At 44.7% G+C, this 115,343-nt stretch carries 105 protein-coding genes, 5 tRNA genes and 6 rRNA genes (2 of these 116 running past the window's edge); 50 read left to right on the forward strand and 66 right to left on the reverse strand.

Annotated elements, in window-relative coordinates; all coding sequences use genetic code 11:
- Positions 1–1,091, forward strand: partial view of a multiheme c-type cytochrome gene (locus BKM01_RS09825; protein ID WP_143744090.1) — the 3' portion only. The gene continues 202 nt to the left of window position 1, outside the view; only the last 1,091 of its 1,293 coding nucleotides appear in the window; its start codon lies off the left edge, out of view; its stop codon occupies positions 1,089–1,091.
- A gap of 15 nt (positions 1,092–1,106) precedes the next feature.
- On the opposite strand, the gene BKM01_RS09830 is transcribed toward BKM01_RS09825, so the two are convergent.
- The 4 genes from BKM01_RS09830 to BKM01_RS09845 form a co-directional block, all read right to left on the reverse strand.
- Positions 1,107–1,868 carry a succinate dehydrogenase/fumarate reductase iron-sulfur subunit gene (locus BKM01_RS09830; protein WP_072358245.1) on the reverse strand — a complete coding sequence of 254 codons (762 nt, stop codon included), beginning with the start codon at positions 1,866–1,868 and terminating at the stop codon, positions 1,107–1,109.
- Entirely contained in the window at positions 1,868–3,544 is a 1,677-nt protein-coding gene (locus BKM01_RS09835; RefSeq protein ID WP_072358247.1) for an FAD-dependent oxidoreductase, read from the reverse strand. The genes BKM01_RS09830 and BKM01_RS09835 overlap by 1 nt, the downstream gene beginning before the upstream one ends.
- Positions 3,531–4,952: a class II fumarate hydratase gene (locus tag BKM01_RS09840; RefSeq protein ID WP_084006227.1), complete on the reverse strand. Its 1,422-nt coding sequence runs from the start codon at positions 4,950–4,952 to the stop codon at positions 3,531–3,533. Before BKM01_RS09840 ends, BKM01_RS09835 begins: the two co-directional genes overlap by 14 nt.
- Positions 4,953–5,068: 116 nt before the next feature.
- A complete protein-coding gene (locus BKM01_RS09845) occupies positions 5,069–6,196 on the reverse strand; it encodes a DUF2117 family protein (RefSeq protein WP_084006228.1) in 1,128 nt (375 codons plus the stop codon).
- Between the two features lie 168 nt (positions 6,197–6,364).
- Between BKM01_RS09845 and larA the strand changes: the two genes are divergently transcribed.
- Positions 6,365–7,609 carry a nickel-dependent lactate racemase gene (larA, locus tag BKM01_RS09850; RefSeq protein ID WP_072358251.1) on the forward strand — a complete coding sequence of 415 codons (1,245 nt, stop codon included), beginning with the start codon at positions 6,365–6,367 and terminating at the stop codon, positions 7,607–7,609.
- Positions 7,610–7,620: 11 nt separating this feature from the next.
- Here larA and BKM01_RS09855 read toward each other — a convergent pair whose 3' ends face one another.
- Positions 7,621–8,445 (reverse strand): molybdopterin synthase, encoded by an 825-nt coding sequence (locus BKM01_RS09855; RefSeq protein WP_072358254.1) that lies wholly within the window; start codon positions 8,443–8,445, stop codon positions 7,621–7,623.
- Between the two features lie 111 nt (positions 8,446–8,556).
- On the opposite strand from BKM01_RS09855, the gene radC reads away from it, so the two are divergent.
- Genes radC through BKM01_RS09875 form a run of 4 tightly spaced genes read left to right on the forward strand, consistent with a single transcriptional unit; the run spans position 8,557 to position 12,487 of the window.
- Positions 8,557–9,246 (forward strand): RadC family protein, encoded by a 690-nt coding sequence (radC, locus tag BKM01_RS09860; RefSeq protein WP_072358256.1) that lies wholly within the window; start codon positions 8,557–8,559, stop codon positions 9,244–9,246.
- A gap of 39 nt (positions 9,247–9,285) precedes the next feature.
- A complete protein-coding gene (gene mmp11, locus BKM01_RS09865; RefSeq protein WP_072358258.1) occupies positions 9,286–10,197 on the forward strand; it encodes a methanogenesis marker protein 11 in 912 nt (303 codons plus the stop codon).
- Positions 10,194–11,693, forward strand: coding sequence for a thiamine pyrophosphate-dependent enzyme (locus BKM01_RS09870; protein ID WP_072358260.1), 1,500 nt, complete (start codon positions 10,194–10,196; stop codon positions 11,691–11,693). The genes mmp11 and BKM01_RS09870 overlap by 4 nt, the downstream gene beginning before the upstream one ends.
- A gap of 11 nt (positions 11,694–11,704) precedes the next feature.
- Complete coding sequence (locus BKM01_RS09875) at positions 11,705–12,487, forward strand: nitrilase-related carbon-nitrogen hydrolase (RefSeq protein ID WP_072358262.1); 783 nt, start codon at positions 11,705–11,707, stop codon at positions 12,485–12,487.
- 3 nt (positions 12,488–12,490) lie between these two features.
- Here BKM01_RS09875 and BKM01_RS09880 read toward each other — a convergent pair whose 3' ends face one another.
- From BKM01_RS09880 to BKM01_RS10845, 7 genes are all read right to left on the reverse strand, one after another.
- A complete protein-coding gene (locus tag BKM01_RS09880) occupies positions 12,491–13,465 on the reverse strand; it encodes a methanogenesis marker 12 protein (RefSeq protein ID WP_072358264.1) in 975 nt (324 codons plus the stop codon).
- 7 nt (positions 13,466–13,472) lie between these two features.
- Positions 13,473–13,799, reverse strand: a complete 327-nt coding sequence (locus BKM01_RS09885) for a DUF2103 domain-containing protein (RefSeq protein ID WP_072358266.1) — start codon at positions 13,797–13,799, stop codon at positions 13,473–13,475.
- Between the two features lie 39 nt (positions 13,800–13,838).
- A complete protein-coding gene (locus tag BKM01_RS09890; RefSeq protein ID WP_072358269.1) occupies positions 13,839–14,276 on the reverse strand; it encodes an ACT domain-containing protein in 438 nt (145 codons plus the stop codon).
- Between the two features lie 49 nt (positions 14,277–14,325).
- Positions 14,326–15,630, reverse strand: coding sequence for a phenylacetate--CoA ligase family protein (locus tag BKM01_RS09895; protein ID WP_072358271.1), 1,305 nt, complete (start codon positions 15,628–15,630; stop codon positions 14,326–14,328).
- A gap of 68 nt (positions 15,631–15,698) precedes the next feature.
- Positions 15,699–16,664, reverse strand: a complete 966-nt coding sequence (locus BKM01_RS09900; protein WP_072358273.1) for a DHH family phosphoesterase — start codon at positions 16,662–16,664, stop codon at positions 15,699–15,701.
- Positions 16,665–16,729: 65 nt separating this feature from the next.
- The gene (locus BKM01_RS09905; protein ID WP_072358275.1) at positions 16,730–17,095 is read right to left on the reverse strand and encodes a prefoldin subunit beta; all 366 of its coding nucleotides are present in this window, start codon (positions 17,093–17,095) and stop codon (positions 16,730–16,732) included.
- Between the two features lie 116 nt (positions 17,096–17,211).
- Positions 17,212–17,442 carry a hypothetical protein gene (locus tag BKM01_RS10845; protein WP_143744092.1) on the reverse strand — a complete coding sequence of 77 codons (231 nt, stop codon included), beginning with the start codon at positions 17,440–17,442 and terminating at the stop codon, positions 17,212–17,214.
- A gap of 248 nt (positions 17,443–17,690) precedes the next feature.
- Between BKM01_RS10845 and BKM01_RS09915 the strand changes: the two genes are divergently transcribed.
- The 4 genes from BKM01_RS09915 (at position 17,691) to BKM01_RS09930 (ending at position 23,501) form a co-directional block, all read left to right on the forward strand.
- The gene (locus BKM01_RS09915) at positions 17,691–18,209 is read left to right on the forward strand and encodes a deoxyuridine 5'-triphosphate nucleotidohydrolase (RefSeq protein WP_072358279.1); all 519 of its coding nucleotides are present in this window, start codon (positions 17,691–17,693) and stop codon (positions 18,207–18,209) included.
- A gap of 44 nt (positions 18,210–18,253) precedes the next feature.
- Complete coding sequence (locus BKM01_RS09920; protein WP_072358281.1) at positions 18,254–19,045, forward strand: 2-amino-3,7-dideoxy-D-threo-hept-6-ulosonate synthase; 792 nt, start codon at positions 18,254–18,256, stop codon at positions 19,043–19,045.
- A gap of 363 nt (positions 19,046–19,408) precedes the next feature.
- Positions 19,409–21,160 (forward strand): glycine--tRNA ligase, encoded by a 1,752-nt coding sequence (glyS, locus tag BKM01_RS09925; protein ID WP_072358283.1) that lies wholly within the window; start codon positions 19,409–19,411, stop codon positions 21,158–21,160.
- Between the two features lie 76 nt (positions 21,161–21,236).
- A complete protein-coding gene (locus BKM01_RS09930; RefSeq protein ID WP_072358285.1) occupies positions 21,237–23,501 on the forward strand; it encodes a DEAD/DEAH box helicase in 2,265 nt (754 codons plus the stop codon).
- A 2-nt stretch (positions 23,502–23,503) separates the two neighbouring features.
- Here BKM01_RS09930 and BKM01_RS09935 read toward each other — a convergent pair whose 3' ends face one another.
- Complete coding sequence (locus BKM01_RS09935) at positions 23,504–23,986, reverse strand: Sjogren's syndrome/scleroderma autoantigen 1 family protein (protein ID WP_072358287.1); 483 nt, start codon at positions 23,984–23,986, stop codon at positions 23,504–23,506.
- Positions 23,987–24,206: 220 nt separating this feature from the next.
- On the opposite strand from BKM01_RS09935, the gene BKM01_RS09940 reads away from it, so the two are divergent.
- From BKM01_RS09940 to BKM01_RS09960, 5 genes are read left to right on the forward strand one after another with little or no spacing between them, the layout of a single operon-like run.
- Entirely contained in the window at positions 24,207–24,479 is a 273-nt protein-coding gene (locus BKM01_RS09940) for a UPF0147 family protein (RefSeq protein WP_013037155.1), read from the forward strand.
- A gap of 45 nt (positions 24,480–24,524) precedes the next feature.
- Positions 24,525–25,160 carry a translin family protein gene (locus BKM01_RS09945; protein ID WP_072358288.1) on the forward strand — a complete coding sequence of 212 codons (636 nt, stop codon included), beginning with the start codon at positions 24,525–24,527 and terminating at the stop codon, positions 25,158–25,160.
- A gap of 12 nt (positions 25,161–25,172) precedes the next feature.
- Positions 25,173–26,792 carry an O-phosphoserine--tRNA ligase gene (sepS, locus tag BKM01_RS09950; RefSeq protein ID WP_072358291.1) on the forward strand — a complete coding sequence of 540 codons (1,620 nt, stop codon included), beginning with the start codon at positions 25,173–25,175 and terminating at the stop codon, positions 26,790–26,792.
- A gap of 50 nt (positions 26,793–26,842) precedes the next feature.
- Positions 26,843–27,460 (forward strand): endonuclease V, encoded by a 618-nt coding sequence (locus BKM01_RS09955; RefSeq protein WP_257790300.1) that lies wholly within the window; start codon positions 26,843–26,845, stop codon positions 27,458–27,460.
- The gene (locus tag BKM01_RS09960; RefSeq protein WP_233125555.1) at positions 27,450–28,079 is read left to right on the forward strand and encodes a DUF169 domain-containing protein; all 630 of its coding nucleotides are present in this window, start codon (positions 27,450–27,452) and stop codon (positions 28,077–28,079) included. Before BKM01_RS09955 ends, BKM01_RS09960 begins: the two co-directional genes overlap by 11 nt.
- On the opposite strand, the gene BKM01_RS09965 is transcribed toward BKM01_RS09960, so the two are convergent.
- The 4 genes from BKM01_RS09965 to BKM01_RS09975 form a co-directional block, all read right to left on the reverse strand.
- Complete coding sequence (locus BKM01_RS09965; protein WP_072358295.1) at positions 28,080–28,469, reverse strand: DUF473 domain-containing protein; 390 nt, start codon at positions 28,467–28,469, stop codon at positions 28,080–28,082.
- Between the two features lie 5 nt (positions 28,470–28,474).
- Complete coding sequence (locus BKM01_RS09970; protein WP_072358297.1) at positions 28,475–29,218, reverse strand: proteasome assembly chaperone family protein; 744 nt, start codon at positions 29,216–29,218, stop codon at positions 28,475–28,477.
- A gap of 102 nt (positions 29,219–29,320) precedes the next feature.
- Positions 29,321–29,461, reverse strand: coding sequence for a hypothetical protein (locus BKM01_RS10850; RefSeq protein ID WP_157769641.1), 141 nt, complete (start codon positions 29,459–29,461; stop codon positions 29,321–29,323).
- Positions 29,462–29,488: 27 nt separating this feature from the next.
- Positions 29,489–30,325, reverse strand: a complete 837-nt coding sequence (locus tag BKM01_RS09975) for a F420-dependent methylenetetrahydromethanopterin dehydrogenase (RefSeq protein ID WP_072358299.1) — start codon at positions 30,323–30,325, stop codon at positions 29,489–29,491.
- Positions 30,326–30,497: 172 nt separating this feature from the next.
- Here BKM01_RS09975 and serB point away from each other — a divergent pair, with 172 nt between their 5' ends.
- Together serB and BKM01_RS09985 are read left to right on the forward strand one after the other, a co-directional pair.
- Complete coding sequence (gene serB, locus BKM01_RS09980; protein ID WP_072358301.1) at positions 30,498–31,181, forward strand: phosphoserine phosphatase SerB; 684 nt, start codon at positions 30,498–30,500, stop codon at positions 31,179–31,181.
- A gap of 78 nt (positions 31,182–31,259) precedes the next feature.
- Positions 31,260–32,114, forward strand: a complete 855-nt coding sequence (locus BKM01_RS09985) for a coiled-coil protein (protein ID WP_072358302.1) — start codon at positions 31,260–31,262, stop codon at positions 32,112–32,114.
- A gap of 46 nt (positions 32,115–32,160) precedes the next feature.
- Here the strand turns inward: BKM01_RS09985 and BKM01_RS09990 are convergent, their stop codons facing one another.
- The 4 genes from BKM01_RS09990 to tgtA are packed head-to-tail and all read right to left on the reverse strand — an operon-like array spanning position 32,161 to position 36,935.
- Entirely contained in the window at positions 32,161–33,294 is a 1,134-nt protein-coding gene (locus tag BKM01_RS09990; protein ID WP_072358304.1) for a radical SAM/SPASM domain-containing protein, read from the reverse strand.
- Between the two features lie 11 nt (positions 33,295–33,305).
- Positions 33,306–34,463, reverse strand: a complete 1,158-nt coding sequence (locus BKM01_RS09995) for an NAD(P)-binding domain-containing protein (protein WP_072358306.1) — start codon at positions 34,461–34,463, stop codon at positions 33,306–33,308.
- Positions 34,464–34,469: 6 nt separating this feature from the next.
- Complete coding sequence (locus BKM01_RS10000) at positions 34,470–35,411, reverse strand: UbiA prenyltransferase family protein (RefSeq protein WP_072358307.1); 942 nt, start codon at positions 35,409–35,411, stop codon at positions 34,470–34,472.
- Between the two features lie 48 nt (positions 35,412–35,459).
- Positions 35,460–36,935, reverse strand: coding sequence for a tRNA guanosine(15) transglycosylase TgtA (gene tgtA / locus BKM01_RS10005; RefSeq protein ID WP_072358308.1), 1,476 nt, complete (start codon positions 36,933–36,935; stop codon positions 35,460–35,462).
- Between the two features lie 114 nt (positions 36,936–37,049).
- Here tgtA and BKM01_RS10010 point away from each other — a divergent pair, with 114 nt between their 5' ends.
- A complete protein-coding gene (locus BKM01_RS10010; RefSeq protein ID WP_072358310.1) occupies positions 37,050–37,391 on the forward strand; it encodes an ArsR/SmtB family transcription factor in 342 nt (113 codons plus the stop codon).
- Between the two features lie 175 nt (positions 37,392–37,566).
- Here BKM01_RS10010 and rrf (BKM01_RS10015) read toward each other — a convergent pair.
- The 5 genes from rrf (BKM01_RS10015) to BKM01_RS10035 all read right to left on the reverse strand — a co-directional run bounded on the left by rrf (BKM01_RS10015) (position 37,567) and on the right by BKM01_RS10035 (position 42,561).
- Positions 37,567–37,688 (reverse strand): 5S ribosomal RNA (rrf, locus tag BKM01_RS10015).
- A 24-nt stretch (positions 37,689–37,712) separates the two neighbouring features.
- Positions 37,713–37,784: transfer RNA gene (locus BKM01_RS10020), tRNA-Cys, on the reverse strand.
- Between the two features lie 111 nt (positions 37,785–37,895).
- Positions 37,896–40,815 (reverse strand): 23S ribosomal RNA (locus BKM01_RS10025).
- A 121-nt stretch (positions 40,816–40,936) separates the two neighbouring features.
- A tRNA-Ala gene (locus BKM01_RS10030) sits at positions 40,937–41,009 on the reverse strand.
- A 76-nt stretch (positions 41,010–41,085) separates the two neighbouring features.
- Positions 41,086–42,561 (reverse strand): 16S ribosomal RNA (locus BKM01_RS10035).
- The 16S, 23S and 5S rRNA genes sit together here with 2 tRNA genes alongside, the layout of an rRNA operon.
- Positions 42,562–43,085: 524 nt before the next feature.
- Between BKM01_RS10035 and BKM01_RS10040 the strand changes: the two genes are divergently transcribed.
- From BKM01_RS10040 to BKM01_RS10060, 5 genes are all read left to right on the forward strand, one after another.
- Positions 43,086–44,558: a 2-isopropylmalate synthase gene (locus tag BKM01_RS10040; RefSeq protein ID WP_449405474.1), complete on the forward strand. Its 1,473-nt coding sequence runs from the start codon at positions 43,086–43,088 to the stop codon at positions 44,556–44,558.
- A gap of 5 nt (positions 44,559–44,563) precedes the next feature.
- The gene (locus tag BKM01_RS10045; protein WP_072361679.1) at positions 44,564–45,322 is read left to right on the forward strand and encodes a TatD family hydrolase; all 759 of its coding nucleotides are present in this window, start codon (positions 44,564–44,566) and stop codon (positions 45,320–45,322) included.
- Between the two features lie 10 nt (positions 45,323–45,332).
- Positions 45,333–45,968, forward strand: a complete 636-nt coding sequence (locus BKM01_RS10050) for an MBL fold metallo-hydrolase (RefSeq protein WP_072361682.1) — start codon at positions 45,333–45,335, stop codon at positions 45,966–45,968.
- 9 nt (positions 45,969–45,977) lie between these two features.
- On the forward strand, positions 45,978–47,816 hold the full coding sequence (locus BKM01_RS10055) for a YgiQ family radical SAM protein (protein WP_072361684.1): 1,839 nt from the start codon (positions 45,978–45,980) through the stop codon (positions 47,814–47,816).
- A gap of 75 nt (positions 47,817–47,891) precedes the next feature.
- Complete coding sequence (locus tag BKM01_RS10060) at positions 47,892–49,358, forward strand: hybrid sensor histidine kinase/response regulator (protein ID WP_072361686.1); 1,467 nt, start codon at positions 47,892–47,894, stop codon at positions 49,356–49,358.
- On the opposite strand, the gene BKM01_RS10065 is transcribed toward BKM01_RS10060, so the two are convergent.
- Complete coding sequence (locus BKM01_RS10065) at positions 49,355–50,416, reverse strand: (Fe-S)-binding protein (protein WP_072361688.1); 1,062 nt, start codon at positions 50,414–50,416, stop codon at positions 49,355–49,357. The two genes, BKM01_RS10060 and BKM01_RS10065, sit on opposite strands and share 4 nt — an antisense overlap.
- Positions 50,413–51,789 carry an FAD-binding oxidoreductase gene (locus tag BKM01_RS10070; RefSeq protein WP_072361690.1) on the reverse strand — a complete coding sequence of 459 codons (1,377 nt, stop codon included), beginning with the start codon at positions 51,787–51,789 and terminating at the stop codon, positions 50,413–50,415. The genes BKM01_RS10065 and BKM01_RS10070 overlap by 4 nt, the downstream gene beginning before the upstream one ends.
- A gap of 82 nt (positions 51,790–51,871) precedes the next feature.
- Between BKM01_RS10070 and arcS the strand changes: the two genes are divergently transcribed.
- Both arcS and rimI read left to right on the forward strand, forming a co-directional pair.
- Positions 51,872–53,704, forward strand: a complete 1,833-nt coding sequence (arcS, locus tag BKM01_RS10075) for an archaeosine synthase subunit alpha (protein ID WP_072361693.1) — start codon at positions 51,872–51,874, stop codon at positions 53,702–53,704.
- A gap of 20 nt (positions 53,705–53,724) precedes the next feature.
- Entirely contained in the window at positions 53,725–54,210 is a 486-nt protein-coding gene (rimI, locus tag BKM01_RS10080) for a ribosomal protein S18-alanine N-acetyltransferase (RefSeq protein ID WP_072361696.1), read from the forward strand.
- Positions 54,211–54,217: 7 nt separating this feature from the next.
- Here rimI and BKM01_RS10085 read toward each other — a convergent pair whose 3' ends face one another.
- Positions 54,218–54,502, reverse strand: coding sequence for a UPF0058 family protein (locus tag BKM01_RS10085; RefSeq protein WP_072361699.1), 285 nt, complete (start codon positions 54,500–54,502; stop codon positions 54,218–54,220).
- 218 nt (positions 54,503–54,720) lie between these two features.
- Positions 54,721–55,314, reverse strand: a complete 594-nt coding sequence (locus BKM01_RS10090) for a diacylglycerol/polyprenol kinase family protein (protein WP_148039279.1) — start codon at positions 55,312–55,314, stop codon at positions 54,721–54,723.
- A 204-nt stretch (positions 55,315–55,518) separates the two neighbouring features.
- On the opposite strand from BKM01_RS10090, the gene BKM01_RS10095 reads away from it, so the two are divergent.
- The 3 genes from BKM01_RS10095 to tes all read left to right on the forward strand — a co-directional run bounded on the left by BKM01_RS10095 (position 55,519) and on the right by tes (position 58,740).
- Entirely contained in the window at positions 55,519–56,001 is a 483-nt protein-coding gene (locus tag BKM01_RS10095; protein WP_072361707.1) for a 3-isopropylmalate dehydratase small subunit, read from the forward strand.
- Between the two features lie 27 nt (positions 56,002–56,028).
- A complete protein-coding gene (locus BKM01_RS10100) occupies positions 56,029–57,156 on the forward strand; it encodes an isocitrate/isopropylmalate dehydrogenase family protein (RefSeq protein ID WP_072361710.1) in 1,128 nt (375 codons plus the stop codon).
- Positions 57,157–57,261: 105 nt separating this feature from the next.
- Positions 57,262–58,740: a tetraether lipid synthase Tes gene (tes, locus tag BKM01_RS10105; protein WP_072361713.1), complete on the forward strand. Its 1,479-nt coding sequence runs from the start codon at positions 57,262–57,264 to the stop codon at positions 58,738–58,740.
- A gap of 12 nt (positions 58,741–58,752) precedes the next feature.
- Here the strand turns inward: tes and BKM01_RS10110 are convergent, their stop codons facing one another.
- From BKM01_RS10110 to BKM01_RS10155, 10 genes are all read right to left on the reverse strand, one after another.
- A complete protein-coding gene (locus BKM01_RS10110; protein ID WP_072361716.1) occupies positions 58,753–59,718 on the reverse strand; it encodes a DUF128 domain-containing protein in 966 nt (321 codons plus the stop codon).
- Between the two features lie 61 nt (positions 59,719–59,779).
- Positions 59,780–61,429 carry an ABC1 kinase family protein gene (locus tag BKM01_RS10115; protein ID WP_236953530.1) on the reverse strand — a complete coding sequence of 550 codons (1,650 nt, stop codon included), beginning with the start codon at positions 61,427–61,429 and terminating at the stop codon, positions 59,780–59,782.
- A gap of 64 nt (positions 61,430–61,493) precedes the next feature.
- Positions 61,494–61,862: a phasin family protein gene (locus tag BKM01_RS10120; protein WP_072361722.1), complete on the reverse strand. Its 369-nt coding sequence runs from the start codon at positions 61,860–61,862 to the stop codon at positions 61,494–61,496.
- A 115-nt stretch (positions 61,863–61,977) separates the two neighbouring features.
- The gene (locus BKM01_RS10125; protein ID WP_072361727.1) at positions 61,978–63,696 is read right to left on the reverse strand and encodes an ABC transporter ATP-binding protein; all 1,719 of its coding nucleotides are present in this window, start codon (positions 63,694–63,696) and stop codon (positions 61,978–61,980) included.
- A 28-nt stretch (positions 63,697–63,724) separates the two neighbouring features.
- On the reverse strand, positions 63,725–64,468 hold the full coding sequence (locus BKM01_RS10130; protein ID WP_072361730.1) for a geranylgeranylglyceryl/heptaprenylglyceryl phosphate synthase: 744 nt from the start codon (positions 64,466–64,468) through the stop codon (positions 63,725–63,727).
- A gap of 8 nt (positions 64,469–64,476) precedes the next feature.
- A complete protein-coding gene (locus BKM01_RS10135; RefSeq protein WP_013038400.1) occupies positions 64,477–64,626 on the reverse strand; it encodes a 50S ribosomal protein L40e in 150 nt (49 codons plus the stop codon).
- Positions 64,627–64,714: 88 nt separating this feature from the next.
- Positions 64,715–66,145 (reverse strand): Asp-tRNA(Asn)/Glu-tRNA(Gln) amidotransferase subunit GatB, encoded by a 1,431-nt coding sequence (gatB, locus tag BKM01_RS10140; protein ID WP_072361733.1) that lies wholly within the window; start codon positions 66,143–66,145, stop codon positions 64,715–64,717.
- Positions 66,146–67,567 carry an Asp-tRNA(Asn)/Glu-tRNA(Gln) amidotransferase subunit GatA gene (gatA, locus tag BKM01_RS10145; protein ID WP_072361735.1) on the reverse strand — a complete coding sequence of 474 codons (1,422 nt, stop codon included), beginning with the start codon at positions 67,565–67,567 and terminating at the stop codon, positions 66,146–66,148.
- 10 nt (positions 67,568–67,577) lie between these two features.
- Positions 67,578–67,859: an Asp-tRNA(Asn)/Glu-tRNA(Gln) amidotransferase subunit GatC gene (gatC, locus tag BKM01_RS10150; RefSeq protein WP_072361738.1), complete on the reverse strand. Its 282-nt coding sequence runs from the start codon at positions 67,857–67,859 to the stop codon at positions 67,578–67,580.
- 71 nt (positions 67,860–67,930) lie between these two features.
- Positions 67,931–69,094, reverse strand: a complete 1,164-nt coding sequence (locus BKM01_RS10155; RefSeq protein WP_072361741.1) for a Coenzyme F420 hydrogenase/dehydrogenase, beta subunit C-terminal domain — start codon at positions 69,092–69,094, stop codon at positions 67,931–67,933.
- A 98-nt stretch (positions 69,095–69,192) separates the two neighbouring features.
- Between BKM01_RS10155 and BKM01_RS10160 the strand changes: the two genes are divergently transcribed.
- On the forward strand, positions 69,193–70,170 hold the full coding sequence (locus BKM01_RS10160; protein WP_072361744.1) for a radical SAM protein: 978 nt from the start codon (positions 69,193–69,195) through the stop codon (positions 70,168–70,170).
- Positions 70,171–70,266: 96 nt separating this feature from the next.
- The gene (locus BKM01_RS10165) at positions 70,267–70,479 is read left to right on the forward strand and encodes a hypothetical protein (RefSeq protein ID WP_072361747.1); all 213 of its coding nucleotides are present in this window, start codon (positions 70,267–70,269) and stop codon (positions 70,477–70,479) included.
- 3 nt (positions 70,480–70,482) lie between these two features.
- Here the strand turns inward: BKM01_RS10165 and BKM01_RS10170 are convergent, their stop codons facing one another.
- Both BKM01_RS10170 and BKM01_RS10175 read right to left on the reverse strand, forming a co-directional pair.
- Positions 70,483–70,677, reverse strand: a complete 195-nt coding sequence (locus BKM01_RS10170) for a hypothetical protein (RefSeq protein ID WP_072361750.1) — start codon at positions 70,675–70,677, stop codon at positions 70,483–70,485.
- A gap of 42 nt (positions 70,678–70,719) precedes the next feature.
- On the reverse strand, positions 70,720–71,463 hold the full coding sequence (locus tag BKM01_RS10175; RefSeq protein WP_157769642.1) for a restriction endonuclease: 744 nt from the start codon (positions 71,461–71,463) through the stop codon (positions 70,720–70,722).
- Positions 71,464–71,786: 323 nt separating this feature from the next.
- Between BKM01_RS10175 and trxA the strand changes: the two genes are divergently transcribed.
- Both trxA and BKM01_RS10185 read left to right on the forward strand, forming a co-directional pair.
- Complete coding sequence (gene trxA / locus BKM01_RS10180) at positions 71,787–72,179, forward strand: thioredoxin (RefSeq protein WP_072361755.1); 393 nt, start codon at positions 71,787–71,789, stop codon at positions 72,177–72,179.
- Between the two features lie 12 nt (positions 72,180–72,191).
- A complete protein-coding gene (locus BKM01_RS10185; protein ID WP_072361758.1) occupies positions 72,192–73,628 on the forward strand; it encodes a methanogenesis marker 14 protein in 1,437 nt (478 codons plus the stop codon).
- 2 nt (positions 73,629–73,630) lie between these two features.
- Here BKM01_RS10185 and BKM01_RS10190 read toward each other — a convergent pair whose 3' ends face one another.
- Complete coding sequence (locus BKM01_RS10190; protein ID WP_072361762.1) at positions 73,631–74,299, reverse strand: DUF166 domain-containing protein; 669 nt, start codon at positions 74,297–74,299, stop codon at positions 73,631–73,633.
- A gap of 61 nt (positions 74,300–74,360) precedes the next feature.
- Between BKM01_RS10190 and BKM01_RS11190 the strand changes: the two genes are divergently transcribed.
- Both BKM01_RS11190 and tmk read left to right on the forward strand, forming a co-directional pair.
- Positions 74,361–74,489 carry a hypothetical protein gene (locus BKM01_RS11190; protein WP_257790280.1) on the forward strand — a complete coding sequence of 43 codons (129 nt, stop codon included), beginning with the start codon at positions 74,361–74,363 and terminating at the stop codon, positions 74,487–74,489.
- 9 nt (positions 74,490–74,498) lie between these two features.
- Positions 74,499–75,098, forward strand: coding sequence for a dTMP kinase (tmk, locus tag BKM01_RS10195; RefSeq protein ID WP_072361765.1), 600 nt, complete (start codon positions 74,499–74,501; stop codon positions 75,096–75,098).
- On the opposite strand, the gene BKM01_RS10200 is transcribed toward tmk, so the two are convergent.
- On the reverse strand, positions 75,099–75,329 hold the full coding sequence (locus BKM01_RS10200; protein WP_072361768.1) for a hypothetical protein: 231 nt from the start codon (positions 75,327–75,329) through the stop codon (positions 75,099–75,101).
- 18 nt (positions 75,330–75,347) lie between these two features.
- Positions 75,348–76,055 carry a HisA/HisF-related TIM barrel protein gene (locus tag BKM01_RS10205; protein WP_072361771.1) on the reverse strand — a complete coding sequence of 236 codons (708 nt, stop codon included), beginning with the start codon at positions 76,053–76,055 and terminating at the stop codon, positions 75,348–75,350.
- A gap of 46 nt (positions 76,056–76,101) precedes the next feature.
- Between BKM01_RS10205 and BKM01_RS10210 the strand changes: the two genes are divergently transcribed.
- The 3 genes from BKM01_RS10210 (at position 76,102) to BKM01_RS10220 (ending at position 79,748) form a co-directional block, all read left to right on the forward strand.
- Complete coding sequence (locus BKM01_RS10210; RefSeq protein ID WP_072361774.1) at positions 76,102–76,803, forward strand: (5-formylfuran-3-yl)methyl phosphate synthase; 702 nt, start codon at positions 76,102–76,104, stop codon at positions 76,801–76,803.
- 16 nt (positions 76,804–76,819) lie between these two features.
- Positions 76,820–78,997 carry a CDC48 family AAA ATPase gene (locus BKM01_RS10215; protein ID WP_099816323.1) on the forward strand — a complete coding sequence of 726 codons (2,178 nt, stop codon included), beginning with the start codon at positions 76,820–76,822 and terminating at the stop codon, positions 78,995–78,997.
- A gap of 73 nt (positions 78,998–79,070) precedes the next feature.
- Positions 79,071–79,748 carry an RNA ligase partner protein gene (locus BKM01_RS10220; RefSeq protein WP_072361777.1) on the forward strand — a complete coding sequence of 226 codons (678 nt, stop codon included), beginning with the start codon at positions 79,071–79,073 and terminating at the stop codon, positions 79,746–79,748.
- Here the strand turns inward: BKM01_RS10220 and BKM01_RS10225 are convergent.
- The 3 genes from BKM01_RS10225 to BKM01_RS10235 form a co-directional block, all read right to left on the reverse strand.
- Positions 79,745–80,584, reverse strand: a complete 840-nt coding sequence (locus BKM01_RS10225; protein WP_072361780.1) for a geranylgeranylglycerol-phosphate geranylgeranyltransferase — start codon at positions 80,582–80,584, stop codon at positions 79,745–79,747. The genes BKM01_RS10220 and BKM01_RS10225 overlap by 4 nt on opposite strands.
- 15 nt (positions 80,585–80,599) lie before the next feature.
- Entirely contained in the window at positions 80,600–81,517 is a 918-nt protein-coding gene (nadA, locus tag BKM01_RS10230) for a quinolinate synthase NadA (RefSeq protein WP_072361783.1), read from the reverse strand.
- A 74-nt stretch (positions 81,518–81,591) separates the two neighbouring features.
- Complete coding sequence (locus tag BKM01_RS10235) at positions 81,592–82,407, reverse strand: aspartate dehydrogenase (protein WP_072361786.1); 816 nt, start codon at positions 82,405–82,407, stop codon at positions 81,592–81,594.
- Positions 82,408–82,508: 101 nt separating this feature from the next.
- Here BKM01_RS10235 and nadC point away from each other — a divergent pair, with 101 nt between their 5' ends.
- From nadC to BKM01_RS10260, 5 genes are all read left to right on the forward strand, one after another.
- A complete protein-coding gene (gene nadC / locus BKM01_RS10240) occupies positions 82,509–83,345 on the forward strand; it encodes a carboxylating nicotinate-nucleotide diphosphorylase (protein ID WP_072361789.1) in 837 nt (278 codons plus the stop codon).
- A gap of 77 nt (positions 83,346–83,422) precedes the next feature.
- Complete coding sequence (locus tag BKM01_RS10245; RefSeq protein WP_072361792.1) at positions 83,423–84,670, forward strand: COG1361 S-layer family protein; 1,248 nt, start codon at positions 83,423–83,425, stop codon at positions 84,668–84,670.
- A 20-nt stretch (positions 84,671–84,690) separates the two neighbouring features.
- Positions 84,691–85,797 carry an FtsZ/tubulin family protein gene (locus tag BKM01_RS10250; RefSeq protein WP_072361795.1) on the forward strand — a complete coding sequence of 369 codons (1,107 nt, stop codon included), beginning with the start codon at positions 84,691–84,693 and terminating at the stop codon, positions 85,795–85,797.
- A 29-nt stretch (positions 85,798–85,826) separates the two neighbouring features.
- Positions 85,827–86,507 (forward strand): ABC transporter ATP-binding protein, encoded by a 681-nt coding sequence (locus BKM01_RS10255; RefSeq protein WP_072361798.1) that lies wholly within the window; start codon positions 85,827–85,829, stop codon positions 86,505–86,507.
- 9 nt (positions 86,508–86,516) lie between these two features.
- Positions 86,517–86,966 carry a PPC domain-containing DNA-binding protein gene (locus BKM01_RS10260; RefSeq protein ID WP_072361801.1) on the forward strand — a complete coding sequence of 150 codons (450 nt, stop codon included), beginning with the start codon at positions 86,517–86,519 and terminating at the stop codon, positions 86,964–86,966.
- Here BKM01_RS10260 and BKM01_RS10265 read toward each other — a convergent pair.
- The gene (locus tag BKM01_RS10265; RefSeq protein WP_072361804.1) at positions 86,963–87,340 is read right to left on the reverse strand and encodes a hypothetical protein; all 378 of its coding nucleotides are present in this window, start codon (positions 87,338–87,340) and stop codon (positions 86,963–86,965) included. The two genes, BKM01_RS10260 and BKM01_RS10265, sit on opposite strands and share 4 nt — an antisense overlap.
- Positions 87,341–87,491: 151 nt before the next feature.
- Between BKM01_RS10265 and eno the strand changes: the two genes are divergently transcribed.
- The gene (gene eno / locus BKM01_RS10270; RefSeq protein ID WP_072361807.1) at positions 87,492–88,769 is read left to right on the forward strand and encodes a phosphopyruvate hydratase; all 1,278 of its coding nucleotides are present in this window, start codon (positions 87,492–87,494) and stop codon (positions 88,767–88,769) included.
- Between the two features lie 6 nt (positions 88,770–88,775).
- Positions 88,776–89,945 carry an ABC transporter permease gene (locus tag BKM01_RS10275; protein WP_072361810.1) on the forward strand — a complete coding sequence of 390 codons (1,170 nt, stop codon included), beginning with the start codon at positions 88,776–88,778 and terminating at the stop codon, positions 89,943–89,945.
- A gap of 1 nt (position 89,946) precedes the next feature.
- Here BKM01_RS10275 and BKM01_RS10280 read toward each other — a convergent pair whose 3' ends face one another.
- The 8 genes from BKM01_RS10280 to BKM01_RS10315 all read right to left on the reverse strand — a co-directional run bounded on the left by BKM01_RS10280 (position 89,947) and on the right by BKM01_RS10315 (position 100,696).
- The gene (locus tag BKM01_RS10280) at positions 89,947–92,703 is read right to left on the reverse strand and encodes a DNA-directed DNA polymerase (RefSeq protein ID WP_072361813.1); all 2,757 of its coding nucleotides are present in this window, start codon (positions 92,701–92,703) and stop codon (positions 89,947–89,949) included.
- Between the two features lie 147 nt (positions 92,704–92,850).
- A complete protein-coding gene (locus BKM01_RS10955) occupies positions 92,851–93,006 on the reverse strand; it encodes a hypothetical protein (RefSeq protein WP_198926197.1) in 156 nt (51 codons plus the stop codon).
- A gap of 164 nt (positions 93,007–93,170) precedes the next feature.
- Positions 93,171–95,348: a catalase/peroxidase HPI gene (gene katG, locus BKM01_RS10290; RefSeq protein ID WP_072361819.1), complete on the reverse strand. Its 2,178-nt coding sequence runs from the start codon at positions 95,346–95,348 to the stop codon at positions 93,171–93,173.
- A 353-nt stretch (positions 95,349–95,701) separates the two neighbouring features.
- Positions 95,702–95,823, reverse strand: a 5S ribosomal RNA gene (gene rrf, locus BKM01_RS10295).
- A 24-nt stretch (positions 95,824–95,847) separates the two neighbouring features.
- Positions 95,848–95,919, reverse strand: a tRNA-Cys gene (locus BKM01_RS10300).
- Positions 95,920–96,030: 111 nt separating this feature from the next.
- Positions 96,031–98,950, reverse strand: a 23S ribosomal RNA gene (locus tag BKM01_RS10305).
- Positions 98,951–99,071: 121 nt separating this feature from the next.
- Positions 99,072–99,144: transfer RNA gene (locus tag BKM01_RS10310), tRNA-Ala, on the reverse strand.
- Positions 99,145–99,220: 76 nt separating this feature from the next.
- A 16S ribosomal RNA gene (locus tag BKM01_RS10315) occupies positions 99,221–100,696 on the reverse strand.
- 688 nt (positions 100,697–101,384) lie between these two features.
- Between BKM01_RS10315 and BKM01_RS10320 the strand changes: the two genes are divergently transcribed.
- Positions 101,385–102,818, forward strand: a complete 1,434-nt coding sequence (locus tag BKM01_RS10320) for a dicarboxylate/amino acid:cation symporter (protein ID WP_072361823.1) — start codon at positions 101,385–101,387, stop codon at positions 102,816–102,818.
- A 245-nt stretch (positions 102,819–103,063) separates the two neighbouring features.
- Here BKM01_RS10320 and BKM01_RS10325 read toward each other — a convergent pair.
- Positions 103,064–103,173 (reverse strand) — tRNA-Met (locus BKM01_RS10325).
- A 373-nt stretch (positions 103,174–103,546) separates the two neighbouring features.
- Here BKM01_RS10325 and BKM01_RS10330 point away from each other — a divergent pair.
- Positions 103,547–104,596: a hypothetical protein gene (locus BKM01_RS10330; RefSeq protein WP_072361827.1), complete on the forward strand. Its 1,050-nt coding sequence runs from the start codon at positions 103,547–103,549 to the stop codon at positions 104,594–104,596.
- Positions 104,583–104,864: a type II toxin-antitoxin system HicA family toxin gene (locus BKM01_RS10335; protein ID WP_072361830.1), complete on the forward strand. Its 282-nt coding sequence runs from the start codon at positions 104,583–104,585 to the stop codon at positions 104,862–104,864. The genes BKM01_RS10330 and BKM01_RS10335 overlap by 14 nt, the downstream gene beginning before the upstream one ends.
- 170 nt (positions 104,865–105,034) lie before the next feature.
- Here the strand turns inward: BKM01_RS10335 and BKM01_RS10340 are convergent, their stop codons facing one another.
- On the reverse strand, positions 105,035–105,229 hold the full coding sequence (locus BKM01_RS10340; RefSeq protein WP_072361833.1) for a hypothetical protein: 195 nt from the start codon (positions 105,227–105,229) through the stop codon (positions 105,035–105,037).
- 369 nt (positions 105,230–105,598) lie between these two features.
- Here BKM01_RS10340 and BKM01_RS10350 point away from each other — a divergent pair, with 369 nt between their 5' ends.
- A complete protein-coding gene (locus BKM01_RS10350) occupies positions 105,599–105,883 on the forward strand; it encodes an AbrB/MazE/SpoVT family DNA-binding domain-containing protein (RefSeq protein WP_072361839.1) in 285 nt (94 codons plus the stop codon).
- Between the two features lie 12 nt (positions 105,884–105,895).
- Positions 105,896–106,234, forward strand: coding sequence for a type II toxin-antitoxin system PemK/MazF family toxin (locus tag BKM01_RS10355; RefSeq protein ID WP_072361842.1), 339 nt, complete (start codon positions 105,896–105,898; stop codon positions 106,232–106,234).
- Positions 106,235–106,325: 91 nt separating this feature from the next.
- Here BKM01_RS10355 and BKM01_RS10360 read toward each other — a convergent pair whose 3' ends face one another.
- Both BKM01_RS10360 and BKM01_RS10365 read right to left on the reverse strand, forming a co-directional pair.
- Complete coding sequence (locus tag BKM01_RS10360; RefSeq protein WP_072361845.1) at positions 106,326–106,880, reverse strand: hypothetical protein; 555 nt, start codon at positions 106,878–106,880, stop codon at positions 106,326–106,328.
- 152 nt (positions 106,881–107,032) lie between these two features.
- On the reverse strand, positions 107,033–109,264 hold the full coding sequence (locus BKM01_RS10365; RefSeq protein ID WP_072361848.1) for an S-layer protein domain-containing protein: 2,232 nt from the start codon (positions 109,262–109,264) through the stop codon (positions 107,033–107,035).
- Positions 109,265–109,882: 618 nt separating this feature from the next.
- Here BKM01_RS10365 and BKM01_RS10370 point away from each other — a divergent pair.
- A complete protein-coding gene (locus tag BKM01_RS10370) occupies positions 109,883–110,656 on the forward strand; it encodes an ATPase domain-containing protein (protein ID WP_072361850.1) in 774 nt (257 codons plus the stop codon).
- 10 nt (positions 110,657–110,666) lie between these two features.
- Here BKM01_RS10370 and BKM01_RS10855 read toward each other — a convergent pair whose 3' ends face one another.
- The 5 genes from BKM01_RS10855 to BKM01_RS10390 form a co-directional block, all read right to left on the reverse strand.
- Entirely contained in the window at positions 110,667–110,810 is a 144-nt protein-coding gene (locus tag BKM01_RS10855; protein WP_157769643.1) for a hypothetical protein, read from the reverse strand.
- 61 nt (positions 110,811–110,871) lie between these two features.
- Positions 110,872–113,532 (reverse strand): cation-translocating P-type ATPase, encoded by a 2,661-nt coding sequence (locus BKM01_RS10375; RefSeq protein WP_072361857.1) that lies wholly within the window; start codon positions 113,530–113,532, stop codon positions 110,872–110,874.
- 73 nt (positions 113,533–113,605) lie between these two features.
- Positions 113,606–114,784 (reverse strand): cation:proton antiporter, encoded by a 1,179-nt coding sequence (locus tag BKM01_RS10380; protein WP_327078539.1) that lies wholly within the window; start codon positions 114,782–114,784, stop codon positions 113,606–113,608.
- Complete coding sequence (locus tag BKM01_RS10385) at positions 114,785–115,282, reverse strand: CBS domain-containing protein (protein WP_072362011.1); 498 nt, start codon at positions 115,280–115,282, stop codon at positions 114,785–114,787.
- A gap of 56 nt (positions 115,283–115,338) precedes the next feature.
- Positions 115,339–115,343, reverse strand: partial view of an energy-coupling factor ABC transporter ATP-binding protein gene (locus tag BKM01_RS10390; RefSeq protein WP_072361860.1) — the end only. The gene runs 1,303 nt beyond the window's last position; the window shows 5 of its 1,308 coding nt (coding positions 1,304–1,308); its start codon lies off the right edge, out of view — the gene reads right to left on this strand; the stop codon is at positions 115,339–115,341.

Here is a 115,343-nt window from a genome sequence, read left to right on the forward strand (position 1 = left end):
CCATTAAAGAAACCTGGGGGAGGGAAGATGTGGAAAACACAATTGAACCAATCACCTGTGAAGTATGCCATCTCCCCCCGGATGAAGGCTATGATGCCCATCTGGACACTCCATCAGCCCATATCCCGGAAGTTACCCTTTCTGCTGAAATGTGTGGGAACTGCCACAGGGATTCCCACCATCCGTTCATCGAGGAATGGGGTGAATATGACACCGAAAGCTTTGAGATGGAGTCCATGGCAAGTCATTCCGAACCCACTGATGTGGCGGAACCCTTCATTCTGGACAGGGATAACTCATGTGTCGCATGCAAGAGCACTGATGGGGCTATTCCATCTCTGGAAGATGAAAGCATCTATGGCCTAAACCTGAATGATGTTCCACAACCTGAATATGTAGAAGAATGGCGTGTCACCTGTGTAGCCTGCCATGAACCACATTCCGCCGAATACCGTAGAGAAGGGCCTCTTCTTTGTGGAAATTGTCATAATGGTATGGGTGCCACGGCAGATGGCATGACTACGGAAATCCACCATCCCAACTGGGAAATGTATAACGATTCCATCTATAACACAGGCAACCACCCTGAGATCGGGTGTTCGGATTGTCATATGGCTTCAAGGCAGTACAATGACACCACACATGAAACAGCCGTGACAGGCCATACGTTCGATTATGAACCCGAACTGTTATTCAGTTTAGAATCATCCGGGGAATGCTATGATTGCCATGATGAAGAGTTTGCAGAGGTTATTGAAACAAGACAGGATTTGATTGCGCAAAGGATTGAAGAACTCAAAAGTGTACAGAACAATGCCAGTGTTGTTCTGGAAAATCTCAATGGTACGGCTTCCTATGAAACAAAACTTGAGGATTACAACAATGCAGTCTTTTACATGCATTTTGTTGAAGAGGACGGAAGTCTTGGCATTCACAACATGGAAAAGGCCAATGAATACCTGGACAAATCAGATAAATTATTCAATTCTGTAACTGAAACTGAAGAGCCTGTTGAGCAACCCGGATTTGAAGCAATTGTTGCAGTCTTTGGCCTGATGTTTATGTTCTGGATAGCAAGGAAAAGGGATTGAATTATCCCTTAACTTTTAATTTTCTTTGTTCTTTTCAATTTGCTCTCTGAGTGCCTTAATACCCATTGTGGGTGGAACTTTTTTCGGGCAGACTGCCACACATTTATAGACAAGGTCACAACCCCATACACCAGACTCTGAATCAACAAAATCCAGTCTTTCCTTACGACTGGCATTATTCTCCCGGGGATCGAGATGCATACGCCAGGCCTTTGCAAGAGTTGCAGGGCTGAGATACGTGTCATCTCTTGCAGCCACCGGACATGCACCGTGACAACAGGCGCACAGTATACAGTTGGTATACTTCTCAATCTTTTCCCGCAGGTCCGGACTCACCAGGTTACCCCCTTCAGGATGTTGTTCAGGAGAATTTATCCAGGGCTTGATAGAATCCACCAGATTATAGAATGTATCCATATCCACAATCAGATCACGAATTACCTCCAGATTAGACAGGGGTTCAATTAAGATTACTTCATTTTCTGCTTCTGATTTCTGACCTGCTACAAATATATCATCTGAACCTTCTCTGGTATTTTCTTTTTTAGCAATGCCTACCTGTGTCCTGCAGGCAAGCCGGGGAACCCTGTTGATAAGCATTCCACAACTCCCGCATACGGCACCCCGGCATGCATACCTGAAACAAAGACTGCCATCCATGTGTTCCTGCACATAGAAGAGGGCCTCCAGTACCGTCATCCCTGCAGTTTCCTCAATCTCGAAAGAATCATACCACTCCCTGCTTTCATCCTGGCGCTTGATTTTCAGGTAAACCATCAGTATTCCCTCCTTTTTGGTTGGAACTGCGTAATCGTCACATCCTTGTATTTCAGCTTAGGTTCGCCATCCTCCAGATAGGCAAGAGTGTGCTTGAGCCAGTTTCCATCATCCCTTTCCAGAAAATCGGTCCTGTAATGCGCACCCCGGCTTTCCTCCCGCACCAGTGCACCTTCAGTTATAACCCGGGCAATATTCAGCATTCCTTTAACTTCAAGTACATTCGTCAATTCCATATTGAATGCCCTGACCCTGCTTTTCACATGGATGTTTTCACCCCGTTTTTCCAGGCCCTTCACACTTGCAAGCCCGGTTTCAAGATCTTCACGGTTGCGATAAACACCCACATATTTCTGCATGGTCTGTCTTAATTCATCTTTTACATCGGCAAAACTTTCCCCGCTGTCACCCATCATTGAATCAATATTGGATCTTTCTTCCGCAAGGCTTTCATTGAGGCTGTCTTCAGAAGGCATATCAATGTTTTTCACAGCATTGGCCGCATGTTCCCCTGCTCTTTTTCCAAATACAATTGTATCAAGTAATGAATTGCCTCCCAGCCGGTTTGCCCCATGCACACTGATACAGGCACATTCCCCAATTGCGTACAATCCGTCCAGCGGTGTCAATCCATCTTTGCCGGAAGAGATGCCCCCCATGGAGTAATGATGGCCCGGTTGTACCGGAATCGGCTCCTTTATAGGATCCACTCCGGCAAAATCAATACATATCTGACGGATGCCGCTCAGTCGCTCATTGATCAGTTCCTTACCCAGATGGGTTATATCAAGCTGCACATAACCTCCGGGAAAGCCCCGTCCTTCATCGATCTCGGTCTGGATGGAACGTGCAACGATATCTCTGGGAGCCAGTTCCATTGAGTCAGGTGCATATTGATCCATGAATCTTTCATGGTCTTTGTTGTAGAGGTAGCCCCCTTCCCCCCTTACACCCTCGGTTATCAGTATATTGGCACCCCACAACGTAGTTGGATGGAATTGTACAAACTCCATGTCCTGAATGGGAACTCCGGCGCGGTAGGCCAGACTTATTCCAAAACCTGTATTGATTATGGAGTTCGTGGAACGCTGGTATATACGTCCGTAACCGCCTGTTGCAAGTATAACCGCTTTGGCCCTGAACGTTTCCAGCTCAGAATCAAGCAAATTGAGTGCCACAAAGCCAGTGCACCTATTGCTATCCGTAGCCAGGCGGGTTACCATCCACTCATTGTAGATCCTGACACCGGACCTTAACACCTGTTCGTACAGGGTGTGCAGCAAATTATGCCCCGTTCTGTCCCCGGCATAACATGTCCTGGGAAAGCCGGCACCTCCGAAAGGGCGCTGGGCTATTTTCCCATCTTCAGTGCGGGAAAACAGTGTTCCCCAATTCTCCATTTCATAAACTCTTTCGGGGGCCTCCTTGCAAAGAATTTCGACTGTATCCTGATCTGCAAGGTAATCACTCCCTTTTACTGTATCATAGGCGTGACTGTCCCAGCTGTCATCGGAACCTATGGATGCATTTATCCCTCCCTGTGCAGCTACGGAATGGCTGCGGATGGGTGGAACTTTCGAGATTACTGCCACATCAGCCCCATGATTTTTAGCCTCAAGCGCAGCCCTGAGACCGGATAAACCTCCACCTATCACTATAATATCATGTTCTATCATTTCCTGCCCCCGTCATATTAAGTGGATCCAACAGGTCATCGATCTCCTCTTTTGAAAGACCCAAATCTTTTCTTTCTACTACTTCACGTATGGTACTGTTTGTCCTGTATGCTTCATATGTGATTTCCGCAGCCCTTTCATAACCGATTATAGGTGCCAGGGAAGTTCCCAATGCAAGACTGGATTCTGCCATTCTTGAACAGTGATCCGCATTGACGGTTAAACCCCTGAGACAGCGTTCATTGAAAGAATCGATTCCCCCTGTCAGAATTGTTATCGAATTAAGAATATTATGAGCAAGAACCGGCGTAAATACGTTCAATTCACATTGTCCCGCCTGTGCTGCCATCATTATGGCAGTATCGTTTCCAACCACCTGGAAACACACCATGTTCAGCATCTCTGCCATCACAGGGTTGACCTTACCCGGCATGATCGAGGAGCCAGGCTGCACTGCCGGCAGCACGATTTCCCCGAAACCGGTGCGTGGACCGCTGGATAACAATCTTAGGTCATTTGCAACCTTAATAAGGCTCACTGCAATACCCTTTAAGGCCGCAGAGGTGCCCAGAATAGCCCCTGCACCCTGTGTGGCTTCAAAGGGATTTTCCACTAACCTGAAATCAATACCTGTGATATGATTCATTTCCTGAATCGCTGTATCACCAAATCCTTCAGGAGTATTGAGACCAGTACCCGTGGCCGTACCCCCCATATTAAGTTCCTTCAAATCCTCCAGTGTACTTTCCAGTCGTTGTTTATCCAGTTCCAGCATCCTCGAATAGCCACTGAATTCCTGCCCCAGGGTCACTGGCACGGCATCCTGCAGATGGGTTCTGCCGGGTTTTACCACCCCAATATACTCTTTGGCTTTTGCATCAATTTCATCCTGCAGGGTATTAAGTACAGGCAAGAGTTTATTTGTTATCTTTTCCGTAGCAGCAATATGGATTGCCGTATGAGTCGCGTCATTGGAGGACTGGGACATATTAACATGATCATTGGGATGGACCACATCATAGCGACCCTTATGATAACCCAGGATTTCAAGAGCCCTGTTGGCAATAACCTCGTTGGCATTCATATTCTGGGACGTGCCAGCACCTGACTGGAAAGCATCCAGCACGAAATGGCCATCAAATCTTCCACTTCGCACTTCCTGAGCGGCTTTGTAGATTGCCTCACCCAGATTACGGTCAAGTTTGGCGGCTTTCATATTGGCTTTTGCAGATGCCATTTTGATCGCAGCCTGTGCCCTGATAAAAGCAGGAGGCAGCCTCTGACCACTTACCCTGAAATTTATCACAGCACGGGCGGTTTGAGGACCATAATAAACATTGTCTGGAACCTCTACCTCCCCAAGTGTGTCTTTTTCAACCCTCACCATTATATCACCTGTAAAAGGCATTTTATACACCGGCTTTACGTCATTTCAAACCGGCAATTCCAAAACTACCTGATAAAAATAAAATATCTTCAGTAATAAGTGTATGTAACGAACTGGAATGCCCAGAGGGATACAGATTAATAATTGGATTCCAGGGGGTAGAAAATCACATGTCTTATGTGAGATTTTGCCAGATCAAGAATTTGTTCTTCCAGATAAGATTTTGAGGGAAATTCGGGGTGGGATGTAGAAAAGAACGAATGTTTTATTTTTTCTCCCACTATATCGTCACAACCGCTTTCAACCTGTATTATCGTAGAACCTTCGCAATATTCATTTTCAGCAAGCACATTGTCCCTGTCACCATCAGTAATTCCTATCAATGGTATTTCCAGACGTTTCAGGATACTTCCTGCAATCGCCGTTGTGTCATCCCCAACTGAAATTACCAGATCCGCTTTTCTTGCAAGTTCGAATGTCCTTTCCGCTTCATGGTTAATAATTACGGCCCTCCATAACTGGTGCTTATGAACATCAATTCTTTCCCTGTTCATTGATTCCAGAACAGGAGTGCGGCGTAAATTTCCACTTTTTATCCACGCATTTTCAGGGTCAATCTTACCGATGTATGAAGCAAGTTTTTCCACACCATGTTTTTTCAATTGTCCGCCCTTGATAGCAGTAATAATCCCATCCTCAAATATTAATTCCACATTCTCACTATTGGCGTAACCGATTACAAGGCCGTTGACCATTATGGATTCTCCGGGCAGGACCCCTGAAATCGCGCGTATCTTTTTATTATCGTTTTTTCTGATAGATGGTTGCCTTGCAGTTTCAGGGTACACCAGTGGCATACCCAATTTCCTGCATAGCCAGTATACATCGGAATTTACATCTTTTCCCCTGTGAATAACTTTCCCGTCCGAATTCCCGGGTCTTTCAACCTGTACAAGCGGGACGCCAATGTCCACCCTCTCCGCCACCAGATTTCCAAAAACAGTCCCACTTTCAATGGTTTTTCCATGATTTAAAAGGAATATACATTCACACTCTTTTGCAAGTTCAGTGATCGCCTCACTGGGTTTGCTCAGGCTCCAGATATCAATTAACTCTTCAAGAAAAGAATCCAGAACGGCCAGTTTACACATCGTCCCGGCAGCTACAGCATACACATCTGCCCTTGCTGAAAGAAGTTGTATTATTTTGCCGGCCCAGCCACTATCTATTATTTCCGGGCCGTGTATTATAATTCCATATTTCATCCTGTCATCCTTGTACTTAATGTCTCATAGGTGAAGATAAATTTATATCTTATCGATTCAAACCCTCAACCTGACAAAAGTCGGTCTATTCTGAGTAATATCCATCCCCTCCATTTTACCGTCATATGCGACTTTTGTCTTCATTGCAAATAAATGAGGACCGACAAAATGACCGTAATCACTGTACCCTATGGTAACGAAAGTATTGATGTCAATATTCCGGATTCCAATATGGGTGATATCCTGATGCCCTCTGAAATAGAAGTACAATCTCCCCCCGATGAGCTTGTAAAAAATGCTCTTGCAAATCCGGTAGACAGCAAACGACTTTCAGAAATCGTAACACCAGAATCCAGTGTAGCCATCATAGTCAGTGATATTACCCGTCCATCCCCTTCTTCAACAATGCTCCCAATACTTCTTGAAGAATTAAAATCCGGAGGATGTACCGAAGAAAATGTAACGGTGGTCTGTGCCCTGGGACTTCATCGCCAGCAGACTGAAGAAGAGATTAAAAAGATACTTGGACATCTTTATGGAAAAGTCAGGTTTGTTGAACACAATAAAGAGAATTGTGTAAAGGTGGGAACAACTTCCAGAGGGACCCCGGTAGAAATATTCAAAGAAGTTTATGAGTCTGATATAGTAGTGTGTACCGGCAACATTGAATTCCATTATTATGCAGGTTACAGTGGAGGTGCAAAAGCGATCCTTCCCGGAGTAAGTTCCAATAATTCTGTTATTACAAACCATAAGATGATGACCTTTGAAGAGGCAACTACCGGCAATATCGACAGTCCTGTAAGACAGGATATGGAGGAAGCGGCGAAAATATTCGGCCCGGATTTTTTAATCAATGTGGTCCTCAACAGCAAAAAAGAAATCGTCCGGGCTGTAGCCGGTGATATTATAGCTGCCCATAGAAAGGGAGTTGAATGTGTGGATAAAATGTACAAGGTGAAAGTGGAACCTGCAGAGGTTGTCATTACAGCAACCGATGCCTCAAAAGGGATGAACCTCTATCAGGCCTACAAACCACTGGACAATGCAAAAATGGCAGTTATTGACGGAGGCACCATCTTGCTTGCAGCCCCCTGCGGGGAAGGGTTTGGTCATGAAATATTTGAGCGCTGGAGCCGACAATGCAGTTGTCCTGCAGAAACAATTGAAAAATTCGACTCAGATTTTGAGTTTGGGGCTCATAAAGCGGCATTTATCGCACAGCTTGCAATGAAACATGATTTGCTCATGTATTCAGAAATGCCTGAAAAGGATGTACAGGATGTGTATTTCAAGCCTGTAGCAGACATCCAGCAGGCAATTGATTCAATCATTGCAGAGAATCCGGCCGTGAGAATCCATTTTATGCCCCATGGCCAGAGTACCCTTCCAATTACAAAAGAAAAAAATTAAACTAGGGGGTTTCACGCATGATCGTGGACCCAGAAATCACCTTCCATGGTGACTTCTTTTTTCCATATGGGCACCTCTGACTTTACTCTTTCAATCGCATCACTCAGGGCTTTAAACAGCTCCTGCCTGTGGGCCGATGCTACAACAATATACACAATATCCTCTCCCCGCATGAGCCGGCCACTTTTGTGATGGATTAACACTTCGATAATTCCTTCTCTTTGTTTAAGGTCATTACATATCTTTTCTATACGCTCATCAGCAACACTCTCATATTTCTCAAATTCGAGCATTTTTGTGCTGATATCATCTGTCTCCCCTCTTACTACACCGGTGAAAGTACCGATACTTCCAGCCAGAGGAAATTCAGGTATACGACGTATTTTGTTAATCATACTGTTCAGGGTTACGAATTCAGATGTTTGGTGTACAATTCCTGCAACTTCGTCCATATCCCAGTCAGAACACGGAGCAAGCCTGAGTACAACATTCCCTGCTTCCCCTTCCATCTCTCCCAGCATTATTTTGGGTAAGTCACTATTTGTAGCTCCTTCCACGATAGCGTACTCCATACCCCTGTCAGCAAGGACTTCAAGGGCTTCATCCAGTCCTGCCCCACGTTGAATAGAAACCATACCTTCCTCGGAGACTGCAGTCACGTTTTCAGCCCCAGAATCAAAATGTTTTCCCGTATCTTTTTCGGGGGAATCAAAACGATGGTCATGCATGATTTTTACAGTACCAACTTTACCCTTCAAAGCAAGTTTTTCAACCAGCCTGCAAACAAAAGTTGTCTTGCCGGTATTTTTGTAACCAATAACAGCTACGGCTTTCATAATTATGGCATGGAATTATAAGTATAAGTAGGCATTGGATTGGCTGACATAATTTGATAATTAAAAAATATTACGAATTATTTATATATAAGATTATTATTTATTTAATGTATGGATGAACAGAAATTAAGGGTACAGGATATGCCCCATGAAGAAAGGCCAAGGGAAAGAATTGCAAAATATGGGCCTTCGGGCCTTTCCAATACGGAATTGCTTGCAATAATCCTGCGAACCGGAACGGCAAAGGAAAATGTGATCAATCTATGTAGCCGTATTTTTTCAAATTATTCTATCAAAAATTTGAGTCAGGCCAATATCACAAAACTGACCGAAATCCATGGAGTAGGGATTGCAAAGGCATCCCAGATCTCTGCAATATTCGAACTGGCTCGCAGGCTTGAGAAACATTCAGATGAACCGCTGCCACGCATCCGTTCCCCGGATGATGTGTACAAGCTCCTGTATCCCCAGTTGAGGTGCCAGAAAAAGGAACATCTTACAACCCTTCACCTTGATACAAAAAACCAGGTCCTTCGGGAAGAAGTGGTATCTATAGGCAGTCTCAACGCTAACATTGTTCATCCAAGGGAAGTATTCAAATCAGCCCTTCTGGAATCAGCAGCCTCTGTAATTCTTACACACAATCATCCATCGGGAGATCCCACACCAAGCAGGGAAGATATAAACGTTACCCGTAAACTTGTTGATGGCGGTAAAATACTCGGAATTGATGTACTGGATCATGTGATAATCGGGGAAGGAAAATTTGTGAGTTTGAAGGATGAAGGATATATTTCCTGACAAAAGATTTAAAGCATTTTCCGACAATTATCCAGCCGAATGAAAGAGATAGAACTTGATGAACCGTACTCGATTCCCTACAGGGCAATCTATGCCATATGTGATGAAACGGATGAATGTGCGGAGATAATTGAACATAGTAACTGTTATGGTGGTGCTGCATGGGCCAGGCACCATTATTCTCACTCCCCAATTGTCCGGCAGGTAAGGACACTGGGAAATATGACCCGCTATCTTGTAAAAACCGGTAATATACCCCTTGAACTAAAACCATCGTCTGCGGCTGCAGGTATTGAAGCGGTGGAAGTCAAAGATAATGAGGTTGCAATTACCTATGCCGGACTGGGTGGAGGGGGCGTCGGTGCCACGCGTTGTCGTGCACAGGCAGCCGGTGTTGTGCGTTCTGAAACCACTCCCTCAGGAGGTGGAAGGGCGGCAAAAGGTACCATCGTTGTCCCAAAACGCAAGCGTGTACTGATAGGAATTGATGATACTGACACCAAAGAAACGGGTGCTACCTGGTGTCTGACCCACAACATCGCAAAAGAACTGGATTGTGCGGAAAGTGTGTACCTCTCCCACTCCCTGGTGCAACTTTTCCCTGTATCCGCAAAAACCCAGAACTGTGTTTCAACAGTCCTGGAATTTGGATGTGTGGATGAAAGGGCACAGAATGCACTGCTTGAAAATATTCGCAGTGCACTGGAAAAGTACAGTGTATCAAAGGATACAGGAATGGTTGTCCTTGACTCCTTTAATGCTTCCAGTATTAAGGAATACAGCAGATTGTGCAGGTCTGCTGAGCTGACCTATGAGTTTGCAATGGAGTATGCTGAAAATCATGGTGTGGATGTCTGGATGGATGGTAAAGGTGTAATAGGTGCCCTTGCTGCCCTCCCCTGGTTTGCCAGACCTGATGATTCAGTAATAATGGATGCTGAACTTCCATGAATGAACGTCAAATAAGCGGCAAAGATGTGATATTAAAAGCTGCCAGCCTGCTGGAAGTTAAGCTGGTCAGTGCGGTTGCCGGCTATCCTGTTACTTCGATTGTGGACCTTTTCAGAAATGATGATTTTTGGGCGGACAATACTTTCTGGATGATTAATGAAAAAGTGGCTCTTGAAACTGCCCTGGGAGCCTCGATTGACGGTCGCAGGTCTTTTGTCCTGACAAAACATGTAGGCATGAATGTACTCTGTGACCCTCTGGTTACATCCGCCACCCATACAATAGGTGCAGGTTTAGTGATAATCGCAGGGGATGACCCCGGCGCCAAAGCCTCCCAGAATGAACAGGACTCACGCTATTTCGGACCTCTTGCCGAAGTACCTGTCTTTGATCCTGCAACTCCTGAAAAGTTGTTTGGTTCACTGACAGAAGCGATCGAACTTTCGGAAAAGGCGAGTATGCCTGTTATCGTCAGAGTAACTTCCCGTCTTCTGGAATCGTTTTGTGAAAGTGCCTTATTACAGCCAAAGGGGTTGTTACCACCTGAATTTGACAAGTCTGTATGGGACTACACCATGAAAGGCAAGCATCAGCGTTTCCATTCAATGACATACCCTTTAATGGAAGATTATTCCCAATCACAGGATTGCCTGTGTCATATCAATACAACAAAAACAGGAATTATTTCCTCAGGTTATCCTGCCTGCCTTGTGGAAAAATTCATTGAAGAAAGCAACTCCCGGATTTCACATCTGGCTCTGGACATGGTTTACCCACTGCCGATTAAAAAATTGAAAGAATTTATTGATCATCATGAATATGTGCTTGTGGTTGAGGAAACAGAAGATTACATAGAATCTCATATTTCAATCGAAGACACCATAAAGGGCAAGTCCACAGGACATATACCCCATGGTAAAATAGAAAAAGAACATATACTGCATGCTCTTGAAAATATCAAAAAAACACATATGAATAAAGTGGTCAAACCGGAGACTGTTAAAGAGAGAGGACCGCGATCTATTTGTGATACATGTCCCTATCTGCCTCTATACAGAGTGCTTGGAAAAATCGATAAACCAATTGCAGGGGACATGGGTTGTTCCATATTAAGTACTTCTGCACCCCTTCAGGCCGTGGATGCAGGTTTTGCACTTGGCTCTGCCGTATCGGTCGCCTGTGGTTTCAAAGGAAAAGGTATTGCAGTCATCGGAGATTTCGGCCTGGCACATACAGGTCTACAGGGATTAATCAATGCAAAATCCAACGGTTTTGACCTGCTGGTTATTATACTGCAAAATGATGTTGCAGCTATGACGGGAGGACAGGATGTACCGGACCTTACTCATGTTCTTGAAGCACTTCATGATGACATTGAAGTGGTAGATTTTGCAGAAAAAATCAAAGAAAATGAATTACAGGCCCTTCTGATGGAAAAAATGGAAACAAAGGGAATATCCATAATAATTGCAAAGGGTACCTGTCCCAAATACTGAGGAGATACATTATGGTAAAAGTTGCCTGTATCCAGATGGACGTTGAGCATTGTAATAAGAAAACAAACATCGAAAAAGCCCTCTCTATGGCTGATCGGGCCCTTGCCATGGGCGCTGAAATAATTGTATTCCCGGAAGTGTTTTCCACAGGTTTCTGTTATGAAAAGATGGAAAAACTGGCTGAAAAGCCACCCTACCCCACAATAGGACAACTTGCGGATTTTTCAAAAAAAAACAAATGCATCCTTATCGGTTCAATCGTGGAAGAACTGGATACTGAAACCAAACCCTATGCCAATCTTGGGTTCTGTATTGAAAACGGTATAATTCGGGGAACTTATCGCAAAATCCACCCCTTTGGGGAAGAAAAAGGTCACTTCACCCCGGGTGATTCCATTCAGCCCATAAAACTTGAAAATATATGTATCGGATTGGAAATATGCTACGAGATCAGGTTTCCTGAAGTGGCACGCAAACTTGTGCTTGAAGGAGCAGACTTACTGGTGACTATTGCCCAATTTCCGGACCCCCGGGGCAATCACTGGAGAATCCTGGGTCCTGCCAGGGCAGTGGAAAACCAGATTCCTCATGTGATGTGCAACCGCACAGGTGAGGATCCGACCAAATCGTTCCCTGGAAGTTCCATGATTATTGATGCCCTGGGAAATACTCTTGCAGATTCCGACCGCGATGAATGTATAATTATGGCAGACATCGACCTCTCACTTGCCAAAGAACTATCCAGTAAAATACCTGTACTGGATGACCGTAGGGAAGATCTATATTCCAATTGAGATTCAGATCCTAACTTCGATACCCAGGATTTGCTTTTTGCCTTTTGCAATATCCCTGGCCATACGGGCACATCCAGTAGCTGCACTCCATTTTCCCAGAATCCAGGGTTTCATATCCAGATAGTGATGTATTTGTTCTACAAGGGGATCCACTTCTGCCATAGAGCCTGCAAGAAAAAGACAATCACATGTTGAATAATCCTTTAGCAGGACTTTCATGGCTTCTATTTCCATGGATGCAAAAAGAGCAAGAGTATCAATTGCAAATTTTGCCTGATCCTCATTATCTTTTAATCCACCAAGCAAATCTGCAGTGTTTTTATAAGACGTGTTTTTCAGCACACCACTGTTCATGAAAGCCTCATTTGCACCACACTTCCCGGCATCAACCTGCCTTATTGCATCAAGATCAAGAGGGCCGTGTACGGTCCCGGGTGCGAAAATACAGGCATCAAGGGCACCTACAATCTCCCCGTTTGCAACAGCCATAGTTACAGTATTTGAACTGATATCTGATACAATGAAATTATTAATACCCCTGGATAATGCATCATAGGCAATTCCAAGTTTTTCAGGACTTGTGGAATGAGAAAATACGTTCATTCGAGAATCCGTATGGCTTTTTGAATGTATCCCGGGTATTACAACTGCAGGGATTTGTGCCTTCTTGATAGTATCAAACACCAGAGTTCCCGCACCGGTCTTTTTACCGACTCCTTCAATACTTCTTACTCCACGATTGTGGACATCCTGTATATCCATAATATTGACAATTCCATCTCCCATAGAGTAAGTAAGAGCAATCATTTCAATCTGTTTGATATTGATATTGAATTGCTTTTGGATCAATTTAAGAATTTCACTGCTTTCCATCTCCTTCATTTCTGTTCGGGGAACTTCAAAATAGAAGAATTTTCCATGTTTATCAAGAGCTGCAAAACGCATTGCATTTGTGCCGTGATCAATACCTAAATACATACACAGATCACTCCATAAACATTGCATTTAATTCCTGCATTATTCTTTCCCCTTCTTCTTCTTTCCCAACGCTTGTAACAATTCTTACTTCCTGGGAAGAAGTACCATGTGTCAGGAGAGCCCTCAAATTGCCCCTGCTATCCGGACGAAGAATTTTCACATCTATCTTCCCACCGGGTGCACTCTTACCTTTAACAGTAATTACTGAAGGGATTATTCTTTTGACATCTGGATGATTACTGATTATTTTGAGCAGTTTCTTGCCATGTCTACCACCTATGATGGTGGAATGCGAACCCCCAAGCTTGCTTTGTAAGGTTGAATTAGGAGTCATATATAGGAGCCGTGGTTTTACTTTTCAAAAAAAGAAAGATTAGATGCTTTGCACATCACCCATATCCAGCAATGGAATTCCTTCTTCATAAAGTGTTTCAACAGCGGTTTTCAAATCATTAACGCGTATTATGAGGAACGCTTTTTCTGTTTTTGTTACAAAAGCGTAAGCATAATCGATGTTGACACCTTTTTTGCCAAGTACCTCTGCTATTGTTGCAAGCTGGCCAGGTACATCTTCCATTTGTATACCCAGAACATCTGTTTCGGAAACTGTAAAACCTGCATCATGCAATACACGATGTGCTTTCTCCGGCTTGTCTACTACCATCCTTATAATTCCGAAATCTCCTGCTTCAGCAATAGTAAATGCTCTTATATTGACGGATGCCTCTTTAAAGCTGGATGCAATATTTGCAAGGCGGCCTGGCTTATTCTCTGCAAAGAGTGATATCTGTTTGATAAAATTTTCATCCATGGAATCATCAACCTGTGGTGTTATGGTCTATAAATTACTCTGAAATTCTTTATAGCTTTCTATTATCGATTACCTTTTTGGATTTACCAATCGACCGCGGAAGTGTCCCATGTTCCACCAGTTCGACACCAACTGAAAGATTAAGCACACTCTTTAGAGCAGAGGCAACTTTTTTCTCCAGGGAGATTATATCGTTGACCTTGTCACTAAAGGCTTCATCATTCATTTCAATCTGTATCTTCATTGTATCCATTTCATTGATACGATCCACATGTATCATGAAATGTTCTCCAACTTCGGGTATCTTCATAAGCACGGATTCTACCTGTCCAGGGAATACGTTGATTCCACGGATAATCAGCATATCATCCACACGTCCGGTAACCCTCATTATTCTGGGATGTGTACGTCCGCATTCACAGGGTTCCTTGTTCAGGATTGTATAATCCCCTATTCTGTAACGGATAAGAGGCAGGGCTTCTTTCGTAAGAGTGGTTATTACAATTTCTCCCCTTTCTCCTTCTGGTAGAGTTTCTTCTGTTTCGGGATCGATTATTTCCACAATAAACTGGTCGCCCCATATATGAATTCCATCCTGGCAAGTACATTCAGTAAAAAGAGGGCCACTGAGTTCAGAGGTACCGAACACATCATACGCCTTGATACCTGTAGCGTCTTCCATACGCTTGCGCATTTCCTCTGTCCAGGGTTCGGCTCCGAATATACCGGTTTTCAGGCCGGTATCCTCCTGGAAGTCAATACCCTTGTCCTTTGCTTCTTCTGCCATGTAAAGGAAATAAGAAGGAGTACATGCAAGCGTTGTGGTACCGAGATCCTGCATCAGTTCAAGCTGTTTATCGGTGTTACCAACACTAATAGGCAGGACGGTGGAACCCACTTCTTCAGCACCATAATGCAGCCCGAGTCCACCTGTAAAAAGACCGTATCCGTAACTTACCTGAAGGACATCCCCGCGGCCCACACCAATTGATGTTAATGCTCTTCCAAGGGACTTTGCCCATTCATGAATGTCATTTTTGGTATAACCCACAACCGTAGGTTTTCCAGTAGTACCCGAAGAAACATGATAGCGTACAAGCTGAGTATCAGGTACACAAAACATTCCTTTAGGATAATTGTCTCTTAGGTCCTGTTTATACGTAAACGGAAGTTTTTGAAGATCATCCAGGGTCTTGATATCTTCCGGTTTCACTCCGGCTTCATCAAAACGTTTTTTGTAAAAAGGAGAGTGAGTATAGACATAGTCTACAAGATGGCGCAACCGCTCCTCCTGAATCTGTTCCAGCTCATCAAGGGACATTCTTTCAATCTGTGGGTTCCAGTATTCGATCATGTTATCACATAACAGCCATTTTGTCATGTACAAAGTACATCATTATTTATGGTATTTGAAATTAAGATTTATAAACTAGACGGATTCTTCTTATTCCGGAGAACTTCAATAACCTTTTGTTTGCAGGCCCAAAGTATCTCTTCCATATCGGCAACTACATCGATACCCGCAGCACCTGCATGTCCTCCACCTGTGCCATTGTAATCAGCACTCACATCTTCCATGATCTGACCCAGATTTACTCCGGCATTTACAGCATCTCTTTTTGCCCTTCCGCTAACCCGGATAGAGTTTTCTTTCAGCGTACCTACAAATGCAACATCAGCACCTATATTGATCAGCATTGAAGAAGCAGAACCTCCAAAAGAGCTTACATGAGAGGTAGCCACAAGCCAGCTTTCCACTCTTTCAATCTCCGCACGATTGGCCGTCTTTAGCATGGCAATACGCATAGACACATCCTGTGGAGTAGAAGCCATCAGCTCCAGTACTTCCGCATATTCAACACCACTGCTTTCAATTATATTAGAAAATGTACGGAAAGTATCACTTGTTGCATGTTTGAAATGCCCGGTATCGGTCACAATACCTGTCATAAGCCCCACAGCAGTGCGGTTCATAATAGGGGCACCCATGCATTTCAGTACATCATAAACTATTTCTGCAACAGATGTCTTATTGCGGTGCAGATAAAATGCTGCATTCTCTGTAAGAGCAGTTGTTGCGTGGTGATCAATCACGCCATAGTGACATAATTCAATATCATTTAACTGTGCAATTGTTGAAGTATCTACTACAACCGTAAGATCGTAGTCTTCGGGGTTTGGGTCTTCCACAACATCAATCTCAAGTTTGTCAACCAGCAAAGAAGCAACACGATTGCAACCATCAACCAGCCCTACTTTGCCTCCAATAGCTTCAGATAGAGCAAAGGCACTGCTTACAGCATCGGGATCAGCATTGCGATGACATAGATACAGGATATTATGGTAGTCAAGGAGTTTGTTGTAGAATCCCTCTTCATCTACTTTCATTTCAACCTCTACCTATCACTACCCGCAATTATGGCGGCAAATGATAGTTGGCAGGCAGGTCAGGCTCACTGTGCCTGATAACCGCCTTGGGTGCCCATAGCCTGTTTGACTTGTTCTTGAAGCTGGTTGAAACGTTTGGAGATGCGTTCTTCCTGACGAGAAATAGACTGCAATCTCAGTGAAAGGGTTTCATTTCTCTCTTTGAGCTTTTCGATAGCATCATCCTTGGTAGTACGTATCTGCATATCCCCAACAGTCCTGTAGACAACTGCATCTCCGGACAACTGTTCAAGTTCTTCCAGAGCAGTTTCCGTTTCTTTCAGTGTACTTTCGATCTGATTTTTTTGCATAGCAAGTGTCTGGGCCTGTTGTTGAACCTGCTGCAACTGTGCCAGCTGGTTCTGGACCTGTGGGGGTAGTTCTGAACTCATTTTAGTTTCACCTGAGCATCCAATAAACCTAAAATGATTTTAATGTTTCTATGGTTCATTCATCTTGAAAAGATGTCTGCAGTTGTTTATTAGAAGAGAGTCAAGCAACCTGAGATTCAATAGTACATCACAAGATAGATGTGTACCCCCAGCAGATAAGAAAGGAACCATAATGCAGCTATGAGTTTCATTGCAACGAACCTATTGAGAATATCCTTGACCCTGCCCATAAAAAGTAATTCTACATAAAGGCCCAAAAGAAGGACAAAAAGGCCCAAACCATGATGGAAAAGCAGTTCAATATTGAAAAACGTGTTAAAGTAATAAGTAGATCTTACACCAGACATAGCGGGGTACATAAAAAATATTGTCGACAAAAACTGTGCAAACAAAGCAAAACCCATTATGCGACAATGGAGTTTAGTTTTATTATTACGAACAAGATATATTGAAACAAGTATAATAATTATCAGAATTGTTTGAACAATAAGGTTCAACATAAAATACCCCCTCCAAAGTGCCTGATTGAATATTGGGACAAAATGATATAAAAAACTGCCTTACAATAGAAATACAAAAAAGAGGTATATAACACATGGCAATGCTATCAAGGAAAGAACTTAACAAACTACTGGAGGGTGAGCAGCCTCTTGTCGAAGGTTTTGTGGATAAAGAACTTCAGGTGCAACCCAATGGAATCGAACTTACACTTGAGAGTGTGCACAGACTAAATGGAAAGGGCACCATCGATTTTGATAATTCAAAAAGGCAAATCCCTGAAAGTATACCTCTTGATTTTTATGAGGAATGGATTGACCTCGAAAAAGGCATATACAAAATTATCTTCAATGAAATCGTTAATATTCCCAAAAATATTGCAGCACTCGCAACACCAAGGTCAAGCCTGATACGTGCCGGAGCGACACTGGAAACTGCTGTATGGGATGCCGGATACCGTGGCAGAAGCGAATGTTTACTTGTTGTTTATAACCCTGATGGCCTGAAACTGCAAAAAAATGCGCGTACGATACAACTTGTATTTTATACTCTGCACACAGAAGTTGATGAAGGATACAATGGTAAATACCAGAATGAGAATACCTGCTTACAATAATTTTTTATAAAAATACATGTACATATATGTACAGGAGAGTACACATGAGTGAAATTGGCAAATCCGTAAGAATCGAACGCATATTCGATCGTAATACACAAAACGCAATAATAATACCAATGGACCACGGAGTCGGAGCCGGGCCTCTAAGAGGACTGACAGATATGCCTACTACTGTAAATAAAGTCGCTGAAGGTGGTGCAAACGCAGTATTGGGGCACATGGGTCTTCCCAAATACGGTCACAGAGGATATGGAAAAGACGTGGGATTGATAATCCATCTTTCCGGTTCAACATCCCTTGGACCTGACCCAAATCACAAGGTACTGGTTACCACCATTGAAGAAGCAATAAAAGTTGGCGCTGATGCAGTATCAGTCCACATAAATATAGGTGCAGATGATGAAGCAAAGATGTTGCAGGACCTTGGTAGAATTGCAAAGGGCTGTGATGAGTGGGGAATTCCACTTCTGGCAATGATGTATCCCAGAGGACCCCGTGTAGCATCAGAGCATGATGCAGAGTATGTGAAACATGCTGCAAGAGTTGGTGCCGAGCTGGGGGCAGATATCGTGAAAACAAATTACACAGGAGATATTGATTCATTCAAAGAAGTCGTGGAAGGCTGCCCGGTACCTGTTGTTATAGCAGGCGGTCCCCAGATGGAAACAGAAGAAGACCTCCTGCAGATGATACATGATTCACTGGAGGCAGGTGGAAGAGGTGTTGCAATCGGCAGAAATGTATTCCAGTCCGAAGATCCGGTTGTTACCGTATCTAAAATATCCCGCATTGTACATGGAGGAGAATCTGTAGAAGAAGTACTCAATCGATAAAATTTGAAAAGAAGAGAGCAAGACCATGTAAGTGGTATGGCCAAATGAAGATATGTTAGGTGGTGGTGGTGGTACGATATGAAAATGGTCTTGCCTAATTATAGTGTATATACAGTCCTCTATAAATACTTTTTTGATAATATCATCATTATGATGAGAAATTATAAGATATATATACAAATGGATATGATCTAAAAATATTGACAGATCACACATTCCCAATAAATGAACAAATGTTATTGGATTTTAATTGTTCATAATTATAGTGCAATTTTGAAATAGTTCGATAGAATTAAATGTCATGGAAATATGGAGAATGAGATCACTTTCATAGATATTATACCATTTATCGAGGATTAAATTATGGACAAATATGAGCAGGTTATCGAACTGGCAAAAAGACGCGGATTCCTGTGGAACTCTTTTGAATTATATGGAGGTACTGCCGGATTCTATGACTACGGACCCCTGGGAAGTACCCTGAAACGCAGAATAGAAAACATTTGGAGACAATTCTATGTTGTCCGGGAAGGCTTCATGGAAATCGAAACTCCTACCATCGGCATAGAGGATATATTCGTAGCTTCCGGTCACGTAGGTGGTTTCTCCGACCCCCTGTGTGAGTGTGAACAATGCAAAGAGGCTTTTCGGGCAGATCACCTGATTGAGGACTATGTAGCTGTTGCAGATGCATTGAGTAACGAAGAAGTAGATGAGATGATCAGCAAACATGGTATTTGCTGCCCGGAATGTGAGGGCAAACTCGGAAAAGCCAGAGAGTTTAACCTGATGTTTGAGACGAGTATAGGACCCGGTAATGGCAGACCCGGATACCTGCGTCCGGAAACCGCCCAGGGAATCTTCATTGATTTCCAGAGGCTGGCGCGTTATTACAGGGAAAAACTGCCCTTCGGTGTAACCCAGATCGGTAAGTCATACCGTAATGAGATATCCCCGCGACAGGGTGTCATAAGACTCAGGGAATTTACCCAGGCTGAGGCTGAAATATTCACCCATCCAGAAGAAAAAACACATCCCGAAATTACTGCAGTGGAGAATGACCTGATAATACTTTATTCCGATGAGGCACAGGAAAGAGGAAAACTGGAAGAAATGACAATCCGGGAAGCAATCGACAACAAAATCATTGCCCACGAATTCTTGGCCTATCATATTGCCCTTACCAATCGTTTCCTCAAACGTATTGGTATTTCTCCCGATAAACTGAGATTCCGCCAGCATAAGAAAGATGAGATGGCACATTATGCAATCGATTGCTGGGATGCCGAAATCAAAACAGCTCGTTTTGGATGGATAGAAACAGTGGGTATTGCTGATCGGACCGACTATGACCTAATTGCCCATACAAATATGAGCAAAAACGAGCTGGCTGTCTATATTGAATATGATGAACCTAAAATGGTGAAAAAATTTGCCGTAAAACCAGATATGGGAAAACTCGGACCCCTCTTCAGGAAAAAAGCAAAGGATGTTGCAGAAGCTCTCAAACAACTTGGGCATGAAGAATTTGAAAAAGATGGCGATATAAACGTAGTAGTCAACGGCGAGGAAGTTTCAGTACCAAAAGACGTTGTTTCAGCTGAAGAAGTGGAAGAGAAAATAAGCGGGGAAACTGTGGTACCCCATGTTATCGAACCTTCCTATGGTATCGACAGGATATTCTACACATTACTGGAACATGCTTATGAAACCGAAATGGCCCCTACAGCTGAAGAAGAAAAGGAAGAAGAGCGTATTCTTCTCAAATTTAAGAGTGAAATTGCCCCTATTCAGGTAGCAGTCCTTCCACTTATGAAAAACAGTTATGAACTGGTCAGTAAAGGCAGGCAGGTCGTAAGTAACCTTAAGGACATAGGATTGATGGTGGCTTATGATGATTCAGGAACCATCGGAAGAAGATACCGAAGGAATGATGAAATAGGCACCCCATATTCGGTAACTATTGACTACGACACCCTTGAAGATAATACTGTTACAATTCGTGAAAGAGATACCATGAAACAGGTTCGAACCCCTGTAAGCGATCTTGAAGGAAACCTGGAAAAATTAATCAGTGGAAATATGGTGTTTGAGGAGGCCGGAAGCCCCCTCTAATACTTTCAATCCGCTTTGCTAAGCTATTAATAAAAATTGTTTGTTATTTCCCCTTTAAAGATAAGTAAAGGGTAATATGGTAAAGTACATACAACATCCCCTGATTAAACCCGATTCTGTCGAACAACGTCTCTACCAGCTTGACCTGGCAGGCAAAGCACTATCTTCCTCTACACTGGTAGTCCTTCCCACAGGACTGGGCAAAACAATAGTAGCTCTGCTTGTCATGGCGTCAAGACTGGAGGCTACGGGAAAAAAGGTGGTGATGTTATCACCCACAAAACCACTGGTCGAACAACACGCAGCTTTTTTTAGCCAGATGTTAAACCTGGAACCTGAAGAAGTGATGACATTTACGGGAAATCTTCCTCCTGCAAAGAGAGAAAATATGTGGGAAAGAGGTAGGGTAATAGTATCCACGCCCCAGGTTATAGAAAACGACCTGCTCACAAAAAGGATCAGTCTTCAGGATGTGGCCCACATAACATTCGATGAAGCTCATCGTGCTGTTGGAAACTATTCATATACCTACATTGCAGAGGAATACTTCAACCAGGCAAAAGAACCCTTGTGTCTGGCAATTACCGCAAGCCCGGGAAGCTCAGATGAAAAGATAGCAGAGGTCTGCGAAAGTTTGCATATCGAAAAAGTGGCAGTCAAAACAGAAGATGATTCTGATGTTGCCCCTTATATCCACCATAAGAAAGTCGAATGGGTTCACTTAAAACTGCCCGATGAAATGCAAAGGCTCAAGGATTTGCTCGATAAAGTTCTGGAAGACAGGATTCAAAAACTGGATGAAGTTGGATACAGACTGCCCTACGGGAAAAAAACCTCAAAAAAGGAACTACTGGGACTTCAAAGAAAAATGCAGGGCCAACTCAGAAGTGGAAACCCTGATCCTTCTGTATACAGTTCCATATCCCTCATGGCAGAAATCCTCAAAGCAGGCCATGCAATAGAAGTCATTGAAACCCAGGGAGTAGGGGCTCTTGCCAAATATGTGGACCGCCTGGAGAGGGAAGCCTGTACAAAGGGAGCAAGTAAAGCTTCTAAAAGACTAATGGAAGACCTGTCCATGAGGCAATTATCCCATCGTCTTAAAGAGTGCGGTGCAGAGCATCCCAAACTTGAGACAGTGTGTAACATTGTAAAAGAAGAATTAATCTCCAATCCAGATTCAAGAGTTATCGTTTTTACCAATTTCAGGGATACAGCAGAAATGGTAACAGATGCACTATCGGAGATTGAAGATATAAATCCAGTGAAATTCGTAGGCCAGAGTTCAAAATACAAAGACAAAGGCCTGACCCAGAAACAACAGGTCGAAATTATCGATCATTTCAAACAGGGAAACTTCAATGTACTTGTTGCAACTTCCGTTGCTGAAGAGGGACTGGATATACCTGCAACAGACCTGGTTGTTTTTTATGAACCAATCCCTTCGGAAATACGCAGTATCCAGAGAAAGGGGAGAACCGGCCGCAAACATGCCGGCAGGGTTGTAGTTCTGGTAACAAAGGGAACCCGGGACGAAGGCTACTACTGGAGCAGTGCAAACCGGGAAAAGAAGATGCAGGGAAATATCAGACAACTCCAGGAAACACTGTCCACAGAAGAACAAGATAATCCTTTCATTAAAGAAAAGCAGCGCAGTCTTGAAGATTTTGACAACAGTGCAGAACCTGCAGATGACACCGGGCCGGAAGTCGTGGCGGATCAAAGAGAGATACGCAGTACTGTAACACGCAATCTACAAAAAGCAGGTGCAGCCCTTAGTGTAAAAACCCTCGAAGTGGGAGATTACGTTGTCAGTGAGAATGTCGCTATTGAGAGAAAGGAAACCGTGGATTTCGTGAATTCACTTATTGAGGGGAAGCTCTTCGAGCAGATTTCAAACCTGACACGCACTTATGAGAAAAACATCCTGATTATCGAAGGAGAGGGACTATTCAATGCCCGCCGTATCAATCCATCTTCCATTTACGGTGCAATGTTATCAATATCAATGGATTTTGAAACAACTATTCTCCATACCAGAGATGCAGAAGAAACAGCAGCTCTCATAATCCAGATAGCTAAAAGACACCAGGGGAAGGATAAAAAACCTATCAATCCTCACGGGAAAAAAGCTGCTCCAATCCTTTCAAAGCAGCAGGAATATATTGTATCCGCAATTCCCCAGCTTGGGCCACAGGCAGCACGCAACCTGCTTGAATATTTCGGGTCTGTTGAGGCTGTAATGAAAGCTTGTGAAGAAGAACTCAGGGAAGTGAAACTCATTGGTCCTAAAACCGCTGCACGTATAAGAGAAGTGGTTTGTAGCGAATATAAAGGATAAGATCAGGAATTGGATCTTATCCTTTCCAGAATATTCATTCCCCTCTCGATAAGATCAAAAGCGTCTTCTACACGCCGGGGGTCTGATTCTGATTGAATGTTTTTTGCTATTTCAACAAGTTTGGATTCAATCAATTGTTCAAGGGGACTTGAGCCCTTCCTTTCACCATGCAATGAATCAGATACTGGTTCCTGAAGGTTGGTGTGTGGTTGCGATGGAGCAACTTTTGGTTTATTTTCAACAGTTTCTGTTTCAAATTCCTCTTTTGATACTTCTGTTTCAACAGAAGGAATCGTTTCCTCTACCTTTTCATCCTGATCTTCTTCCCCCTCTTCTGCAACGTTACATAGAGGACATAGGACCTGCCCCTGATAACGGAATAAAGGAGATCCACAAGTATCACAATGTTGTGCAAGCATTGTGCCACCAAGCTCAAGCAATTTGGAAATTCTTCTTATTTTAGCATCGTCATCATTTCTTCCCATTATTATCACATCACAACTAAAAGAATAATATGTAGCCGGAATACAGCATTCAGTACAAAGAGGTAATAGTCCACCCAGGAATTTAAATCTGACTGAATAGAACCAACAACTTTCATAAGATAATATTCCAGCAAACGGGTAAGTTTTTATATGAGATTATTAGTTAGACATACAGAACTAACCCTTATTTTATGCCCCTAATTAACTCAAGGTGATCAAAATGCTGTCTGTTAATACTAAAGATGTTATAGAGCAATGCACACAGGTACTGGAGCACATAGCAAACGATAATTCAGTCCCAAGAAATATCAGGCGCTCCGCCACCGAAGTCGTGGAAAAATTAAACGATGACAGTGAAGCCCTTTTCCTGAGAGCTTCTTCAAGTATATCCATTCTTGAAGACATCAGTAATGACCCCAACATCCCCCTTCATACCCGTACATTAATCTGGAATGTAGCAAGTCAGCTTGAAACAATACCTGTGGATGAATAATTCACCAGGTATCTTTTTTTAATATCTAGATAATCCCCAGGAAACATGGATTCTATTACAGGCACCCTTATTGGAAATTTTGAAGAAAAGGATGCTGCACGGGAAAAAGGTCTGGCCCTGTCACGTAAACTTGTTAGAGCGTGCCGTACAACTACTATCGCAATTCATCGCAAAGAAAGGGATACTGTCAAAAAGAATCTCCTGACTGCTCGTAATTATCTCCGGGAAATGAATGAAACCCTGGGAAAATACCCTGAAATATATTACAAAGGACCTGTGGGACAGGCACAGCAGGAATATGCAGAATGTATTATCACCTATTCTTTATTATGTGAAAATAAGACACTTGAAGAATTGCCAACCCCCCAACAGATGGAAGTCGAAGATTCAGCCTACCTTAATGGCCTTGCAGAAGCAGGCGGAGAATTGAGAAGGCATGTACTTGATCTGATAAGAGAAGACAAGCCTGCAGAGGGGGAAAAATATTTACAGATAATGGATAACATTTATTCACTTTTAATAATGTTTGATTACCCTGATGTAATTACCGCAAATCTCAGACGTCACACGGATGTACTCAGATCCCTGAATGAAAAGACCAGAGGAGATCTGACCCATGCATTACAGCAATATAAATTCCAGAAATTAATGATGAATTCGCAGGAAATAAATCAAATTTAAAAGGGAACTCATATGAAATTCAATCCTGATAAAATAAGAGAAGATGCCAGCGAAGATTTTGACAGGGCCTGGAACGATAGCGCAAAGTATGTCAAAAAGCCTCTGTTCAATGAACGCTACCCTATAACATCAATCAACTATGGTAAACCTCATCCTGTTTATGATACTATTGCGAAACTAAGGGAAGCCTACCTTCGGATGGGTTTTGAGGAAATGATGAATCCCATCATTGTTGATGAACAGGAAGTGCACAAACAATTCGGACATGAAGCACTGGCCGTACTTGACAGATGTTTCTACCTGGCAGGACTTCCCCGGCCAAATGCCGGCATATCCGATGAGCGTATATCTAAAATAAAAGAAATGCTGGGAGATCTTTCCACAGAAGATATTGATATGATACGAAAGGTCCTGCATGCCTATAAGAAAGGAGAGATAGAAGGTGACGATCTGGTTCCCGAAATGGCCGCAAAGCTGGACGTGTCAGATTCCCTCATAGTCGAAGTCATAGATCAGGTGTTCCCGGAATTTAAGGAACTGACACCAAAAGCAGGCAAACGTACCCTGCGCAGTCATATGACCTCCGGCTGGTTTATCAGCCTCTCAGAGATTCTCAAGCGCCGTGAACCCCCATTCAATTTGTTCTCCATCGACAGGTGCTTCCGCCGGGAACAACAGGAAGATGCTGCCAGGCTTATGACCTATTATTCAGCGTCCTGTGTTATAATGGATGAGGATGTGACCGTAGATTACGGCAAAGCTGTTGCCCAGGCCCTGCTATCACAATTTGGTTTTGAGAAATTCCAGTTCAGGCCTGATGAAAAACGCAGTAAATATTACAGTCCAGATACCCAGATAGAGGTATTTGCATACCATCCAAAACTTGTAGATTCCAATACCAAATATTCGGATGGATGGGTAGAAATTGCTACTTTTGGAATATATTCCCCGATACCTCTTTCAAAATATGATATTCCCTATCCTGTGATGAATCTGGGCCTCGGGGTTGAAAGGCTTGCCATGATCATCCATGAGGCCACTGACCTGAGGGGAATGAGCTATCCACAGATGGAATTGTACTCTGAATGGGAGATGTCCGACAGCGAACTTGCCAGACATGTCGAAATTGACATGATACCCGAAACATCTCAGGGGAGGGAAATATTCGAAGCCATTGTTGAGCAGTGTCAGGTCCATGCATCCGAACCAAGCCCCTGCGAGTTGCCTGCATGGGAAGGGGAAATTGAAGGGCACAATGTAAAGGTTTCAGTCATTGAACCCGAAGAAGACACTAAACTCTGTGGCCCGGCTGCTTTTAATGAGATTGTAATTTACAATAACGACATCCTGGGATTGCCAAATAATAAGAAATGGAAAAAAGCATTTTCCAATCATTCAGCAAGGACCGGTGTCAGGTTTATTGAAGCACTGGCGGCAAAGGCAGCAAGCGAGGTCGAAGATGCTGTTGCAAAAGACGATACTGAAATTGAAACACGTGCAAGAATAATAAAGACACCTGCAGAAATCAACATAAAACTATCCCCCCTTGCCCAGCGTTATGTGACCGGCAAAAACAAGAAAATAGACATAAGGGGACCTGTGTTTACCACGATAAAGACAGAAATTTCATGAAAATATTATCCTATTCGGCTTTATAGTGGTTCAGAAATCTGCAGGAAGAAATAGGTAGACAGGTAGTCACCACTGATGGGTTTGAAAATATAAAACTTATTGGGGGTGCGGACTGTACCTATTTCAAAGATCTTGTAATATGCTGTATTGTCGTACTAAAATATCCCACAATGGAATTTGTCGAAAGGACAGTTCATATTGGAAAAATAAGTTTTCCTTATATATCGGGATTTTTTTCATTTCGTGAGGGAGAAGGGACAATAAGAGCCTACCAGAAGCTCAGCCACAAACCTGATCTGCTTATGATCAATGCCTGTGGTACCACCCATCCTGCAAATGCCGGATTTGCCTCTCATATTGGAGTGGTCCTGGATAAGCCTACAATAGGGATTACAAAAAGAATTTTTTGCGGCAGGGCAAAAATACCACAAAAAGGAAATGAAGCCCAGCCATTATATCATGGAAGAAAACAAAAAGGTTGGCTCCTTAAAGTATTGCCCGAAACAAAACCAATCGTAATTACAGTCGGACATCTGACGTCCACCAGGAGTTGCCTGGATATCACAAAAAAGTGCCTGAAAGGAAACAAAATGCCTGAACCATTAAGGATTGCTCATCGATGTGCAGGAGAAGAGAAAAAGAAATGGGGTAAAAGCAGTGGTACATGAGTGGATAAAAAACATAAAGAGCATTATGGATGAAGGAAGTCCGGTTTGTATTACTTTCCAGAACAGCACGAAAGGGGACGTATCTGAGAAACTCTTCTGCGAAATCATTACCGATGCAAGATATGGAAAACAATCCCTGATTAGGACACAACGATGCAGAGTCGGCAAGTTCATCCTTGGCAAAAGCAATGAACCCCCGGCTGAATATTATTTTAATTCAGGTAGATACGCATCATACGAAATCGCAGAAAATGCGGTCCTTTCCCTAAGCCGGCTTGAAAAAGAATACGGGAGTTTGAAAATCGAACCTCTTTCAAAAAACAGCTCAAAATTTGATCTTTGTATTTTGTATCTGAGACCTGAAAAAGCAATGCGAATAATCCAGGCGATAGCCTATTACAATGGAACTCCAGCAGACATTCAAACAATCGGCGCAGCTTCTGTATGCAGTGATTGTGTAGCAGGGACCCTGAATAAAGGAATAGCCCTGTCTTTTGGATGTAAGGGATCCAGAAAACACAGCAAGTATAGCAGCGAAGAAGTACCTATCGGAATACGCTATGACATGCTGGAAAAAGTAGAAAAGGCACTGGGAATTATCCCGGATACCTTTGATTGATCAACGGGCATCATAGAAGGAAATTTCTTCGGCATCAACAAGGGTAATCTGCCCTATCTGATTGGAGAGCACTTTCCTCACCCTTGCCACACATTTAGATTGCAGCTGGATACGTATCATGGTCATTTCCCTTTCCTCGTAAAAATTATCCGTACCGTTGATTATACGATGCGTAGAAACCTGATGCTGCATTAGTTTTACGATAATACCCTTTGTGCCTGCAGTCAAATCCTGTGTACTTGTGGAAGTAAGGAAAATATTTTCTCCTACGTTCAGATTCAGTGTCGTGAAAAAATTATGAGGACTTCTAATCTCAATAGTCCTTAAGCCATGATTTTTAAGATCTGTAACTACATCGTGAGAGATTCCGGTTAAAGCAACATATTCCATTTAGATCACCCATACATCGGGAACTCTTTTCTGGCGGAAGATGGCTGTTCTGTGGTCCGCACATCTTCTGCAAGTTTCTGCATCTCAACTTCAATCTTCTCAGCCTGCTCGATGAGACTTTCCGTATCTATTGAGTAATCACACAGGTCATTTAGGATCTTTATTACAGCTGCAGCAGCCCTTGGATCCGGATTCTGGGTTTGTGTAGCCCCAAGAAGACTGATGGCAGGAAGTTTACGCATAAAGCATTCCGCCATAATACTGCCGGAAATTCCCGATATTGTACCCATCTGGAAGATTTCCACTTTTTCTTTTATGCGCTCCAGCATTTCCTCAGTTGTAGCAGCACCGAAGACAATAGGCTCTTCACTCGCAGTAGCAATTCCGGCAATTGAAATGATTTCCTTTACATTTACTGACTGAGCCCAATCAACAAGGGCCTTACTTACATCATAGGAAATAGAAGGATTGATGGGGATATCCGACACAACCATTATTAGATTGAGATCCGGATTTTCATATATCCTTACAGGCATATTGATTACACCCTCATAGAGCACGGCTATAGGAGGGAAATAACGAGATTCTATGGAACCTATATATTCCATATCGAGTTCTTCAATTATTTGCTGACTTGCAATATTACCCACAAGCCCGATACCCGGGAACCCTTCTATTAAAATAGGTTCTTCGGATTTTACCTTCTCTGTGATAATATGTACATCACTTTTGTAATCTGTTTCCGACAAAAAAACCACCTGCGTTTAGAAATCTAATATAAACTATACCAACTAGCATAGTATATGTTTATACTGATAGATAAGTCCTGCCCGAAATGAAACATATAAAATTTATAATTTCTTTTCTTTCAGGTTTATATCTTCATCCTGCTGGTGTGACATCAATATTGCAGATTTTAAGAAAAAGGCCGTTAAAAGCACTGCCAGTGCAAAGAAAAGTAGTGCAATAATAACAATTGTCAGTGGATCCATGTCTTAAAAATAAAAAAGAAAGTGAGTTTACACTTTCTGTGGTTTCTCATAAAGTTTTGTTTTCTGAAGCTGGACACCCTTCTTGGAATGAGGCTGCCTGAACACAGAATCATTGGCTTTCTCAATTTCCCTGGCTTCAATTGCAAGCTGTGCGGCTGCACGCATGAGTTCATGGCCTGTTGCTGCAGTGAGAGCAACATCTTCAATCTCTTTAAGGATAAAGCAGGCTGGCATGTTTACTTCTGCGACTTTGCTTGCCATGTGGAGAGATGCAAGACCTTTTGCTTTAGCGTAAGGGTTATTGAAACCTGCACGTTCAATGCATTTTTGTGGTTTTGCAAGAATGTGTGGAAGTTCAAGGTCTGCACCGGATTTGCCTTCATCGACCTGGGCAGTTACTGCATCAAGTTCTTCCTGAAGAAGTCTGACAACACCACAGGTAGAGAGGACCTTCATTGCATCAGAGTTAAAGGAGGCCATTTCAACAGCATCTAAGAACTCTGTCTTGGCACCGATAAGAGGATCAACGGTCATTATAATGTAACCGAAACCTGCATCCTCAAGAGCCTGTCTGTCATCTTTCTTGGTAGGTCCGTCAGAGACGACAATACATGGATAATCGTTCCATAACTCACGGGCAGATTTGGGACCCGGTGCACTTGCGTTGGGGCTGATCATTACAACAAAGTCAGGCTCCCACGCCTTCAATTCTTCAGTAGAAGCTGCTGTTTCCTTGTCCATTTTGGGGCCAGTACCAAACACGCGGGTGCTGATACCTTCCCTGGCTGCAATTTCATCCTGTACAAGGTCAATGACCTGGCTCATACCCAGGTTACCCAATTTGATAAATCCTACTTTTACCATATAATCACAGAGGGAAAATAACTACGTAGCATATATTATTTTTGGAATTACACATAACAGTACTAAATTGTTAAATAAGAATGGAAATAGCGGACCTTTTTATCCGAAAAAGTTAAAAGCAATGTGACTAATCTACAGCCATATTTCCTACATACCTCTATTATTATCTCAAATGATCAGGTTTGATGAAGTGACTTTAGCCAGCAATTCTAACAGAAAATTTTCTAAACTGATTATTTTTGATATGGACAGCACCTTAATAGATGCTGAGTGTATCGATGAGCTTGCACTTGCTGCAGGAGTGGCAGACAAAGTTGCACAGATTACAGATCGCACAATGAGAGGAGAACTTGATTACCATCTGGCTCTTCTGGAAAGAGTGAAACTCCTTAAAGGTCTGGAAATAACAAAGGCAAAGGAAGCGGTTGAAAAGATCGAACTAATGCCCGGTGCAAAAGAGCTCCTTGAGCATGTACAATCAATTGGATACAAAACTGCAATGTTATCCGGTGGATTTACTCTGTCCTCGGACAGGGTTGCAAAATTACTCAACATCGATTACGTATATGCCAACACTCTAGAGGTGAAAAATGGATATCTGACAGGTGTAGTGTCTGGTCCTATGACACAAAACCTTTCAAAGGAAGTTGCCTTTGAAGAAATTGCCAGAAAGAATGGCTTCCTACCCGAAGATTGTATCGTGGTAGGAGATGGGGCAAATGATGTCTGTATATTTAAGAGAGCAGGTTATTCAATTGCATTCAATCCAAAACCAATTCTCCATCAACATGCAGATGTCATAATTTCGAAGAAGGACCTTAGGGCCTTAATCTCCGTGATTGATTCACTACAATAAAGTGGATCCTGAAGTATCGTGCATTAGAAATGCATGAAATGCCAGCTACATTTGCTGGACCGGGAGGATAAATCGAACATGCAAAAAGAACTGAAAGACAAAAGGAAAGATCTGAGGGACACCTCTGAAGAACACAAGAATAAACGTAATGAACTTAATGCACAGGCAAGTACACTTGCATCAAAACGCAATGAGCTCAACAAAAAGACCAAAGATCTTATCAACGAAGCACAGGAATATAAAAAACTTCGTGATGAAAACAACGAAAAAGTTCAGGAATTCAAGGATCTTCGTGATAAGACCAACGAAAAGGCAAATGAACTTTTTGGAAAAGTTGATGAGCTCAGAAGTGCCAATAATCTTACAGGACCATCCCTGAAAGAGATTCGCAAGGATATCGACAGGCTGGAATTCTCACAGCAGACCGAAGTTCTTACACCATCAAAAGAAAAAGAACTGGTCAACAAGATATCCGAACTCCGGAAACTTTACGATACAAAGAAAAAGCAAATTGAAAGTAATACTGAGCTAAATGACCTGCTTACGGAAGCACAGGAAATCAGGGAAGAGGCTTCCGGCTACCATACAACCCTTTCTGAATATGCTCAGAAAGCTCAGGAATATCATGACAAGATGATTACCACTTTCAAAGAAGCGGATAAGATACGCGCGGAATCCGATACTGCACATAAAGAGTTTGTACAAATCCAGGAAAAAGCAGATGAAGAGCACAAGGCTTTCATTGCAGCTCAGAAGGAAATCCGGGATATTGACAAAGAACTTCGCAAACTCAAGAAGAAAGATGGTGGCAAGAAAGGCGCAGATATGGAAGAAGTCCGTAAGGATGCCGAGGATATATTTGATAAGTTCAAATCCGGCGAGAAACTTACTACAGAAAACCTCATGACTCTCCAGAAGTCCGGTCTTCTATAAGAATGGAAATAATTATCAGGGGAAACCCTGATTATATTTTTATATATCATTTAAGGACGTATTGATTTCTGTAATTATCATCCCGCATAAGACAGGTTTTTGCTTTATATACAGAATCTTTCCGGATTCTATCCCATATTATATTTATTTTTTCTTCATGTATGTTACCTACCGAAATTGGTATGCATGCACATGGACTGACATTTCCTTCAGGGGTTATATGCAACCATTTTTTGCCAGCAAAGCATCCCATTTTGCGCAATACATGAGGAACCGAAAATACACGAGGTCCACTCATGTTATTCGAACGTTCAATAAAATCATTGAATTTTTGCATGTCCCCGGATGATAGAAGGTCATCCTTATGATCTAACCATCGGCCAGTTGGTACGATCTCAAAAAAGGTAATTTCATGTACACCCATGTCCTTTGCAAGTTGGTAGAAATCGTCCAGCTCATCGATATTAGAAGGAGAAATTACAACATATATATTTACCATTAATCCGACATCAAGGGCTTTCTCTATAGCAGACATAGCAGCCCTGTAAACACCTGTCCTGCCACGCATCCTGTCATGGTTTACTTCAAATGCACTGTCCAGACTTACACTGAGCATATCCAGGCCTGCTTCTTTTAATGACAGGGCTTTTGCAAAATCCAGACCTACGCCGGAAGTAAACATACCGCTTATTGCTTTCTCATTATCAACATAGTTAATGAGATCTTCAAGTCCTTCGTATAACAGAGGTTCACCCCCATCAAAAATAATTAGAGTCGAACCCATTTCCAGACACTGGTCAATAGCATTTCTTACAACCTCAGGAGAAAGAGATGCCCTGTTATTTGTATTAGGCAATGCACAATGCAGACACCTGTTGGGACATTCCTCGGTGATGGAAATTGTCACCTGTTCAGGAACCATTTTCCCCCTCATATACCCCATCTGACTGGAAACCAATCTGTCAAAAGCCTTTCCTGGGATAGGGGGCATCCAGGTGGAAAATACAAGAGACTCACCATTTACAAGGGCCGGTTTAGAACCATCGAACATGTCCATCATATCTGATAGCAGCGGTTTCACTGCTTTTGATGCAAGACCTGAGGTATGCATATTGACACGTCCGTTTTCAACAGTAGCATAAACCTTGAAGAAGGGATTTTTATAAAAATCGTATTTCATGTTACCACAGATCACCTGTTTCTCAGGAATGCACTGAAACCAAGAAGCGATGACGGTTTCTTTTTTAGCATGAAAAGAGAGACCTGTAATGCTTTTTGAAGAGATGAACCCTGGAGGAAAGATAGGTCCTCCTGTTTGAAAACTTCCATCATACTGTTTATCTCACTATCATCCATTTTGCGGAGAGTTTCAAGCGCCATTCTACCCAAATAATATTCGGTCCTGTATTCCTTTGCCCACATACGTGAATAACGGGACAGGAAACGTGAGGAAGTATTTGCCTCCTGTATACTTTCAGCAGCAACTTTTCCACACATTTTGCCTCCGTGTATGGAATAGCCAATGCCAGATTGTCCGGATGCACCTCCTGTAAGCATAATACCATCAGCAACCATCTGGTTGGGAATAGTAGCGATAGGATCCCCTCCGGTTTTCACTTCACCTATGCGTAAATTTGACAAACCCTTCATGCGCTTGAATTTATCCACCCACCTATCAAAAAAGGAAGATACATCCCTGCCATGCCTTCTTACATAGACACCCAGGGTTGCCCTGTCGCCTCCACAGGGAGAATAAGTTGATTTCCATCCGGGAGCCACGCTTCCCACGAAATATTCAAACATGTCCGGCTCACCAATCCCCTCACCTTCTACCTCTGCCTCCATAGCCCAACCTATGTCATCCGGATGTTTCATTGCAGAAAGGCCACAAAGAGAAGCGAGTTTGGAATTGATCCCATCTGAGATTATTACAAGTTTTGAATCGAAGGTGCCCTGCGAAGTACTCACAGAAACCCCTTCATCATTTTTCAATACATTATATGCTTCAACTGATGTCGCAATATCAACACCTGAATCCCTGGTTTTCTGTATGTAGTACCGGTCAAATGCAGGGCGGTCCAGAAAATAAGCGGGACTTTCGACTTCCACATAGGATCCGGAAGGGGCTACAATATTAGCCCCTCTTAAATTTTTGAGGACATAGGAACTATCCACATTTTCGCCGGCCCTGTCAAACATTCCTTTAAAAAAAGTGTTAGCAGGATGTGTGTTTTCACCTAATACGTTTTGTTTGTCCATTAAAAGGACATCCAAACCCTGCTCTGATGCTACCCTGGAAGCAGCTAAGCCGGCAGGGGAAGCACCGATCACAATGACATCAGCATCCATTATAAATCACCATAGAATATTCACATAACCCTCAGAAACTATAGACAGAATTACATCAATTATCAGGGAGCCAAACATTACGCCCCTGTAGCGAGAACCCTGAAGGAAAAGCATTCCTCCTCTTTCTGGCATAGGATTTTTGATGAAATCAATAGACTGGATAATCATCCACATCCCCGCAAGAATTGCCCCTGTGAAGAAAATAGGACCAAGTTGTGCCGTCCAACCTATTATGAGAGAAGAAATTACACCTATAATCCAACAGGCAGTCACCAATTTAGATGTCGCAGGTACACCAAATACTACAGGGAATGTAGGCGCACCTTTAGCCCGGTCACCTTCCACATCCCTGGAGACACCGGAAAGAGTAAATCCCCAATCGGTAACACACATCATAATACCCAGGAATATCCCGGGAAGGGGGAGAATAGAAGTGTCCGCACCCTTTAGAATTCCCGCAGGATCAAATGCAAGCCAAATACCAATCGGTACAAGCCCATATGCAATACCCACTGGTACGAAACTTAAGTAGGTAGATCTTTTAGCAAATTTTGAATATATGCTTATAGTACTAACTGCTATCACAAGTACCACAAAAGACTCGGGATTCAGGTACAAGGCAGCTATTGATGCAATAACTACAAGGACAAAGGCATATTTGAGCCCCTGTTCCTGCGTGAGAGTAGAAGATGCGATGGGCCTTTCGGGCAGGTTTATCTTATCTATATCAATATCACAACAGTCATTGAACACATAAGAACTTGTTATCGCAGCATAACCACCAATAATTGCAATAATGAAAGGTAAAACCGAAGGTAGATCTCCGGCGTATATATATGATGCAAGCAATGCACTTGCTGCCGGCAGGGCAAGATCCATATCAGCTATTTCAGGCCTGAGTAGTTCCAGATAGGGGTTGCGAGACTTCGATCCAGTTGTAGATACCAAGTAAATCACCCGGGATTAGATTCAAATCCGTGATTTCTGTCAGTTTAGTTAAAGATTTTCATCGGGCATTTCATCTAAAGGAATGGCATTCTTCTTGAGATCTTCATAAAGGGGATGAACAGTGTACTGTTTTGGAAGACTCAAATAGAATACTCCATTCCTGTTTTTATTAATAAGTTCTATTACGTTTTGCAGCGCCACACCTATTGCACCCGGATCCATTTCATCAGGGATTTCCGCATTGAAAGGATATACTTCAGAGAGTTCAACGGGATATGCTCCAAACGGAGGCTTGAAATTCAGGACATGATCATAAGTTGCTTCGCCTTTCACGGACTTTGAGCGTATAAGAATTTTACCATCCAGATTAAAGCGGCCAAGTCTTTCTTTAAATCGTGCAACTTCCGGTCTTTTTGAGGATTCGGGACCAGTATAAAAGAAAGTGGATTTGGAAAACGGATCAAGTCCTTCAAGCCAGGGACTATAATTGTACAATCTTTTAAGGGCCGACAACATTGAGGGATGACTCCTGCACCGCTGTTCCACAAGCTCTAACAAATTACCTTCCCTTATTGCCTGCTTGATGTTGCGAATTTCGGCAAACGTCACGTAAAGATTGTGTCTTGCCAATAATTCTTTGGAGTTGGAAGCAGATTTTATTTCCGATGCAGTATGAGCAGAACAAACGGGACAATTACATGGAAGATACTGAAGATCTTTAAGGTGAGATGTTCCGGCAACCGTTATATAGCGGCCTGCTTTTGCATAAAGGGCATAAGCTGCTGAATCAAATAAGTCACATCCCATTGCTACAGCAAGAGCAAACATCATTGGATGACCAGCCCCAAATAGATGGACCGGTTTTACAGGATCAAGGCCCTTTTTGGAAGAAATAACAACATCTACCAGATCCGCATAACGGTAGGATTCCATAAGTGGAACCACAGCTCCGATAGGATATACATCAAAGGCATGTTTTGAAAGGGTTTTCGCACTGTGTACCCTGAGATCCATATGAGTGGAGCCCTGTACAGGACCCGCCAAAAGCATATCATCCGTTACAATTTCTCTGGCTGCAATCACTCTTTCAAGGGTCGTTTCAAGTTCGTCTTCTGCCCTTTTGTAAGAGACATCCGGAGGAGTTGGGATATCAAGGGGAACTGCAATATCAGAACCAATGTTTTTTTGGAACGCTATTATCTGCTCGTTTGTTACTTCAACATCCCCATAAACGGATAGTTGAAAAGAACCTGAATCTGTCATGATGGGACCATCAAAATCCAGAAGATGATGCAGGCCTTTTTCCAGTGCTACGTTCCTGAGTTCGTCCTTGCGAGAAATGATATATGAATTTGTAATAAGTATTTGCGCACCAAACTGATGCATTTCAGAAGAGGGTATTGTGTTTATGTTGGGATTGATAACTGGCATAACCGTTGGTGTTTCAACAACACCATGTGGTGTATGCAGTCTACCAATACGGCCAGCTGCGTCTTTTTGCAGTATTTCGAATACAGCGGTCATGGGAGCAATAGATACCGGTGATAGTATATATGTGTATTTGAATGGTAATGGAAAAATGTGTAAAGGAGGAAGACAATATATCCCAGTTCAGTCTTTATTGTAGCAGGTGAAAAAATGATTATTCCCGAACCTATAAAATGCGAAATAGAATATAAAGGAGGAGTGGACAACCTTTATAAAAAAATGCCTCCTGAAGATGAATTCAAGAGATGGAGTGAGATTCACCATGCATTATCATCCCCACTCAGGTTGAAGATACTATATATGGTAGCCAGGCAACCCCTTTGTGTATGCATAATAAAGCATATTCTGAAAGTATCTGATTCAAAGTTATCATACCACCTTTCAATATTAAGTGGAAGTGGTATTATTAAAGGAGCCAGAGAAGGAAATTGGATAATATATAGTGCTACTGAAGAAGGCAAACAGATGATTGAAGGAATATCAGGGAAATAAACCAGATTCCTTTATTGAATTCATTCGATCTATCTTTACTCTTCCTCCACTTTACCTTTCAACATCAGGCTATCATAATAGATTAGATCTGGTATTGATTCCTCTACCATGTAAATACTTGCAGGAAATTAATTTTAGATTATATTATTGAGAATAAGTAAGAATTAATAAGTTGAGTCAGCAGCGATGCATATTTCCCAAAGGCTCTCGCACTTTAGTACAGTATACAACGCTGGCAGGCTTATCTTCTGTGTTCGGGATGGGTACAGGAGTTACCCTGCCGCTATGGCCGCTGTCCTCAACTTATAGGAGATGGATGAAAGCCAAGGCCCGGATTCGAACCGGGATGGAATCGCTCTGCAGGCGATTGCGTAGCCGCTCCGCCACCTTGGCACATTGGGCATGTGCGAAGCGTGATTCTATGACGCAACCGTCATAAACTTTGCGTTTCATCTGACCGTGTATTTATACATTACATACCTGATTTCGCCTGGAATAAGCAATTGGAAGCGGCACGGATTATTAGTAACCGCGGACTTAACACCTCGTTTCCTTAGTGCTTACATCCCGATCCTATTAAACCGGTCTTTTACCGGAATCCTTACAGTGGTCTCTTTTCAGGTTGGATTTCGAGCTTAGATGCTTTCAGCTCTTATTCTTTGGCGCGTAGCTGCTCGGCACTGCCTTGTCAGACAACCGATCGACCAGAGACGCCGTTGCCCTGTTCCTCTCGTACTAAAAGCAACTTACCTTCAGACCACATACACCTCTAGTAGATAGTAACCGACCTGTCTCACGACGGTCTAAACCCAGCTCACGATCTCCTTTAATAGGCGAACAACCTCACCCTTGGCCGCTGCTGCACGGCCAGGATGGAAAGAACCGACATCGAGGTAGCAAGCTGCCGGGTCGATATGTGCTCTTGCCGGCAACGACACAATTATCCCCGGGGTAACTTTTCTGTCAGCTTTAGCCCGCATCAAGCAGGACATAAAGGTTCGCTAGAACCGACTTTCGTCTCGCGATCCATTGCTATGCTAAATCGCGTCAGGCTGACTTATGCTCTTGCACTCTTCAGCAGGTTTCCGACCCACTTGAGTCAACCATTGCGCGCCCTTGATATCTTTTCAAGGGCGTCCCGCCCCAGGCAAACTGCCCACCTATCGGGGTCCTCCTTGCGGAGTTAGGGTCGCGACTTCAGAAGGGTAGTGTCCCATTGATGGCTCCACCCATGCTGGCGCACGGGCTTCGATGCCTCCTACCTACACTGTACATCCGAAATCACAACCCAACGACAGGCTGCAGTAAAGCTCCACGGGGTCTTCACTTCCCCCTAGAGGTCTCTAGACTTTGCACTAGAATGTAAGCTTCACCGGATTCTGGCTAGGGACAGTAGAGCTCTCATTGATCCATTCATGCGAGTCGCCAATTAAGCGACAAGGTACTACGCTACCTTAAGAGGGTCATAGTTACCCCCGCCGTTTACGGGCCCTTCTTTCCGTTGGACCGAAGTTTCAGGTACCCGCACTGGGCAGGATTCAGAGATCGTACTAGCCCTTTCGGGTTTGCGATCTCCTATGTTGGTATTAGACAGTTAGAGCTCCCTGGTCACTGCGACCTGCCATCTTCATGGCAGGCACTCCTTCTCCCGAAGTTACGGAGCCAATTTGCCGAATTCCCTTAGCCAGATTAATTCCGACACGCCTTAGCCTTTTCAGCTAGGGGCACCAGTGTCAGATCTTGGTACGGTCGTTTAGCTTCCTTTTCACGGGTCCCGGGGTGCAGTTGACTTTCGCAATAACATATTCGCCCGCTTCTCGCCATTACGGCTCTCCACGGGTTTCGATGCTTAGACAGCGCGACAACGCTGCTCAACCTGCCCTGAGACGTTGGTTTTAGTGCTAAACGGTACAGGAATATTAACCTGTTTCCCTTTTGGCGTACTCGAATTACGGTACGTCTTAGGACCGACTAACCCTCGGCTGACGATCATTGCCGAGGAAACCTGGCCCCTTCGGCGGTCAGGATTCTCACCTGACTATGCTGCTACTATTACCAGGATTTTCGTTTCCGTACGGTCCACAGGACTTCACAACCCTGCTTCTGCCCGAACGCAACGCCTTCCTACAAGATTACCTTTCGGTACTCCGTGGTATCGGTGGTCGACTTGAGCCCCGTCCATTTTCGGGGCCCCAGACCTCGACTGGTGGGCTGTTACGCACTCTTTAAAGGGTAGCTGCTTCTAAGCTAACCTTCCAGCTGTTTAGGGCCTGGGACACCCTTTATCTTTAACACTTAGTCGACACTTAGGGACCTTAACCACGGGCTGGGTTCTCTCCCTTACGGACTACAAGCTTACCCCAGTAGCCCGGACTCCAACTTTCTCAGACGACGGTAGTTTTGGAGTTTGACAGGGGAGCGAGGGATTTCTCCCCCGGGATCCCCAATCAGTGCTCTACACCACCGACTATCTCCGGTTAGGTCATGCTACGACATGTTTTGGAAGGAACCAGCTGATGCCGGGTTTGATTAGCCTTTCACTCCAAGACGCAGGTCACACGAACGATTTGCAGGTCAGTACCGCTTGCGGTCCTCCACGTAGCTTTCGCCACGCTTCAACCTGCCCACGCCTAGATCACCCGGCTTCGGGTCGTATTCCAATGACTCCACGCACTTGTATACGCCGCATCTTGTCCGAAGACTGCATGCTTGTTGCTTTCGCTTCGGCTCCCCTTTCGGTTAGCCTTCGCCATTGAAATACACTCCCTGGCCCGTTCTTCAAAACGTAAGATATGACATCGGCAACGAAACTCGTACAGCAGCCTCGCGACTGTTTCCTTCATTTCGCAGATCCTTTCATGCCATATCGTTCCATAACCAACAGGTTTCAGGCACTTTGAACCTCCCTTTTTGGGGTACTTTTCAGTTTTCGGTCACCCTACTAGTTCACTATCGGTCTCAAGAAATATTTAGTTTTGGAAGTTGATGCCTCCCGGGTTCCCGCGCGATATCCAACGCACGGTACTCTGGAACAATTCCAGATCCGTTCACATTAACCTACGTGACTATCACACTCTGTGGTTTGACGTTCCAGTCAAATTTGGTCTCTGTGAGATGGGATCCTTGGAAAAGTCCTTCCACACCACATTTCCCTTCTGTTCCCAGAGGGATTCGGTTTGAACTTTGCCGTGTTCACTCGCCGTTACTAGCGGCATCTCTTCGATTTCTTTTCCAGTTCCTACTAAGATGTTTCAATTCGGAACGTTCCCGATCATTACTGATCGACCATAAGGTCAAGAGGTCTCATTAGGAGATCCCCGGTTCATAGGCTTCATGCGCCTACCCGGGGCATATCGCAGCTTGACACGTCCTTCATCGGTCCTTGAGCCGAGCCATTCACCTGCTGGCATAAATGCCATTATCCGTTTGCTTACTCCAGTAAGCGTCAGGTATGCAACTTATACACGATCTCATCGTGCTCTCCTTGGTCAGAAAGAGCACATCCATCCTTCCCGGGCAAAATTACTTGCCTGGTGCATTAAATATGGACTTGCTGGGATTCGAACCCAGGGCCTCTGCCTTGCAAAGGCAGCGATCTTCCAACTGATCTACAAGCCCTTGGTCTCCCAACGATGTTGGATTATATGATTGCAATGGCAGTTTTTCGGTTTCTGATCGAAAGTTTTTTTTGCTTAGGAGGTGATCCAGCCGCAGATTCCCCTACGGCTACCTTGTTACGACTTAACCCCCCTTGCGAAATTTAGGTTCGAACGCAGCACTAAAGTCCGCGCCCTCACCCATACCTCACTCGGGTGGTTTGACGGGCGGTGTGTGCAAGGAGCAGGGACGTATTCACCGCGCTATATTGAAACGCGATTACTACGGATTCCAGCTTCATGAGGGCGGGTTTCAGCCCTCAATTCGAACTACGGCTGGGTTTATGAGATTACCGTCACTTTTCAGTGTAGGAGCCCATTGTCCCAACCATTGTAGCCCGCGTGTCGCCCGGGAGATTCGGGGCATACTGACCTACCGTAGCCCGCACCTTCCTCCGATTTAGCATCGGCGGTCCCCACAGAGTACCCATCATCCCGAAGGATATGCTGGCAACAGTGGGCACGGGTCTCGCTCGTTGCCTGACTTAACAGGATGCTTCACAGTACGAACTGACGACGGCCATGCACCTCCTCTCAGCGATTCAGGTAAAGTCTTTAGCTTGACCTACATATTGCTGTCGCCCCCGGTGAGTTGTCCGGCGTTGAGTCCAATTAAACCGCAGGCTCCACCCGTTGTAGTGCTCCCCCGCCAATTCCTTTAAGTTTCAGCCTTGCGGCCGTACTTCCCAGGTGGCTCGCTTCACGGCTTCCCTGCGGCACCTGAAACGGTCGCACCATTCCAGACACCTAGCGAGCATCGTTTACGGCTGGGACTACCCGGGTATCTAATCCGGTTCGTGCCCCCAGCTTTCGTCCCTCACCGTCGGACCCGTTCTGGTAAGACGCCTTCGCCACTGGTGGTCCCACAGGGATTACAAGATTTCACTCCTACCCCTGTAGTACCTCTTACCTCTCCCGGTCCCAAGTCTAACAGTATCCCCCGGAAGCCTAACAGTTGAGCTGTCAGATTTCCCGGAAGACTGATTAAACCGGCTACGGACCCTTTAGACCCAATAATAGTGATTACCACTCGGGCCGCCGGTGTTACCGCGGCGGCTGGCACCGGTCTTGCCCGGCCCTTGCTATCACATGCTATTTACACATGTGGACAGCCAGCATTGTATGCTGGCACTCGGTGTCCCCTTATCGCGGTTTCCCGCAGTGTAAAGGTTTCGCGCCTGCTGCGCCCCGTAGGGCCTGGATTAATGTCTCAGAATCCATCTCCGGGCTCTTGCTCTCACAACCCGTACCCGTCGTCGGCTAGTAGGTACTCTAGACCCACTACAACCTGATAGGCCGCAGACCCATCCTTGGGCGACGGATCTTTAAATCACAAAGCATTCCAGCATATGTGATCTATTCAGAATTATCCCCAGTTTCCCGGGGTTATGCTGAACCCAAGGGCAGATTGTCCACGTGTTACTGAGCAGTCCGCTATGTTCACGAAGAACATTTAACTAGCATGGCTTAGTCGAACACCGATAGCAGTAACCTCTGGCAGGATCAACCAGAATTTTAATTATTTCTAGCACACCTTTTGAAGGTTAAAGGAAATTGTTGGCAGGGTACCTATTAAACAACATGGATGCTGATTAAAGGCCCTGCACAGTGAATTCTTAATACTAACGATCAGAATTCACCGAACTGCCATTGCGTGAGTCAGACAGAATTGTTATCTCCTGTCTCCATTAAAATGAAGGTGATTATGTTTCCACACATGTTCTGTGCGGGAACTCATGAATAATGTTTTTGGTATATAAACCTTCTGATCCGGCCAAGCCGGAACAATTCACACGACAAACCAGCGAGGTTTGCGCATGATACAGGTTAATAGAAAGCAGCCCTAAAATATCATCATAATATATATAGATTTCGTGATAAGGCATTTCACATGGATTTCCGGAATCCAAACATAAATAACGCGCAAATATAAATAGTAGAAAAGCAAAGTAATTTGCGGGATTTATTATGTATGCGAAGAACCAACTGAGGGATCGCTTTTTACAGCGCTGAATCGATTAGAAATAAAGAAATAACCATTTTTGATACTACTCTTCGCGACGGGGAACAAACCCCTGGTGTATCCCTTACCCCAAAACAGAAGCTCAGTATTGCAACTCAGCTTGATAAGCTTGGGGTAGATACGATTGAAGCAGGTTTTCCAATAGCATCCGAAGGGGACAAAGAATCGGTACAATCAATAGCCAACGCGGGCCTTACTTCAGAGGTCTGCGGTCTTGCCCGGGTGCTTACAAAGGATATCGACGCCTGTATAGACGCAGGGGTAGACATGGTGCACACCTTCGTCTCCACATCGGACATCCAGAGGGAACATACCATACACAAAAGTCGTGAAGAAGTACAACAAATGGCCACCCAGGCCGTGGGATACATAAAAGACCACGGACTGAGATGTATGTTTTCTGCCATGGATGCCACAAGAACTGACCTCGATTATCTTGTAGCAATCTACGGGGCAGCAGAGGAAGCTGGTTGTGATATTATCAACGTGCCGGACACGGTGGGCGTAATGTCCCCGTCGGGCATGTATAACATGATAAGTTACCTTCGCCAGCAGATCAGTATTCCAATAGACACACACTGCCACAATGACTTCGGGCTTGCTGTGGCAAACAGCCTGATGGCAATCGAAGCGGGCGCCAACCAGGCACAGGTAACGATTAATGGTCTTGGTGAAAGAGCCGGCAATGCAGATTTGGCGGAAACGGTCATGAGCCTCAAATCCATATACGGTGCCAGTTTGAATATCAATACAGAATATATCGTTGAAACTGCCCGAATGGTTGAACGTTATACATCTGTTCCTATTACAGCCCATCGACCGGTTGTTGGCGAGAATGCGTTTGCGCATGAGTCAGGAATCCATACCCACGGTGTCCTCGAGAATTCTGACACCTTCGAACCAGGCATAATGACCCCGGAGATGGTAGGCCACACGCGCCGTATTGTGCTGGGCAAACATGCCGGCAAACATGCAGTACGCAAATCCCTTGAAGCTGCCAACCTTAACCCCAACGATGAACAACTCAATCACATTATAGAAAAGGTCAAAACAATAGCAGACAAGGGCAAACGACTGACAGATGCCGACCTCTATGCGATTGCCTGTGCAGTGATGCATAAACCAATGGGCAAACCTGCAATAGACCTCAAAGAGCTATCTGTAATGACGGGTAATGTCACAACTCCGACAGCTGTTGTAAAGGCACTGGTAAATGATGAGGAGAGAGTACTCTCCAATATCGGAATCGGGCCGGTCGACGCAGCACTGAAAGCAGTTACAGGAATAATCGGAGAACACGCCACCATAAGCATCCATGACTTCCGTATTGAAGCAATAACCGGAGGTTCGGATGCCGTTGCAGAAGTAATTGTTGGTGTACAGGATGAAAAAGGACGGATAGTATCCGCACGTTCGGCAAGCGCAGATATTGTATATGCATCCGTAGAAGCACTCGTAACCGCTATTAACATGCTCCTCCAGAAGTGAGGAACATGTTACCTTATTTTATTGATTCACACTGCCACCTTGATTTTTCCAAGTTCAACAAGGATCGTGAAGAGGTTATCCATCGTGCAAAAGAAGCAGGGGCCTGCGAAATGATCAACTCGGGTGTTGACCTGAAAACCAACTTTTCAACCCTTGAGCTGGCCAAAATCCATGAATGCATCCACCCAACAATAGGGTTAAGCCCCATGCTCGCCACCAATCCCGATAAAGACAGGCTACTGGAAGTCCTTTCCCAGCTTGATGAGTATGCCTCCCAGGCTATCGGCATTGGAGAAGCAGGGATGGACTATTATCACTGCACCGATGAAACTTTACGTAAAAAACAGAGGGAAGTATTTAACCAGGTCATCACGATTGCAGAGAACCATGCAAAACCGCTGGTTATCCATGGCAGGGATGCAGAGGATGAAGCGTTTGCAATGGCGGGTCATCTGGACAGAGTGATTTTTCACTGTTATGGAGGATCCCTTGAAACAATGAAAAAAATAACTGATGCCGGCCACTATATATCCATACCTACACTGGTTTGCTTCTCCAGCCATCACAAAGAGATCGCTGCCACAGTACCTGAAGAACTCATGTTGATAGAAACAGACAGCCCTTATCTTTCACCGCGTAAAGGCCGCAATGAACCCACATTCCTGGTCGATTCCATAAATACAATCGCAGAAATAAAGGACATGGAACCTACCGATGTGGCAGAAATCACACGGAAAAATACCTATAACGCATTCAAAATCTAAAGGGATTTACATGAAAGTAATACAATGCAATGCCACCACCAATGATGCAAACTCCTACCTTATAAATGACAATATCCTCATCGATACCGGCCTGAATGGAGAAAGACTTGCCCGGGAAATTGAAAGTCATATAGACCTAAATAAACTGGAACTGATAATCCTGACCCACTGCCACTATGATCATACAGCAGCTGTGCCTCTGCTTGTGGAACTCAGTGGGGCAAAGGTTGGTGTCCACAGGGCAGATGAGCCCATGCTTGCGGATGATATGGGAAGTGTATCTACTTTCTTTGGGCAGAAAGCGCCTGTTATCGACCCGGATATTCTCTATGAAGACGGAGATATGATCAAATTAGACGAAATCGAAGCCCTTCAGATAATCCACACACCCGGGCACACACCAGGAGGCATATGTCTCTACGAACCTTTTTCCAAAAGCCTGTTCTCGGGCGACACAGTCTTTGCATCCGGCGGATTTGGACGCACGGATTTTGAAGGCGGTTCAGCCAGGCAACTCACAGAATCCATACAAAAGCTGGCAGAAATAGATGTAGAAACCCTCTATCCCGGCCATGGCCCGGTGGTAAAAAATGATGCCAACCGCCAGATCCAGCTTTCAATGCGCGCATCCCGGACCATATGGTGATCCATAACAATGAAACACGATAAGAAAACATCAAAACCTCTCCCCATGTCAAAAAAAGAAATGCATCAGAGGGGATGGGACACCCTTGACATAATCATAGTGACAGGCGATGCATACGTTGATCACCCTTCCTTCGGTGCTGCCCTGATAGGCCGTCTCCTTGAGGCCAGAGGATTCAGAGTAGGAATAATAGCCCAGCCTGCCCACGATAAACCGGAAGAGTTTAAGAAACTTGGAAAACCGGAACTTTTCTTTGCTGCAACTGCCGGCAACATGGACTCAATGGTATCCAACTATACGCCATCCCTCAAGCCACGTAAGCGTGATATGTATTCTCCGGGAGGCACCCCTGGTATGCGACCGGACAGGGCGACCATTGTATATTCCAACCGCATACATCAGACATACCCGGATGCCCCTATTGTGATTGCAGGCGTGGAAGCCTCCCTGCGCAGACTGGCACAATATGATTTCCAGTCAGGAAAGGTAAGGAAATCAATTCTTGCAGATGCCCCGGCAGACCTTCTGATATATGGGATGGGCGAAACCCAGACAGAAGAAATCGCACGCAGATTGCAGGCAGGAGAAGATATCAAACAAATAAAGGACATCCCCGGTACAGTCTGGAAAACCCCGGTGAAGACCTGGAAAGAAGAACTTAAAGGCATGGATTATATCGAACTGGAATCCTACACGACGGTTTCAGAAGAAAAGGAAGCCTTCGCCAGAAATTACAAAAACCTCTGGCAGCAGCAAAATCCGGGAAATGGGAAAATACTGGTCCAGCCCCACCCCAAAACTATCATTGTCCAGAATCCTCCGACAAAACTTCTTGAAACCCAAAAACTGGATGAAGTTTATGAGTTACCTTACACAAGACAAAAACACCCCGCTTACAAAGAAGACATCCCTGCTATTGAGCCGGTGCGCTTCTCCCTCACTACCCACAGAGGTTGCTTTGGTGCCTGTTCCTTCTGCGCCATCGCCCATCATCAGGGCCGCATGGTTAATTCCAGGAGTATTGAATCACTCTTAAGAGAGGCAAAAAGCCTCACCAAAATGAAAGATTTCAAGGGAAATATCAATGGAGTGGGCGGGCCCACCGCAAATATGTATTCAATGGAATGTTCCCGTTGGAAAGACAAAGGGGTGTGTACCGACAAGTTCTGCCTCTACCCCGAGGTCTGCCCGTCAATGAATACTGACCACAGCAAAAACATGGAACTACTAAATCGCCTGGAACAAATTCCCGGGGTGAAAAAAGTTTTCATAACTTACGGTGTGCGCTATGACCTTGCCCTGACCCAACCTGAGTATCTGGAAATGATATGTAAAAAGCATGTCAGTGGAAGACTTGCTGTGGCACCGGAGCATTATTCAAAAAAAGTCACCGACAGCATGAGAAAACCCGACAGGGATGTTTTTGAAAAGTTTGTAGAAATGTATTCAGCAATCAACAAGAAACTGGGCAAAGAGCAATACCTCCAAACATATCTCATGTCCGGCCATCCGGGTTGCGGGCTAAAAGAGATGATCGAAACTGCCGAATACATACGTGATAATAAACTGTATAGTGAACAGGTACAGGATTTCACACCTACCCCCATGACAGCATCCACCTGCATGTACCATACCGGAATTGATCCCTTCACCGGGGAAAATATAGAAGTTGCCACCTCCCGGAGGGACAAGAAGATCCAGCGCACAATCCTCCATTACAGGGACAAACGAAATCGCAAATATATTCTTGAAGCTTTAAAAACGGCAGACCGAATGGATCTTGTTGGTAACAGCTGGAAATGTCTGGTTTCCGGCAAAAGCGGCATGTGGGAATCCAAAAAGAAATGAACATTTTCAAAGAAATTTTATATAACTATATGTATATATACTCTGCATATATATGTGGTCTGAGGGAGATAGTTCATGCTTCAAAAGAAGCAATTCGAAATACTGATGATAGATGACAAACCTGAAGACATAGATATTATCGAGAAGATGCTTCAGGCAGAGTATACCATAAAAAAGGCAAATTCAGGAATTGACAGTCTGGAGATAATGGAAAAAACAACTCCTGATGTGATATTGCTGGATATTAACCTGAATGATATCAGTGGCCATGAAATATGCAGAATCATTAAGCAACGCCAGGATACACGTGCCATCCCCCTGATCATCGTAACAGCCATTAACAATAGGGAAGAAAAAGTCAGGGCCTTCAATAATGGTGCGGATGATTTTGTCCTGAAACCGGTTGATGAGTTCATACTCAAGAGCCGTATTGAGACCCTGCTAAAAGTAAAAGGGTTGCAGCAGCAGATCCTTCAGGAAAGGGACCTGGCACTCAAGTATATAGACACGGCGGGTTCCATAATGATAATCCTGGACAGGCATATGAATATCAAGCTTGCAAACCAAAAAACTGCAAAGGTGCTGGGATATGAGACCTCCGTACTAAAGGAAAAAAACTGGATAGACAGTTTTGTTCCTGCAGAGGAAAAAATAAAGGTTAAGAAGCAATTCAAAAGACTACTCAATGAAGAAAGGGGCATACCCGAATACCTGGAAAATCATATTATAAACCGCAAAGGGGAAAAAAGATTAATTCGCTGGCGCCAGACTGTTTTGAGGGATAATTTGGGAGAAGTTGGAGAAATAGTAGTTGCCGGCGAAGATGTTACTGCCCAAAAAGAAACTGAAGAGCAACTCAAAAAGGCCCATGAAGAACTAAAAACTATTGATCAGGTCAAAAAAGAATTCATTGCCAATACCAGTCATGAACTTCGCACCCCCATGATATCCCTCAAAGGCTTCAGCGACCTGCTCAGCAAAGAAAGGCTTGGAGAACTTGGCCCTGAACAGAAAAAAGCCATGGAGTCCATCTCTCGCAATTCGATATTTCTACACAGACTCATTGAGTCATTATTTTATGCAGATGATACAGCCAGAGATAACATACGCTATTCCTTTAGCCCCCTGGATATAAACAAATTTTTAAAAGAAATACTACAGGATATTTCCATTCAAATCAGGGAAAAGGGAATTACTATAGATACCTGCTTTGATGACAGAGTTTGTGAAATTCCTGGCAGCTATAATTACCTCAGACGAGTATTCCTCCACCTGCTGGATAATGCCATCAGGTTTTGCCCGGCAGATTCCACGATATCCATCACAACCCTGAAAGGGGGCGAAAATATCGATATATATATAGAATATGTGCCTGAATTACCAGACAAAATCGAATACAATCGATCTACTCTTGAAGAGATGGACGATGCAGGGATACGTATTTGCAGGGAAATAATCGACACACACAAGGGGGAACTGAAAATAACAGAAAGCGAAAGTCTCACGCAAATTTTGGTGAAACTTCCGCCACAGCGAAATTAACACATTGCCTTTTCAAGCAGCTCAATAAGATCTATGAGCTCACAGTCTTCTGCAGCCATCTCAAGATTGGAGCGGCACAGGGGACAGGAAGTTACGAGTAATTCGGCCTTTTCTGGAATCTCATCCAGTCTTTTGGAGGCAAGGGAGCGGGAAAGATCTGAGAAACTTCTCCTCACACCACCTCCGCCACCACAGCAACGTGCATTTTCATGGTGGGTGTCCATCTCCTCAAGATTGCATATACGCCTGATAACATTGCGAGGTGCCTCGTATATACCATGTGCCCTGCCTATATGACAGGGGTCGTGATAGGACACGGAAATATCAAGTTTGCGGATATCAAGTTCATCGAGTTTTTGTTCTAAAAACTCGGATAAATGAAGTACCTCAAACTCATCGGGATAATCCTTTTTCAGGGTAGTGTAGCAACCAGCACATCCTGTGATTATGGTTTTTGCCCCGCTCTTTTTAATCTGCTCCATGTTGTGCTCGATCAATTCGGAGGCATCAGAGCCTGTGCGAAGCAGAGGGGAACCACAGCATACCTCGTCCTGCAAAACACCCACCCCGAACTTCCTGAGGATGTCAAAGGTCTTGCGTGCAACTTCCGGATACCTGTATGCAGTCATACAGCCTGCAAAATAAACATATTCACATTTATCAGGCAGTTCTTCCCTCACCGTTGGTTCTAGCCAGTGCAGGCGTTGCCGGGATTCGCGCAGGGGATTGCCCCATTCAACAGTGTCCTTTTTGAGTTTTTCCTGAGCCTTGCTGGCTCCGGCTTTGCGCACAACAGCTGCACGTGCATTTTCAACTATATCCGGAGGTGTTGCCCCTGAAGGGCACATTTGCTCACATATCCCGCAGGTTGTACAGGTATCCAGGGAAAAACGGAAACTGTCATCAATATCCGAATCATCATCGATTTGCTGGGCGATGAGCATCCGGCCCCGTGCATTGGTGGATTCCCAGCCATATTCATTAAATACGGGACAATAAGCCCTGCAGGTTCCACAGTGCACACATTTCAGGATTGACCTGCGATCTTCATCATTCATTTATCCACCCCCAACTTGCCGGGATTGAGGATTCCTTTGGGATCAAGGGCTTTCTTGATAAGGGACATTACCGGGAGGGATGTAGGATGCTCAAGTTCCATATAGTTCGAGCGTGCACCCCCAATGCCGTGTTCTGCGGAGACCGTACCCCCCAGTTCTATTGCCTGTCGGTAAATAAGGTCAGCAGCCCTGTGGAGCTTGTCCCATTCTTCCTCACTGAGCATATCTATACTCATACCGGTATGCAGATTGCCATCCCCTATATGACCATATATCATGATCGGAATTCCTACTTCATCGGATATCCTGTGTACATTCTCGATCATATCAGGTATCTTTTTTATTGGCACACCGACATCCTCTCCTACATAAACCCGATTGCGCAGGGGATCCAGGCGACTTATTGCCGCCCCCACAATACGCCGGGCAGCCCAGATGCGATCACTTTCCTGTTCATCCCTTGCCGCACGTATGTCATCTGCAATCCCTTCACATACCTTTTTCACCATTTCTGAAGCCTCGGAGACCGCACCTTCTGAACCATCCACCTCAACCATGAGAATAGCACCTGCATCAGGGATATCAAGAGTCGGGTCATAGGATTTCAGGGCACGAATTGTGGTACTATCCAGTATTTCACAGGCTGATGGAATTGTTCCCGAGGAAAGGATACGCACAACCGCGCCTCCGGCTTTTTCCGCACTATCAAAGGAGAGGAGAATTACCAGCCTGGCGCGGGGCAGGGGATGAATCTTCAAAACTGCCTCAGTAATTATGCCCAGAGTTCCTTCAGAACCTACCATCAGGGATGTCAGATCATAACCTGAAGCCATTTTTAGTGTTTTTGAACCGGTCCTGATGATGCTGCCGTCAGCAAGGACTACTTCAAGGTCCAGCACATAACGTTTCGTAGTACCATATTTTACGGAACGCATTCCACTGCCATTGTTCGCTATAAGTCCAGCCAGGGTACACATAGCAGTACTGCCCGGGTCGGGAGGGAAGAAAAAACCATATGGTTTCAGGGTTTCGTTTAGCCTGGAATGCACAACCCCGGGTCCGATGGTTACCTGCAGATTATCAATGTCTATATCGATAATCTCATCCATTCCGCTCATATCCAGCACAATTCCGCCACGGACCGGTACTGCGCCACCTGCAAGACCACTGGCAGCACCCCGGGCCACCACAGGCATTTCATTTTCAGAAGCAAGTTTTACTATCTTGCTTACCTGTTCTGAATTATGCGGGCGTACAACATATTCAGGACGACCCTTTACCTGGGATGCATCCGAAGAATAGCAACAAATGTCCGAGGCCGAATTACTTACGTTTTTATCGCCAACTATCTCCTTCAGCCTGTTGAGAAGCATATACGTTCAACCTGTGATGTATTGATCAATATTATGTGATTGAGTAGAAAACGTTTACATCTATATAGTTCTATTCTATGCCATGACCAGATACTTTGAAGTCCACCAGCGAGATGGGGCTGCAAGAACGGGAAGCCTCTATCTTAACAACACAATCCCTACACCAACGGTAATTGACACTTCTTCCCTCAAACCAGAAGGAGAGGGAGATATAATATACCCGGGCAACCAATGGCATTTCGGTAGTGGAAAAGCAGCAACACAAGCCACCCTGAATTTAAGGGAAAATGTGGAGAAAGATAAACTCATAATCATGCCTTCCTGCACATATTCGCCCATGGTGGCAGGAGATGTTACCTGTGAAAAGATTGATGTGCCAGCTGATGAGGGACCCACGGGTATAGCCTATTCAGAAAGAGACCCGGAAAATACCCGGGACCTCTATGTGGCAGACGGCATCGGCTGCCATGAAGGCAATCCTCGCAGGCTACTGGCCGAGTTAATGCAGATCAGGAAGAACATTGCACCGGATTCAGCCCTTTATGCACCGAATACCGCCCTGCCGGAAAATGTTGCCATGCTGATTTACCTGGGAGTGGATATCCTGGATACGACAAGGGCAACTATCGCGGCCTTTGAAGATAAATACATGACACCAGCCGGTTTTATCCACCTGGACAGACTTGCAGAATTGCCCTGCTGCTGTTCCCATTGCAGTGGCATGAGTGCAAAAGAAGTAAAGGATATGGATAAAAAGCAACGCGCCCGCCTACTTGAAAAACATAATATCGCTACTCTTGAAGCAGAGGTAGCCCTTGTCAGACAACGGATACGCAGTGCCTCTCTCAGGGAATATGTGGAAGGAAGATGCCGTCATGACCCCGCCCTTGTGGCAATGCTGCGTTTGAGTGATGTAGAATACGATTTCCTCGAAGAGAGAACAGCCCTTTTCAAACCCGCACCCCTGCTTGCAACAACCTCTGAATCCCTGACAAGGCCTGAAGTTGTACGCTTTGCCCGACGAGTACAGCAGCGATACACACCACCAGAAAAAGATATCCTGCTACTTTTACCCTGTTCGGCCCGCAAACCTTACTCTATTTCTATGACCCATTCCAGATTCCGCAAGGCACTTGGTAAGAATCTTAAACTTGTGCAGGAAGTCATAATTACCTCACCCCTGGGAATAGTACCCCGGGAACTGGAAGTCACATATCCTGCAGCACATTATGACACCACAGTAACGGGCTACTGGGATGCAGAGGAACACAGATGGGTAGAGGAATGTCTGGAGGACTTCCTGCTAAAACATCCTTACAAACATATTGTAGCGCATGTGGAAGATGAATATCGCAGTATATGTGAGAACGTGTCCAAAAAACTCGGATTGGAAATAACTTACACCTCCGACGGAAATGTGACGTCTCCAACCTCCCTGCACAAACTTGAAGATACAATGAAAGAATTATGTAGCGGGCTCAGCTACAGAGGAGATTACAGACGGGACATGCTAAAAGCCATTGCAGATTACCAGTTTGGTGCAGGTTCAGGTGAAAAACTATTACCCCCTGATTCAAAAATAAAAGCCCCTTTCCCCCGCTACCAGGCATTCCTGGATAAGGAACAACTCATAACCCTGATACCCGAAAATGGTACGATAGCCCTGACCATCGAAGGAGCTAAGAGGATTATTGAAACAGGAGATTATGTTGTAAATATCGATGATTTCGTGCCACGCGGTTCAATACTGGCACCTGGAGTCATCAATGCCGATGAGCGGATTCGCCCCAATGATGAAGTATTCATATGCGGAGATAAAGCATTCTGTGTTGGACGTGCTGCTATGAGCGGCCCCGAGATGATACACTCCAGCCGGGGAATTGCTGTGGATGTAAGGCACGTCAAAAAATTGTAAAATGCCCGGGAGGGGCAACATTGCTGTTTAGAAGATTCGAAGGAAGGGATTTTGCCGAAGTGCTTCAGATTGAAATGGAGGCATTCGAAGACCATGACCCCTACACCTACATGAATTTTTATGAAATGAACCCAAAAGGTTTTCTTGTTGCTGAAAGCGGGAAAAACATTACTGGTTTTGTAATGGGATATCGCAGTAGTGAACAGGAAGGGAGGATATTTTCCCTTGCCGTTAAAAAAGAATTTCAGAAAAGGGGAATTGGTCAGGCATTATTGCAGGTAATACAGAGACATTTCCGCAACCGTAATGTAAGATATGTGCGCCTGGAAGTTCGTGCCAGCAATAAAAAAGCCAGGAGTCTTTATAGTCGCATGGGGTTTATCGACTGCTGGTATGAACCGGGTTATTACATCGATGGGGAGTGCGGAATAATTATGAAGAAATATCTATGTCCCGCAGGTTTGCATGAAGATTTATTGACAGACAATTGGCCTGTCATATCTTAAGTTCCTTTCAATTACTATGTGAAACCCCATGTCCCGATCTCTCGGCAAATTCCTGCATCCTGATAGAGGTCCTGCTCACACTGGATATCTCATCTTCTGATATGATGGATGCCAGATGATTACCGAGGATAAAGATTGCATGCTTGTGTTCTGCTTTGCTTCGATGGATGTGAACAGGACTTATGGAGAGGGAGTTATAATCCTCAAAATCATGCTCTACACCCTGATCTTCCAGATACCTTTTGATTTGGGCCATCAAAGTATGCAACTGGATCAGTTCATCTTTGTGCATTGTAACAACCTGTATTATATCAATTTAAAGCAGCATAGACTCAGAAATAGAATCTAAATGAGTTAGATAAAACCATTCCCTACGGAAAGAAGTTGCTTTGTTGTACTATATACTATTTTCTATTTAATTACAACTAATAATGATTAACAACGCCTGTATCTAAAGATATAGGATCCAGCTTTGTTAAAAAATAATCTAAAAATAATTCCTAATTGGTCTTAAAAAAGTGTATTTCCTAAAAGCATTGCCACAAGTGCAGCAAATGGTATAAAAAGGTTGTCATGGCGGGAAATAGAACATTCCGTGACCATACCGGCCACACTACCAATAACAGCCAGCGCTCCAACAAAATAAAATCCTACTATAGAAGACAGGATTATTCCTCCGATGGTACCCTCCACTGTCTTAAATGAGCCGGGCAGCCGCAACCTTCCCAGACGACCAATCAGCGGTGCTACTCCATCACCCAGAGCCAGGACCACCATGGAAGCATAACATATACCTGCATCTACAAAATAACTCAGACCAATAAGGACAAAGAAAGACAGAATGTAAAAAAGGGGGTCCAGTGCGAACACTTCCTTTTCCCTGCTCCTCCATAAAAGACCATATACATACCTTATCTTTTCAGCCGGTTTGATAGCTTCCATTATGAGAAAAATAATTGTTGCACCCGCAAGTGCCAGTGCGGCATATTCCCTGCCATAAATATCCGCGATAAAGGGAACCGCCACTCCCGACATATGCACTATTTTGCGTAAAGGAAGGGGTTTTTTGCCACATAAGGGATTATTATTATAAGCTGCCATCATCTGGAATCTGGCAGGTAAGCGGATATAGTTTGCTATTGGAAACCCGATATAATCATACATGATGTTACAAATTGCTATTTCAGATGAAATGTGGGAAAATATACCATCCGAGGATGAGATTATTATATGATTATTTTGTATTATTAGCACAATTCTGGATACAAGATGCCATCTCATCCAGTGATTTGATTTGCCGGTGATAGAATGGAAGGAAAAGTTTGGAAATTCGGAGATGACGTGGATACTGACGCGGTTATCCCGGGAAGATTTCTGGTCCTAAACACCCCTGAAGAACTTGCAGCGCATGCGTTCGAAGGAGTGAGATCAGATTTTGCAGAAAATGTAAAGGAAAATGACATAATCGTTGCTGGAAGCAATTTTGGCTGCGGATCATCCAGAGAACATGCACCCCTGGCATTAAAAGGGACAAAGGTTGGATGCGTTATTGCAAAATCCTTTGCAAGGATCTTTTTCAGAAACGCAATCAACATCGGTGTACCATTACTGGAATGTGCTGATACAGACAATATAGATGAGAATGATAAACTTAAAGTGGATATTTCCACCGGTGTAATCGAAAACCTGTCCAAAGGAGAAAAGTACCAGGCAACTCCTCTCCCTGATTTTGTAAGAGAGATTGTAAATGCTGGTGGACTAATAGAGTACACACGAAAGATAATTGATTAATCTTAATAATAACGGAGATAATTAACAATGACCCAATATAAAGTGCCTGTAATTCCCGGAGATGGCATCGGCCCGGAAATTGTAGCAGAAGGAATGAAAGTTATAGATGCCGCAGGAGAAAAATTCGGATTCGATGTGGACTGGATAAATTATCCGCAAGGTGCTGACCATTACCTTGAAACCGGGGAACTTATGAGCGAGGACACGCTCAAGGAACTGTCCGACTATTCCGCCATATACCTGGGTTCGATAGGAGACCCTAGGATTGCTCCGGGTGTGCTCGAGAAAGGTATCCTGCTTGCTGCACGTTTTTATTTTGACCAGTATATTAATCTACGTCCAATAAAACTTCTCGAGGGAGTATGGACTCCTATAAAGGATAAAACTCCTAAAGATATTGACTTTACAGTGGTAAGGGAAAACACTGAAGATTTCTATATCGGAATCGGTGGAAGGTCCAAGAAGGGGACCAGCAAGGAAATGCTTGAGGTCTCACGTTCCCTGTACTCCGCGAAATTTGACCTTGACATAGAAACCGACAGCGAGGAAATTGCCTATCAGATAGGAATGATCTCCAAAGAGGGTACCAGAAGGGTTATCGAGTATGCCTTTGACCTTGCAGAAAAGCGTGACAAACATGTAGCTTCAGTGGATAAGGCAAATGTGCTCTCCGATATCTATGGATTCTGGAGAGAAGAATTTGAAGATGTAGCTGCCACACACCCCGATGTTGAAACAGATTTCAACTATGTTGATGCTATTACCATGTGGTTTGTCAAAAATCCCGACTGGTTTGATGTAGTTGTGACCCCAAACATGTTCGGGGATATAATCACCGATTTGGGCGCAATGATACAGGGAGGACTGGGACTTGCACCCGGTGGAAACATCAATCCCGAAGGAACCAGCATGTTCGAACCAATCCACGGTTCTGCACCCAAGTACAAGGGACAGAACAAGGTCAACCCTATCGCCACAATATGGGCCGGTTCCATGCTGATAGACCAACTCGGAGAAACCGAAGCTGGTGCAAGTATTGTTTCTGCAATTGAACAGAATATAATAGAAAACAATGTCAAAACCTATGATATGGGAGGCAACTCTAAAACCTCCGATGTGGGAGATGACATAGCAAGAATAATACTTGAAGAATAAGTGAATTTTCAGGGAGGTTTGCTGATGGGGTAATGCATACCTCCCTTTTCAGGCACCTGATAAACAGGTGCAGAACGTAAGTTCACAGGTGGGAAGGGTACGCATATGCATAGCACTGAATCAGTTTGTCCGGAATGTAAGAAAATCATAGAAGCCAGTATATTTGAAAATAATGGCAGAGTATTGATGGAAAAAGAATGTCCGGAGCATGGCAAGTTCGAAGAAGTCTACTGGTCGGATACCAGCCTGTACCGAAAATTCCAGAAATATCGCCATGAAGGAAATGGAGTTTCAAACCCGCTGACTTCAGATGATGAGGGTTGTCCCTTGAATTGCGGACTTTGCCCGTCCCATAAAACAACAACCCTTCTTGGAAACATCGATGTTACAAACCGTTGTAACCTCAATTGTCCAATCTGTTTTGCCAATGCAAAAACCCGTGGCTTCATTTATGAACCTAGTTTCCAGCAGATAGAAGAGATGCTAAAAACCCTGAGGGAAGAAAAACCAACTCCATGCCCGGCAATACAATTCTCAGGCGGAGAACCAACTGTCAGGGATGATCTGCCCGCCATGATCCAGAAGGCAAAAGAACTGGGATTTGTCCAGATTCAGATTGCTACAAACGGCGTCAGAATAGCAAAAGATATTGAATTTGTCCGAAAACTGAAAAATGCGGGATTGCATACAATATATCTCTCCTTTGATGGGGTCAAAGAAGAAACTTACCAAAAGATACGTAATTTCAATGCCCTTCCTGTAAAAGAAAAAGCAATAGATAATTGCCGTGAAGCAGGCATCCAAAGTATTGTTCTCGTACCCACTCTGGTTAAAGGGGAAAATGATGATCAACTTGCTGAAATCATTCGGTTTGCCGCCGATAAGCTGGATGTGGTGAAAGGAATCAACTTTCAGCCTGTGGCATTCACCGGTAGAATCGACAGGCAAAGCAGGGAAAAGCAAAGATTTACCATTCCTGACCTGATAAAGGGACTTGCAGATCAGACCTCAGGGGAGGTGCCCGAAACAGCCTGGTACCCAATACCCTTTGTTGTACCTATCTCGCGTTTTATAGAAGGAATACAGGGGAAACACCTTCCCGAATTCACAGTCCATCAGCACTGTGGGGCCGCAACATACCTTTTTGTAGAGGAAGGTAGGATTATACCGATTACAGATTTCCTTGATGTTGAGGGATTCGTCGAATTGCTTGATGATGCCACACAGGATCTCAACGGTACAAAAGCCAGGAATCTTATCAACCTTGCCAGGGTAGTCCGGGAAATCCCAAAACTGGTCGATCAGGAAAGGGCTCCCAAATCAATCAATGTTACAAAAATGCTGATTAACATAATAAAGGAAGGGGGACGGGAAGTAACCAGTCAATTCCACCGAAAAACTCTTTTTGTTGGAGCAATGCATTTCCAGGACCTCTATAATTTTGACCTGGAAAGAGTTTGCCGCTGTGGCATCCATTATGCCACACCGGACGGAAGGATAATACCTTTCTGTAGTTACAATACATTCCATCGGGATAAGGTAGAAGGACAATTCCTGAAACCCTATGATATAAGTACAAAATGAAAACCTATGATCTCACAGGGTTTTCATTGTTCCATAATCCATAATCGTTGAAACCGGCCGGGTAGTTACATCAATACCGTATTCTTCAACAACCGCCAGGGCGTTTACGCCTACAGAAACAACAATCCCCGACATGCCAATATCTACAGGTGCTCCCAGAACATTACCCGATTCGTTATCTATAGCAAGCAACCCGCCTATATCAGATTCATGCAATTGCTGGAAAAGAAGACGGGCATCTCCAGCAGCAGATTGTGGAATACTACGCATATTAGCCAGTATGGTACCAGAACCCGACTGAAGCAATCCTGTTACTGATGTGGATTGGCGCATCAAAAAAATCTTAATCGGATCTATAGATGTCCCCCTGTACGAAATAAGGTCTTTGAAAACCACTGGTTCATTGTTTTCCACGGAAAGAATCCCTCCAAAATTAGGCTTGACCGGAATGCCATGGCGCAGGAGGATTCCATCAAAAGTAATACTGCAGACTGTAGCAATCCCCACTTTCCCCGGTGGAACAAATATATCCTCCGAATCTTCTTCAAATATTCCCACCCTGGGACTTATTGAGTAATTAACAGCACTTCTCATCAAGTCAGCAGTTTTTTCAAAATCATCCTTGTCCACATAGGATACGTTTACTATCACATTCCCTTGCTTTGTTACGGGATCATAATCTGTGCGATAGATCAGGTCCTCAATCCTTGTGATTACAAAATCAAGCCTGTCACCAATAAGGGCCTCTTCCAGTTCTTCCTTGCCTTTTAGTGTTATGGAGCGACCTGTATAGCCGTGTTTTTCGGTAAAGCCACGCTCGTCCAGTATTCTGAGGTGATAGCGTACAGCCCTTTCACCAAGATTGTAACCCCTGTTGCGTAATTCGTCGGCAATGATACGGGCACCTACAGGCCTGTCACTTTCATTGATAATACGCATGATTTCGATAAGTTTTCTTTCGATCTGGGGGTCAGTCATAGGATTCCTCCGTTTTTATGGACATTATATTTAGCATATTTGCAATATGTAAATTGTGATATTATAGACTTCCAGTCCTAATAATATATATAATCAGACCCATACCGAAAATCCCGGCAGCAAGGAAACCAAGCAGACCAAATAACGGAACACCCCATACCTGGGGCTCCATACCGGTTTGTATAACCAGGGAAGAACCAACTATAATAGCAGAAATAATAAGACTGAAAGCAAGCCGGTTGGAGGCAACGCTTATTTCCGAAAGGAGACGGTCGGTTCCTTCATGTTCAAATTTAAGATTCAGGTAGCCTTTTTCAGCAACCTCGAGAATGTGTGAAAGCTGCAACGGGGCACGACTGAGAAGCCTGCTTACATACCAGAGATTTTTGGAACTATTTTTGGCAATATTACGCGGAGAAAAGCGTTTTTTCATGAATTTACGTGCATAGGGCTCGGCGATCTCAGTTACATTGAAATCCGGGACCATTTGCATAGCAAACCCACTTACAGTCATTACTCCTTTAAAAAGCAGGGCAACATTTGGAGGTACCTGTATCTGATGTTTACGCAAAAGAGACAGCATTTCAGAGGAAACCTCTGTGGCGTCCACCTGATCCAGCGTGCGTCCATAATACTTGAAAAGAAAATGATCATAATCCGCTTTAAAGGAACGCACATCCAGTTTTTCATCAGCTACTCCCAGATCACGCATAACCTCTATGTATTGGGTACTGTCCCCATTTGTTATGGCTATGAGGGCATCTATCAAAAGTCCACGCATATCTTCGGACAGATGGCCCGCCATCCCGAAATCCAGCAGGGCAATTCTTCCGTCTTCCAGGGCAAATATGTTGCCCGAATGGAGATCGGCATGGAAAAAACCATGTTCAAAAACCTGTTTCATAAAAGCTTCAGAAACATCTGTGGCAATTTTTTCCCGGTCCAGCTTCTCATTTGCCAGCTTTTCAAATTTGTTACATTTTATCCCTTCAATATATTCGAGGGTCAGGATGCGATCACTGCTGTAATCATTGTATACACGGGGAATTACAATAACAGGATCGTTTTCAAAGTTGGACAGGAAGTGTTCGATATTCCTTGCTTCCTGAGTATAATCCATTTCCGAGTGAATGGACCTTGACAGTTCGTCTACAACTGCTACCGGATTATAGAGTTTTATTTCCTCAATATGCTGCTGGGCAAATCCGGCAAGACTGTACATGATATCCAGGTCAGCCTCAATAATGCGGCGAATACCGGGTCTCTGTATCTTTACAACCACCTCTTCCCCACTATGGAGGCGTGCTTTATGGACCTGACCTATGGATGCAGCTGCGACCGGCTTTTCATCAAAATCAGAAAAGAGTTCAGGTATATCCCTGCCAAGTTCAGTTTTGAGTACTGCTTTTACATCTTCCAGGGGAAAAGGAGGGACATCGTTCTGAAGCTTTGTAAATTCCTGTGCGTATTTCAGGGGAATCAGATCTTCCCGCATACTGAGTAACTGTCCGAATTTGACATAGGTGGGGCCCAGTTCTTCAAGTACCTTACGTGCCCTTTCCGGCCGGGTATCAGTTTCCTTCTCCTTTCCAAACCGACCCTTCACACGGCTGCGAACAGACCCCATTGACCAGAGGCCCATTTTATCCACAAAGTAACCAAATCCGTTAGATACGAGTACATCTATAATACGCCCGTATCGCTTGACCATTGAATATCTGTGAGAAATACCCGGTACCATGGTATCAAAAAAGAGATATTAGGGATGAATGGTATCAGGACCACTCATCATCTTTTTCATGCTTGCCTTTTTCTTCAGAGGATGTATCCTCACCCATAGATTTTGCAAGCATCTTTTCAAGACGGTCGATTTTTTCTTCCAGGTTCTTTACATGTTCCTGGGTTGCAACATCAGATTTATTGACAGCTTCCTTGACCCGGGAGGACATCTTTTCCTCCATCTCTTCCTGCTGCTTTCTCTTGGATTCAATCAAGTCTGTCACGAACTTTTTACCTTCTTCCCTGTTAATTTCCCCACTCTCGACGAGGTCCTTAACATATTCATTAATCTTCTCTTCGGTCAGGGCATACAAACCCACGGTAAAAAGCCCAAATTTTTTCATATAATATACAGGATCGTACATTTTATTAAACCTCCAAGAGTATATTGTTTTTCAACGTATATAAAGAAAATGAAAATAAGCAGGAAAATGAATTACCACACAGCCTGAAAACTGTATCCGCATATAAATATCAGAATCACTTTGAAAGCAGCCCTTCAATTCCCTTTCCAATGTAGGTGACACCGGTTGATTCTATGAATTTGTCACATACTTGGCGGGCATCCCCTTCTTCAACCAATGAACCTCCAGATAACAAAACTGCCCTGTGAGCAACTTCTTTCACAAAATCCATGTGATGGCTGACAAAAACTATTGTCGTGCCAAACCTGCGATTTATTTCCTTGAGAGAATTGGTAACATCTCTAAGAGTAATCGGGTCAAGATCTCCAAAAGGTTCATCCAGCATGAGTATATCCGGAGATGTGGCAAGAGATACTGCAATATAGGACCTCACATGTTCCCCACCACTTATCTGTGCAGGTTTCTTTTGAAGTATGTCAGGAGAAAGATCCAGAGCATCAAATACAGGTTCTGCATATTTGGCCACATCGAGTTCCGGCCAGGCGGGGAATAATTCAAGGTAGACCTGTGGCGTCAGTCCCATTTTTGAAAGGGATTGTTCTTTTTCTGCCTCTGCCATATCTGGCAACTGATAAATCGTATCCAACATCTTTTCAGAAATACCCAGCTTCTCTGCTTTTTGGCGGGCGTGTTCTATCGCACCCTGTCTTTTGAGCCTGAGTTTAAAGGCAATATGCTGTCCTATTGTGGAATGGGGGGACAGCGTAAATTCCTGATGCATGATACTCATTCTGCGACGCATTTCCATTCTTTGCGGGCTGAAACGGGAAATATCAATCCAGTTATCCTCAAGAGAATAAAGGACCCTTCCGCTTTGAGGTTCGAGAAGGCCGGCAAGCATCCTTAGCAGGGTTGTTTTCCCACCTCCGGAAGGGCCTATCAAACCCAGTATCTCCCCCCTGTTAACAGAAAGAGAGATATTCTTCAGGTCCAAAACTTCCCCAACTCTCCAGAGAGAATAACGCTTGGCAAGATTTTCTGCCCTGACACAAACCTCTTCTGAAAAAGTACCCAGAGGCTTTTTATCAGCAATTCCATGAAGGAACTTATCCAGAACTTCACCAGAGTCACCTGATGCCACAATTTTTCCTTCATCAATGCAGAGCATATCATCGGCAAGGTAACTCAAAATTTCAGGAAGATGGGATACTACCAGAATAGGAATGTTGAGTTTTTCTTTCAGAAGAAGAATTATGTCCAGTATTTGCTGTTTGGAATCCGGACCAGCCATTGTGACAGGCTCATCAAGAAGCAGCACGGATGGCCGGGATGCAAGCTGGCGGGCAAGAATCAGACGTTGTTTTTCTCCTCCACTCAATGCTCCGGAAAAATGCAGGGCCTTTTCCTTCAAACCCACAATACCCAGATAGGCCATTGCCTCTTCATACATTTCATCATAAAGGGGGTGATCGTTATCCGGAAGGGCTTCGTAACCTTCCCTTGCATAATAAAGCCTGCGGATTATATTTTCAACTGCTTTACCGGACCATAGGCTGAAGTTGCGCTGAAGATGAAGGGCACTATTGCTCATCAAAAAACGTTGACCGGTTTGCCCCATATCAGGATTTATAACCTTTCCGTCGATCTCAATCGTTCCACTGTCAAAGGTTTCAATTCCACGCAGAATTTCCAGTAGCGTAGATTTGCCACTACCACTTTTACCTGTAATGCCAAGTATTTCGCCATTCTGTACGGTAAAACTGATGTCCTCGAGTACCTGTTTTTTCCCGCAGGGAGAATCGTAAATTTTTGAAATACCTTTTACTTTAAGCATTTCCCCACCTCATTAAGGAAATCCATTTTTAACTTTTGATCGCAGAAACGAATTCAGCAATCTTTGCGCGGACATCGCCAGCATCTTCCACGGCAGTACCTGTCACGATCATATCCGCCCCTGCCTTTGCACAGGCAGCTGCAGCATTACGGTCACGGATACCTCCACCTACTATCAAATGTCCTTTATCGATGGCATGTTTCACAGCACCCACCATTTCAACTGGAACCGGTTCATCTGCACCCGAACCTGCCTCGAGATAAACATAGCGCATTCCAAAATAGGATCCTGCAAGAGCATAGGCTGCAGCAAGCTCCGGTTTTGTACGGGGGAGCAAACGTGCATCCCCTACCCACCCAACCGTGCCTCCTGGTTCCACTATCAGGTAGGCCATTGGAATGGGTTCAATGCCGAATTTGCGTACAAGAGGTGCACCCATCGCCTGGTTGGTAACAATATAGTTGATATCCCTGGAATTCAGCAGGCTCATGAAAAAAATAGCATCGGCATATGCGCTCACACCTGCGGAATCGCCGGGGAAAAGAATAGTCGGCACATCAATTTGTTCTTTCATCAGCTGAAGGGTCTGGTCAAGAACCTGACCCATCGCTCCGGTGGAACCCCCAATCATTATAGCATCGGTGCCTCCCTCAACGGCAGCTTTTGCAATCTCTGCCGCTCTTTCGGGTTTTTGGGAGGCGGGGTCTATAAGTGTCAGATGGACACAACCGTCCCTCTTCACGATGTCATTGAGGTACTCTTCCACCTGCATCAGACAGATCAGCCTCTCTTTACTTCCTTGGATTTTACACGGAGATTTTTGTAACCACACTTTCTGCATTTAACAGCCCTTACAGCGTTACGGGCATTGCAATTCATGCAGATCTTCTTATTAAGTATACGTTCCTCAGCTTCGGGGAATCTTGCCATATTCTCACCTTTGTAATGATTGTAATTAAATTAATAGTATCGGGCTGGCTAAATAGCCCTCAAAACATATAATTGTTTTGGGGAGGAATCATCGATAATTCTTATCGATTTCCTCCAGCATCATCTCACGTACTGAACGGGCATCCGCACGACCACGTGTTTTCTTCATTACCTGACCCACAAGGAAGTTCAGGGATTTTTCCTTACCTGCAAAATAATCCTCCAGAGCATCAGGGTTTTCTTTCAAAACTTCCTCTACAGCCTGGTCGACCACATCGCCTTCTACCTTCAGCAGGCCCTTCTCCTTTACAATGTCCATCGGGGACCCGCCTTCATCAAGGATATTGCGTATGATCTCCACAGCTCCCTTTTCGGTGATTTTACCACTGAGTACCAACTCAATGATCTTTACCATATCTTCTACTGTAAAGGAAGCTATGTTGAGATCACGGTAATTGAGCTCTCCCTTGAGGACATCGGAAACCCATACCGCTGCTGCGGCAGGATCTACCTGTGAGGCAACCTCTTCATAGAAATCCGCCACCCTGATGTCAGATGTAAGTGCTTTGGCATGGGTATCCACCATTCCATAATCCGAAATGAACCTGCTGCGCCTGGCATCAGGCAGTTCGGGAAGGGTTTCAAGGATACCCTCAACCCAGCTTCCAACCCTCATGGGCACCAGATCGGGTTCGGGGAAATAACGGTAGTCGTGCTCTTCTTCCTTGGTCCTCATGGAAATCGTGACCCCACGAGCCTCGTCAAAGTGACGTGTTTCCATAACAACCTTTTCTCCCCGGCGTTTGATATTCTTCTGGCGCATGATCTCATAGAGCAGGGCCCTTTCGGCACCTTTGTGGGAAGAGATGTTCTTAACCTCTGTTCGGTCACCGCCACCAATAGAGATATTGGCATCCACCCTCATCGAGCCCTCCAGGGTACTGTCGAAGACATCCAGATACTCAAGGATGTTACGCAGCTTATCCAGGAAACGTCTGGCTTCCCGTGGACTGCGCATATCCGGCTCGGAAACTATCTCAATCAGGGCCATGCCCGAGCGGTTGTAATCAATCAGTGTACCCTTGGACTTTTCAATGGAACCCATGTGCATCAGTCTGCCCGGATCTTCCTCCATATGAGCGCGCCTGATACGAACGACATGTTCACCGTCCTCACCTTCAATTACCACCCTGCCGTCACTGACAATCGGGTAATCATACTGGGTGGTCTGGAAACCTTTTGGAAGATCAGGATAGTAGTAATTCTTACGATGGAACTGGGTTTGTTCCACAATCTCACAGTTTAGGGCCAGTCCGATCCTGATAGCATATTCCACAGCCCTTTTGTTAAGCACCGGCAGGCAACCGGGAAGGCCCATACATACCGGACATACATGAGTATTGGGTTCTGAAGTATGATAATCAGTGGAACAGCCACAGAATAACTTGGTAGCAAGCTTGTTGAGCTGGACATGTATCTCCAGGCCTATCATAACACCATCGGGGTTTTCGTATACCATTTATACCACCTCTCCGGCCAATTTGGTATGATGATCGGTATTTTTCTCAAAAGAGTGGGCTGCTTTGATAATAGTAGCTTCATCAAAGTAGTTCCCAATTACCTGCAGTCCTACAGGCAGACCTTCGGAAAAACCACAAGGGACTGATATGGAAGGTACACCTGCAAGATTAATCGGGACAGTGTTGACATCCGAAAGATACAGGGAGAGAGGATCATCCATTTTTTCCCCTATCTTGAAGGCAGGAGTTGGCATTGTGGGTGCCATTAATACATCCACGTCCTCAAAGGCTCTTTCAAAATCCTGTTTTACAAGAGTGCGAACCTTGAGGGCCTTTAGATAATATTTGTCATGATAACCCGCAGAAAGAGCATATGTTCCAAGCAGGATACGTCTTTTTACCTCTGCACCAAACTTTTCCTGCCGGGTCTTTGAAGCCATCATATGCCAGTTCTCCCCTTCTGAACGATTACCATAGCGAGTGCCGTCAAAACGGGCAAGGTTGGAGGAGGCTTCACTCATTGCTATGATATAATACGCTGCCAGTGCATAGGGTGTGTTTGGCATGGAAACTTTCGTGTACTCAGCTCCCATATCCTCAAACTTGCCAATAGCATCCCATACCAGTTTCTGTACATTATCATCGATGCCTTCCCCGAAATATTCGGCAGGAACTCCGATCTTTAACCCTTCCACATCATCCTGCAGGGCATCAGTATAACCAGCATTATGTTTGACACAGGTTGAATCCCGGTTATCATATGTGCCGATAACGTCCATCAGGGCTGCTACATCTTCCACACGATTTGCCAGTGGACCGATTTGCTCCAGGGAATTGGCATAGGATACAAGGCCGTATCTGGAAACTGCCCCGTAAGTCGGTTTCAGGCCCACAGCCCCACAAAAGGCCGCCGGACAGCGCACCGATCCACCTGTATCCGAACCCAGCGAGACAGGAACCTGCCCTGCAGCTACAGCAGCAGCACTACCCCCCGAAGATCCACCAGCTACTCTTTCTGAATCCCAGGGATTAAGAGTCGGGCCATATGTACTTGTTTCAGTGGAGGTCCCCATACCAAACTCATCCATGTTGGATTTACCGATTATCACTGCACCGGCCTTTCGCAATCTTTCGATCACATGAGCATCATAGGGTGGCACATAGCCATCAAGGATGGCAGAACTGCATGTTGTGGATAATCCCTTGGTGGAAATATTATCCTTGATTGCAATGGGCACACCTGCAAGAGGGCCTTCAATGTTCAGAGAGTCAACTTTTTTAGCCTGATCAATAGCATCTTCTGCAATACAGGTGAAAGCATTAATGTCACTTTTTTCTATTTTTTCCAGATAGGAGGCAACAACTTCCTCGGCTGAAGAGGAACCCATCTTATTTTTTATATCAGATAAACCATCCAGCATTTTTCGGCCCTCAGATGATCTTTGGAGTTTTAATGTAGCCTTCCTGTATCTCTTCAGCATTTGCAAGAATATCATCCTGCTCCAGGGAACCTGTTGGCTTATCTTCCCTGAATACATTCATGACATCTGCAACGTGGTATGTAGGTTTGACATCCGATGTATCCACCTCATCCAGCTGTCCAAAATAATCCAGCACAGTGCTTAGTTCCGATGCAAATTCAAAAGCATCCTCCTCATCGATGTTGACCCGTGCAAGCCAGCCGATGTGTTCTACCTGTTCCTTTGTAATCATAATATGAAGCCTCTGTAAGCGTTATATAGCGTATGTGTTACACAAAAGGTAATGCTATTAATATGTTCTTATCAGGACTTTTTACTCCTGCGGTTTACACCATACATCTGTACCTTTTTCATCCTGGCAAGATTGAGCACCCTGTCCATCTCATAATCCGCCAGGGGCCGGGCCTCCAGAAAACCATTTTCCACAGCTTCATTGAAGATCTCATAACCAATACTGGACCGGGCAAAAACCGTGGTGTAACCATCCGGAGTACCCACCCCCCCGAAACTTATATCGGAATTTTCTGCCGCCATGTCGGTACAGAACTTGCATGATGAAGACCTGTATTCATCAAATTCGGACAGAGAGAATCTGCTTATCTGACCTGCCTGCTCAAACTCGAACTTACCCTTACGGATCTTCATTGCCTCAATATCCGCAAGTCTCATGCCATGGGTTTCAACAAAATCCTTGATGCCTTCATAAGAAAATGTGTCCATACAGAATAGTCCCAGACGCAACACATTGACTCTCATGAACAGATGCAAAAAACCATAGGGACTGCGCTGCATCTTGTGGACTGCGTCTATATTGCAACTTGGACCAACAAAAGCAATACTTCGCATACCCTGCTGAATAGCCTGCATCAACTGTTCCATTGTCATGCTGTGGGAATACATGCTACCAGAGGACTCAAGCACTTGTGCGCGGTCCTCAGCAATAATTGCAACCGGTTTCCAGGGTTGATCCTTTGAATGAGTGGTTACTACCGCACAATCAATCAGACCTTCCTCCAATCCATAAGCCAGCAACGCCGTAACAGCACCCCCATCCTGCCCCTCATGCCGGTCAAGCAGGCTTTTGGCACTGTATGCAAACCTGAGTTTACCCACAAGTTCCTCTTCTGTAGTAATCGTGCGAGGGCACTGGTTGTAACACACACCACATGATGTACATGGGCCCACAATCCTGGGACGTTTATCCTCTATTGTTATGGATTCACAGGATGCAGCACATGCTCCGCAAAGGGTACAGATACCCGGCTTGATAACATCTTTGTTAAGTTTGCCAAAAGAAACACGTTTTTTCTCGTCAAGACTGCGTTTGAGACGTATAACACTTTTTTTCATCTCAGTAAATGTTTTCAGACATTCACTGGAGCAAAAATAATAGGTTTCACCGTCATACTCCTTCTGGAAAGAAGTGTCTTCCTCGACCTCTTTTTTACAAATAGGATCCTGCTTCATTATATCCACCACAAAAACTGTCTACAATAGGATTTATTTGCACTATTATAAATTGATGGCAGAAAACTATAATTAATCTTACTACCCACCATGAGTACATGGATGCCCAGACCAAAGCCGAATTACTGGCAACAGGAAGAGTGGCAATCGATGAAAACCTACTCGGAAAAACCATTGTTTCAAGTGCAGGACCTGGTGCCGGTAAAGTAGGTTTCTTTTTTAGTTCCGGAGGAATCCGGGTAAAACTTGGAGCAGATGCAAAATCCCCTTTAAAAGCGATTGAAAAGAATGGAAATATCTGTATCTACAAAGGTGAGAAACTCCTTGCCTGCGGACAAATTGAAGAAGAATTGCTTCACTGTCCCGAGCAGGCGTATATCAATATGACAGAGACCTGTATATTTGACTGTAAATTCTGCCCGGTCCCTAAACTCAATGGCAGGGTCAAATCAGTGGAAGAAGTGCTGGATATGATAGAAAAAGCACATGATACAGGGAAGATGAAAGCCATATCCATAACTGCCGGGGTTGATGAGACAGTTGAAAAGGAAGTTGAAAGGGCAGTTGAGGTTGTCAGGAAATGCAAAAGATACCATGTACCCATCGGGGTTTCAGTATATCCCACAATCAATTCCAACAAACTGCTAAGAAAGGCCGGCGCAGATGAGATAAAATATAATGTAGAGACCATGGACCGCCAGCTTTACAGCGAACTCTGTGGCGACCAGGACCTTGATTTTATACTGGATTGCCTTTCCGAAGCTGTCCGGATGTTTGGCAAGAACAGGGTTTGTTCCAATTTCATAATTGGTTTGGGAGAAGATGATGAAACTGTAATGCAAGGAATACGGGAACTTGTACGCAGAGGTGTAGTTCCTATCCTGAGACCCGCAGCAAGCCATCCCCTCAGAAAGGGAGAGGTTAATATAGAGAGGCCTTCAAAGGAACGTCTCCTCAAACTCACCCGTTTCCTGAGAGAAGAACTGGATCAAGCCGGGCTTGATACAAGACTGTTCAGGACAATGTGCCTGCCATGCACAGGTTGTGACCTGGGCCCTCATAGAGATCTGGGATGAAAACCAGTAAATAAAAATTCATGCATATTGACACAATATGTCAATGTGTGGAGATTAGGGAAAGTATTTATTGCAAAGGGATTCCAAGGGGTGACTATGAGTCTGTTAGAAAAACTCTATAACATCAATGTGGGCTATATCATAGTAGCGGGGATTGCCCTGACTGCTCTGCTCTTTAAGTTCCTTCTCCAGTATGCCGAAGAAGGAAATTTTGTACTTGTTATATTGCTTGGTCTTGCTATTGCTTTTGTGGCCACATTAATTACCCGGGTACTCAAGAACCAGCGCTATTTGCAACAGCTTAAATAACATTCATTCCTTTCCCAGGCCTTTCAGGATTGCCTCCCTCCATTCAGAGGCGTTTTCCACATCATATATGTGCCTGGTAATACTTTCCTTTGATTCAAGGATTGCAAGTTTATCCTTGTGTAAAATTCCCTGTTTCTCAATCTCTGCCCCTGCAATATCCTTCAATCTGATAGTTTCGATATTGCCTTTATCCATCATGAGAAATCTGCGGTTGGTAAGCACCAGACAACCTTTTTTTTCCTATCCAAATTTCAGGAGGGTTTCGCCCCGCAGAAAAGAAGGACGAAACAATTCAAGATTCTCTGCAAAACTTTTCGGTTCCCTGATCGAAAGGGCCAGTACCTCAGGATTTTTCTCATCTATTACTATATAAAGTGAATTTGTATCCTGTTTCAAACCTATAATCGAACTTGCATCTATTCTCCTGATAAGTTCTTTTTTCTTTGAGAAAAGGGCAGTAGTTATTTTTTCAAAATAGATATGTTTCTTTGTGAGTACCAGCCAGATTTTGTTCCCTTCAATTGTTGCACTATGTCTTCCAAACACTTCCTCTCCGGTTTCAAGCACATCAACCCCCCGTCCTTTCCGGTGGAAACTCTCTCCTTCATCAGGACAATAATGATTAAGCATCTCAGTAAGCAGTGGACCTTCTATCAGCTTGAGATTGTGTTTTGCCCCTTCTTTCCTTCCTTCACCAGTAAAACTGGAAGTAGTAACAATAATTACTCCATCCACATTTTCCCTGTAGGACAAACTGCCATATTCACGCACTTCCTTGACCCCCACAGGCCCTGAATAACGTTTGGCCTGGACAAGCCATCGATGGGAAAGACCAAAATTATCAATAGATATTTCGATATCTACACCACCGTCCCTGCTTTGTTGTGTCGAGCGGGTATTATAGCCCATTTTTTCAAAAAGGTGAGCTACGAGCCTTTCAAAATCATACGGGTCAATTTTGAGCAGTTGGTTAATTTCCCACATCAAATCATTCATCCACGGTATAGGACAGGCCACATTCTGGACAGGAATACGTTACTGTTGTGGTAGCATTTTTATTTTTATTCTCTATCCTATCCATCCACGTGCCACAGGTTACACATTTCTGATCGAATATTGTTCGGTTGCTTGATTTTTCACTATCTGCTTTTGTAATATAAACCCCTCCAGGATAGGGAATTGTTGGTTGTGCACTATTTGTGAATAACCATACAAACCTTTAAATGTATGCAGTACAATCGCTAATTAGTAATTAATCAGAATCACAGATATAGCTTATGAAATATCTAAATAATGCGAGGGGAAGCATGGACGAACTCGAAGAAATAAGGAAGAGAAGAATGGAAGAGATAAAGACAGATCTCGAAAAGACCAACTGGCCTGCAGAAGCCATGATTGTATCAGATGCCGATTTTGAAGACTTTGTAAGCCGCTATCCGCTTGTTGTAGTGGACTGCTGGGCAGAATGGTGTGGTCCCTGCAAAAAAGTCGGACCGATAATAGACTCCCTTGCCGGGCAGATGCAGGGAAACGTTGTTTTTGGCAAACTCGATACGGACCAGAATCAGGTTACTGCGAGAAAATTCCAGATCACTGCAATTCCAACCCTTCTTGTGTTCAAAAATGGACAACTTGCAGACCGAATGGTAGGTGCATTGCCACAGGCAAGCATACAGGAAAAAATTAAATCATACCTCTGAGGGACAGATTTTATGTCACACAAACCCAGGATGGCCGAAACTCCTTCCGTAAGACTGATAGACCTGAAATCAAAATCCAATTCCTACTTCATAGTGGCTTCTGTAGAAGTGGGCAATACGACCACCAAATGCATCCTGACGGCCACAGACCTTGAAAAGGGTACAACATACCATGTGGTGAAAACCGTAAGGATGACAAGGGATGTAAGACAACCAAAACCTGGAGAAGAAGTATTCGGCAAGACACTTACAGGAGTGGAATTAAGCCGTGAATCTGTGGCAGAACTTGTCAAGAACACTCTCCTGGAAGCTGTCAAAAAAGCCAACCTCGACATAAAAAAGGATGTTCATTTCGTTGTCCGGTCCACCGGAGTGGTGGCCGGATTCGATGCACCGGAAGAAGTGGGAGAATTTATCAAAGCTCTTGCAGACGGTTGCCTTATGGCGGGCGTACCTCCTAAGAATATGACACCTCCGATGTCTCAGGATAACATAAACCCCAGGTTCCAGAAGTTCAGCAAACTCAATAAAGTTATTTTTGATGGTGCAGTTGCCAGTGTCCTTCCTCCCACCGGGGCCACAGGTGTGGAAATCGTGGCCAATGAAATGGAGGGAGAACTTGCGACCGCCGGTATTAAAGAAGGAGCGAAATGGGTGGATGTGGATTTCCGTAATCCCTGTTTATCGATGGATTTTGGAACTACACTTGACGGGCGTGTCATCAGCCCGGAGGAGCCCTATGCAAAGACCATTGGCAACTTCTGTGGCTATGCAGGAGCTATTCCCGATGCTATAATCCGTGGAACCCAGCTTGTGGACTTGGAACTGGGAACCGCTCTGGATGTCTTTGATGAAAAGCCTCCGGGAATGATTACCATGTTCCTGAAGGGGAAGAAAATAAAGGAATATGCAAACCGCTTAATAGAAAAAATATCTATCGAAAAGGTACCTGAAAATGTCACCCGTTATGGAAGTGTCCCTGTTAATCCTGCCGCTGCAGCTGAAATCGGAGTCGTGCTTATCGGATGTGATGTGGGTACCAATGGTTCAAAAATGGATGAATTAACAGAACTGGGTGCACAGATTTACAAAGAAGAGGGACTCAAGGTCCTGTTCGCAGTAATCGATGAAGTGATGGCAGGTGTAATCTACCGCCTTGTGGAAGTGGCACAGAAAGAAGGAGTTGTATTTCCTGAAACTTCCATTGGAGTCACCGGAAGGGCCGGCATATCAGGAGATAAACCCAAACTTGTGCTTGAAAAACTGGAAACACTGGGGTTGGGAGATAAAATCGAAGAAAAAGTCGTATTTGTCGATGATGGGCTTGCAAGGGGTGCAGCAGTTATGGCACGATGTATGAACTCACTGGGAACTCCCCATAATCCCCTGGGTGGCCATACAGGTGGAAAATGTATCCTCAAGGACAGGATCAAGTTGCAGAGCCAGTAATTTCATTTTTCGGAGAGGGTTTTTAGAGCCTTCTCCATTGCTTTTTTATGTAACTCCGCCGAATCATGAATTCCTCCCAGCTGCCCTCTGACGGCCCTGCAAGGGTATTGCTGGATTAACAAACCTGCCTTTGCCGGGGCATCCTCAACTGTTGTACCGATTAGTTTTTCCGCCATTTTCCATGTGCTGCCGCAGGGTGCACCTTTCAGGACCCGGACATCCGATATATAGCCGTTTTTAGTGGAGACTTCGAATTCCGGAAGACCGAATACGCTGGAATATGGTGCTGTTTCTTCCTTCTCCGGAAGGGTACAGCATATCTCATCCACCTCGATATGGATACCATATTCCGAAGATATTCTATCCAGTTCGACAAGCGGGGCCCGGGAAGAGCCTCCGGGTACGATCAATGAGGACACACCGGCTTGTCCTGCCATGCGGGCAATCACCGGTGTAATATCGGGATGCAAAGAGTAAGTTATTATGGTATCTGCATTGAATACATCCGGATTGATATCCAGTCTTTTTACAAATTCTTCCGGCTCATCCAGGAAATGGGGTAGCCTGGCAGGCAGGGAGGCAGTTTTGACTGTGAAATCCGAATATTGATGAAGCGTTTCTATCAATCTGTTGCCGTACTTACCCCTTGTAATTACTCCTATAATCGTCATACACTGGAAATGGAGAATAAGTAGTTATATTATTTACCATAAATATTACGCAGGTGAAAATATGGATGATATAGATCAATCAAAGGTATATTTTGTATGCAATACATGCAGCTTCGTATTTCAGGCAGACCCCAACTTCATGCCTATAAAATGCCCCCAATGTGGCAGTGAAGATACCGTCCGTACCTGAGAGATGTAAATGAAAGGAAAACTTGTCACAATTGAAGGGATCGACGGGTCGGGCAAGACCACCATAATGGAATACCTGAAACAAAATCCCGTTTATTCGGATATTATTTTTACACGGGAACCTACAAAAGACTGGATCGGCCAGGCTGTAATGCGGGCAATCCAGTCGGACGTTGATCCCCTTGCAGAGCTCTTATTGTTCACAGCCGATCATGCAGAACACATCCGAAATACGATCAAACCTGCAATTGAAGCTGGCAGAGTGATAATTTCAGACAGGTACTCAGACAGCAGAATTGCCTATCAGTCATCCACCCTTAAGGAAAGGTTCGATGAGCCGGTGGAGTGGATCAAGCAGTTGCATAAGGGTTGGACAGTTGTGCCGGACCTTACTTTACTGCTTGATATCGACCCCAAAATTGCCGTTTCAAGATGTAACAGTCGTGACGCACAGACCAAGTTTGAAAAGGTGGATTTCCTTTTGGGGGTTCGCAATGTATTCCTGCAACTTGCAGAAGAAAATCCTCAGCGATTTGTAATCATCGACGCATCACAGAGTCTGGAAAAAGTGAAAAAGGAAGTAGATAAAGCCATCCAAGAACTTGAATGATCAAAGCTCATTGGAGTCGGCAAATTCGATAAGGGCCTCTCCCAGCTGTCTTGCATATTTGGGATTGAGATTAAAACGACCCCGTTTCTGGCCCCCTCTTTCCTTTGCAATTTCCACATATTCTTTTTCATACTTTTCACTGGTTTCAAGTGAGATGGTAAGATACCATCCCCCACCCATTTTTATTTCATGATACGCTGCTTCAACATCCTCAAATGTATCTTCATCCATAGTTATCACCTGATTTTTTTATCGTAGTTGTTTTACTGGTATAACTTGTTTGTGCACTGCCGTTGCGACAAGTGCACCTGAAATCCCGGCGTTTTCAAGTTCTGCAATATCTGCCATATCCCGCACACCACCCCCCAGCAGAAGGGGATGGCGGGATATTTTAGCAAGATGGGAAAGCATATCAATGTCCATCCCTGAAGAGGTGCCTACACGGTCCAGATCAAGATAAATTATGTCTTTTAAGGGTAACTCATTGAGTATTTCTATTGCCCGATCAGGATTTTCAGGGACATCCGATGATTTAGACAGTAATTGACCATTTTTGCGATCAATGCTCACACTTATGCGGCCCGGATACCTGACTGCCAGATTCCTGATCACATCCATTGAAGCCGTTTCAGTACCCAGCACCAGAGTATCGGCAATTCGCAGCCATTTATCCGCATCCTCCTGCCTGTCTACACCAGCGTCCAACATGACATTAGATGTGGATGAAAGGAATTTTAATTCATCAATATTTTCTTTGTTTTCTCCTTCCCCCTGCAGGATATTGAGGTCGGCAATATAGACTTCCCGCGGATTGAGAGCTTCTATTATACCACAGGGACGGGAAATATCACATACCTGACTGGACAGATGAACCGCCTGATAGTTTTTCCGGTCACCTCCCCGGGCATGGACTGCAATACCATTATATATATCCAATACAAAGACAATTCGAAACATATTTAATATGACACTTTATTCCATCCTATAAAAAAGAGGCCATTACATGAAACTGCTGGTTAGTCCTATTAATAACGAAGAAGCAATCTCCGCCCTAAAAGGCGGTGCAGATATTATCGATGTCAAAAATCCAAAGGAAGGCTCTCTTGGTGCCAATTTCCCGGGAGTGATCAAAGGAGTAAAGGATACTGTAGGGAAGCAAAAACCCATCAGTGCGGCTCTAGGGGATTTTAACTACAAACCCGGCACCGCTGCCCTTGCTGCCTATGGTGCAGCAGCTGCAGGTGCGGATTATGTAAAAATTGGCCTGTATGATATCCAGACCGAGGAACAGGCCTATGAGATGCTTGCAGGAATCACCGAAGCTGTCAGGACAATGGACAATGTTCCGAAAGTTGTCGCATGTGCATATTCCGATTATGCGAGAATCAATTCCATCGATCCGGCTCTCTTACCGGCAATTGGTGCAAAGGCAGGAGTTGACCTGGTCATGGTTGATACGGGGGTAAAGGACGGACGTTCCACCTTCGAGTTCCTCAATGAAGCACAGCTTAAGGATTTCGTTGAAAAAGCACATGCAAATGGTCTGGAAACGGCTCTGGCAGGCAGCATCAAATTCGATGATATAGAAGCAATAAAGAACATCAAGCCGGATATCCTGGGTGTCAGGGGTATTGTCTGTGGCGGGGATCGTAGTACATCCATCAAGCAGGAACTTGTAGAACAGCTTCGTGCCCGCCTTAGCTAATATTTTTGGACCAAGTATGGTCTCCTCCAATCCAACCATCAATAAAATCGAAGTATGTGTGGCAGAGGCATACCACCGTGATGCGGGAAGAGGTATTGCCAGACTTAACAAGGACCTGATGGAAAAGGTTGGAGCAATCAGTGGAGATATAATATCTATTCAGGGTAAGCGTAAAACCTATGCCGTTGTATGGCCCGGCTACCTCGATGATGCAGGAAAAGCCATCATCAGAATTGATGGTAACCTGCGTAATAATGCAGGTATAGGTATCGATGATAAAGTAACTACCAAAAAGGTTGAAGCAAAAGACGCCCAAAAGATCACTCTTGCTACAAACCAGACCATACATTCCAAAAATTACTCACGTTATATTCACCGTATCCTGGAAGGCAGACCACTGGATCGTGGACAAAAGATACGTGTGGAAACCGTCAACACACCGATGGCGTTTGTGGTAACAGCTACCCAGCCGACAGGCCCTGTGATTGTTACCCGCAATACCAGACTGATGCTGAAGGAAAAACCTGCAGAACAGTTAGCAGGAGATGAACAGGTTTCCTATGAGGATATAGGGGGACTGAAACGGGAGATCGGCCTGATGCGGGAGATGATCGAACTACCCCTGCGTCATCCTGAACTATTCCAGAAACTCGGGATCGACCCCCCGGCAGGCATGATGCTTTATGGACCTCCCGGTACCGGGAAAACCATGATTGCAAAGGCTGTCGCAAGTGAAACCGAAGCCAATTTCCTTTCCATAAGTGGCCCCGAGATCGTTTCAAAATACTACGGTGAAAGCGAACAAAAGCTCAGGGAAATTTTCGATGAGGCTGAAAAGGAAGCCCCTTCCATTATTTTTATTGATGAAATCGATTCCATAGCTCCCAAAAGAGATGAGGTCCGGGGTGAAGTGGAAAGACGTGTGGTTGCCCAGTTGCTTTCCCTCATGGACGGCCTGAAATCACGCGGAAAAGTTATAGTAATAGCTGCGACCAACCGACCCAACTCCATTGACCAGGCCCTGCGAAGGGGAGGACGCTTTGACCGGGAAATTGAAATTGGGATTCCGGATAGGGAAGGGCGGCTGCAGGTACTTTATGTGCATACAAGAGGTATGCCCCTTTCTAACAGTGTAAACCTGGAAAGGATAGCAGATACTACATACGGTTTCGTCGGAGCTGATCTTTCCTCACTCTGCAAAGAAGCTGCCATGCATGCACTGCGCAGACTCATGCCCCGGCTGAAAATTGAAGATGAAATCCCTCCGGAAATTATGGATGAACTCACAGTCAATGCGATTGACTTTGAAGAAGCACGCAAAAATGTTGAGCCCTCCGCCATGAGGGAAGTTTTCCTTGAAATGGCAGATACCCTCTGGGATGATATCGGGGGTATGGAAAAAGTCAAACAGGATCTCATAGAAGCTGTGGAATGGCCCCTTAAATATCCGGAACTGTTCGAAATAACTGCCACCCGCCCTCCCAGGGGAATTATGCTTTACGGGCCATCCGGCACAGGAAAGACCCTGCTAGCCCGGGCAGCAGCCAAGGAAAGTAATGCCAATTTCATAAGCATAAAGGGACCGGAATTACTAAGCAGATATGTAGGGGATTCCGAAAAAGCGGTCCGAGAAACTTTCCGCAAAGCACGGCAGGCATCTCCTTCAATCGTTTTTTTCGATGAAATCGATTCGATTGCACCCAAAAGACTGGGTAACTTTAGCGGGGAAGGGGGTGAGAGGGTAATTAGCCAGATTCTGACCGAGATTGATGGCATAGAGGAATTAAAGGATATTGTCATAATTGCCGCCACCAACCGCCCTGAAATGGTGGACCCGGCACTGCTCAGGCCGGGGCGTTTTGACAGACTAATACATGTAGACTTGCCTGATTCAGCCGGAAGGGAAGCAATTTTTGATATTCACCTGAAGGGCAAACCCCTGTCAGAAGATGTGAATATACATGAGCTTGCAGGACTTACGGATGGTTATTGCGGGGCTGATATTGAGGCTATTTGCAGGGAAGCTTCAATGTTTTCAATCAGGGAAAATGTCCGGCCTGCTATGAAGCGGGAGGATGTGAAAACGATAGCTTACTCAATTCGCATCAACAATCAACACTTCAGGACTGCGATTGAAAAACTCAAAAATGCAAAAGCCGGTTGTGAACATAAAGATACGGAAACCGAAAACTAAAAGTCAAACAGTACAAAACTACTTTAAATTGTAAACCAATTTTATTCTGTACTTTTTATAACGGGGAGGTAACATGTTGAGACAGAGGTTTATAATGGATACCACCGGGCTTACCGATATTCAGGCCCGCCAGTCACTGGGACAGGATACCATCTGCGCAGGTATGAAAGAAATTCTGGACCTGATAGCCGATGCCCGGCTGCATCTGCAGATCAGCTGCTATGTCCCCTTTCCTTCCGTTTATAATGAACTTCAGGAATTTGCCAATAACAATAATTGTGACCCTGAAGTAGTGGCAAAGATCGATACCTGGCTTGTCAAGAAAACCCCTGACAGGTATGAGGTACAGATACCCTCCCGAATCTTCCACGAATACGTATCCTACATGAGGGAGAGGATCAACAAAGGCATGAATGTGGCAGAGGAAGCAATACGTGAGGCTTCCCGCGAATGTCTTATCCAGAATTCACAGGCAGAAACCAAACAAATAGTGGAGAGGGATATCGATCGCGAAGTAGTGGGTTCCGTTGTGAACAAATTCCGCAACAAATACCGCTCAGCCCTGCGTTACGGAATACTGGACAGTGCACCGGATATCGATGTGCTACTGCTGGCAAAAGAACTTGATGCAGCCGTAGTTGCCAAGGATTACGGGATTCAGAAATGGGCCGAACAATTGGGAGTGAGGTTTGTTCCCGCCGAAACATTTCCCCGGATGTTGCAGGAATATCTCAGACATAAATCCCGTTAAGCACCTGCCACAAAGGCAAACAATGCCATGAACATAGCCAGTTTGAAGCGTTTGGAGGAAAGGACCGGGTCATTTTTCAGCACTGAGTAGACAGCCGCTATAAAAAGAAGGTCAGCAATACCCACCAGAGGAAGGTAATATTCACCCAGCATGGAATTCAGGTAAGGGTAAGGACTGGCAGCAATCCCTATCAGGGCAAGAACCGAAGCTACAAGTCCTGCCTGTTTTTTCCCAATGAGAATGGGGAGAGTGGTTGCTCCTGCTTTTAGGTCTCCCTCCATATCCTCGATATCCTTCACAATTTCACGTGCAATTGTAGCCAGGGTTGCAAGCAGGAATAATACCGACAGGGCATACAATCCTTCTATCCCAAATACAGCGGCACCGAAAAGAAAAGTGGAACCTGTCAGGTAACCCACCGCAGCATTGCCAAAAAAGGGAGTAGTTTTAAGATTGCGGGCATACAGGACAAGCAAGAAAGAATTTAAAAGCGCTATTAAAGCACAGACCAGATTAATGAACCAGGCAATGGTTATTCCGACAATGAAAAGGAATGCAGCAAAAAAAAGAGCCTGTTTCTTACTTACCCTTCCAGAGGGAATTGGCCTGTCAGGCCTGTTTATAGTATCAATAGCCACATCGAAATAATCATTAATGGTATTGCCGGCCCCTGTTACGAGCATTACTACAATTCCCACACCCCCTGCCTCAAAAAATGGAAGGGCCTGAAAGGATTGTTCAAAAATGATTCTAAAAGCGATCAGCACGCCGATAACTGCGGCAAAGGCTGCCATTACACAATTGGCAATACGCATTAATTGAAGATAAGCGTGCATTAAACCGGCCCGCCTTTATGCTCTTCCTGCTTCTAGCATGCGATCAAGTGCTTTTTTGGCCTGCGCTGTGACCTTTTCCTCTACTCTGACCTCATATTCTTCATTTTCCAGACAAGCCAGAACAGATGCAGGGTCGATGGTTTTCATATCCGGACATATAGCATATTCGGAGCAGGGGTAAAAGTGCTTATCCGGATTTTCCTTGCGCAGGCGATGGAGAAGGCCGTTTTCCGTAGCTATAATGAATTCTTTTGAACCAGAAGAGGAGCAGTGTCTTGTCATTCCTGTAGTACTGAATATGTGATCGGCTTTTTCAAGTATCTCACGCCTGCATTCCGGGTGGGCCAGAATCTCAGCGTCTGCATGGGATATTTTGGATAAATGCACATCTGATTCAAGCATATGATTATGGGTCGGACAGTAGCCATCCCAGAAAATAATTTCTTTATCAGTATTTTTGGCCACATGATCCCCCAGGTTTTTGTCAGGAATGAAAAGTACTTTCGAGCAATCCAGTGAGTTGACAACTTCCACCGCATTGGCGGAGGTACAGCATACATCACTCTCTGCTTTCACCTCTGCACTGCTGTTTACATAGGACACAACCATCGCATCGGGATGTTGTTCTTTGGCTTTCCTCACCTCATCTGCAGTAGCCATTGCCGCCATCGGGCAGCGGGCAAACATGTCCGGAATGAGGACTTTCTTGTGGGGACTCAGGATAGCAGCGCTTTGCGCCATGAAATCCACACCACAAAAAACAATGATATCAGCGGGCTGCTCAACTGCCTGACGGCTCAGGCCGAGTGAATCACCTACAAAATCAGCTATACCCTGTACATCGCCACGGCAGTAATTGTGGGCAAGGATCACCGCATTTTTTTCTTTTTTCAGGACATTAATCCTGTCTATTATAGCCTGCTTATCCTGCATATTACCACTGCAATCCCGGGATAATGAATTCCGGGCGAATACATAGATTATATAACATATAAGTTTATGCGATTTCAGGTCCCCACGTTGAAGGATTGAGTCAGTTTCTTCAAAGTAGAGATTACGGAAAGAGGAGCCAGATAACTTGTTTTTGGATTTGTGGGAGAAGGCACGTTTTCCACTCTGGAGGTAAACCTTCCAAACTCACCTTCTACTGTGATTTCATGGACATTTCTTGTAAGGGCAGGATTGAGCACTATCCTTACCCTGGTATTATCAAATCCAATCCCTGCAAGACTTAGAGTAGCAGCCACATTCACATTTGCAGGGAATGACTGTACCGCCTCGGTCGCAGAGCCTTCAAAAAGAACAGTTCTGCCAGTTATGGAATCAATATCGATATTATTTTCAAGGACATAAGGGGCACCCCTTAATCCCCCGGGGGGTTTTTCGGTTGTCAGGGTGACTGAATGCAGAGCAGCTGCAGAAGCTGAGATCAAACCATCTATCCCACAGATGGCACCTGAAGGGACGTAAATCCGGCAATTTTTTTCACGGGCTATGTTTTCGGCCATGCCAAGAAGTTGTGTGTCAACAAAAGCTCCGACACTTACTACCATGACATCACATTTTGCATGCAACGCCGCGGGAACCACTTCATAAACCGCCTGCTGGGAAGCACATTCTACCACCAGGTCCACCTCCCTGACCATGTCAACAATTTCCATGATCTGCGGGTCAAAATTTTCCAGTGAACTTTTCACCCTGTCCAGGGATTCATTATGGCGGTCATATATAGCATAGAGTTCTGCTTCAATCTGGCCATTATCAATAGCCTTACAGATCTCGCCACCAATGGCACCACAACCGAAAACTCCTATTTTAAGCATTAATGAGACTCCTTTATGTTCTAGAGGGCCAGCGCATAAAAGTATTATCATTACAAAGCATATTAAAACTCCTCGAACATAAAGTAAATCCGGTGAAAAGGATGCTGAGAGGACAGATAGAGAATTTCATCCAGGAAGATCTGGGTTATCATGATATCTCATGCCAGATGGTACCGGATACAATTGCAGAAGCCGTGATTTTTGCAAAGCAGGATTGTGTAATTGCCGGTGTGGAGATTGCAGAGGCCATTTTTGATTATTTTGATATCGAATATACAAGAAAGGTTGCAGACGGGGAAAAAGTCCAGAATAACGATGTGATCTTTGAACTTAAGGCAGACACAGTATCCTTATTACGTGCTGAAAGATTGAGTTTGAATTTCCTGGGACACCTGAGCGGTATTGCGACCCTTACAAGAGATTGCGTGGAAGCTGTAAATGAGTGTTCTGAAGCAGTTGTGGCTGCAACCCGTAAAACAACTCCGGGAATCCGGGAGTTCGAAAAACTGGCTGTAATCGCGGGTGGAGGTGACCCCCACAGGTTCAATCTTTCAGATTCCATTATGATAAAGGACAACCACAGGAATATAATGGGCCTGGAAAATGCAATTCTTAAAGCAAAGGAAATGGCAAGTTTTACCCAAAAAATAGAAGCTGAAGTTGAATCCGCAACCGATGCCATTCTGGCTGCAAAGATGGGAGTAGACATCGTTATGCTGGACAATATGTCCCCTTCAGAAATAATATCAACCGTGGAAAAGTTACGTCACGAAGGATTAAGGAATAGGGTAATAGTAGAAGTATCGGGAGGGATAAACACCGAAAACCTTGCAGAATACGCAAAAACCGGAATTGACGTAATCTCTATGGGCTCCCTGATCCATAAAGCACAATGGGCCGATCTGAGTATGGAGATGAAAGACTCTTTTATGTCATAAACTTTATATTGGTTTCCAGTAGTGTATTTAGGCAGTATTTAGATAACAAATCATGAAAAAATCGTGGCGAGGGGAACATGGAATTCAAAAAAATGATAGTATGCCTGCTCTTGATAGCAGCCTTGTCCTCAGTGGTATTTGCGGGCTCTGCCTCTGCAAAAAGTGTTCTTTATGAAGGAGATATACAAGCCGGTGACGGGTACCAGATAAACAATCATGTAATAGATGTAGCCGATGTGTTCCCTGAAAACGAATATGCATCGTTTTATGTGTATGAGAAGGACACTGAATTGATGGACAAAGGGCTGGATATTAACGACACTTTTACCTTTGAAATCGATAATGAAGAAGTTGAAGTGAAACTTCTCGATACAAAAACAGGTACTTTACCCCGTGCCGAAATAGCCATTACAATTACCGATGATGACATTGTTAATACAAAGGGAATTGTCGACGGTGGTCATGAAAAGGCGGAATTTTCCGGTACACCCATTATTGAAATTACCAAGAGTGTAAGTTCTAATACCATACAAGCAGGTGATTCAGTAACAGTTACTGTCAGGGCAGAAAACAAAGGGGATGACGAGGCAACTGACCTCAGGTTTTCCAACAACCTCCCCGAGAAATTCATCCTGGAGGAAACTTTCGTAAGCCAATCCGGGGAAATGTCCCTGGACATTGGGGAATCACAGCAAATCTTTGTCTATCGCATCAAGTCAACAGAACCCGGCACATTTACACTCAAACCTACTACTGCAACCTTTTCCAACAATGCGGGAGTTGATTTCCCGCAGACAAGTTCCAACACTCCTACAATCACAGTGGAAGGCGAACCTGCAGCCATGGCAGATGTGGAAGTTTCGGCAGACCTTCAGGAACCTGTTATACCGAGAGGGGAGAGTACTGAAGTAACATTACTCATAAGAAATAACGGTGAAGGGGATGCTGAAGCTGTTTCCGTGGACATCCAGCTTCCCGATGGACTTGAGTATGAAAGCGGGGACAGTGATATTGAGATGATCAGTGGTACACCCACAATATACCTGCAAACCCTGGGAGTGCAACAGGAAAAGGAATTCACATTCAACGTCAAAGCAGAAGAGATGGGAAGTTATACGGTAACAACCTCCTATTCCTACATAAGTGCAGAGGACCCTGAAGCAGAAGAAATAAACAGTGAAACAACAGCGGATGAACTGCAAGTTACAGAAGGTAAATATGATTTTCTTTTAGAGCAGCCGCTATATGTATATATCGTGCCTGTAGTCATCATCCTTGGGGCAGCAGCATGGATATATTACCGCCGCCAACAATACCGCTTTTAAATATCATCTGGAGGAATTAATTGCTCAACATACTTATGGTCGGAAACGGACAGTGTGGCAACCGTATTCTGGACTCTATAAACAGGCAGGCATTCGGCTCCAAAAGTCGGTTTGCCAAATTCTACGCAAAACAACAGTATAAAAGTAATGTACAAACCCTTGCCATAAATACTGCCGTAAACGACCTCAAGGAAATGAAATATACCAAGGCAAAGGATCGAATCCATATACCTCACCTGCATGGAGTTGGTGCAAACAGAAACGTGGGAAGGAAAGTTTTTGACGAAAATAAATCCCAGATAATGCGCAACCTCGATGAGAGAGGCAGTTTTGATATTGCTTTTGTTATAACTTCTGCCTCCGGAGGTACAGGATCATCTTTTACCCCTTCCCTGATCCGGGAATTGAAAGAACAAAATGATTATCCTGTATATGCAGTAGTTGTTCTGCCCTTCAGGGAAGAAGGAACACTTTACCTGCAAAACGCTGCATTTGCTCTCAAGGACATAAGGGAAAGCGGGGTTGACGGGATAATCCTTGCAGATAACCAGTATCTCAAACAGATGGGCGGAGATGTGGAAACTGCATATGATTCCATAAATGAGATGATCGCAAAAAGGCTGATCTTCCTGCTGGATTCCCTGGACAGCGAGATGATGATGGTCACAGACCTGGGTGATTTCAAGACTGTTATGAGTGGAGGAGCCGGGATTGCAACAATTGGTTACTATGAAGCAGACGGGGAAGTGCCTATCAGAACAGCCATACAAAAGGCTGTATCTCCAAGCGGATTACTGTTTAATACCAATGTTTACGAGGAAGCAAGCAGGTCCATGATGATCATCAAGGGTGACAAGAGTTACCTGAGTATCGATGAAATCTCTACGGAAGTTGAGAAACTTTCTGATTCAGTAGGCCATGTTTTCAAAGGAATAATTGTCCGCAAAGGTGAATATCCTCGTGTACTGTCTGTCCTTACCCTTGAATCCGCTTCCGAGCTGGAAGAACTTTATCATCTTGCAGTCGATGCTATCAATACCGAAAAAGAAAAAAAGGAACGAGTCCAGGAAGATAAGGAAGTCGATAAGGCATTCTCCCAGATAGAAGGCCTGGAACCGCATTACTGACATGATGTGCAATGTTTCCAGGGAGGGACATGCCACAAACAGACAATATAATCGAAATCCGTGGGTTGGAAAAAGTCTATGGAGATGGTGTCGAGGTAAAGGCGCTTGACGGACTGGACCTTGATGTGAAAAAGGGAGAATTCCTTTCCATAGTTGGCCCTTCCGGATCCGGCAAAAGTACCCTGCTCCACATGATAGGTATTCTGGACACGCCCACAAAAGGCACTATCCTGATTGATGGCCAGGATGTCACCAGCATGGATGACCGGCAGCGATCCAGTGCACGAAACAAATTGCTTGGCTTTATTTTCCAGTATCATCACCTTTTACCCGACTTCACTGCACTGGAAAATGTCATGATGCCTCTTTTGATAGCCGGCAAGAAAAAGGATGAAGCTACCAGAGAAGCTGAAAAATTGCTCAATGAAGTTGGACTTAAAGACCGCCTGCATCATTTTCCAGGCCAGCTTTCAGGGGGACAAAACCAGCGTGTCGCCGTTGCAAGGGCACTTGTCAACAAGCCAAAGATCGTTATCGGAGACGAACCTACCGGGAATCTGGACAGTCATTCCAGTGACAAGGTCTACGAACTTTTAAGGAAACTGAACCGGGAATTTGACCAGACATTCATCCTGGTGACCCATGATGAAAACATGGCCCGCAAAACCGACAGGATCGTCAGGATCATAGATGGCAAAATTACTGAATAAGGGAATAACATGGAATACAGAGAAGGAAAAGTCGGAAGAGTATTTGTCCTCAGGGTAGATAACGGTGAAGACATACTGGAAAGTATAACAGCCCTGGCAGAAGAAAAAGGTATAGAAAAAGCATTCCTTTTCATGTTGGGAGCATGCAGGAACTCAAATCTGGTCACCGGCCCCCTCAAAGATATGATTCCTCCGGAGCCCATATGGAATTCATTTGTGGACCCGCATGAAATAATCGGTATTGGCAATATAATGCTTGAAAACAAAAAACCCGTAGTTCACCTCCATACCGGCCTGGGCAGAGACGGCAAAGCCAGTATTGGATGTATGCGAAAGCACAATGAAGCCTTCATGGTAACGGAAATCCTTCTTCTTGAAATCGATGGAATGGATGCTTTGCGCAAATTTGACAGTAAAAGAGGATTCTCACCTATCGATTTCGGTAAAAAAGAGAATTAATTACAGATTTGTTTTAGCCTATTTAGAGCATGGGATTTACACTCTATTTCGGCCGATATGTCATTTTCCAGATTTCTCATGAATGTATCAAAGGTTAATTTTAATTTGTAGTAACGTCGAGGCCTGCCCCGATCCTTTGATAACTTCTGATCCCAGGACTCCACTATACCTTTTTTGCAGAGAGGTTTCATGGCAACACTTACTTCGGGCTGTCTCAGGCCGGTGAGATTTTCAATCTCACTTGAGGTAAGCGAATCGCCATCGATAAGGCAGGTCATAGCTAGAGATTCTATGCGGGAGAGGGAGAGGTTTTGAAGTAGGGCTGCAATTTCCCTCTTGCTGGAATCAAGCTTTATGAAAGCAGCATCATTCATAAAGGAAGAAGAATGGCTCCATTAATATATATTTTATGAATACATTATATGAAGATGCCTACAAAACATTAGCAACAAGGATTTCAGGGACAAGAATATTATATATACAGTAATTTCCTATTCAGTAAACAAAGTCCAAGGCGGAATTATCATGAGTTACAGGGCAGAAGAAGCAGGATACCGGATAGAAAAGATTCATGCAAGAGAGATATTGGACTCCAGGGGAAATCCCACAGTGGAGGTTGATGTGTTCACGCCAAAGGGTTTTGGCAGGGCCAGTGTCCCTTCAGGAGCTTCCACAGGAACAAATGAAGCCATTGAAATGCGGGATAAGGAGGATGAACGCTACAATGGTAAAGGTGTCCTCGATGCCGTGGACAATGTCAATACAACAATAGCCGGGGAATTGACGGGTTATGATGTGCGCAGCCAGAGGGAGATCGATGGGTTAATGATTGCCCTTGACGGGACCGACAACAAGATAACTTTCGGTGCAAATGCCATCCTGGGTGTTTCAATGGCTGTTGCCAATGCAGCTGCTGATTCGCTCAATATGCCCCTGTACAGGTATCTTGGAGGATCTAATTCCTTCGCACTACCCGTTCCTACAATGAATGTCCTCAACGGCGGCAAACATGCAGGCAATGGTCTGGCGATCCAGGAATTCATGATCCAGCCCAAAGGAACTGATACTTATTCAAATGCCCTGCAGATGGGAAGCGAGACCTATAGTGCCCTGGGAAAGGTCCTGGAAGACAAATATGGTGCTTCTGCAACCAATGTGGGATATGAGGGAGGATATGCTCCACCCATTGACCAAACAGTGGATGCCCTGGATGCTCTGGTAAGTGGCATCGAAGAAGCAGGATATACCGAGTCCGAGGTGACCATCGGAATGGACGCCGCTGCTTCTGAGTTTTTCGATGGGGATAACTACAATATCGACGGGACCACCATGACCGGAGCAGAACTTACCGATTTCTACGTCGACCTGATTGACACATACCCTATAGTAATGATTGAAGACCCTTTCCATGAGGAAGCCTTTGAGGATTTTGCAAACCTCACCAATGAAGCCTGGGAGACAATTATTGTGGGAGATGACCTGTTTGTCACAAATGTTGCAAGGCTTGCTAAAGGCATCGAGATGGAAGCTGCAAATGCTCTTCTGCTCAAGGTAAACCAGATCGGTACTCTTTCTGAGGCATTTGATGCTGCAAGCATGGCATTCCGCAGCGGCTATAATGTAGTGGTAAGTCACAGGTCTGCAGAAACCGAAGACGCAATGATTGCAGATATTTCAGTGGCAATCGGAGCGGACCTTATCAAGACCGGAGCTCCGGCCAGAGGGGAAAGAACTGCCAAGTACAACCAGCTTCTGCGTATTGAAGAAAATCTGGGAGATGCTGCACGTTATGTGCAGCTCTAAACCTTTATGTTCGAATTCAGGATTGCCCGCAGGCATATCGCTTCAAAACAACGGAATACATTCTTTTCCATTCTTGCTGTAGCCCTTGCTGTAGTGGTCATTGTAGTCCTGATGTCCCTTATGACCGGGTTTACCGATGAACTGATAGAAAAGACAGTGGAAAACTCTCCTCATATAGTGGTGTATCCTGCAGAGGACAAGGATGCAGGCATACATCTCTATGATTATTATAAGTCTGTAATCGAAAGTACACCTACAGTTATTGCTTCTTCTGCATACCTTGAAAAACAGGCCGTGATTACATACCGGGATAATTCCGCAGGGATCAACATATTCGGAGTGGACCCTCCGGATGAAAATAAAGTGATGCACCTTAAACCCGATATAGTAGAGGGTAATTATGAGGATCTTTCCAGAGGTGGCAAAGGTATCCTTATAGGGGATGACCTGGCCGATGATCTGGAAACAAGACCTGGTGAGTGGGTACAGATAACCTCCCCTCAAGCAGGCGAGCTTTCCCTGAAAGTTATCGGGATTTTTGACAGTGGCACCGGCCGGGACAAAAGTGTTGCCTATGCAAGACTGGAAACCCTGCAGGATTTTTATGATGAGAAGGGAACAATCACTGCAGTATCCATGCGTGTCACAGATCCATATGATGCAGAGAAAACCGCTTCAGAGATTGAAAAAGAAACCGGTCTGAAGGCTGATAGCTGGATTGAGATCAACAGTCAGCTCCTGGATTTACTCAATACCCAGAAGGTGGTTGTGTGGCTTTACTATATCCTGATCTATATTACCGCAGGGTTTGGCATCGCCAATACACTGATCAATATTGTCATGGACAAGAAAAGTGAGATCGGAATGCTCATGGCAATGGGTACTTCCAGAAAAAGCATCACTAAAATATTCCTGATAGAATCTACAATACTGGGAGCTTTCGGTCTCCTGCTGGGTCTTGTACTGGGATATTTTACAGCTTTAGCGATTGGATCCTATGAGATAGAATTGCCTGCTGAAATGTATCTGGGCCTTACACGTATGCCCATGAAAATTGAGGCAATGAATTTCTTTTATGCCTCCATTTTTGCTTTTGTAATAAATATGATCGCCGGGGTCTATCCGGCAAGAAAGGCATCAAAGCTGGATCCCGTGGAAGCCATAGAAAGTATATGATTCAGAAATCAAGAAGAGAACTCTGGTTGCCGTTTTCAGGAAGTTTCTCCTTTTCAGGTTCCCTTATTTCAGCATTCATCTGACACCCGTTGTCGGCAGGTTTGGTTTTTGAAAAATCAAAAAGCCCTTTTTGCCTGGAGTCATGATCCAGGGTTGCTATATTCACACCGAATACCGAAAGGATACGTTCCACCGGTGGAAGCAGCTGTTTCTGGATATAGTAATCAACATCCAGGGCTATGTTGTGCTGCCTGACATACTCAGGATCTTCCGCACGATTTACAAAAAGGTCCTTGCCCGCAACTATCACAAAGGGAATTCTCTCCCCGATAGAAGGACGCATTCCGGTACGCTGTTCTATCTTCTCCACAACGGTGAGATGAGGTTGTTTGTTCTTGTAACTTGAAGGACTCTTGGAAAAGGTCTTTGTCAGTACCAGATCATCAATAATATCAGAATCCCGGGTGACATCCAGGTTGCGCACCCTGTCCACAGTGGATTTCACATGTTCCACTGCCTTTTCTACATTACCTTCTTTCAGGACATATTCCAGTACACGGTTTAACATATTAGATGTCAGCTCACACCAGTCACGCCTGACGGTTTCCAGACCCTTGACCTTGATCTTATCCTTCCAGCCATCTCCCTCAGGTTCAAACAGCCATTGTGCATAGCGTTTCTTTGCTACAAGCAAAACACGCCTGGCGGTGGCTTCAAACTCAAGTTCCATGGGATCCGGCAGGGATGCGGTCACCAAGGAAGCAACTTTGCTGCCCACCCGGGCAGATTCTTCCAAAGTCAGGTCATCAGGAGATATTTCCCTGTTATTCCTATCCATACAGTGCACAAAAACACTGTCCGTATCCCCATACACAATGGAGAGGTTCACTTCTTTGTCATCAGATCCAATCTCACCTGCTTCATCCCTGAAATAGACCTCGTCATTCCTGAGCACCACACTGCCTATCTGACTGCAGACAATCTCTTCTGTGCGGGAGATATTTTCCCTGCCAATACTTGTTACTGAGCCGGCCATTCCCAGACTGTACAGACGGGCCCGGGCATAACCTGAATAACCATAAAAACTGTTGAGCAGGATTTTCAGGGCAAGCTGGGTAGCATCAAGGACACGGTGTTGATTTTCATCCCGGGTCTTTTTCATTATCTGCTTGGTCTCACTGCGCCTTCTCAAAAGTTCCTCGAGTACCGAGGGTACGATGCCCTTGTATAGGCGGGGTTTGACAAATTTATCCCCGGTAGGAGAGACTATAAGGTCATCTGCTTGTAAATTGGTGTTTTCCACAACGGTAGTATAGCAGAGATTGTGGGCCATTATAATGGTGGGATAAAGTGACTTATAATCCAGCACAAGAACGTTTTCATGTAACCCCTTATGGGGCTCAAGGACTGCCCCTCCTTTCAGATTCTCATTCAGCTTCCTTCTTTGCTGGGATGTATGTTCATCGGGTTTGGATGACATGACCCTGTTCTGCTTGCCATATTCACTCAGGAGCAACTGTTCGACCATATTGGTCTGGCCACCGCTTATAACGTCCTGAAGCAGAGTTCCGCTGACCTGGGATACCGCTATATGTTTATCGAGTAATTTTAGTTGCAGGAGCAGTTCAAGGGCAAGCTCGGAGTCACGTCTGGCATAATTAATAAATTCGTAGAGTTTGGCGCCATTATCTTCCCAATATTCTTCCATGTCCTGAGGCGAAACATCCAGTTTTTCCTTGTCGAGCAATTCATGAGAGACATTCCTGAGTGTATAGCGTTTCAGGCTGAATTCCTGTCTGATCAGGGGCAAAACATCGACAACGGCCCTGCCAGTTATATCAACCATTGTGCGAGTACCTATTTTCCTGTAACCCAGGCTTCTGCCATCCCTTCCAACATCGGATTTAATCCTGTGACCATTTTTGTTGAGAATGGATACACGATCTGTTACATAGGGAATATCAAAATCATTGCTGTTGTAGCCGGTCACTACATCGGGATCGTATTCCCTGAATATCTCAAAAAACCGGGACAACATGGAAGCTTCATCCTGACAGGCTTCCACATCAGTGTCCACGCCATCAGCAGGCTTGGCTATCAGGACTATGGTTTCTTTGCCCTGGTAGGCCGGTGCAAAGGAGATACTGATCATTATCACGGGAGAGGTTTCAGGAGTGGGCATATTGCCATCCACTGGCAAACACTCGATGTCAAAGGCCAGATGCCTCAGAGGGGCAGGTTCCTTCCTTTCAAATTCTTCCACTGCCTCACTGCTGCAGGTTATATTGCAGAGAGGAAGGTCCTGCAGGGCAGCCTGAGGGGTCAACCGCATCCAGCCCATCCCATGCAGACCCCGGTCAATTAGGAAGCGGTTCCTGAATAAAATGTCTGCCTCATAGATCTCTTTTACAGCAGGCATGGCGGCTATATCATCCCTGATCTCCGGTACGTTACCCGGATCATAGGTAATTATCTTTAACATGCGGGTGGGTGTGGTCTGGTAGCCTACAGGTTCAAACCTCTCAACCTGTTCAATGGCCTTTACCTGCTCGAACTTTTGCTTGATATCAGATGCAACCAGTTCCAGATCTGCATTACAATTTACATAAAAATAAGGTTCGAAACCAGGTACCTGACAGCATATACTTTTACCTTCTGAGGAACGCCCAAACAGGCGGATTACAGGAGAGTTGTCCTGTCTGAAGTAGTCGGCATCTATGAGCTGGAATTCTAACTGGTCAGGTAGGTTTGTGGCCATGGTTTTCACTGTGAAAGATGATTGATTATGGGTATGCAGTATGAGTTTTCTTATTTATAACTTAAACCCTGTGACATACCTATAAAAGCCAAAGTGTCTGGAATTCCTACCAAACAATCACTGGATTTAAAGAGCAAAGAAAATATTTTAAGATTTCACCGCGAAGTCACTTTTTTTCCTGCGATGAAACCTGCAACTATAGTCGAATATGATTTGCTTTTCAGTTGCCTTTGCAAACTCTTCTTTTGTCATGGATGCAAGTTTTTCAACTTCCTTTACATCCAGTTCCAAGTATTTATCCACTCGTGCTCCATAATCAGGATCTGCCTTGAAGAAATAATTGGTCTGTAAAAACCTAAAGAAAGGGCAGCGTTTCAAATTGAATTGAAACGCCGCTTTCATATGCTTCTAATAGCCCTGTGAGCTTTTAAATATGCTTTAGAAGCCCTCAGATGTTGATGCTGCGATCATGTGAGATCGAAACGATCAAGATTCATTACCTTGTTCCATACCGCTACAAAATCGTTCAGGAACTTCTCCTGGGAGTCCTCACTTCCGTAAACTTCTGCCACGGCCCGCAGCTGGGAATTCGAACCGAAGATTAGGTCGACACGGGTGCCGGTCCATTTGAGTTCGCCTGTTGTACGGTCATGGGCCTCGAAAACATCATCCGAGGTTGCATTCCATTCAGTGCTCATGTCAAGCAGGTTCACGAAGAAGTCATTGGTGAGCGTCTCTGGCCGCTTGGTGAAAACACCATGCTGGGACTGCCCAAAGTTGGCATTCAAGACACGCATACCACCTAGTAGAACCGTCATCTCAGGAGCTGTCAATGTAAGCAGTTGAGCCCGATCCACCAGCATTTCCTCTGCAGATACAGAATATTTGGCTTTGAGGTAGTTGCGGAACCCGTCTGCTTTGGGCTCGAGTACATCGAATGCCTCAACATCGGTTTGCTCATCTGAGGCATCCGTGCGTCCCGGCGTGAAGGGGACGGTTACGTCGTGACCGGCATTCTTTGCCGCGTGTTCTACACCTGCACATCCACCCAGAACGATCAAGTCGGCAAGCGAGACCTTCTTGTTACCTGATTGAGAATTGTTGAACTCCTTCTGGATTCCCTCAAGAACCTCAAGCACGGTCGCAAGTTTTTCAGGTTCATTGACTTCCCAATCTTTTTGTGGTGCAAGACGAATGCGCGCTCCGTTCGCTCCCCCGCGATAATCGGAGCCACGGAACGTGGACGCCGACGCCCAGGCAGTCGAAACCAGTTGAGAGACAGACAGTCCCGAGGCAAGTATCTTGCTCTTGAGATCTGCGATATCCTGTGCATCGATCAGCTCATGATCTACTGCGGGAACGGGGTCCTGCCAGATCAGTTCCTCTTCAGGGACTTCCGGGCCGAGATAGCGAGATAGGGGGCCCATGTCTCGGTGAGTCAGTTTGAACCAGGCGCGTGCAAAGGCGTCCTTGAATTCCTCAGGGTTTTCCAAATAGTGTCGTACGATGGGTTCATAGATTGGGTCATACTTCAGCGAGAGGTCTGCGGTGGTCATCATCGGCCGATGCTTCTTCGATGGATCATGGGCGTCAACGATCATATCGTATTCGTCTACATCCTTGGCCAGCCATTGATAGGCACCAGCAGGACTCTTGACCAGCTCAAAATCATATTTTAACAGTACCCTCAGATAACCCAGGTCAAATTTGGTAGGATTTGGTTTCCAGGCTCCTTCGATGCCACTGCTGATGGTATCACCACCTTTACCACTGCCAAAGCTGCTCTTCCAGCCAAGACCCTGTTCCTCGATTGGTGCTGCTTCAGGTTCAGGCCCCACATAGGACGCCGGGCCTGCACCATGACATTTGCCGAAAGTGTGCCCACCAGCGACCAGCGCCACGGTTTCCTCATCGTTCATGGCCATGCGTGCGAAGGTTTCGCGGACATCACGGCCGGAGGCGACCGGATCCGGATTGCCGTTTGGCCCTTCCGGGTTTACGTAGATGAGACCCATCTGTACTGCAGCAAGAGGATTTTCGAGTTCCCTGTCACCGGAATAGCGCTTGTCATCAAGCCACTGGCCCTCGTTTCCCCAGTAAATATCCTCTTCCGGCTCCCATATGTCTTCACGTCCGCCACCGAAGCCGAAGGTCTCGAGTCCCATGGACTCAAGCGCGCAGTTGCCGGCAAGAATCATAAGGTCAGCCCAGGAGATCTGGCTGCCATATTTTTGCTTGATCGGCCAGAGCAAACGGCGAGCCTTGTCGAGGTTCACGTTGTCCGGCCAGCTGTTGAGAGGGGGAAAGCGCTGGTTGCCGGAGCCTCCACCCCCACGACCATCGCCCATACGGTAGGTACCTGCGCTGTGCCATGCCATCCTGATGAAGAGCCCCCCATAGTGACCGTAATCAGCCGGCCACCAGTCCTGCGAGTCATTCAGCAGTGTATAGAGGTCCTTTTTCACAGCTTCCAGGTCGAGTTTATTGAACTCCTCAGCATAGTTGAACTCTTCCCCCATAGGATTGGATTTGGAAGAATGCTGATGCAAAATATTAAGATTCAACTGATTCGGCCACCAGTCCCGAATTGACGTGCCACCTCGGGCAGTGGATCCTATTACAGGGTCCTTGTTATCTTCGTTCATAATTTTTCTCCTTTCGTTGTTTGAATTTATGCACTGTGCTGGTATGAATATTGTGTTTCGGTGCTCATCTTTCTAGTTAACGTTAGAAGACTTCTCAAAAAAACTAATTAAATAAAAGCTAAACTAGATATTTGATTATACCCTCACACCAACTAAGATTTCTAGTTTTTATCTATTAATAGATTTTGGAGTACTGTAGGAATTTCTCTAAAAAAGCAGTTTGGGAAATCAAATCTCCGTGATTTGAAAAGAAAGGGTAATATAGAAATATATTGATTCCTCTACCGTGTAAATACTTGCAGGAAAGTAATTTTAGATTATATTATTGAGAATAAGTAAGAATCAATAAGTTGAGTCAGCAGCGATGCATATTTCCCAAAGGCTCTCGCACTTTAGTACAGTATACAACGCTGGCAGGCTTATCTTCTGTGTTCGGGATGGGTACAGGAGTTACCCTGCCGCTATGGCCGCTGTCCTCAACTTATATGAGATGGATGAAAGCCAAGGCCCGGATTCGAACCGGGATGGAATCGCTCTGCAGGCGATTGCGTAGCCGCTCCGCCACCTTGGCACATTGGGCATGTGCGAAGCGTGATTCTATGACGCAACCGTCATAAACTTTGCGTTTCATCTGACCGTGTATTTATACATTACATACCTGATTTCGCCTGGAATAAGCAATTGGAAGCGGCACGGATTATTAGTAACCGCGGACTTAACACCTCGTTTCCTTAGTGCTTACATCCCGATCCTATTAAACCGGTCTTTTACCGGAATCCTTACAGTGGTCTCTTTTCAGGTTGGATTTCGAGCTTAGATGCTTTCAGCTCTTATTCTTTGGCGCGTAGCTGCTCGGCACTGCCTTGTCAGACAACCGATCGACCAGAGACGCCGTTGCCCTGTTCCTCTCGTACTAAAAGCAACTTACCTTCAGACCACATACACCTCTAGTAGATAGTAACCGACCTGTCTCACGACGGTCTAAACCCAGCTCACGATCTCCTTTAATAGGCGAACAACCTCACCCTTGGCCGCTGCTGCACGGCCAGGATGGAAAGAACCGACATCGAGGTAGCAAGCTGCCGGGTCGATATGTGCTCTTGCCGGCAACGACACAATTATCCCCGGGGTAACTTTTCTGTCAGCTTTAGCCCGCATCAAGCAGGACATAAAGGTTCGCTAGAACCGACTTTCGTCTCGCGATCCATTGCTATGCTAAATCGCGTCAGGCTGACTTATGCTCTTGCACTCTTCAGCAGGTTTCCGACCCACTTGAGTCAACCATTGCGCGCCCTTGATATCTTTTCAAGGGCGTCCCGCCCCAGGCAAACTGCCCACCTATCGGGGTCCTCCTTGCGGAGTTAGGGTCGCGACTTCAGAAGGGTAGTGTCCCATTGATGGCTCCACCCATGCTGGCGCACGGGCTTCGATGCCTCCTACCTACACTGTACATCCGAAATCACAACCCAACGACAGGCTGCAGTAAAGCTCCACGGGGTCTTCACTTCCCCCTAGAGGTCTCTAGACTTTGCACTAGAATGTAAGCTTCACCGGATTCTGGCTAGGGACAGTAGAGCTCTCATTGATCCATTCATGCGAGTCGCCAATTAAGCGACAAGGTACTACGCTACCTTAAGAGGGTCATAGTTACCCCCGCCGTTTACGGGCCCTTCTTTCCGTTGGACCGAAGTTTCAGGTACCCGCACTGGGCAGGATTCAGAGATCGTACTAGCCCTTTCGGGTTTGCGATCTCCTATGTTGGTATTAGACAGTTAGAGCTCCCTGGTCACTGCGACCTGCCATCTTCATGGCAGGCACTCCTTCTCCCGAAGTTACGGAGCCAATTTGCCGAATTCCCTTAGCCAGATTAATTCCGACACGCCTTAGCCTTTTCAGCTAGGGGCACCAGTGTCAGATCTTGGTACGGTCGTTTAGCTTCCTTTTCACGGGTCCCGGGGTGCAGTTGACTTTCGCAATAACATATTCGCCCGCTTCTCGCCATTACGGCTCTCCACGGGTTTCGATGCTTAGACAGCGCGACAACGCTGCTCAACCTGCCCTGAGACGTTGGTTTTAGTGCTAAACGGTACAGGAATATTAACCTGTTTCCCTTTTGGCGTACTCGAATTACGGTACGTCTTAGGACCGACTAACCCTCGGCTGACGATCATTGCCGAGGAAACCTGGCCCCTTCGGCGGTCAGGATTCTCACCTGACTATGCTGCTACTATTACCAGGATTTTCGTTTCCGTACGGTCCACAGGACTTCACAACCCTGCTTCTGCCCGAACGCAACGCCTTCCTACAAGATTACCTTTCGGTACTCCGTGGTATCGGTGGTCGACTTGAGCCCCGTCCATTTTCGGGGCCCCAGACCTCGACTGGTGGGCTGTTACGCACTCTTTAAAGGGTAGCTGCTTCTAAGCTAACCTTCCAGCTGTTTAGGGCCTGGGACACCCTTTATCTTTAACACTTAGTCGACACTTAGGGACCTTAACCACGGGCTGGGTTCTCTCCCTTACGGACTACAAGCTTACCCCAGTAGCCCGGACTCCAACTTTCTCAGACGACGGTAGTTTTGGAGTTTGACAGGGGAGCGAGGGATTTCTCCCCCGGGATCCCCAATCAGTGCTCTACACCACCGACTATCTCCGGTTAGGTCATGCTACGACATGTTTTGGAAGGAACCAGCTGATGCCGGGTTTGATTAGCCTTTCACTCCAAGACGCAGGTCACACGAACGATTTGCAGGTCAGTACCGCTTGCGGTCCTCCACGTAGCTTTCGCCACGCTTCAACCTGCCCACGCCTAGATCACCCGGCTTCGGGTCGTATTCCAATGACTCCACGCACTTGTATACGCCGCATCTTGTCCGAAGACTGCATGCTTGTTGCTTTCGCTTCGGCTCCCCTTTCGGTTAGCCTTCGCCATTGAAATACACTCCCTGGCCCGTTCTTCAAAACGTAAGATATGACATCGGCAACGAAACTCGTACAGCAGCCTCGCGACTGTTTCCTTCATTTCGCAGATCCTTTCATGCCATATCGTTCCATAACCAACAGGTTTCAGGCACTTTGAACCTCCCTTTTTGGGGTACTTTTCAGTTTTCGGTCACCCTACTAGTTCACTATCGGTCTCAAGAAATATTTAGTTTTGGAAGTTGATGCCTCCCGGGTTCCCGCGCGATATCCAACGCACGGTACTCTGGAACAATTCCAGATCCGTTCACATTAACCTACGTGACTATCACACTCTGTGGTTTGACGTTCCAGTCAAATTTGGTCTCTGTGAGATGGGATCCTTGGAAAAGTCCTTCCACACCACATTTCCCTTCTGTTCCCAGAGGGATTCGGTTTGAACTTTGCCGTGTTCACTCGCCGTTACTAGCGGCATCTCTTCGATTTCTTTTCCAGTTCCTACTAAGATGTTTCAATTCGGAACGTTCCCGATCATTACTGATCGACCATAAGGTCAAGAGGTCTCATTAGGAGATCCCCGGTTCATAGGCTTCATGCGCCTACCCGGGGCATATCGCAGCTTGACACGTCCTTCATCGGTCCTTGAGCCGAGCCATTCACCTGCTGGCATAAATGCCATTATCCGTTTGCTTACTCCAGTAAGCGTCAGGTATGCAACTTATACACGATCTCATCGTGCTCTCCTTGGTCAGAAAGAGCACATCCATCCTTCCCGGGCAAAATTACTTGCCTGGTGCATTAAATATGGACTTGCTGGGATTCGAACCCAGGGCCTCTGCCTTGCAAAGGCAGCGATCTTCCAACTGATCTACAAGCCCTTGGTCTCCCAACGATGTTGGATTATATGATTGCAATGGCAGTTTTTCGGTTTCTGATCGAAAGTTTTTTTTGCTTAGGAGGTGATCCAGCCGCAGATTCCCCTACGGCTACCTTGTTACGACTTAACCCCCCTTGCGAAATTTAGGTTCGAACGCAGCACTAAAGTCCGCGCCCTCACCCATACCTCACTCGGGTGGTTTGACGGGCGGTGTGTGCAAGGAGCAGGGACGTATTCACCGCGCTATATTGAAACGCGATTACTACGGATTCCAGCTTCATGAGGGCGGGTTTCAGCCCTCAATTCGAACTACGGCTGGGTTTATGAGATTACCGTCACTTTTCAGTGTAGGAGCCCATTGTCCCAACCATTGTAGCCCGCGTGTCGCCCGGGAGATTCGGGGCATACTGACCTACCGTAGCCCGCACCTTCCTCCGATTTAGCATCGGCGGTCCCCACAGAGTACCCATCATCCCGAAGGATATGCTGGCAACAGTGGGCACGGGTCTCGCTCGTTGCCTGACTTAACAGGATGCTTCACAGTACGAACTGACGACGGCCATGCACCTCCTCTCAGCGATTCAGGTAAAGTCTTTAGCTTGACCTACATATTGCTGTCGCCCCCGGTGAGTTGTCCGGCGTTGAGTCCAATTAAACCGCAGGCTCCACCCGTTGTAGTGCTCCCCCGCCAATTCCTTTAAGTTTCAGCCTTGCGGCCGTACTTCCCAGGTGGCTCGCTTCACGGCTTCCCTGCGGCACCTGAAACGGTCGCACCATTCCAGACACCTAGCGAGCATCGTTTACGGCTGGGACTACCCGGGTATCTAATCCGGTTCGTGCCCCCAGCTTTCGTCCCTCACCGTCGGACCCGTTCTGGTAAGACGCCTTCGCCACTGGTGGTCCCACAGGGATTACAAGATTTCACTCCTACCCCTGTAGTACCTCTTACCTCTCCCGGTCCCAAGTCTAACAGTATCCCCCGGAAGCCTAACAGTTGAGCTGTCAGATTTCCCGGAAGACTGATTAAACCGGCTACGGACCCTTTAGACCCAATAATAGTGATTACCACTCGGGCCGCCGGTGTTACCGCGGCGGCTGGCACCGGTCTTGCCCGGCCCTTGCTATCACATGCTATTTACACATGTGGACAGCCAGCATTGTATGCTGGCACTCGGTGTCCCCTTATCGCGGTTTCCCGCAGTGTAAAGGTTTCGCGCCTGCTGCGCCCCGTAGGGCCTGGATTAATGTCTCAGAATCCATCTCCGGGCTCTTGCTCTCACAACCCGTACCCGTCGTCGGCTAGTAGGTACTCTAGACCCACTACAACCTGATAGGCCGCAGACCCATCCTTGGGCGACGGATCTTTAAATCACAAAGCATTCCAGCATATGTGATCTATTCAGAATTATCCCCAGTTTCCCGGGGTTATGCTGAACCCAAGGGCAGATTGTCCACGTGTTACTGAGCAGTCCGCTATGTTCACGAAGAACATTTAACTAGCATGGCTTAGTCGAACACCGATAGCAGTAACCTCTGGCAGGATCAACCAGAATTTTAATTATTTCTAGCACACCTTTTGAAGGTTAAAGGAAATTGTTGGCAGGGTACCATTTAAACAACATGATGCTGATTAAAGGCCCTGCACAGTGAATTCTTAATACTAACGATCAGAATTCACCGAACTGCCATTGCGTGAGTCAGACAGAATTGTTATCTCCTGTCTCCATTAAAATGAAGGTGATTATGTTTCCACACACTTCCTGTGCGGGAACACATGAATGTTACTTGTAGTATATTAACTTTTTGCAAGCGGGATTATTTATACACATGACCATAGTTGGATAAACATATTTTTATTAAAATATACAAAATGCCTATATAATATCTTAAGTGCCAGGGCAAATACTTATATTACACAAATCAACATTGTTAGACTTGTTCAACCTCTATCATTGAATAATAATGTTCATCTGTCAAATTTTATTAACCTATTTTTGCTTATTTTTTGAAACTATAAAGGATCGTTTATGTTGAGTGTAAAATTTGCTCTTTGAAATCCTATTCTTTTATTCTCGCCATCAAGTCAGCCCAGTCCATAAACCAGATATACAATACAGACATTACATTACTGGGCACAATCAACAAATTGTGGTTTCAATAAAAAGTGCATGTGGCATACTTCTATTTAATTATCCATAGTGCAAAATGGACAAACAATAATCACTTTGCAGGATAACTGACATGCGTAGGCGGAAAGTGACATTCAACTCATTGGAATTAATTCATCCACGTTCTCTTAAACATCTGAACAATCAACTTCAGTCACTTGTCAGAGGCAGACTGTGGCTTAAGATATTGTTGGGAATGTTTTTGGGAATTGCTGTAGGATTAGTTTTAGGCCCATCTACAGGATTAGTCGACCCTTCGGTTGCAATGACTATTGGTGAATGGGTTGCTATTCCTGGTTATATCTTTCTTGGCTTGTTACAGATGATTGTTGTACCTCTGGTTTTTGCTTCTATTATAAGGGGATTGGCTGCTGGAGAAGATATTGAGCAATTGAAAAAAATGGGATCGAGAACGGTTGTTTTCTTTCTAGGTACAACTTCCCTGGCCATTATAATTGGTTTAGGATTAGCCCTCTTTATAAAACCGGGTTTGTTTATAGATAGTGAACTTGTCCAGAACACAATGGATGATAGCACAACTTCACTTTCTCCGGATAACGTTTATGGTCCTGCTTTATCCGACATTCCCGGTCTTGTCAGTACTGTTCTTCCCACAAATCCCCTGGGAGCAATTGTAACCGGCCAGATGTTACAGGTAGTTATATTTTCAATTATCGTAGGTATTGCTCTGGTTTCTATGAAGCCAGATAGCTCCAAACCTCTTCTGGAGTTGCTTGGTTCAATACAGGAAGTTACAATGACAGTTGTCAAATGGAGTATGTTGCTGGCTCCTTTTGCTGTTTTTGGGTTGCTTACAAAATTTACCATAAATCTGGGCATAGACACATTACTGGGAATGACCGTCTACGTGGGTACGGTTCTTGCCGGGTTACTCACAATGATGGTTATTTATCTTTTTATTGTTTTCCTTTTATCAAAAAAGAATCCGATAAAGTTTTTAAATTCTATTCGTGATGTTCTCCTGCTGGCTTTTTCGACATCCAGCTCTGCTGCTGTAATGCCTCTTTCAATTAAAACAGTGGAAGAGAAACTTAATGTACGGCCTTCTGTATCCCAATTTGTTATACCTCTGGGAGCTACCATTAATATGAATGGAACCGCCCTTTACCAGAGCATTGCAGCTGTATTCCTATCCCAGGTATATGGCGTGGAACTTGGTATAGGGCAACTTGCAATAATCATGGTTACCGTGGTTGGAGCATCTATCGGTACCCCTGCAACTCCGGGGGTTGGTATAGTCATCCTTGCAATGGTATTGAACAGTGTAGGTATTCCTGCAAGTGGAATTGCCCTTATAATAGGTGTGGACCGTATCCTTGATATGAGCCGTACATCGGTTAATGTGACCGGTGACATTGTGGCCTGTGCAGTTGTTGATCGCTGGATAGGGGAGGAAAGGTCGGTCGAGAAGGAGTTTCAGGAAGCCAGAATTCGGGATCGTCAGAGACGTATAGAAGGAGAAGATGTGATTGTAAATTCACATTGAATTATTCGCTCATGTATTTCACATATCTTTTCAACATTAACTGGAAACATGAGATAGCATAAGTTTCTATATTTTTTATATATTGTCGTTTTTTAGAAAAAAGCCATTTAATGTTTATTCCGGTATTGCACACAGAGAACTTCGTTTGATCCAATTACTAATTTTGATTTTTACAGAAACAGTGATCAAATAAAAATACATCCCGGGCAAACCTAAAAACAAGTCTCACCTTTAAAAGAAAAAAATGCCCGGAGCGTGACTCGAACACGCGGCCTCCAGATGTCTCAGGAGACATGGGAGCACCCAATCGTTTACCCTATGAGTCTGGCGCCCCAACCAACTAGGCTATCCGGGCCTGGTAGCACATACAGAAGGTAAAAGTGATATTAAAAAGTATCGATTATAATCGAGTTGCACTGCAAGAAGATGCCTCTCGATCATAAGTGTGATCAGGATTAAGGGAGCTTACATCCCGATGCTTCATTTTAAAAATGAAACTCCCATTAAATCTGATTTAACGCGATTCAAAAGACACAGAAGTTTTACGTTTAAATTATAAAAGCAAATTAGATGATTAAACATTTTCTCTGCTCGTCCCAATTTGATATTGCTATAGTTATCCTTTATAGTGCAAGTATTTCTCAAAATGCATATAAACTTTAAAGTGTATACCCAGTACAAAGGTAGAAAATTTAATATACTGATACCATATCCTTTCAGGTGGTACAATGGAAACTCCAAAAGACAAAGGTAAAATTTCTCTATCCATAGATGGAGAAAAGAAGATTCCTGTACTGGATGTGACTAATGCAATACAGAATCTTCAAAATATCATTTACAATCTTGGTGATTACTATTTTGAAAATCCTTGTCGTGAAGCCGGAGATTTCCCACAGGATGTGAAAAAATACTGCACATTACTTTTTACTGATATTGAAATGGGTAGTGTACATGCCGACCTCCAAATAAGTAATGAACAGACAGCTCTTGGAGAAAGTGGAACTATCGGCGAAAGGTCTATAGTAGCTACCAGGGATCTTCTTGAAGCTCTCTCTAAAAAAGATATTCCAAAAGAAGAATTGTACAATATTGTTAATGATCCTCATCGAGTAAACAAATTACTTAGAGAATTTTATGCAATGTGGCCAGATGAAAATTCCAAACGTACATTATCGATAGGATTCCAGGGCAATTCACAAATACAACTAAAAGGTTTTCGAAAAGAGAGTATAAAGAAACTTTTACACAAACCCATTGAAGAATATGAAAAGGAAATTTTTGGATGGATATCCGGAATAAATATTGGCCAGAGTAAGAAGATAACAGTTGAAAGTAATCAAGGGAAAATAAATTGCTATTTTGATCCTGAAATCAAAGATTGGGTGCAAGAGCATCTTGGAAAATTTGTAGTATTACGTGGAACAATGAAGCCGTTAAATAAAGGAAACTTTGGATTGTTCATTGATAGTGAAGATTCGATAGAACAAACCTGTTATTATACTCTTGATAATATACCTTCTCCGGATAGAATTATGGAACTAAAGAATAAAATCCCCATTGAATTTATATTAGAAGATGAACTTTTTATTGGTTCCAACGATGAATTGGGCCTTTTTGCTATGAATACAGGGATGAAAGATGTTTTTAAAGAATTGGAAGAACAACTCTTCATATTATATCAGGAATATGTCCTGACTGATGATGAGTTATCTAAAAGTGGCCAGTTACTGAGGGGGAGACTGATTTCAATTGTGGGGGACTCTCGTGGCCTCATATAAAGCAAAAACGATACAAAAAGCATTGCCCAAAAAAGGTTTTGAAGAAAGACGTAAAGGTCATCACATATTTTATGTTTATTATCTGGATGGCAAGAAAACCGGTAATAGAACATTCATAAGCCACGGGAGCAAAGTGGAATATAATAGCAATCTTTTGAGTAAAATGGGCAAACAACTAAATCTTTCTAAGGAACAGTTATGTGATCTTATAGATTGTCCTTTGACCAAAGAACAACTTCAACAGATTTACAGCCAAAAAGAAAGGTAAGTCATTTATTTGGTCCAGCAGATATTATAATCGGCTTCATAGCTTATACATACGTTTTTTCGGACAAAGCTGATTAAAGTCTTCCGTATTTTTTATGCGCCTGTTCGGCTGTCAGGACATCAAAAACAGTTGATGGAATCCTATCAAATATATTCGGCAATATTAATACATCATATTTCATCGACATTGATAAATTCCTCTTTCCGATCAGTTACAATTTTTCGTGAATTTTCCAGGAAAGAGTTGCGGTTATGCTCTATAATCAATTTCTCAATTACAGAGTTATAATCATCCTCCATGGAGCCCATTTCCCTCAAAGCATCACGAGTCTGCGCTTTGACCTGTATTGGTGTACTGCTCGCCATTTGGTTTTCACTCCTTTTTCTATTTGATTTCTGTTACTTCTGGTTATTATGATTTTTATTAATTTCCATATTTATCATAATTGTGAATCCTGACTATAATAACTATATTTTATCATAGTATATACTTGTACCATTTCCACACCACCCTTAAATTCCCAATGTGATTCTGGATAGACAAAACACAAAGAGGATGAATGTATTTTTTTCAGATCGAAAATCTGAAATTCCCATTAAATCCGGGACCATAAATTTATGTATTATTCCAGAGCAATACAGAGTAAGATGGATTTTTACCAAAGATTTTGTATTACATAAACTCCGAAGGGAAATGAGAGATATCGTTATAAAAAATAAAAAGGAGAATTTGGAATGGACGCAATAATTGGATTCAAAGAAATGACAGTGTCCTCAAAAGGGCAAATTGTCATACCCAAGAATCTGCGAAACAGCACATTCCCGGAAGGCTCACATGCCGCAATTGTGGCATACTCGGATCACATAGAGATCCGCCCCCTCTCATACGTATTGGAAAAATTAGAATGTGCTTTAACATCCGAGCCTTCGTTTGCCAAAGAGTGGGATACTCCAGAGGAAGACCAAGCATGGGACAATTTGCTTGAACATGCCCTGGAAAATGAACAGACCGAAACATGAGGTTTTTTACCAATGGCAGGAACGTTCAGGAAAGGGGATGTAGTGGTTATACCATTTCCCTATACAGATATGTCGAAGTTAAAGACCCGACCAGTACTGGTAGTTGCCTGTCCTAGAGGGACTAATGTGATTGTGTGTCAAATTACAAGTCAAACGACACGCAATGACGAATATGCAATACAAGTGAACTCAAATGATTTCGCAAAAGGATCATTACCCTCATCCAGCCTTGTAAAAACTAACATGATAATGACCCTGGATGTGGATACAATTCTTGCAAAATCAGGAACACTGAGTTCAGAAAAGATACAACAAGTCGAAGAGAAATTAGTTGAAGTATTTACTTCCTGATTACCTGTTATTTTCTCCGGTAGCAATCATAACAATGATTGATTAGATATTATTCAGATAAAAAAAGAAGATGGGAGAAAAACTCTCCCCATCAGTAACCTGTGGCCTGTGCAAAGGTAAACAGCAGGTTGGGATCAGAAGTAGTACCCCTGACCTGAATCACCATGCTGTCATTATTCCAGACATAGGCATAGCGTGGCACGTCCTCTCCGCCCTCGGTCACATGCCAGATGATGCGTGTGGCAAAGTGGTCGTTGATGGAATGCTCGGTGAACCTCTCTCCCTGTGCCATTGGATTGAATTCGTTTTTGTAGTCGTTGACCAGGGTTTGGGCAGCATCCGTGTCAGTGCATTCAATGGCGCTGATTTGCACTTCCACACTATCCCCGTTTTTGTAAATTCCCTGCGTGGCTTCAACTACCGTATCTTCACTGCCCACACCGTCCAGCACACTTCCAAAGTCCAGCTGGCGCTCACCTATCATATCAAACCCTGCCGGCACTTCGTCAAGTGACACTGCATCTGAAACAGACCCGATTTCAGGATTGTCGATTTCTTCACCTGTACCGCCTGTATCGGTACATCCCGACACTGCAAGCATTATCATTGTAATGGCCAAAAGCAATGCTACTATTCTCATTTTCATAAAAGATCCCTTTTCCAAAGCGGATGGATTGTAATCAAGGTTAATATATTTAAAAGTAATCCGCAACGAGCAGATCAAAAAAGAATAAAACACAAACCAAAAAAAGAAAAGAGAAGTAGAAGGGATTATTCCCTTCTATCATTCAAGTCTGCTTAGTTTCTCCTTACGAGGTAGGCAACTGCCAGAAGTCCAGCGATTGCGAAGACTGCTTCAAATCCAGGGATTCCCTGATCTTCTTCAGTTTCGTTTTCTGCTGGTTCCTCAGGTTCTTCAGGTTCAGTTACGTTCTCTTCAGGTTCTTCAGGCTCGACAGGTTCCTCAGGTTCTTCAGGTTCAGTTACGTTCTCTTCAGGTTCTTCAGGCTCGACAGGTTCCTCAGGTTCTGCAGGTTCCTCTTCGCCTTCGATGGTTCTCTCAACGAATGGGTAGAATCTTACATCGTCACTGTCAGCCACCTTGAAGTAGATATCTTCCATCAGATGCTGGGTGCTGTCCTGACTGAGTGTAATGGAACTGCTCAGAACCATCTCTATCGTGTCAGTGTTTATGGAATCGATTTCCATGTTACCGAAAGAATCTTCGGATTCAAGTTCTATTCCGTCATCTTCAATCTGCCAGACACCTTCAATCACACAGAGGCTGTCAACCTGACCCTGGAAGACTTCATCGATATTGACTTTGAGTGTGACAACGTCATCTTCACCCATTACGGTTTGGTCGTATTCCCATACATTGAGATCGCTACCATTTACTGTAATTACTTTGTCATCCACATATTCGCCGTCTTTCTGGAGTTCGAGCCAGACCTTGTCACCTTCAACATCGATCTGCTGTGGAATGATTGCATAACCATCAGCAAGTTCCAGAGATTCACCGGTTCTGATAGTGTAGGAGGTGTCGTCATCCATTGCAAGCTTGGACAGTTTGTCAGCTTCACCTGATACGACTGGGACATATTCCTCTGCAAGGAAGCCAACCTTCTCAAAGGTAGAGGGGCCGTCATTGCTGAAATTAAATGTAGTCTCTACACCTGGTACTATGGTACTGGCATATGTTACATCACTTGGATCATCGTCAAGCTCTCTGTCATCATCATCCATTCCAGAAACATTGACTTCAAGTTCTTCAGAGAAATCATTGTCAGCAAGGTCATACCAGAATCCTGCGAAGGAGTAACCTGATGCACCTGTTGGAGTCCAAGTTACCGAACTGTCACTTATATCGGGTACATTAGCAACTGTACCTCTTACCTCATAGGTACCAGGCTCGGTCATGACTTTTGTCAAATGGAATCTAAGCTCATCTGCATCTGCAGTTGTGAAATAGATGTCTTCCATTACATTAAAGGTATCATCGGAGTTAAGGGTAATGGAATTGCTCAATATCATATCTATTGTATTACCACTTACGGTATCAATTTCCATGTTACCGAAAGAATCTTCGGATTCAAGTTCTATTCCGTCATCTTCGATCTGCCAGATACCTTCAACCACACAGAGACTGTCAACCTGACCCTGGAAGACTTCATCGATATTTACTTTGAGTGTAACAACGTCATCTTCACCCATTACGGTTTGGTCGAATTCCCAGAGGTTGAGACCAGATTCTACTGTAATTACTTTGTCATCCACATATTCGCCGTCTTTGTTGAGTTCGAGCCAGACCTTGTTACCGTCAACATCGATCTGCTGTGGAATGAGTGTATAACCATCAGCAAGTTCCAGAGATTCACCGGTTCTGATAGTATATGAGGTGTCGTCATCCATTGCAAGCTTGGACAGTTTGTCAGCTTCACCTGGTACGACTGGGACGTATTCTTCTGCAAGGAAGCCAATCTTCTCATAGGTAGAGGGGCCATCATTGCTGAAATTAAATGTAGTCTCTATTTCATCCTGTATTTCACTATTGTAAATAAGAGCGTCAGTGTCGTCTCCAAGTTCATTCTCACTTTCAGTCTGATAAACATCAAGTATTATAGTTTCGCTTGCTTTGTTATCATCGATGTCATACCAGAATGCTGCGAAGTTCTCAGAATCTGCGACAAGTTTGAAAAGGTCAGTATGATCGCCTGAAGTGACATTTTCAAACTGGATTTGTACATCACCATCAGAATCATAACCTGTTACATATGCATAGCCATCAACCGAAGCATCTAGTTCTGATGAATTTTCGTCTGCTAAATCTTTCCAGTCCTCAAAGTTATTAAGAGTTGCTGAATCGTTTATAACATACGTATCAGTCTGATTCGTAACTGTCACATTAGTTACCTGCATGTTCCATACAGGGCCTCTGGTCTCCACAGTATGACCTGCTGCGCTTGCTACGCCAGCAAATACTGTCAAGACCATAAGGGCAGCCATTAAAGTTGCTAATAGTCTTTTCATAATTTTCCTCCGTTAGTTAATTTGTAGATATATGGTCAAGGTAAAGAGTGATTGATAAACAATAAAACGTACACATGTACGTTAAATCAACCTTTCATCGGTGAACATTACGTCCATTGACGAAAGGAAACTCATCACCCTCTTGATCCCGTCATATTGGTTTGCAACCCTCTAATAAGAAAATTGCTTATTAAATCTTTTGTGGTCTCGAGGGTCAAAAAACGCCATTTTTACTGGTAAATATCGATGTATTTCACGGCATATGCCGAACAATTTTCGTCTGATTTAATAAAGGGACCGTTGAAAATACAACCAGCACTTGGCATATTGTCGACTTCAGACTTTGTGGGTTGAATTTGAGGCGGATATTGCCCTGACAGCACCACACAAAATGGTTGGTTTATTCGACAAAATGTATATGTGATTTCCAGTATATTGCAGTTTGCAAAGACAGTTTCTAACTAAACATCACCTATATATAAATTAAATCACATTAATACTATTTGATATATGGAGCATTAATTTCATAATGCCTCAAAATCTAATAGGATGAATAAAATCACTATACATAAGTTCATTAGGGGTACTACCCGGCTTACATGAAGAAGGCGATGCTAAATGTTTACAGGCGCAGAGAATATTTCCACTGAAGACGAAGGGAACAGGGTCAAGACCGGCATTCCCGGCTTTGACGAATTGTGCGGGGGAGGCCTTGTACGTGACAGGAGTTATCTGGTATCCGGTACATCAGGTGCCGGCAAGACCATTTTCTCAACCCAGTACATCTACAACGGGATCACCCAGTACGGGGAAAACGGTATAATCGTGGCCACAGAGGAGCGCCCCGAACAGATCCGCGAGAACATGATGCGTTTTGGCTGGGACCTGCAGGCCTTAGAAGAAGAGAACAAACTCGCAATAATCGATGCCTGTTCGACAAAGATCGGAATCCCATCCCAGGAAAAATACGTGGACGTGCGCCCCTTCGACATTCGTTCAATGATGGACCAGATCATCGCCACACAGGAAGAGATCGATGCCAAAAGGGCCCTGATAGATTCAACGACATCCATCAGTTTCTACCTGCATGAAGCCGCCCGGATACGTGTCGAATTGCTCAAACTCAGCACCACCCTGGAAATAATCGGCCTGACATCCCTGATGACCTGTGAGATCGTCGATGAGAACCAGCCCTCCAGGTTCGGTGTGGAAAACTTCGTCACCGATGGTACATTCTCCCTCTACTATGACATGCGTGACAACGTCCGCAGCCGCAGTGTCGAGATCTACAAGATGCGCGGCTCAGACCACAGTAAAAAGGTCCACCCCTATGAGGTCACAAAAGAAGGCTTCGTGATCCACCCCCACGAAGAAGTCTATACTCACTTCTAAGCCCCGGCCCTTAAAGGTCGGGATACATTTCCTCATTTCCACATTCAATACACTTGTATACTACAAGGTTGCGTCCAAACTGATCGTGGCGCTTAAGGGCCGGATATCTCCACCTGTTCATTTTACCTTCACATAGGGAACATCTGTAATTCATGATTGATCATCTTCTCCATAAATATATTTACTCTATGTTGTGTAAACATATCTAAACCTTTTCACCCGTAATTCTTCCTGAACAATAACCCCTTCAAAACTTCCACAAATCCCAGTGTAACTGCCGCAAAGCCAAGAGGTAACAACCAGTCCTGCAGATCCATGGGCTGCAGGTCAAATACAGCAGCCAGGAAAGGCACATACATAACCACCAGTGTCAGGAGCAATGTGCTCAAAACGCCTGCAATGATCAACTTGTTCCTGAAACCGGTTTTCAGCACAGATACCTCAAGGGAGCGGAAAGCAAACGGCACAAACAGGATCATACTCACCACCGTAGCAAACGCGATTGTGCGTGCCCGCTCCAGGTCTGCGGTCGGGTCTGCAAACAAGAAGGAAACAAAGCAGGTAAGTCCCATCACACCGGCCACAGAACCCACAAGTACAAGTTTCCTGCCGGCCAGGATTCCTTCACCCACAGGTCGGGGTCTGCGGTGCATTACCTCCTCTCTTGCCGGATCAAGGCCCAGCGCAATTGAAGGCATGATCTCGCCGAACATATTGATAAAAAGGATCTGCAGGGCAAGCAGGGGGACCAGTTCATATCCCAGCAGGGAGATACCCAGCATGATCAATATTATCTCATTGAAATTACGTGAGACCAGGTAACTTGTAAATTTCTCAATATTATCATAAATGGTCCTGCCTCTCTTGATAGCCTCCACAATAGTAGCAAAATTATCATCCTGCAGCACCATATCACTGGATTGGCGGGCCACATCTGTTCCTTTAAGCCCCATCGACACACCAATATCAGCCCTTTTAAGCGCGGGAGCATCATTCACCCCGTCCCCTGTCATGGCAACAACATGTCCCTCTGCCTGCAGGGCTTTAACGATCCTCAATTTCTGCTCTGGCATAACCCTGGCATACACATGAATATGATCCGCAATCTTTGCAAAGGCTTCATCACTCAAACCGGCCAGTTCGTCTCCCGTAATCGCCCCGTCAGCCAGTATACCATCAGGATCTGAAATATTATCAGGCTGCTCCACAGGAATTCCCAGTTTGTCAGAGATAGCCAGGGCGGTTTTTACGTTATCCCCGGTAATCATCACCACTTTGATACCCGCCTGGTGACACAAACCGATAGCCTCGGTAACACCTTCCCTTACCGGATCGGTCATTGCCATCAGGCCCAGGAAAGTCATCCCCTCTTCCAGATCAGTTTCATCCCACTTATCCCCCACATCCTTGCGGGCAATTGCAATCACCCTATAGGCTCCGGAGGCAAGCCTGCTGTTTTCCTCCAGAATGGTCTTCCTGGTGGTCTGGTCAAGTTGCACCCGCTCATTATCTTTAAGAATGTGATCACAGCGCTCCAGCACAACCTCCACAGCCCCCTTGGTAAAGGAAATCGATCCCTCTTTTTCCCAATGGACTGTAGTCATCATTTTTCTATCTGAGGTGAAAAGGATCTCATGCAATCTTTCATGATCATCGGCAAACTTCTCCCTGCGAATACCCGCCTTTGAGGCAGCCGCCAACAGGGCCAGTTCTGTGGGATCTCCCACCACATCCTCTGAATTGTCGTTTTGATTCAGGGATGCATTGTTGCAAAGGGCTGCCCCCTTCAACAGGATTTCCAGTGTGGAATCTTTGGGATTGAAATTATTCCCGTCAAGCACAAATTCCCCTTCATCTCCATAACCCGAACCCGTAACCTCGAACAACCCTTCCATGGTCCAAATCTTTTCAACCGTCATCTCATTACGGGTCAGTGTCCCGGTCTTATCCGTACATATCACCGAGGTCGAACCCAGGGTTTCTACTGCAAGCATCTTGCGGATGATAGCGTTTTTGGCAGCCATGCGGCGCATCCCGTAGGCCAAAGTGATCGTCAGGGTCAGAGGAAGGCCTTCAGGCACCGCGGCCACTGCCAGTGCCAGGGCAATAATCAGCATCTCCTCGACAGGAGCACCGGCAAAAATACCCAGCCCCAAAGCCATCCCCGATGCCAGCAAGGCAACAACTGCCAGTTTTTTGGAAAATGCCGAGATCTCCTTTTGCAGGGGAGTTACTTCCTTTGCAGGTTGAATCAGGGAAGCGATTGACCCCAGTTCCGTATCCATACCCGTAGCCATCACCACAGCCCTGCATTTACCTCTGACAACCTGGGTTGCGGCATAAAGAGGCTCGTTCAAGTTTTTCTCCACAGGCAAACTTTCCCCGGTCAATGCGGATTCATCCACCTTAAGTTCCTGCAATTCAAAGACACAGGCATCTGCAGGTATACTGTCACCGGCTTCCAGTACCAGAATATCCCCTGTAACAACTTCCCGTGTCGCAACCTGGCGCAGGGTACCTTCACGTAAAACAGTGGTCTTTGGCCTCACAATCCCCTTGAGGGATTCCATGGCCTTTTCAGCCCTGTATTCCTGCACAAAACCCAGCAGGATTACAAAAATAATAAGCCCTAAAATAACCCAGAAATTTACCACTTCATCTATATACAGGGAGATCAGGGCCGCTGCAGCCAGCACCCATACAATAACATTACCCAGCTGGCCAATGAAGATCTTAAGCGGAGTGGTTTTTTCCGTCTCTTCCAGCTCATTATACCCTTGGCTTTGGAGTTTGGCAGAAACTTCATCTCTTCCAAGCCCTTCAGAATCTGCGATATTCTCGGGCAATTGCATACAACCCTGCTCTGATAATTTCATTACCTGCCAGCTCCCCACTTAACTTTGACACATACTTATTAAATCTTTATTGCAGTGAAATACAATTCCGGCTTCAACTTGCAGGGGCAGAGGAGTTTTTATGCTTGTCCTTTTGTATTGCAAATTTGAGCACAATAGGTGAGATAATAATAGAAACTACTACCATCAGGACCACGGCTGAAAAGATTTCTTCTCCTATTATTCCCATATCCCTGCCAATGGAGATCACCACAAGTTCCACACCCGCCCTGGGCATGACCCCTGAGCCAAATATGAAACTCTCATAGGAATCAAAACCAATAGCTCTGGCACCCACAAAACCCCCTATAAGTTTACCCAGCAGGGCCAGGACCACAACCAGAATGGTGAAAGAGCCCAGGGTATTCAGGGCTTCCAGTTCCACAGCCATACCTATATGAGCAAAAAAGATAGGCACAAGTATACCATAAGCCAGACCCGATACCTTGCTCTGTATATCATTTATTTTTGCAACCGCTACATTGGAAAGCATCACACCCCCGATAAAGGCCCCAATGACCGCATCAAGCTCCATTATCTCTGCAAAATATGCCGAAAACAGGGCAATCAGGACCACCGCAGCGAATATGGATTCCTTTGAGTGCATCTTCTGCACGTAATTAAAAATGTAAGGGAAAACCCGGTAACCCAGTATCACCATGATCCCAACGAAAAACACTAGTTTTCCCAGCAGGAGCATAAACTGAGTGGCAGTAGGGAATGCATTGTACTTTCCTACAGTAACTACTATGGATAACAGGAAAATACCTATAATGTCATCGAAGATCGCCGAGGTTAGCATCATGGAGCCGGGTTTACTGGACAGGTAACCCATATCAAGCAATGTTTTTACCACAACTCCTATACTGGTAGGACTGAAAGCCACGGCCAGAAAGAGGCTTTCCACAAAATCAAACCCAAAAAACCTGCCCAGTGCAAAACCTGCAATAAAGGCAGCAGCTATCTGGAAAAAAGTTGCAACAATTGCCTTTTTTGATGAAGCTTTCAGGTCTTCAATATGTACTTCCTTATACCCTGCGGTAAACAGAAGGAAAATAGCTCCCAGTTCCGCAACAGAAGCAATTGTTTCGGTTTCTTCCACTATCAGCAGGCCAAGCAGCAATCCGGCAAGGATTTCTCCAAGTATACCGGGCATACCCACTCTCTCGGAAACCTCGGACAACAACCTGGCAACCAGTAGAATGACAAGGATCTGGAACAGAAACTCCATCATTCAACCCCTTGAACTGTAAATCGCCTGAATGACATCCGATTTACAAACAATTCCCACAAGTTTTTTCTCATCAACCACACAAAAGTGCTCTACCTTGTGTTTTATCATTGTTTCTGCTATTTCACACAGGGTCGTGTCGGAAGTTATGGTTATGGGATGGGGTATCATGATCCCGCGGGCTGATTGACTGAGGGACCTGACAGCCATAAGATGAGTATGGTCAAGTCGCGATACACGTCTTGTAAGTAATAATTGGAGAATTGTATTCTGATCGATTATACCCAGCAGATCACCGTTTTCGTCTACAACCGGGTAGGTATGGAAATGTTCTTTATTGAACAGGTCGAAGATTTTCTCTATAGGAGCCTCACCTTTTATGGTGATCGGATCAGTTATCATTATATCCCTGACAAGAACCTCATTGCATTTCTCTTCAAGGTCTAACCCCTCCTCTTCTGAGAAAGCCTGCCTGCCACTGGACTCCCCTTCTGCGGTCATATGCATCCCGTATGCAATATCTTCTTTCTTCCTACAAAAGATATTGCTTTGGAAAATCAAT

Origin of the sequence: Methanohalophilus portucalensis, from assembly GCF_002761295.1 — an archaeon.
In the GTDB taxonomy this organism is placed as follows: domain Archaea; phylum Halobacteriota; class Methanosarcinia; order Methanosarcinales; family Methanosarcinaceae; genus Methanohalophilus; species Methanohalophilus portucalensis.

What these genes read in the sequence shown, in the direction of transcription:
- BKM01_RS10050 (WP_072361682.1), top strand. Translation starts at nt 45,333, where the DNA reads ATGAAAGTAATACAATGCAATGCCACCACCAATGATGCAAACTCCTAC.
- BKM01_RS10065 (WP_072361688.1), bottom strand. Translation starts at nt 50,416, where the DNA reads ATGAATGATGAAGATCGCAGGTCAATCCTGAAATGTGTGCACTGTGGA.
- BKM01_RS10275 (WP_072361810.1), top strand. Translation starts at nt 88,776, where the DNA reads ATGTTCGAATTCAGGATTGCCCGCAGGCATATCGCTTCAAAACAACGG.
- BKM01_RS09945 (WP_072358288.1), top strand. Translation starts at nt 24,525, where the DNA reads ATGGATTCTATTACAGGCACCCTTATTGGAAATTTTGAAGAAAAGGAT.
- BKM01_RS10010 (WP_072358310.1), top strand. Translation starts at nt 37,050, where the DNA reads ATGATTATTCCCGAACCTATAAAATGCGAAATAGAATATAAAGGAGGA.
- BKM01_RS09895 (WP_072358271.1), bottom strand. Translation starts at nt 15,630, where the DNA reads ATGATCGAATACTGGAACCCACAGATTGAAAGAATGTCCCTTGATGAG.
- eno (WP_072361807.1), top strand. Translation starts at nt 87,492, where the DNA reads ATGAGTTACAGGGCAGAAGAAGCAGGATACCGGATAGAAAAGATTCAT.
- BKM01_RS10855 (WP_157769643.1), bottom strand. Translation starts at nt 110,810, where the DNA reads ATGAATTACAGATGTTCCCTATGTGAAGGTAAAATGAACAGGTGGAGA.
- BKM01_RS10845 (WP_143744092.1), bottom strand. Translation starts at nt 17,442, where the DNA reads ATGTCTGGTGTAAGATCTACTTATTACTTTAACACGTTTTTCAATATT.
- BKM01_RS10360 (WP_072361845.1), bottom strand. Translation starts at nt 106,880, where the DNA reads ATGAAAATGAGAATAGTAGCATTGCTTTTGGCCATTACAATGATAATG.
- BKM01_RS10095 (WP_072361707.1), top strand. Translation starts at nt 55,519, where the DNA reads ATGGAAGGAAAAGTTTGGAAATTCGGAGATGACGTGGATACTGACGCG.
- BKM01_RS10110 (WP_072361716.1), bottom strand. Translation starts at nt 59,718, where the DNA reads ATGACTGACCCCCAGATCGAAAGAAAACTTATCGAAATCATGCGTATT.
- BKM01_RS10135 (WP_013038400.1), bottom strand. Translation starts at nt 64,626, where the DNA reads ATGGCAAGATTCCCCGAAGCTGAGGAACGTATACTTAATAAGAAGATC.
- BKM01_RS10205 (WP_072361771.1), bottom strand. Translation starts at nt 76,055, where the DNA reads ATGTTTCGAATTGTCTTTGTATTGGATATATATAATGGTATTGCAGTC.
- BKM01_RS09940 (WP_013037155.1), top strand. Translation starts at nt 24,207, where the DNA reads ATGCTGTCTGTTAATACTAAAGATGTTATAGAGCAATGCACACAGGTA.
- BKM01_RS10070 (WP_072361690.1), bottom strand. Translation starts at nt 51,789, where the DNA reads ATGCTTCTCAACAGGCTGAAGGAGATAGTTGGCGATAAAAACGTAAGT.
- BKM01_RS10160 (WP_072361744.1), top strand. Translation starts at nt 69,193, where the DNA reads ATGGATGCCCAGACCAAAGCCGAATTACTGGCAACAGGAAGAGTGGCA.
- BKM01_RS10210 (WP_072361774.1), top strand. Translation starts at nt 76,102, where the DNA reads ATGAAACTGCTGGTTAGTCCTATTAATAACGAAGAAGCAATCTCCGCC.
- BKM01_RS09915 (WP_072358279.1), top strand. Translation starts at nt 17,691, where the DNA reads ATGGCAATGCTATCAAGGAAAGAACTTAACAAACTACTGGAGGGTGAG.
- BKM01_RS10185 (WP_072361758.1), top strand. Translation starts at nt 72,192, where the DNA reads ATGTCACACAAACCCAGGATGGCCGAAACTCCTTCCGTAAGACTGATA.
- BKM01_RS10255 (WP_072361798.1), top strand. Translation starts at nt 85,827, where the DNA reads ATGCCACAAACAGACAATATAATCGAAATCCGTGGGTTGGAAAAAGTC.
- BKM01_RS11190 (WP_257790280.1), top strand. Translation starts at nt 74,361, where the DNA reads ATGGATGATATAGATCAATCAAAGGTATATTTTGTATGCAATACATGC.
- BKM01_RS10280 (WP_072361813.1), bottom strand. Translation starts at nt 92,703, where the DNA reads ATGGCCACAAACCTACCTGACCAGTTAGAATTCCAGCTCATAGATGCC.
- gatB (WP_072361733.1), bottom strand. Translation starts at nt 66,145, where the DNA reads ATGGTATACGAAAACCCCGATGGTGTTATGATAGGCCTGGAGATACAT.
- BKM01_RS10100 (WP_072361710.1), top strand. Translation starts at nt 56,029, where the DNA reads ATGACCCAATATAAAGTGCCTGTAATTCCCGGAGATGGCATCGGCCCG.
- larA (WP_072358251.1), top strand. Translation starts at nt 6,365, where the DNA reads ATGACCGTAATCACTGTACCCTATGGTAACGAAAGTATTGATGTCAAT.
- BKM01_RS10170 (WP_072361750.1), bottom strand. Translation starts at nt 70,677, where the DNA reads ATGATGGATAAAGGCAATATCGAAACTATCAGATTGAAGGATATTGCA.
- BKM01_RS09995 (WP_072358306.1), bottom strand. Translation starts at nt 34,463, where the DNA reads ATGGATGCTGATGTCATTGTGATCGGTGCTTCCCCTGCCGGCTTAGCT.
- BKM01_RS10385 (WP_072362011.1), bottom strand. Translation starts at nt 115,282, where the DNA reads ATGACCGCAGAAGGGGAGTCCAGTGGCAGGCAGGCTTTCTCAGAAGAG.
- BKM01_RS10175 (WP_157769642.1), bottom strand. Translation starts at nt 71,463, where the DNA reads ATGTGGGAAATTAACCAACTGCTCAAAATTGACCCGTATGATTTTGAA.
- BKM01_RS09900 (WP_072358273.1), bottom strand. Translation starts at nt 16,664, where the DNA reads ATGAAAGTAGATGAAGAGGGATTCTACAACAAACTCCTTGACTACCAT.
- BKM01_RS10260 (WP_072361801.1), top strand. Translation starts at nt 86,517, where the DNA reads ATGGAATACAGAGAAGGAAAAGTCGGAAGAGTATTTGTCCTCAGGGTA.
- sepS (WP_072358291.1), top strand. Translation starts at nt 25,173, where the DNA reads ATGAAATTCAATCCTGATAAAATAAGAGAAGATGCCAGCGAAGATTTT.
- gatC (WP_072361738.1), bottom strand. Translation starts at nt 67,859, where the DNA reads ATGATTACAAAGGAACAGGTAGAACACATCGGCTGGCTTGCACGGGTC.
- BKM01_RS10370 (WP_072361850.1), top strand. Translation starts at nt 109,883, where the DNA reads ATGTTTACAGGCGCAGAGAATATTTCCACTGAAGACGAAGGGAACAGG.
- BKM01_RS09905 (WP_072358275.1), bottom strand. Translation starts at nt 17,095, where the DNA reads ATGAGTTCAGAACTACCCCCACAGGTCCAGAACCAGCTGGCACAGTTG.
- BKM01_RS10235 (WP_072361786.1), bottom strand. Translation starts at nt 82,407, where the DNA reads ATGCTTAAAATAGGAGTTTTCGGTTGTGGTGCCATTGGTGGCGAGATC.
- gatA (WP_072361735.1), bottom strand. Translation starts at nt 67,567, where the DNA reads ATGCTGGATGGTTTATCTGATATAAAAAATAAGATGGGTTCCTCTTCA.
- katG (WP_072361819.1), bottom strand. Translation starts at nt 95,348, where the DNA reads ATGAACGAAGATAACAAGGACCCTGTAATAGGATCCACTGCCCGAGGT.
- BKM01_RS09965 (WP_072358295.1), bottom strand. Translation starts at nt 28,469, where the DNA reads ATGGAATATGTTGCTTTAACCGGAATCTCTCACGATGTAGTTACAGAT.
- BKM01_RS09985 (WP_072358302.1), top strand. Translation starts at nt 31,260, where the DNA reads ATGCAAAAAGAACTGAAAGACAAAAGGAAAGATCTGAGGGACACCTCT.
- BKM01_RS10200 (WP_072361768.1), bottom strand. Translation starts at nt 75,329, where the DNA reads ATGGATGAAGATACATTTGAGGATGTTGAAGCAGCGTATCATGAAATA.
- BKM01_RS10165 (WP_072361747.1), top strand. Translation starts at nt 70,267, where the DNA reads ATGAGTCTGTTAGAAAAACTCTATAACATCAATGTGGGCTATATCATA.
- BKM01_RS10375 (WP_072361857.1), bottom strand. Translation starts at nt 113,532, where the DNA reads ATGAAATTATCAGAGCAGGGTTGTATGCAATTGCCCGAGAATATCGCA.
- serB (WP_072358301.1), top strand. Translation starts at nt 30,498, where the DNA reads ATGATCAGGTTTGATGAAGTGACTTTAGCCAGCAATTCTAACAGAAAA.
- BKM01_RS10365 (WP_072361848.1), bottom strand. Translation starts at nt 109,264, where the DNA reads ATGAAAAGACTATTAGCAACTTTAATGGCTGCCCTTATGGTCTTGACA.
- BKM01_RS09870 (WP_072358260.1), top strand. Translation starts at nt 10,194, where the DNA reads ATGAATGAACGTCAAATAAGCGGCAAAGATGTGATATTAAAAGCTGCC.
- mmp11 (WP_072358258.1), top strand. Translation starts at nt 9,286, where the DNA reads ATGAAAGAGATAGAACTTGATGAACCGTACTCGATTCCCTACAGGGCA.
- BKM01_RS10355 (WP_072361842.1), top strand. Translation starts at nt 105,896, where the DNA reads ATGGCAGGAACGTTCAGGAAAGGGGATGTAGTGGTTATACCATTTCCC.
- BKM01_RS09930 (WP_072358285.1), top strand. Translation starts at nt 21,237, where the DNA reads ATGGTAAAGTACATACAACATCCCCTGATTAAACCCGATTCTGTCGAA.
- BKM01_RS10320 (WP_072361823.1), top strand. Translation starts at nt 101,385, where the DNA reads ATGCGTAGGCGGAAAGTGACATTCAACTCATTGGAATTAATTCATCCA.
- BKM01_RS10225 (WP_072361780.1), bottom strand. Translation starts at nt 80,584, where the DNA reads ATGCACGCTTATCTTCAATTAATGCGTATTGCCAATTGTGTAATGGCA.
- BKM01_RS09830 (WP_072358245.1), bottom strand. Translation starts at nt 1,868, where the DNA reads ATGGTTTACCTGAAAATCAAGCGCCAGGATGAAAGCAGGGAGTGGTAT.
- BKM01_RS09975 (WP_072358299.1), bottom strand. Translation starts at nt 30,325, where the DNA reads ATGGTAAAAGTAGGATTTATCAAATTGGGTAACCTGGGTATGAGCCAG.
- BKM01_RS09990 (WP_072358304.1), bottom strand. Translation starts at nt 33,294, where the DNA reads ATGAAATACGATTTTTATAAAAATCCCTTCTTCAAGGTTTATGCTACT.
- BKM01_RS10120 (WP_072361722.1), bottom strand. Translation starts at nt 61,862, where the DNA reads ATGTACGATCCTGTATATTATATGAAAAAATTTGGGCTTTTTACCGTG.
- BKM01_RS10060 (WP_072361686.1), top strand. Translation starts at nt 47,892, where the DNA reads ATGCTTCAAAAGAAGCAATTCGAAATACTGATGATAGATGACAAACCT.
- glyS (WP_072358283.1), top strand. Translation starts at nt 19,409, where the DNA reads ATGGACAAATATGAGCAGGTTATCGAACTGGCAAAAAGACGCGGATTC.
- BKM01_RS10055 (WP_072361684.1), top strand. Translation starts at nt 45,978, where the DNA reads ATGAAACACGATAAGAAAACATCAAAACCTCTCCCCATGTCAAAAAAA.
- BKM01_RS09875 (WP_072358262.1), top strand. Translation starts at nt 11,705, where the DNA reads ATGGTAAAAGTTGCCTGTATCCAGATGGACGTTGAGCATTGTAATAAG.
- BKM01_RS09880 (WP_072358264.1), bottom strand. Translation starts at nt 13,465, where the DNA reads ATGTATTTAGGTATTGATCACGGCACAAATGCAATGCGTTTTGCAGCT.
- BKM01_RS10340 (WP_072361833.1), bottom strand. Translation starts at nt 105,229, where the DNA reads ATGGCGAGCAGTACACCAATACAGGTCAAAGCGCAGACTCGTGATGCT.
- BKM01_RS10085 (WP_072361699.1), bottom strand. Translation starts at nt 54,502, where the DNA reads ATGCACAAAGATGAACTGATCCAGTTGCATACTTTGATGGCCCAAATC.
- tes (WP_072361713.1), top strand. Translation starts at nt 57,262, where the DNA reads ATGCATAGCACTGAATCAGTTTGTCCGGAATGTAAGAAAATCATAGAA.
- tgtA (WP_072358308.1), bottom strand. Translation starts at nt 36,935, where the DNA reads ATGACCGCTGTATTCGAAATACTGCAAAAAGACGCAGCTGGCCGTATT.
- BKM01_RS10130 (WP_072361730.1), bottom strand. Translation starts at nt 64,468, where the DNA reads ATGCAGGTGGAAGAGTACCTCAATGACATCGTGAAGAGGGACGGTTGT.
- BKM01_RS09920 (WP_072358281.1), top strand. Translation starts at nt 18,254, where the DNA reads ATGAGTGAAATTGGCAAATCCGTAAGAATCGAACGCATATTCGATCGT.
- trxA (WP_072361755.1), top strand. Translation starts at nt 71,787, where the DNA reads ATGGACGAACTCGAAGAAATAAGGAAGAGAAGAATGGAAGAGATAAAG.
- BKM01_RS09890 (WP_072358269.1), bottom strand. Translation starts at nt 14,276, where the DNA reads ATGGATGAAAATTTTATCAAACAGATATCACTCTTTGCAGAGAATAAG.
- BKM01_RS10330 (WP_072361827.1), top strand. Translation starts at nt 103,547, where the DNA reads ATGGAAACTCCAAAAGACAAAGGTAAAATTTCTCTATCCATAGATGGA.
- BKM01_RS09855 (WP_072358254.1), bottom strand. Translation starts at nt 8,445, where the DNA reads ATGAAAGCCGTAGCTGTTATTGGTTACAAAAATACCGGCAAGACAACT.
- BKM01_RS09845 (WP_084006228.1), bottom strand. Translation starts at nt 6,196, where the DNA reads ATGAAATATGGAATTATAATACACGGCCCGGAAATAATAGATAGTGGC.
- BKM01_RS10190 (WP_072361762.1), bottom strand. Translation starts at nt 74,299, where the DNA reads ATGACGATTATAGGAGTAATTACAAGGGGTAAGTACGGCAACAGATTG.
- BKM01_RS10380 (WP_327078539.1), bottom strand. Translation starts at nt 114,784, where the DNA reads ATGATGGAGTTTCTGTTCCAGATCCTTGTCATTCTACTGGTTGCCAGG.
- BKM01_RS10215 (WP_099816323.1), top strand. Translation starts at nt 76,820, where the DNA reads ATGGTCTCCTCCAATCCAACCATCAATAAAATCGAAGTATGTGTGGCA.
- BKM01_RS09835 (WP_072358247.1), bottom strand. Translation starts at nt 3,544, where the DNA reads ATGATAGAACATGATATTATAGTGATAGGTGGAGGTTTATCCGGTCTC.
- BKM01_RS10125 (WP_072361727.1), bottom strand. Translation starts at nt 63,696, where the DNA reads ATGCTTAAAGTAAAAGGTATTTCAAAAATTTACGATTCTCCCTGCGGG.
- BKM01_RS09885 (WP_072358266.1), bottom strand. Translation starts at nt 13,799, where the DNA reads ATGACTCCTAATTCAACCTTACAAAGCAAGCTTGGGGGTTCGCATTCC.
- BKM01_RS09840 (WP_084006227.1), bottom strand. Translation starts at nt 4,952, where the DNA reads ATGCCTTTTACAGGTGATATAATGGTGAGGGTTGAAAAAGACACACTT.
- BKM01_RS10350 (WP_072361839.1), top strand. Translation starts at nt 105,599, where the DNA reads ATGGACGCAATAATTGGATTCAAAGAAATGACAGTGTCCTCAAAAGGG.
- BKM01_RS10220 (WP_072361777.1), top strand. Translation starts at nt 79,071, where the DNA reads ATGTTGAGACAGAGGTTTATAATGGATACCACCGGGCTTACCGATATT.
- arcS (WP_072361693.1), top strand. Translation starts at nt 51,872, where the DNA reads ATGACCAGATACTTTGAAGTCCACCAGCGAGATGGGGCTGCAAGAACG.
- BKM01_RS10850 (WP_157769641.1), bottom strand. Translation starts at nt 29,461, where the DNA reads ATGGATCCACTGACAATTGTTATTATTGCACTACTTTTCTTTGCACTG.
- BKM01_RS10245 (WP_072361792.1), top strand. Translation starts at nt 83,423, where the DNA reads ATGGAATTCAAAAAAATGATAGTATGCCTGCTCTTGATAGCAGCCTTG.
- nadA (WP_072361783.1), bottom strand. Translation starts at nt 81,517, where the DNA reads ATGCAGGATAAGCAGGCTATAATAGACAGGATTAATGTCCTGAAAAAA.
- BKM01_RS09935 (WP_072358287.1), bottom strand. Translation starts at nt 23,986, where the DNA reads ATGGGAAGAAATGATGACGATGCTAAAATAAGAAGAATTTCCAAATTG.
- BKM01_RS10090 (WP_148039279.1), bottom strand. Translation starts at nt 55,314, where the DNA reads ATGATGGCAGCTTATAATAATAATCCCTTATGTGGCAAAAAACCCCTT.
- nadC (WP_072361789.1), top strand. Translation starts at nt 82,509, where the DNA reads ATGCTGAGAGGACAGATAGAGAATTTCATCCAGGAAGATCTGGGTTAT.
- BKM01_RS10265 (WP_072361804.1), bottom strand. Translation starts at nt 87,340, where the DNA reads ATGAATGATGCTGCTTTCATAAAGCTTGATTCCAGCAAGAGGGAAATT.
- BKM01_RS10115 (WP_236953530.1), bottom strand. Translation starts at nt 61,429, where the DNA reads ATGGTCAAGCGATACGGGCGTATTATAGATGTACTCGTATCTAACGGA.
- BKM01_RS10045 (WP_072361679.1), top strand. Translation starts at nt 44,564, where the DNA reads ATGTTACCTTATTTTATTGATTCACACTGCCACCTTGATTTTTCCAAG.
- tmk (WP_072361765.1), top strand. Translation starts at nt 74,499, where the DNA reads ATGAAAGGAAAACTTGTCACAATTGAAGGGATCGACGGGTCGGGCAAG.
- BKM01_RS10155 (WP_072361741.1), bottom strand. Translation starts at nt 69,094, where the DNA reads ATGAAGCAGGATCCTATTTGTAAAAAAGAGGTCGAGGAAGACACTTCT.
- radC (WP_072358256.1), top strand. Translation starts at nt 8,557, where the DNA reads ATGGATGAACAGAAATTAAGGGTACAGGATATGCCCCATGAAGAAAGG.